Raw genomic sequence first — 109,710 nt, 5'->3', positions numbered from 1 at the left:
GAGCGGCTATGCAGAGACTCAAGGAATCGCTGACTCGGCTTTTTATGCCCCCTCTTACCGCGCCTGGGAGTTCGGTAGTGGAATCCACGCTCCCGATGTCTCCCATGGAGATGCCGATTGTGATCGACGCAGCAAAGTCGTTGGCTTTGTTTGAAGCGAAGATGGAGTCCGCTGATCGACCCTCACTTCGAGACTACATACGCGAGCTGGGGGAACTCAACGAGTCCCTGTCGACGCTGGAGGCAGTATTGTGGACGCAGGGCACACCGGATTCGCGAGCGCTCAATACGGTACGGGTCAGGTATGCCCAGGCAGAAAGGCTTTGGACAGCTTGCGAGAGCGATCACGAAGTCTTTGAGGGTGAACTTGTCCGTTTGAATAGTCTCAGCACAGCGACTCTGCTGGCGAAGAAGGTGCTCGCCGATTTTCCGAGACTCGACCAGCAATTCGCGGATGGCGGTGCGCTATCGCCGAACAAGAACTACGTGTCTTGCCGCCGGCTCTTGAGGGCCATCTGGGCGGATGCAAAAACGCAGGGCCACCATCTGAGGAGCGAACTCAGGGTCAGTGCCCGCTCGTGCAGCAGGCGCTAGCAGCGGGCTGTCATCCCTGGGGGTCTTCGTCACCGGGGGCCTGAGTGCCACCCTCGCCGCCTACGCCGGCCTGAGCCTGGCCAAAGCGCTTACGATCCTCGGGGACGAGTTCGACCCGGACGAAGTCTGTGCCTGGGGTCTCGTCTTCGTGAACCCATTGGCGAGGTACCTTCAGTGAAGATGATCCTGACACCGGCGCAGAATCCAGATGAGTACATCGATTGCCTGAGCGGGTGGCAAGGAGACTATGCCAAGGCATTGCGCACGGCAGTTCGCGAAGCGGTGCCTGAGCTCGAGGAGAGGCTGAAGTGGGGTCACATCGTCTACTTCATGAACGGCCCGGTTCTGCTGATCCGACCCGAACCAGCCCGCGTTCTCTTCGGGTTCTGGCGAGGGCAGCGTCTACGCGATATCGAGCCGCGCCTGAAGCCGGGTGGAAAGTATGAGATGGCGACCCTGGAACTTCGGCAAGACACGCCACTTCGCAGGGAGACAGTCCTTGGTCTGGCCATCAGGGCGGCCGAGCTCAACCGCATGGGCTAGGAGAACGCATGTTCGACCACGTCAAATTCGGAGTCAGCGACTATGCCGCGAGCAAAGCGTTCTTCCTCAAGGCACTCGAGCCGCTCGGCGTCGCTGTCGTCTCGGAGGGCCCGCCGACGTACGGGATTGAACTCTGCCCAACGGGTGGCAAGGCTTCGTTGTGCCTGTTCCAGACGGCGGAGAAGCCGGCGCATCTCCACTTGGCGTTCACGGCCGAGAATCGCCAGCAGGTCGATGCTTTCCATCGAGCGGCGCTGGAGGCGGGTGGCAAGGACAATGGTGCGCCGGGCCTGCGTCCGCACTACCACGCGAACTACTATGCGGCTTTCGTCATCGGCCCGGACGGGCACAACATCGAAGTGGTTTGCCACGAACCTGGGGCCCAGGACGTGCGTGCCGACCTCCACCACCAACAGTGACCCAGTCCCAAGAACACACCCTGTACGGGGCCGCAGCCTCCGGCTCCGTTGCCGTCGAAGCAGCACTGACTCTGCTGAACATTCCGTTCAAGCTCATTGAGGGCGCAACCTGGGCCTCCGAGGCGGCTCGCGAGCGCGTCGGCGAGCAGAACGCGATGCGCCAGATCCCCACGCTCGTCCTCCCGGACGGCCAGATACTGACAGAGAGCGCCGCCATCCTGATCTACCTGGCGGACCTGCACCCTGAGTTCAGGCTGTCGCCCGCCGCCGCGGCCGCTTCGCGCGGGCCCTTCTTGCGCTGGATGTTGTTCGTCTCCTCCGCCATCTACGCGTTGCACTGGATCAAGCCCGACGTGAGTCGGATCGGTGCGCCGCAGGGGGCGAGGGACGACGTCGTCCGCGCCGTGCACGAGCGAATCGCTTTCTGCTGGCGAACCATGGACGGGCAACTGAGCCCGGCCAGGTACCTGCTTGGCGACGAGCTCAGCGTGCTCGATCTTTACGTCGCCGTGGTGTCGCGCTTCGGTCCGTGGCGCGAACGCTTCCACGCCGAGGCGCCGCGCATGTCGCCGGCGATCAGGCGCGTCGACGAAGAACCGCGCCTGAAGGCGCTTTGGGAAAGCCGCTTCCCGGACGGGTGAGTGACTTCGCCCCGCCGCCGGAGCTCGACGGGAGTACAGTCCCCAGCGTGGTCGCGCCACTCGGAGAAGCCATGCCAAATACCTACGATCTGGAAGGCAAGTCCGCCATCGTCACCGGTGCCGCGAAGGGCATCGGACGCGCGATTGCCGAGCTGCTCCTCGCCAATGGTTGCCAGGTGACGATCTGGGACGCGAACCCCGCGCATTTGCCGGGGGCCAGGTCAGAGGTCGTCGATATCACCCAGCCCGGCCAGGTCGCCACGGCCGTGGCCGCATGGCCCGATGACCGTCGCATCGACGTCCTGGTGAACGACGCGGGCTATCTGGGAAGGACCAGCACCTTCGCCGCCCACCCCCCGGCGGATTGGCGGCGCATCGTCGAGGTCAACCTCCTGGGCACGATGCAGGTCACCCAGGCAGTCGTGCCTATCATGGTGCGGCAAGGTGGAGGCAGGATCATCAACCTCGGCTCACTCGCAGGGAAAGAGGGCTTGGCGGGCATCGTGGCGTACTCCGCGGCCAGTGCGGGAATCATTTCCTTCACCAAGGCGCTGGGCCGGGAGTTGGCGCAGCACCATGTCTTCGTGAACTGCGTGGCCCCGGGTCCCATCGACACGGACATGATTCGGGACCTCGGGCCGGAGGTCGTCGGCCAGATGGTCCGTGACAGCCCCATGGGGCGCCTCGGTGATGCCAGCGAAGTGGCCCATCTCGTCGCCTGGCTGTGCACAGAGGCAAGCCGTTTCAACACAGGCGCCGTCTTCGACATGTCCGGCGGCCGCGCGCGGTACTGAGATATGGACGGGCAACGCTTCAAGGTCTTCGGCCGCATGTTCCTGATCCGGCGCAGCGGCGGCCTCTGGGAGGCCTATGCGCTTGGCGCAGATGGAAAGCGCACGCCGGCCGGTTTTGTCATCCCGGAGTTCATCGAGGACTCCGAACTGGAGCAGTACCTGTTCGACCTCTTCCACGAAAGCGCCACCCCTGGCAATGGCGACGTCAGGAGGGTCCCGTGAAAGCCTGCATGCCACCCTACCTGGGAAGTTGCCTCTGTGGCCAGGTCAGGTTCCGGCTGAACGCCGAGCCGCTCACGCTCTATGCGTGTCATTGCACCGACTGCCAGCGTCGCTCGGGTGGCGCCTTGCTCCTGTCCATGTGGGTGCAAAGGGATGCGCTGGAAGTCCTCGAGGGAACACCAGTCCTGGTGCCGTCCATCGCGAATGACGGACGAGAGCGCAATAACAAGGTGTGCCCGGCCTGCCAGATTCGGCTGTGGTCGGAACCCGTTCACCGGCCCCAACTGGCCATCCTGCGGCCAGGCATGCTGGAGCAAGCCGGGAGCTTCACACCGATAGCGCATCAGTTTGTGCGCAGCGCGCTCCCTTGGTTCGTCTTTCCGAAGGGGGTCCCGCGCTATGAGACCGAGCCCGAGGATCCTGCTGAATACATTCGCCTATGGAAAGCATCGGGACAGCATCGTCATGGCCCCGGCGAGCCCGGTTGACATGACTGCGCCCCATCCATCGGGATCCACCTGGCGGTCGCGCTGACGCCAGGATGCAACACCGATTCCTCCAGCCGCGGGCTCACTGCACAATCTCGTCGTACAGAAATTTCTTGGGACGGATGTGACGACGGACACGAGCGGCCTCATGGGCGGGGCCATTCTTTTGCTGGCCGGACCAGCAGGCATCGATTCATTGGCAGCTTGCGCATCGCGCAGTTTCGGACCGGGGTGCGCGCCATGAGCGGGCCGACCGCGATCAGGCTGGCCGCCCTGCTGGCATTGGGCTACGCCCTGTGGGTCCTGATCGGCGGGCCCATTCAGCTGGGCGCCGGTGGGAATGTGCTGACCGTGCGCGTGAGCGCATCACATGCGATCAGCTGGCTGGTCGGACTGCTGTCCCTGGTGTTGGCCATTGGCTTGTGGAGCCGGTTCGCATGGGCCTGGTGGCTGGCGCTGGTAGCGGCCCTGGTCCAGGGCTGGCGAGTCCTTTCCGCGCAACTCGCGCATCAACCGGTCCGGATGCCCGGTGCCGTCACGCTGATCGTGCTGGCTCTGCTGCTGGTGTTCCTCGTGCTGCTGTTCATGCCCAAGGCGCGGGCGACCTGCAACCGCTGAATCCGGAATCTCCAGGCTCATCGGCCGATTTTGCTGCCGCTCAGTTACGCGGCGGTTGCAAAAGGGCGCGTCGCTGAAGTGAGCTCGATACCAGCGCCGGGGAGACTTCATTCCATGGGCGCCACCCCGGCCAGCCGGCAAAGGCTTCCCGGGATGGCGCGACCCACAGCCTCACCTCCGCAGAGCGATCGACCATGGAAGAGCTTTTACTGTTTTTGACCGAGCACGGCCTCGCGGCGGTCTTCCTGGTGACGCTGGCCGCCCGCATCGGTGCGCCGGTTCCGGCCTCGCTGCTGCTGGTGTTCGCGGGCGCGATGGGGCAGGCGGGTCAGCTCTCGATCTGGGGCGTGGCCGCCGCGTCGGTGCTCGCCAACCTCGCGGGCGACGCTGTCTGGTTCTGGGGCGGCAGGGCATGGGGCGTTCGGGTGCTGCGGCTGGTCTTTCGCTTCTCCGGGCGCCGCGATGCATGCCTGTGCCAAGGCCAATCGCTGATCGAGCGCTGGGGCGGCCTCTCGCTCATCGCGGCCAAGTTCGTGCCGGGCGTGTCCGTCGTGGCGGCGCCCCTGGCTGGCGCGCTCGCCATGCCGTGGCCGCGGTTCATCGCCTATGGCCTGGCCGCCGCGGCTGCGTGGACGGTGCTGTTCCTGGGGGCGGGCGTGTTCCTCAGCGCGGACGTGCAGCAGCTGGTGGCTGCGCTGGACGGCGCGGCCATGCTGGCCGGCTTCCTGTCAGCCGGGCTGATCGTCGGCCTGGTGGCTTACCGCTGGCCGCGACTTCGCGCCGCTCGCCCGGCAACGGATTGCGTCGGGCACACGGCGGCCCTCATTCGCTAGGCTGCCGGCGCCAGCCGCCGGGCGCAGCGCCTGCGCATTTCTTGAAAGCGCGGCTGAACGCCGACTCCGATTGATAGCCCAGCGCCGCAGCCACCCCGGAGACCTTCGCGCCGGGTTCGGCCAGCATGCGCGTGGCCAGTTGCATGCGCCACTGGATGAGGTACTGCATGGGCGGTTGGCCGACGAACTGCACGAAGCGTTCCGCCAGCACCGAGCGCGAGGCGCCGGCCTGCGTGGCCAGTTCGGCAAGCGTCCAGTGCCTGGCGGGCGCGCCATGCAGCAGCGTCAGCGCCCGCGCCACCATCGGCTCGCCGAGGCCGGCGAGCCAGCCGGCCTGCGTGGCCGCCATGGTCGTGAGGCAACGCCGCACGACTTCGATAAACATCAGCTCGGCCAGCCGAAGCTGCACGTCCTTCCCGCCGGGCGCTGGCTCGCGCAACTCGCACAGCGCGAAATCGACCAGGTGGCGCATCGCGCCGTCCAGCGCCGTCGCTCCGCGCAGGTGGATCATCCGCGGCAGCGAGGCGAGCACGGGGTTGAACGGACGCCGGTCGCAGCCGAGGAAGCCACAGATGAACTGCGTCTGCTGCGCGCCGCCGCCGCCTTCGGGCACCACTGAGGGCAGTTCGCCGGCAGCCATCTGCCGGAAAAACGCGACCGCCTCCTCGGGGCCGTAGCTGGCCCGGGCATCGGGCGGGTTGGCCAGGAAGTAGGCGTCGCCGTGCGGGATGACAAGCACGTCGCCCGTCTCGAAGCTTTCCGGCGGCGCATCGCGAAGGCCGGCCCAGCAGCGGCCGCGGGTCACGACGTGGTAGGAGACCATGTGCTGAGAGCCTGGCAGCACGACCCGGCGAAAGGCCTCCGTCTGCGGCGCCCACGACCGCCAGGGCGTCGTGGCGTCGACGAGGAACAGCATGGACCCGGTTAGCCGCACCGAACGCAACACGTCCGACAGCACATCGGCGGACGGCGCGGCATGCGAAGCGGACGCTGGAGCATGGACAGCGTTCATCGTGCCACCCATGCTACGCCTGCCGATCCACTGAAGGAGGGCTGCGATGAACCTGGTTTCCGACTCACGGCCCGACTCGGCGGGGCGTTCCCCCGCCGACATCTACGACGAACAGTTCGTGCCGGCGCTGTTTCGCCAGTGGGGCCCGGTCCTCTGCGATGCGGCACAGGTCCGGCGCGGCCAGCAGGTGCTCGACGTCGCCTGCGGCACCGGCGCGCTGACGCTCGCGCTCGCCGACCGCGTCGGACCGGAAGGCGCGGTGCATGGCCTGGATGCCAGCCCGCAGATGCTGGCCGTTGCCGGGCGCAAGGTCGCGCGCATTGCCTGGGTCCATGGCCGCGCCGAGGCGCTGCCCTTTGGCGACGCCGCCTTCGATGCCGTGCTCAGTCAGTTCGGCCTGATGTTCTTCGAGGGCCGCGTCGCGGGGCTGCGCGAGATGCAGCGCGTGTTGCGGCCCGGCGGGCGCCTGGCCGTCGCGGTGTGCGACGCGCTGGCGCGGTCTGCCGGCTACGCGGCGCTCGATGCGCTGCTGGAGCGCCTGTTCGGCCCATCCGTTGCAGGCGCGTTTCGCGCACCGTTCGCGCTCGGCGACGAGCAGCGCCTGCTCGCGCTCTGCGCGCAGGCGGGCATTCGGGACGCCCAGGTGGTGCGACGCGAAGGAACGGTTCGCTTCGCATCGGTCGAAGCGCTGGTGTCGACCGAGCGCGCCTGCGTGTGGACTCTCGGCGGCTTGCTCGACGATGGCCAGTTCGAACAGCTGCTGCGCGAGGCGCGGCTCGAGTTCGCGCCCTTCGTCAATGCCGGCGGGCAAGTGGCCTTCACCATGCCTGCCTTGCTGATCTGCGCCTCCAAGTGAGGCCTGGCCACCACTGCTCAGCCACTGCTGCTGGGTCATTCTTTGCCGACGCGCGGCTGCGCATCCAGCCGACAGCTCAAGCCCAAGTTCGGCGATAGGCTGATGAACTTGTCTGGAGAGCGGGATGCGGATGACAAGACCCAAGCGCGCGGACGACCTCGAGCGCGATAGGCCCCGCGGCTAGCACTGCCTTCGGTATTGCCGAGGTTGTTAACTGGCAAGTGGTGGATCCGACTGATCGCTCTCTTTTTGGCACGGGGTTTGCTCCTAACTCCGGCGCGGCGGCTGTCCGGCCGCCTCATCAAGCAAACGGAAGTTGCCTACGGTGCTTGTACTCACCTTGAAGTCTATTTGCGCGGCCGCCGCGCTCATCCTGATCGGCCTCCCGAGGCTCGCCATGGCCTTCGGCTACGAAGACGTCGTCGCCCTCGCGAAGGCGGAGGCGGCTGCGGCGTACCGGCCGCCGGCCGAAACCACGCCAGCCGAGCTGGCGCAGCTGACCTACGACCAGCTGCGCGACATCCGCTTTCGTCCCGATCGGGCGTTGTGGCGGGCGGACCGGCTCCCTTTTGAACTGGAATTTTTTCACCTGGGCAAGTACCAGACCGTGCCGGTGACGATCCACGAGGTCTCGGCGGCCGGGGTGCGCCCGCTGCGCTTCGACCCGCGCGATTTCAACTACGGCCGCAATCGCCTGGCGACGGCGCGCTGGGGCGACATCGGGATGGCGGGCTTTCGCATCCACCACCCGCTCAACTCGCCCACCGTCCGCGACGAGCTGGGCGTGTTCCTCGGCGCGAGCTATTTCCGCATGCTCGGCCGTGGCCAGCGCTACGGCCTGTCGGCGCGCGGGCTGGCGATCGATCCGGTGCGCGGCGCGGGCGAGGAGTTTCCGCGCTTCAAGTCGTTCTGGGTCGAGCGGCCCGCTCCGGGTGCCGACACACTCGTCGTCTACGCGCAGCTCGACTCGCCGCGCGCGACCGGCGCCTACCGCTTCGTGCTGCACCCGGGCGACGAGACGGTGGTCGACGTGAAGGCCACGCTGTTCCTGCGCGCCGGCGTCGCCACCCTCGGCATCGCACCGCTGACCAGCATGTTCCACCATGGCGAGGTCAGCCCCCGCAGCGGGGAGTTCCGGCCCGAAGTGCACGACTCCGACGGGCTGATGATCGCCACGGGTGAGGGCGAATGGCTGTGGCGCCCGCTGGTGAACCCGGGCAAGCCGATGGCATCTTCGTTCGCGGTTCGCGAACTGAAGGGCTTTGGCCTGATGCAGCGCGACCGCGTCTTCGCCAACTACGAGGACCTGGAGGCGCGCTACGAAAAGCGGCCCAGCGCGTGGATCGAGCCCGTGGGCCGCTGGGGGCCGGGCCGGGTCGAGCTGCTGCTGCTGCACACGCCGGACGAGACGCACGACAACGTCGTCGCCTGGTGGATGCCCGACACCTTGCCCGCACCCGGCCAGCCACTCGAGCTCGCCTACCGGGTCCACTGGCAGGGTGACACGCAGCAGCGGCCGCCGAACGGCTGGACCGTGCAGTCGCGGCTCGGCCGTGGTTACGCGAAGCTGGGGCCCGACGAGATGCAGTTCGTCGTCGACTTCGCCGGCCTGGCGCTCGACGCGCCGCCGGAGGAGGTCGACGTCAAGGCCGTCGTCACGCCCCTGGCCAATGCCCGCGTCGTCGAACGCAATGCCTATCCGAACGAGGTGCGTGGCGGCTGGCGCATGACCATGCGCGTCAAGCGCATCGACCCCGCGCAGCCGGTGGAACTGCGCGCCTTCCTGCAACAGGGCTCCCACGCCCTCACCGAAACATGGACCCTGCTCATTCCACCCGATTGAACAGCGCGCCGCCGATCCGGCGCGGCTCGATGGTGCCGCGACCCTGGCTCGGCTTTGCCGCAAGCATTGCAGCGCTGCGGCAAGGCCAAGGCACCGGCCCGACGGGGAGCGACCCGCCCGAACCCTGGGAGCGGGCGGCGGTGCGCCGGCGGCGCGTGCTGCTGTCGGCGATCGTGCTGTCGGCCATGGGTGCGGCGACGGTCCTCGGCCAAGGCCTGGCGTCCGGCGCGCATCCGATGCTGCGCATTCCGCTGGTGGCGCTCTATGCGCTGCTTTTCGCCTGGGTCACCGCCGGCTTCGCCACCGCGCTCATGGGCCTCGTCGTGCAATGGCTCGGCGACAGGCATGCGCTCAGCGCGGCCTCGGTGGCCGACCGGCCGATCACCGCGGATGCGCGCACGGCGATCATCATGCCGATCTGCAACGAGCACGCGGCCACCGTGTTCGCCGGCCTGGCGGCGACCTGCGAGTCGCTCGTCGCCACCGGCGCGGGGCGCTTGTTCGACCTGTACGTGCTGTCCGACAGCAGTGACGCCGACACCCGGGCGCAGGAAGTCACGGCCTGGAGTTCGCTGCGCGCCACGCTGGGCGATGCCATGCACGTGTTCTACCGCTGCCGCCGGCGCCGCACGCGCCGCAAGGCGGGCAACGTGGCCGACTTCTGCCGTCGCTGGGGGCGCGACTACCGCTACATGGTGGTGCTCGACGCCGACAGCGTGATGAGCGGCGAGTGCCTGGTGTCGCTGGTGCAACTGATGGAGGCGCATCCACGCGCCGGCATCATCCAGACGCTGCCGCATGCGTGGGGCTTGTCGACGCTGCACGCCCGGGCCCAGCAGTTCACGGGCCATGTCACGGGGCGGCTCTTTGCCGCCGGCATGCAGTACTGGCAACTGGGCGAGTCCCACTACTGGGGCCACAACGCGATCATCCGCATCGAGCCCTTCATGAAGCATTGCGGCCTGGCGCCGCTGGCCGGCCGCGGCGGCCTCGCGGGCGACATCATGTCGCACGACTTCGTCGAGGCGGCGCTGATGCGGCGCGCCGGCTGGCACGTGTGGCTGGTACCCGATCTCGATGGCAGCTACGAGCAGCAGCCGCCCAACCTGGTCGAAGAGCTGCAGCGCGACCGGCGCTGGTGCCAGGGCAACCTGCTGAACGCGCGCCTCGTGGCCGAGCCCGGCCTGCACCCGGTGCATCGCGCGATGCTGGTGACCGGCGCCATGGCCTACCTGTCGGCGCCACTGTGGCTGGTGTTCGTGCTGCTGGGCGCGCTCGCGTGGCTGGCCACCGGCACGCCCAGCGGGGCCGGGCACGGCGTGCCGGCGGGGGTGCTGGCGCTGTGGACCTGCACGGTGACCATGCTGGCCTTGCCGCGCCTGCTGGGCGTGCTGGTGATTGCGCTGCGGCGCGAGACCGCGCCATATGGCGGCCCGGCGGCCTTGTTGAAAGGCGCGCTGCTCGAGGGCCTGCTCTCCGTGCTGCAGGCGCCGCTGCGCATGGCGGCGCATAGCGTGTTCGTCGCCGTCGCGCTGACCGGCTGGAAGCTCGAGTGGAAGTCACCGCCGCGCGAGGCCGAGGCTGTTCCCTGGGCCGAGGCGGCGCGCCGCTCCGCGCCGATCAGCGCGCTCGTCGCCGTGCTGCTGGCCGGCGCGCTGGCGCTGAACACGCACATGGCGCTGTGGCTGTTGCCGGTGGCGTTGCCGCTGTTGTTCGCCGCACCGCTCGCGGTGCTGACGAGCGGATCCTGGGTCGGCGAGCGGATCCGCGCGGCCGGCTTGCTGCTCACGCCCGAGGAGTGGCGCACACCGCGGGTGCTGCGGCGGGCGCGCTGGCGCGTGCTGCAGCCCGCGCTTGCGCTCCGCCTGGCTGGCATGCCGTCGCCCATCATCACCGTGCCGGACACCCGGCCGGCGGCCAACTCGGACTTCGGCCCGTGGACGGAAGGCGACCGCGTCGGCGAGCGCGCAAGGCGCAGCCATGGCGGAGGCGGCCCCCTTCACTGATCCGGCGGCGGCGCCCGGTGCCCACCGCGGCGGCACTTAGCGCGAAACATTCGCCCCATCGCCGGACATTCTTCACGGTCAACGCCGAAGAGGCTGTCCTGGCGTGTGAGATTCGTGCTTCCCCTGGTGCTGGCTCTACCATGCGAACAGAAGAGCCATGCCCAGCCTGCTGTTCACTCGCCGTCGCGCGCCCGTGGTCCTGTTCGCCCTGCTGGCGGCAGGGCAGGCGTGCGCCCAGAGCCGCGCGGTGATGGAGCCGGCGCCGGGCGTCCAGGTCAGCTATGAGCGCCAGGGACCGGAGGATGCCGCGGCTCCGCCCGGGCGCTTCGACGGCGCCGTCGCCACGCCGGCCGGCACCTTGCGCACTACGGTCCGCGCGGTGCCGAGCGAGGAGCACGGCTTCCAGCGCGGCGATACCTCCTTCGAACTGTCGAACAGCATCCTGGGCGGCCAGTTGCAGCTGCGTGAACTGCAGGCCGGCGGCACGGCCGCGGTCTGGAGCGCACCGCTGGGCGCCGGTCTGGCGGCGCAGACCCAAAGCGAGTGGACACCCGTGCGCAGCGGGCAGGCGCTGCAGCTGCAGCAGGAGCTCGACGGCGGCCATATCGCCAAGGCGCTGCTGTCGAGCTCGAAGACATCGACCGCACAGGGCTCGCAGTGGGACCTCGAGGTCGCCAAGGTCTCCGGCTTTTCACGCTGGAATGCCGGGTTCCAGGGCGCCGACAACAGCTACGTTTCCGCTTCGGGCGGGGCCGAGCCTCGCGCCGGCGTGCGCCTGGGCACCCAGTTGCCGATCTTCTCGCAGTCGCGGACGGAACTGCGCTACACGCGCCAGCTAAACTGGCATGCGGAAGAGCCGGTCTCATCGGTCATGCTCAGCACCTCGTTCGACCTGCCGCTGCGCGCCAGCCTGGCGACCGCCGTGGAGACCGATGCGGACGCACGCCACAAGGCCTCGGTGACGCTCACCGTGCCGCTCGAAGCGCGCTGAGCGAGCGCATCCAAGGCGCTATTTCTTCGCGCGCCCGCGCCGCGCCGTCTTGGCCGCCGGCTTGCCGGACTCGCGCGCATCCGGCGTCGCTGCCTGCTCCAGCCACTGCAAGGACTCGGCGTAGACCACGAAGCGCCGCAGGTAGTCGGGCGACAGCTCGCGCATCATCGCCAGCGACTGCAGCACCAGCGCATGCGAGTTCAGCGGCCCCGACTGCGCGGGCCTGCGGGCGAGCGCTTGGGCCAGGCGGTCCAGCGTGTGGCCGCGGCTCCAGGCCTGGCGGAAGCGGTGCGCGCTGGCCAGTTCATCCGGGTCATGCGGCTCGCCGGCCGCGCCAAGGGCGCGCGCGGCGGCGGCGGCGCGCAACTGCTGGTTCAGCGGCGCGAGCGGGCTGACCGGTGCCGCGCGGCGCGCGGCTGGCCGGATGGGCGGCGCCGGCTGCGCAGGGTAGGGCGCGAGGCGCTGCTCGCATTCGCCCAGCGCTGCCTGCAACTTCCCGCTCAGCACGGCCTGCACGTCCGCCGACTGCGCCGGCAGCCGGCGCGCCAGCGACTCCAGGGCGTGGAAGCGCACCGGCTCCAGCCGTGCGGCGCCGCGTGCGCGAAGCGCGGCGATGCGCTCCTGCAGCGTGGCCGGATTCAAGACGGCGCTCCTCCCGTGCCCTTGGCGCCGTGCGGCGCTCGCGGCACCGGGGCCATCTCCACCCGCCGGTTCAGGGCGCGCCCCTTTTCGTTGGCGTTTGATGCCACCGGCTGCTCGGCGCCGAAGGCCGCCGCGAACACCTGCCCGGAGGGCATGCCTTCCTCGATCAGTGCCCGGGTGACGTTCAAAGCGCGCTGCGCCGACAGCTCCAGGTTGTCCTCGAAGCGATGGTTGGCGCTGGTGATGGGCTTGTCGTCGGTGAAGCCGCTGACCATCAGCATTTCATTGCGCTCGCCCAGGTACACGCGCAGCGGGTGCACCAGGCTGCGCAGCAGCTGGCGCCCTTCGGGGCGCAACTGGTCGGAGTTGACGGCGAACAGCACGCTGCCGCTGATGCCGATGCGCCCGTCGCTCACGGTGATGCGGCCGGCGGCCAGCGGGACCGCGAGCGCCTTCTCCAGCGCCATGCGGCGCTGCTCCTCGATGCGGCGCTTCTCGATCTCCGATTCCAGGCTGGCCACCAGGTCCATCTGCACCACCAGCACGCCCAGCAGGATCAGCACGAAGGCGCCGAGCAGGCCCGACATCAGGTCGGCAAATACGGCCCAGACGGGCGCCACCTCGTGGGCGGCGCCGTCGGCCTCGTCCAGCTCCATCATCCCGGCACCCCGACGGCCACCGCGGCCGGCCTGGCCGGCGCGACCTGCAGTGTGCGCAGGTTCTCCAGCAGGTCGTGCTGCGAGCTGATGCTCAGGTCGATCACCTCGCGCGCCTGCGCCACGTAGTAGGCCAGCTGCTCGTCGCTGCGCGCGGTGGAGCGCTCCAGCGAAGCCTCCACGCGCTGCAGCGTCTCGACCAGCTTCTCGTTGCCGCCCTGGAACAGCTGCACGCTGTGGCCGAAGGCTTCCGCCAGGCTGGACAGCTCCACGGCGCTGGCAGTGGTGTGGGCCGCCGTGGTGGCCGCCTGGCCGGACTGTGCCTCCAGCACCTGCGCGAAGCGTGCGCCGGCCTGTTCCAGCACGGACGCGGCGGCGGCGAGCAGGGCTTCGGTCGCGGCGCGTTGCTCGCCGGCGGCCTGGTTGACGGACTGCAGCAGCGCGGACAGGCGCGCCAGCAGCTCGCTGCGTTCCTGCAGGGCGAGGTTGTCGCGCTCGGCGACGCGGCTCATCTCTTCGCGCAGCTGCGCGATCACGCCGGCAGCGGCCTCGGGCACTTCGGAGGCGGTGTGCAGCAGGCGCGTGATGGGCGCTTCCAGCGCCGCGCCCAGGGTGCCCAGGTGCTGCGCAACCGCGGCCTGCAGCTCGCCCAGGCGCTCGACCGCGGCCTGGCCGTTCCGGTTTTCCTGCTCGCGCAGCGCGGCCAGTTCCGTGCGCCACAAGGCCGTGAGCTGCTCCATGCGCTCGCCTTGCTGGGTCACCCAGCGGCTCTCGGCTTCCTCGCGCGATTGCACCAGGGCGCGCGATTGCTCCAGCAGGCGGGTGGATTCGGCCAGCGTCGCCGCCGCATGCGCATCGGCGTGTTCGCCCACGCCGGCCAGCAGCGCGGCGCTGCGCTGCTCGAAGGTTTCGCTGAAGCCGCTCAGGCAGCCTTGCAGCTGCGTGGCCAGTGCCTCGCTGGTGCGCGCGTGCGTCTGCAGCGCCGCGGTCCACGAGTCGGAGACCGTCCGGGCGGTGGCGCCGAACTGCTGCGACAGCGCATCCACCTGCGCCTGCGCCGCGGCGGCCAGGCGCTCGTGCGTGCGCTGCGATTCCTGCACCACCTGGGCCATCGCCCCCTCGACCACGGGACGGATCGTCTCGCCGGCCTGGCGCGCACCGGCGACCAGGTTCTCCTGCAAAGAGGCGCCGACGCCGCGCGCCAGCTCGGTGTAGGCGTGCGTGGCGTCGCGCTGGAACTGCGCGTGGCGCTCCAGCAGCTGCTGGTCCAGCTGCTCGCTGCGCGCTTCGATGCGCTGCATCAAGGCCTGCAATGCGTCGACCAGCTCGGGCAGCGCACGCGCCTGCAGCTGCTGCGCGCGGAAGCTCTCCTGGCGCTGGTGCACCAGCGAGAAGGGCTGCAGCGCGTCGGCCATGCGCGAGTCCAGCAGGCGCACGGCCTCGGCCCGCTCGCGCCGGCTCAGGGCCGACAGCAGGCCGAGCATGGCCGAGGCTGCCACGCCCGCCACCGAGGTGCCGAACGAGAGCCCCAGGCCGCGCACGGGTTCGGCCAGGGCGCCGCGGATGGCCTGCAGGTCGGTCGAACCCTCCAGCGCGAACACCGCGCCCTTGAAGGTGACCACCATGCCCAGGAAGGTGCCCAGCATGCCCAGCATCACCAGCAGCCCGACCAGGTAAGGCGTGAGCGCCGGCCCGGGCAGCGTGCCGCGGTCCGCTTCCACCCGCTGGCGCACGGCGGCGCGCAGGCCGGCCGGCACCCGCTCCAGCCAGTCGCCCAGCGATGCGGGCGGCTGGGAAAGGTCCTGCAGCGCCTTGTGCAGTCCGGCGGTGGAGGCGCGGAACCGGCTCAGTTCGACGGCGCCCAGCACGTACACCGCGAGGATCACCGCCGTCACCGCCAGGGGGAGCCAGCTGCCGGCGGCGAAACCCATGCCGACCCAGGCGACGATCACCAGGCCGATGGCAAAGGGCAATGCAAAAGATAGTTTGTTCATGGTCGATGAGGGCCTGTCAACAGGCCCTGGCTTCGTTGCGCAGGGCCTCGATCAGGCCCGTCACGGGTTCCAGGCGCAGCTCCAGTTCCGCCAGCAGCGCCTGGCGCCATTCCCCGGCAAAGGCATCCGTCGTGCCGGCCGAGCGCAGCTGCTCGAAACGACGCTTCAGCAGCGCGATGGCCGCGGGCAGCGTTTCCTGTTCGCGGCGCGCGAGCACCTGTTCCAGCGCGGCATCGAGCGCGGCCAGCCGCCGAAGCCGCGGCGATGCGCGGCAGACCGCCTGGCGTGCGTGGTCGCGCAGGGCGCCGACCATCTGCTCCATCTGCCGTTGCAGTTCCAAATGGCGCTGCTGGTAAGGCAGGTAAGCGGGTTCATCGCCGGGCGCGGTGGCGGCCATGGCCAGCGGGTCCTGGGCGATGGCTTTGGCCAGCACGGAGCGAACGCGCTGCAGGTCGTCCGCGAGATCGCCGCTGCGACTCGCGCGCACGGCAACCGTACCGGCGGCCGCGTCCAGGGAACGGATCGCCTGGTGCGCCGACTGCAGGCCGATTGCATCGAAGGCGTTCAGCCACAAGCTCAGGCGCTCGGCGAAGTCCATTCCGGGCGCTTCCGCCACCGGAACGCCCTCGCCGAGCAGGCGGACAAGCCTTGAACTGCCGAAACTGCTGCGCAAGAAAACGGATCCTCGGCACCGGACACGGTGCCATCACAGGGGTTGACGGGGGAAGGCGGCGGCGACCTCTCGGGCAGTGTTTGCAGGAGCCAACTCAAGGCCCCGCGTTCCGCGCAGCCCGCATTCTAGTTTTGGGCAGGCTGAGCTCCGCCTCCGGTACCGCACGGGAGGCAAAGCTCCGGACAAATTACACAGATCCGGGTCGGCCCGGCGAACCTGTGTCGAAAAGCGGGGCCAAGAAACGGGGTGGCGCGCCCTTCGCGCTGCCGGCGACTACTTCCTGGCCGCGAAATCTTCGAGCTTCGCCCCATTCGCCAAGGCTTCCCGCAGCCAGTTCGGACGCTTGCCCCGCCCGCCCCAGGTGTTCCCATTCGAATCGGCATAAGCCACGGACGCGCTGCCTGCGCTCCGCTTGGTGCGCCTGGTCTTGGCCTTGCCATTGCCGGCGGCGGCCTTGCTGGTGCGGGACACCAGGCCCAGCTCACCGGCGGAAATTCCATATGCGGCAATGGCTTCTTTCATCCGCGCAATGACGCCTTTGCGCTCCTTGGCTTTCAGCGCATCGGCTTCGCGCTGGAGAGATTCGATCTGCTTTTGGAGTTCAAGGTAAGTCGCCATAAGCCTTCCGAGGTAGCTTGAAAGCTGTAATTAGAACACTCGTCGCTGTTTTGCTGGGCGCCGGCCCGTTTGCACGAATGCCGCGATTGATTTGCGACGTTTCGGCTTGCCTTAGCTCGATCTGGAACGCAGTTATGCAATCCCTGTCACAAACGAAAGAGCGTTCGACATCCCGCGCAGCTCGAGATTCGGTCATTTCCCGGCCGTGGCCGGTGAATTACGATGGGGCTGCCTCGCGTTGTGCGCCACGCCGAGGAAGGACAGTCGCCACCCAGCCGGGCAGGCCCGGTGGCTCGATTGGACGCATGTTCCTTGATTGGAGAGCAACATGGTCAGCAAGAACACGATTTGTCTCTGGTACGACGGCACGGCCCTGGAAGCCGCGCAGTTCTACGCGGCCACGTTTCCCGACAGCGTGGTGGGTACGGTTCACCGGGCGCCCGGCGACTATCCGTCCGGCAAGGAAGGCGATGTGCTCACGGTCGAGTTCATCGTGATGGGCATCCCCTGTCTCGGCCTGAACGGCGGGCCGGTGTTCAAGCACAACGAGGCCTTCTCGTTCCAGGTCGCCACCGACGACCAGGCCGAAACCGATCGCTTGTGGAATGCGATCGTCGAGAACGGCGGGCAGGAAAGCGCATGCGGCTGGTGCAAGGACAAGTGGGGCTTGTCGTGGCAGATCACGCCACGTGTCCTCATGGACGCGATCGCCGATCCCGATCGCGCGGCAGCGAAGCGCGCTTTCGAAGCCATGATGAAAATGGGAAAGATCGACATTGCGGCCATCGAAGCGGCGCGCAAGGGCTGAGGTCTCCGGCCCCCAGATCGCCACCAGCGACCTCATCTGAGGTGAAGCACATCAATTCCTGCTGTTTTCGTTTCCGCCTCTCGCCTTGAACAGCGGGGTGTCCACTCCCATCTTCCCTGCCTGAGCGGCCAGGTCTTCCTGCCCGGTCGGCGGATTCCGAAGGCCGCTGCGTCCGCGCACCATGCGACGCAGTGGCAAGCGATCCGAGGTGCAAGGCAATGGACACTCCTTCTTCTTCCTCCCGCGAACTGGCGGACGCGGTCGAGCGCGTGGCGCCATCGGTGCTGGGCGTGCGGGTGCGCCGCTTCGGCACCTCCTCAGCGCTGTGCTGGCGGCCGGGCGTGCTGGTCACGACTGCCTGCACGGTCGGCCATGCCGACCGCGTGCAGCTGATCGGCAGCGGCGGCGAGGCGCTGATGGGCACCGTGCGCGGCGTCGACCCCGGCACCGACATGGCGGTGGTGGCAGCCGAAGGCAACTGGCCGAGCGCCGAGCGCCGCCTCGATTCGGCCGCGCGCGTCGGCGATTTCGTGTTCGCGCTCGGCCGCGATGCTTCCGGCATGGCGCACGCCAGCTTTGGCCGCGTGGGCGCGGTGGCCGGTGCCTGGCGGAGCTGGCGCGGCGGCCACCTCGATCGCTACATTCGCCTGGACGGCGGCCTGTACCCCGGCTTGATGGGTGCGCCGGTGTGCGACGAACAGGGGCAAGTGCTGGGCATCGCCAGCGCCGTGCTCGCGCGGCACCACGGCATGGTCGTTCCCGCCGCCACGGTCGATCGCGTCGCCGACGCGCTGCTGTCGCACGGCCGTGTGCGCCACGGGCATCTGGGCATCGCCGCGCAGCCGGTGCAGTTGTCGGCGGCGATGCGGGCGGCCGTGGACGTGTCCAGCGACACCGGCCTGCTCGTATCGGGGATCGGCGAGGAAAGCGCCGCCGCCCGTGGGGGATTGCAGGTGGGCGACATCATCGTGGCCGTGGGCGGGCGCCCCGTGCCCAGTGTGGAAGCCCTGCGCGACCTGCTGGGCGGCGAGCAGATCGGTGCGCGCCTGCGCCTGCTGGTGCTGCGCGTCGGTGTGCCCCAGGAACTGAGCGTGGAAGTGGGCGAGCGGCGGGGACACCGCTGCTAGCCCGGAGCTCCGCGAGGTCGCATGCGGTGGCGGGTCGGCATCATCGGATGGCAGCGCTGGGCCTTGCAAGGCGTGGCGCAAGCCTTGCATGGTGCCAGTGCGCCTGCGTTCGAGCCGGTGGTGCTGGAGCCGGGCCAATTCGCCGATCCGCCTGCGCTCGACGTGGTGGTTGTGGTACAGGCAGGCAACGAGCGCGCCGCCACGATTGCCCGCGCCGTGCCGCAGCATCTGCCGATCCTCTGGCTGGGTGAAACAGGCGAGACGGCCCAGCGCAGCGGCCCGACCGGGCGGCTGGAGGCCGAAGCCGACGACGAGGTGCTCGCGGCCGCGGTGCATGCGCTCGCGAGCGGCCTGTACGTGTGCGATGCCGCGCATCGCCGCGAGCTGCCCTTGCCAGCGGCGGGCGAACTGTCGGAGCCGCTCACCCCGCGCGAACTGGAGGTGCTGGAGCTGATGGCCAAGGGCCTGGCCAACCGCGAGATCGCGTCGGCCTTGGGCATCTCCAGTCACACCGCCAAGTTCCACGTCGCGCGCATCCTGGAAAAGGCCGGCGCCGCCACGCGCACCGAGGCCGTTCATCAAGCGTTGCGCCTCGGCCTGATCGGGTTGTGAGGGCCGGTTCGCGCGCGCGGCTGAAGCCGCCCCCGTGTCGCGCAGGTAGGATGCGAACCTGCCTTCAACTCACGCGCGAACACGGAGAAAAAATGGAGTCAAGACGACTTCGGGTCGGACAGGCGATCACACCGGAGGAATTCGAGGAACTGTCGGACGCGCAGCTGGCGCGGCTCGTTCCCAAGGCCTATCGGGAGTACTTTCCCGGCAAGGAAGGTTGCGCAGACGGGTTTTTCTATCTCCATGACGGATCGGCCTGGAGCTTCTACAAAGGTGGTTTTCTTGACGATTGAGCACCGCCGGGCGACGACCCAGGCAACGATGACCAATCCCATCCTTCTCGACCTTCCGGCGGCCATCGAAACCGAGCGACTGCTGATGCGTCCACCGCAGGCAGGGGACGGGCCGATGCTGCATCTGGCGCTGGTCGAGTCCATCGAGGCGCTGCGCCGCTTCCTGTCGTCGCTGTCCTGGGTCGCCGCCGAGCAGACCGTCGAATCGGCGGAGGCCTTCTGCCGCAATGCGCAGGCCAACTTTCTGGCCCGAAAAGACCTGCCGTTTCTCCTGTTCGAGAAAGCCACCGGCGAGATCGTCGGCGCCACGGGGCTGCACCGCACCGAATGGACCGTTCCCAAGACGGAGATCGGCTATTGGGGTCGCGTGTCCCGGGCCGGCCAGGGCCTGGTCAGCGAGGCCGTTGCGGCCATCAGCCAGTACGCCTTTCACCACCTGAAGGCCGAGCGAATCGAGATCGTCACGGACGAAGAGAACACGGCGTCGCGCCGGGTGGCGGAGCGCTGCCAGTTCGTGCTCGAAGGGGTGCTGCGCCAGGAGCGGCGCGCCCCCGATGGTTCGCTGAGGAACACCTGCATCTACGCCCGGCTGCGTTGAGCGGCCGAACGTGGCAGACGTCACGCCGACAAGCTCGGCGGTCCGCTACCATGCTGCACCGCAGTACAAGCGATTCGACGTGGAAATTGACGATCCCTACCACGAACTCGGCCTGACGGCCGAAGCCACGGATGCGGAAGTGAAGGCCGCCTGGCGCCGGCTCACCGCGCGCTGGCATCCGGACCGCAACGCCAGTCCCCAGGCCCTGAGCCGGATCCAGCGCATCAACCGCGCGCTGGAAGAGATCCGTGGCTCGCGCGAGCGAAAGGACGCCGACGAAGCGCCGCCGGCTGCCGAGCCGGACGACGAGGACGTCGTCGAGCACGCCATCAGCCTCTCGCTGGAAGAAGCGGCTGCCGGTTGCGTGCGCAGCGTGCAAGGGTCGATTGCCCGGACCTGCGCGCTCTGCACGGGCAGCGGCCTGGCGCTCAAGCCGACCACCTGTGCCCAGTGCGGGGGCCAGGGGCGTGTGAAGCAGAGCCTCTGGTTTCCCTGGTTGGCGCAGGCTGTGGCCTGCGAGGCCTGCGGCGGCCAGGGATCGACGCACGCGGCCTGTTCCTGCTGCGGGGGCAGCGGCGAGGGTTCACCGCTCCGATACAAGGGCCGGATCAGGATTCCCGCCGGCGTGCGTGACGGCCACGTGCTGCGTGCCCGCGTCCGCCTGCAGGGAGAAGACGGGCGGCAGGCGCTGGATGTCCGGGTGTCGCTGGCGGCGCACGCGTTCATGGCACTGGAGCCGGACGGAACAGTCAAAGTGGATGTTCCGGTGGACGGCTTCGCATGGGTCGCGGGCAGCTGGATCGAGGTGCCGACGCCCTATGGCCTGCGGCAGATGCGGTTGCAGCGCGGAGCGCTCAACTACCGGATGCGGGGCGAGGGCTTCCCGGCCGCGCTTGCCGGTCCCCGTGCCGACTGCCTGGTGACGGTGCTGCCGCTGTTTCCGCCGGAGTGGAGCAAGCGCCAGGCGGCCTTGCTGGACGAACTGGTCGCGTCCAACACCGGTGATGGCTCCGGCGAGGCGGGCGCGCGTGCGCAGGCCTGGGCCCGGACCCTCGCCGCATGGCAGGCCCGGCGCGCCAAGGCCGATTGAGCGCTTCGCCGCACGCCCTTGTAGGGGCGGCGCCACACCGCGTTGCCGCCGAAAAGGGACCCGGCCGCGGCTGCTTAAAAAATAGTCAACGTGCTGCAGGCCGCGCCGATGCTGGCGATGGACGATCCGTCCCGGCCTTATCCACAGCCTTCTCCCCGTACCTTGTGAGCTAGTGCAACGGGGTCTTGTGGTAGTCCATGGAACCGTGGACTAGGAGCCTGCGCGGCAGAGAAGCGGGCCTGCGCCGAGGCTTGGGGTGCGCCAGGCTAGGCGCAGGCGACTCCTAGGCGGTTGCCGCTTCGCCCGCGGGCTGGGTAGCCGTGCTCGCATCCACCGGCAGCCGGACGGTGAACACGCTGCCCGTGCCCTGGGTGCTCGCCACGGTGATGTCGCCGCCCATCATCTCGGCAAAGTGCTTGCTGATGGCCAGCCCCAGGCCGGTGCCGCCGTACTTGCGGGTGGTGGAGGCGTCGGCTTGCACGAAGGGCTGGAACAGGCGCTGCACCTGCTCCGGGCTCATGCCGATGCCCGAGTCCCGCACCACGAAGACAAGCTGGCCGGCGCCCTCCTGCCGCACCTCCATGCTGACGACGCCGCGATCCGTGAACTTGCAGGCGTTGGAAATCAGGTTCAGCAGGATTTGCCGCAGCTTGGTCAGGTCGGTATGCATCGGAAGCAGCTTCAATTCGTCGGCGACCTGCAATTCGAAGCGGTTGTGGTTCGCCGCGGCGAGCGGCTCCACGTTGTTGACCACCCCCTTGAGCATGGCGTGCAACTGGAAGTTTTCCAGGAACAGGTCCATCTTGCCGGCCTCGATCTTCGAGAGATCCAGCACTTCGTTGATCACCGACAGCAGGTGCTTGCCGGAACCGCGGATGCGCTCCAGGTCCTTGATGAAGTCGTCCTGGCCCAGGTCCTCGGCCTGTTCGGCCAGCATCTCCGAGTAGCCGATGATCGCGTTCAGCGGCGTGCGCAGCTCGTGGCTCATGTTGGCGACGAACTGCGACTTGGTGCGGTTCGCGGTCTCGGCGGCCTCCTTGGCGGCATGCAACTCGGCGCTGCGCTGCTCCAGCAGCAGGCTCTGCTCCACGATTTCCGCGTTCTGTCCGCGGATCTTCTGCAGGCCGTGCACCACCTGCCGGGACTGCGCGTACGAGAGGTAGGCGAAGGTCATCATGAACCCGAACAGGACCGCGCCGCTCAGAAGCGCCACTTCCAGGCCAGCTTCCGGGGCGATGGTGAAGCCGATCACCGACCCCGAGAGCAGGGTGCCCAGCGTCACCAGCCCCACGCCGCGCAATGTGAACAGGGGTCCACCGACCGCCAGCATGCCCGCGAGCACGCCGGGCACGATGGCGGTGCTGGGCCACAGGCCGAATTGCAGGACAGGCAGCCAGGCACCGATGATCACGGCGTCGGCCATCAGGTTGCCCAGTTCGGCGCGCTTCGAGTCCCGGCTGCGCCGCGCCAGGTAGTAGGCGAGGTGCGGCCACACCAGCGAGTGCAGCAGCAACAGCACCAGGATGGTGGTCGTGAGCCGGTCCGGGTACAGGTGCAGCAGCACCACCAGGATGAAGCCCGGGAAGGTGACCACCCGCAGGAGGAAGTCGGTGCGGACGACCGGATGCACCCGTGAATTGGAAGGCTTGTTCATGTTGTTGCCTTGGAGTCGGATTCGGGCGCGGCCTGCGGTTCGGGCACGACCGGCAGCCGCGCGGTGAACACGGTGCCGACGTTCGGCGTGCTCTCGACGCTCAGGCTGCCGCCCAGCATCTCGCAGTAGCGTTTGGTCAGCGTCAGCCCCAGCGCCGCGCCGCCGTGCTTGCGGGTGCTGGAGCCGTCGGCCTGCATGAAGGGCTGGAACAGCCGCGACACCTGGGCCTCGTTCATGCCGATGCCGGTGTCGCTCACGCGAAACAGCAGGAACTGGCCCTCGTCCGAGGGCAGCACCTCCAGGCGCACGCTCCCGCTCTCGGTGAACTTGAGGCCGTTGCCCAGCAGGGTCAGCAGGATGCGGCGCAACTTGGCGGGATCGGTGACCATGGGGCCGACTTCGGGGGCACAGTGCACGTCCAGCGTGTTCCGGTGCTTCTGCGCCACCGCCGACAGCCCGACCGCCGCCTCCTGCGCCAGCGTGGGCACGTCGATCTCCTCCAGCCGCACGTCGGTGCGGCCGGCCTCCAGGCGCGACAGTTCCAGCACCTCGTTGATCAGCGCGAGCAGGTGCTGTCCCGAGGCACGGATGCGCGCCAGGTCGGCCTGGCGCGACTCGAGGTCCGCGTCGGGGTCTTCCATCAGCATTTCCGAGTAGCCGATCACGGCATTCAGCGGTGTCTTGAGCTCGTGGCTCATGTTGGCGAGGAACTGCGACTTGGCGACGCTGGCGGCCTCGGCTTCTTCCTTGGCGCGGGCGAGCTGGCGCGATCGCTCCTGCAGCTGGCCGATGGAGTCGCGTGCCAGCCGCAGCGCGGCGGACGACCGGTCGCGCAGGGTCTCCGCATTGCGCCCGCTCATGAGCAGGTACAGGCACGAGAAGTACAAGAGCAGCGCCTGCGCCAGCGAACTGCTCCAGTCCACCGCCACCTGGTCGACCGTGTCCTGGTAGACCAGCATGGCGATGTACAGGAAGGGCGCGAGGTGGGCGAAGGCCGCGGCACGCCGGAAGCTGATCAGGTTCTGGTCCGCCACCCGCAGCGCGAGGATGAAGAACAGCCAGCTGGTGTGGCCGCCCGAGACGTACACCGCGCCCGTCCACATCACCATGTCGCTGCTGAGAAAGAGCAGGCCGATGTCGAAGGATTTCACCCGGTCGAACCAGAACGCGAGCGCCAACCAGGAAAGCACGCAGTAGGCCTCGGCGATCGCCATGTAGGTGAGCAGCGAACTCCAGTTCGCGCTCGCTTCCTTGCGAACCAGCATGCTGTGGCCCAGCAGCACCACGAACAGCAGCTGGAAGCCGACCAGGCGGACCGCCGGGTACAGCACCACGTTGATGTGGCGCCGGCGGATGGCGCTTTCCCGGGACGCGTCTGCCGGATCGACGATCACTTCACGGTCGGCCCGCAGGTCGGCGCGGCGGATGCCGACCGCGGCCGGGGCCGCTTCGGCCAGTTTCTGCAGGACGCTGATGTCAGCCACGGCGCACCGCCAGCAGCGTGATGTCGTCGAAGCGGGCGTGGTCGCCCACGTGGGCGGCCAGCGCCTGTTCGACGCGATCCAGCGCCGCCGCGGCCGCGGGTACGGGCGCATCCTCGAGCAGCGCGAGCAGCCGGGCCTCACCGAACATCTGCGCAGCGGCGCCGGTGGCGTCGGTCACGCCGTCGGTGAAGGCGAAGAGCGTGTTGCCGGGTGCGAGGATGACGGAATCGGCACGGAAGTCGACGCCGGCCATCAGGCCCACGGCCGGCCCGTTCGGCGCGAGGCGGTGCGAGGGCCCGGCCTGCGGCCCGAGCACCAGGGGCGCGTCGTGTCCCGCGTTCACGTAGTGCAGTTCCCCGGTGGCCGGCGACAGCACGCCAAAGAACAGGGTGGCGAACATGTTCGCCCGGCTGTGGGTATCGGCGATGTAGTCGTTGATGGTGGCCAGCGTACGCACCAGCACGGCCTGCGGATCGGGGTCGGCGCAGTTGCGCGCCCCCAGCACGCGCAGCAGGCTGCGGAACAAGGCCATGAAAAGCGCGGCGCCCACGCCCTTGTCGCAGACGTCCGCCACGACCAGGCCCAGCCGGCCATCCGGCAGCTCGAAGGCGTCGTAGAAGTCGCCCGCCACCTGGCGCGCGGGCTGGAACCGCGCGGCCAGTTCCCAGCCGGCGACGGGCGGCAGCGCCTCGGGCAGGAAGCTGGCCTGGATCTGGCGCCCGATGTTCATCTCGCGTTCCAGGCTGCGGGCGTAGACCTGCTCGCGGTCGCGCAGGTGCTTCTTGGCCAGTGCGGCATCGATGCGCGCGCGCAGGATGGTCGGATTGAAGGGTTTGGGGAGGTGGTCTTCGGCCCCCATCTCGATGCAGCGGGCCACGCTCTCGACATCGTCCACCGCGGTGATCATGATCACGGGGATGTGGCGGTACGCCGGGTCGGCCTTGAGGTGCTCCAGCACGTCGTAGCCGGTCATCACCGGCATCATGATGTCGAGCAGGACCAGGTCGAAGGGCTGCGCCGCGATGGCATCCAGCGCCTGCCGTCCGTTCTCGGCGAGCGCCACGTCGAAGCCCTGGCGCTGGAGCCGCCGCGACAGCATGTCGCGGTTCATCTCGTTGTCGTCGACCACCAGCAGCCGGTGCTGCTGGCCTTCGTTCAGCGCGGCGGCACCTTGCTCCACGTCAGGCCGCCTGGGCGACGGGATGCTCTTCGAGCAGGCGTTTCAGGTAGGGCAGCTGGTCCTCGGCCGCGCGCTCCCCTTCCTCGATCACGTAGGGGATCAGGTGCGTGTCGAACAGGCGCACCGGCCGGTCGAAGTTGGGGAGGATCGGGATGATCTCGGTGTGGTGCGCCAGGTTGTCGAAGGCGAAGTTGGCGCGCAGCAGGTTGTTGGTGTAGACGCTCGTCATGTGGAACGCGTAGCGCGAGGCCGAGCGGATCTGGTTCGGGTAGGGGCTTTCGAAACCCATGGTGAGGATGACGTCCGCGCCTTCCTGCATGGCGACGGCAACCGGCATCGGATCCGACACGCAGCCGTCCAGCAGCCGGCGGCCGTTGATCTCGAAGGGCTTCCAGACATAGGGGATGGCGGTGCTGGCGCGGATGCAATCGGCGATGCGGCCGTCTTTCAACACCACGCGCTCCCCTGTCATCATGTCGGTGGCCACGATGTAGAGCGGCAGCTTGGCGTCGGCGAAGGTGACGTCGCCGAAACCGCGGTTCAGCGCGCGTTCGATCGGGCCTTCGTCCAGCAGGGCGAAGCCGCCGTCGAAGCCGAACAGCCGCGGCATGAAGGCGGCCAGCAGGCCCCGCCAGTTGGTCTTGCTGCTGATCTCCTGGGTCCACAGCTTCTGGGTGAGCGCGGTGCTCTCGTCCACCGAGTGGCCGATCGCCATGCTGGCCGCATAGATGCTGCCGCCGCTGGCGCCCACTACCATGCTCAGCTCGATGCCTTCACGCTGCAGCACGCGCCACAGGCCCAGGGCGGCGGCGCACTTGACGCTGCCGGCGCCGATGACGAGCGCGACGCGCTTGCGCTTGACGTTGTTGTTGTCCATGGATGCGTCCGGGCTCGCCGTCTCAGGCCGAGTAACTGGCCACCGCGCCATCGACGTCGTCGTAGAGCTTGAGGATCGTGGTGAAGCCGCTCAGTTCGAGAATCTTGCGCACCGGCGCATGCACCGCGGCCAGGCGCAGGTCGCCGCCGCCGCGCCGCGCGTCCCGCAGCACCGCGAGCAGGGCCCGCAGGCCGGCGCTGCTGGTGTACTTCACCCCGGACAGGTCGCCCACCAGCCGGACGTAGCCTTCGCCCACGCGCGCCTGCAGCTCGTTCAGCAGCGTTTCGGCGGTCACTCCGTCGACGTCGCCGACGATGCGCACCACCGTGGCGGGCGCGCGCTGTTCTACTTCAATCAACATCTACTTCTCCCCCAAAGAATCAGGAAATCTCATAGGCGCTTGACGAGCTCCAGCCTGTTGCCGCCGCTCGCCAGCGCCTGGTGCCGCACTTCATCCATCATCTGGCGGATCAGGTGCCAGCCCAGTCCGCCGATGCGCCGGTGCTCCAGGTCGGACGTCAAGTCCGGTGGCGGCGCATCCGCCGGGTCGAAGGCCGGGGCGCGGTCCTCGACCACCAGCACGACCTGTTCATCCTCGCGCAGCAGGCACAGGGAGATCGGCCCGGGCTCGACGCCGTCATAGGCATGGTCGATGATGTTGCAGCAGACCTCCTCGCCGGCCAGTCGCACCGCGAAGCAAGCCTCTTCGTTGAGGCCGGCTTCCTTGCATGTCTCTTCCACGAAGGACAACACCGTTCCCAGGTTCGAGGGAACCGCCAGGCAACTCATTTGCCTGGAGAAGCTCAAGGCCCGCCCGCCCGACCCAGCCAGTGCGCGATCTTTTCCAACAGGCGCGGCAGCTCGATGGGCTTGGTATCGAAGTCGTCGCAACCGGCGTCCACGGCCTTCTGCCGGTCACCGGACATGGCATGCGCGGTGAGTGCGATGACGGGGATGCTGCGCGTGGCCACTTCGGACTTGAGCTGCCGGGTGACCTCCCAGCCGTCGATCACGGGCAGGCTCATGTCCATGAGCACCAGGTCCGGCAGGCGCTCCCGCGCGGCGGCCAGCCCCTCCGCACCGTCGGCGGCCATCAGGACTTCGTATCCGCGCCGTTGCAGGCGCCGCGACAGCATGTCGCGATTCATCTCGTTGTCTTCGACGATCAACAGGGTGGGCACGCGGGAAAGCTCGTCCGTAAGTGTTCGCTGAATGTACCTACGTGCAGCGAAAGTTGCAATCGGGATGAAGACCCATCCCCGCGTGCCGCAGCCCTACCGGCGCGGCGCCGCGCCCGGCTTCATTTCCCGCCGCCGCCTGCGTCCCAGGGTGGGATGGAGATGTTCATGTGGACCGCAGCCAGCCGCAGCGAGGCGGTTAGCGCCGTGGCCACCAGCAGCGAGGCCCACAAGGACCAGCCGGCCGCTTCTGCCGCGATCAGCGCCCAGGCGCCGACGAAGGAGCAGATGGCATACGGCCGGTGGTCGCTGAAGGCTTCCGGCACATCGTTGCACACGACGTCCCGCAGCACCCCGCCGAAGACGGACGTGATCACGCCCATGAGCACGCAGACCACCGCGGGCAGGTTCAGGTCGATGGCGGCCTGGGTGCCGTTGGCGGTGAACAGCCCCAGGCCCAGCGCGTCCGGCCAGAGAATGGCCTTTCGGGTGACCGCGAAGTGGCGGGCGCGCAGCACCAGCATGGCGGCCACGCACAACAGCAGCACTCCCCACAGCCATTGCGGGCGTTCGACCCAGAAGAAGGGCCGGCGATCCAGCAGCACGTCGCGAACGGTGCCGCCGCCGAACGCGGTGAGCCCGGCCACGATGCAGACACCGACGGCATCGAGCTTCTTGTCGGCGGCCACCAGCAGCCCCGAGATCGCGAAGGCGAGCACGGCCGCGACTTCGACGACATTGAGCGCGGCGGAAACGGCGACCGGTGACGGAGGCATGGCGGTATTGTCTCAACCGCCCGAGCGAGCTCCGCCCGGGCTCACTCCGCCGAGGGCGGCACGGCCGCCAGCTGCGCCTGCGGCCGCGGGGCCGGGCGTGCCAGCGCGGGCAGGTGCGCCTGCTCGTAGTCGAGCAGCTCGGTCAGGTGGTGCATCACCTCGTCGCTGATCTGGTTCTCGCGCCAGAGCCGGATCAGCTCGCGCCGCTCGGCCTGCAGCGCCGCATGGCGCAGGCGGCCGAGCAGCTCCATGCGCGGGGTGAGCTCGGAGGCCTCGCACTCCACCAGGGCGATGCGATCGGCGATCTCGGCCTTCAGGCCCTGCGCCCACAGCGGCGGCACGAGCTCGTGCGCCATGGCCTCGTCGATCGCGGCCAGCGCGGCCTTGCTCATCGCGGCGCGTACCCGGGTTTGCTCCTGTTCCAGGCTCCAGGTGGACCCCACCTTCAGCCGCCGGATGAGCGGGGCGAGCGTCAGGCCCTGTCCCACCAGGGTGGTCACGATGACCACGAAGGTCAGGAACACGATCAGGTCGCGGTGCGGGAAGTTGAGCGGCAGCGCCAGTGCGGCGGCCAGCGACACGATGCCTCGCATCCCGCACCAGCCGATGATCGCGAGCTCGTTGTTGTGCAGGCGCGGACTGTCCTGGCGCCGGCGGCTGCCCAGGCCCTGAGGCAGGTAGCCCACCGGGAACACCCAGGCCATGCGCACGAGGATGGCCACCGCGGTCACGGCGATGGCGATCGCAGCCAGCAGCGCCGGCGGGAAGTGCCCGAGGTTTTGCACGACACCATGCATCTGCAGCCCGATCAGGGTGAACACCAGGCTGTTGAGCAGGAAGACGAGCACGTTCCATACCGAGCGCGCCATGATGCGCATCTCGGCGGTCACGATCTCCGGCGCATAGCGCCCGCGCACCAGGCCGGCCGCCACCACCGCGAGCACGCCAGAGACATGCAGTTTCTCGGCGACGAGGTAGGCGGCGTAGGGAATGGTGAGCACCGTCAGCACCTCGATGAAGGGATCGCCCAGGCGCCGGTGGATGGCGATGTAGACGAAGGCCAGCCCGGCGCCGATGACGATGCCGCCCGCCGACACCAAGGCGAACTGCGCGGTGGCGTCCACCAGCGAGAAGGCGCCGGTCAGCACCGCGGCCACCGCGAACTTGTAGAGCACCAGGCCGGACGCATCGTTGACCAGGCTTTCGCCTTCCAGGATCGTGACGATGCGGCGCGGCATGTTCAGCCGCGACAGGATGGCCGTCGCCGCGACGGCATCCGGCGGCGAGACGATGGCGCCCAGCGCGAAGGCGGCGGCCCAGGGCACGTCGGGGACCATCAGCTTCAGCACCGCGCCGACCGCCAGCGTGGTGGCGGCCACCAGTCCGATCGCCAGCAGGCCGATCGGCCGGATGTGGGCCTTGAAGTCGGTCCACGAGGTCAGCAGCGCGGCTTGGTAGAGGATGGGCGGCAGCACCGCCACCAGCACCAGTTGGGGATCGAAGCTGTTCTGCGGCAGGTTGGGCACCAGCCCCAGCACGGCGCCGCCCGCCACCAGCGCGATCGGATACGGAAACTTGAGACGGCGGGCAATCCAGCCGAGGGCGACAGCACTCAGGAGCAGCACCAGCAAGAGTTCGAGCAGCGCCATTGGACCCCGGTGGGAAAAGCCGGATTATGGCTGGGCTTGCCCAGGGCTGCATCGACCCGCGCGCCCGCGGGTCGCCTCCCAAAGAATCGACGCCGCCGCTACAGCGACTTCAGGTAGTGGGCGAGATCGGAGATCTCCTGCGGCGTGAGGCCGAGCGAGCGCTTGGCGTTGTAGGTGGCGGCCACATCTTCGGCCGTCGCGGCCGACCCGTCATGGAAGTACGGCGGGTGCTGCCACAGGCCCTTCAGGGGCGAGGTGCGGTACTGCCGCGTGGCGGAGCGGGCGGCGTAGCTCGGGGTTTCGGGCTCGACCACCGAGTCGGCCGGCGGGTGCAGCCGCGAGTTGGCGTCGGTGAACAGCGCTCCCGCATGGCAGCTGGCGCATTGCCCCCGGCCGTCGAAGACGGCCTTGCCCCGCGCCGCGGCCACCGTGTCGAAACTGCCGGCCGGCGCCGGCGGCGCGGTCAGCGTGAGCTGGTAGGCCTGCAGGGCAGGGAGCTTGTCGCTGACCAGGTCCTCTGTGCCGTTGGTAATGCTCAAGGGCAGCCGCGGGTCCGAGAAGCTGCCCTGGCCGCCCATCTGCGTGACAGCCACATAGCGGTTCCAGTAGGCGATGTCCTCGCCGTCGCCGGTGAAGGTGATGCGGTGGATGCCGGCCAGGCCGTAGGCGGGCGGAATCACCACCGGCTTGTTCAGGCCGTCGATGTTGTGGCGCGGGTCGTACTTGCCCTTGCCCCACCCGTTGAGAACGTCCTTTTCGGCGGAGCCCACGGCGGGCGACAGCGCGATGATCGCGCCCACGTTCAGGTCGCGATTCGGCCAGCCGTCCAGGCGCTTGCCGATGCCCGGCGCGAATGAATTGTCGACCGTGGAGTGGCACAGCGCGCAGGTAATGCCCACGCGCACCAGTCGGTCGACGCCGGCCACGGTTTCGACGGTGCCTTTCAGGCCGACCACCGCGTCCATCTTCAGCAGCGCGACGGTCGTGGCCGGGCTCGTCAGGTCGATGCGACCTTTGGCGATTCCGTTCTTCACGCCCTGCGGAAGCGCATCCGCATCCACCTTCAACCCGACCGACAGTGCGGTGGTCGGGTCCACCGCCGCCGCGATGACCTCGTGCATGCGCAAGGTATCGGTCCACTTCGCCTCGTCGCCGAAGGTTTCGAAACGGAATACCTGCCGCCCCTGCGCGGCCAGGGCGGTTTGCCGTCCCTTCGCGCCCAGAACGGCTTCTTGTCCCGCATCGTCTTGGTTGCCGCCGCCGCAGCTTGCCGCCACCACAGCGGCAAGGGCTCCAAGCCCGCTCAACGTTGCCCGGCTCATGGTTGCCTCCTTGAAGATATGAAGGCACAGACGCCGCGAACGCGCCTGGCGTTTCGTCATCGGTGCGGCTTCGCGCTCACCATGAGGTTGGGGTTGGGTAAAACATCCCACCCCGACAGGGAGCTTGCGCTCTTGCGAGTTCACGCACCCGCGCCTGCAATGGGCTGATGACACCGGATGGCGTGACGGTCGCCCAGGGCAGCTTCGAGCCGCTGTTGGAGCGGGTGAGCCTGCGCGGCTGCATCGACCACTGGGCGCGGGTCCGGGGCGACGCGCCCGCCTTGCTCGACTTCGGGCAGGCGGTGAGCTACGCCCAGCTGTCCGACTTCGTCTCCACCTGCGCGGCCGAGCTCGCGCGCGCCGGCCTGGGGCCCGGCTGCCGGGTGGGCGTGATGGCCGCGCCCGATGTGGCCGGGGCCCGCGTGACGCTTGCCGTCACCTGCAGCTGCGTGCTGGTGCCCATCAGCGTGGCGGTTCCGCCCGCCGAGCTGGTGGACCTGGGCCGAATCTACGGGCTCGACGCCCTGGTGGTGCCGCCGGACCTGCCGGCGGCGCTGCGCGAGGCCGTGCTGGCGGCCGGCCTCACGGTGCTGCAGTACCGTGAGAACGCACTGGAGGTCCTCGTCCAAGGAGCGGCGCCGCGCGCCCGGTCGCCGGCGCTGGCCGGCGTGGCACTGCTGCTGCGCTCCTCGGGAACGACAGGCCGGCCCAAGGTCGTGGCAGTCACCCACGGGAACCTGGTGGCCATGGCGCAAAAGCTCGCCTCGCCCGCCTGGTTCGGCATCGGGCCGGGCGATCGCACGGTGGCCATGCTGCCGCTGCACTATGCGGCCGGCCTGAAGAACCTGCTGCTCGTGCCCGCGATCCTGGGCGCCTCGGTGGCCTTTCCACCGCCCGGCGCCGTCTTCGCAGCGGAAGCCTGGCTGGCCCGGCTGGCCCCCACCTACCTGTGCACGACGCCGGCCACGCTGCGCGCGCTGGTCGAGCGGCTCTCGCCCCTCGAGCAGGCTGCCCGGGCCGGGCCGGCCCTGCGCTTCATCATGTGTGGATCGGCCTACGTGCCCGGCGACCTGCGCGCGACGGCGCACGGCCTCTGGGGCGTTCCCGTGCTGGAGTTCTACGGGCTCAGCGAGGCCGGCGTGATGGCCGCCAATCCGCCGCGCCGGCCGAAGCCGGGAACGGCGGGCCTCATTGCCAAGGGGGAGCTGTTCATCGCCGATGCTTCCGGACGCGAGCTGCCGCCGGGCGAGGTCGGCCAGATCGTGGTGCGCGGACCTTCGGTGTCGCCCGGCTACGTGGTGGACCAGGGCCTCGCCGGCGAGCAGGGGCACACCGGCTGCCTGCCGACGGGTGACCTTGGCTGGATCGACGAGGACGGTTACCTGACGATCTCCGGGCGCGCCAAGGAAGTCATCAACCGCGGTGGCGAGAAGGTGTTCCCCTACGAAGTGGAAAGGGCGCTCCTCGACCATCCCGACGTGCGCGAGGCCGCGGTCTTCGGCGTGCCCCACCCCCGCCTGGGTGAGGGCGTGGCGGCCGCGGTGGTGGCCCAGCCCGGCAGGGCGCCGGCGGTCGCGGACCTCACGGCCTTCCTGTTGGCGCGCATCGCCCGCCACAAGATCCCGCACGGCATCCAGCTGCTGCGCGAGTTGCCCCGCGGCGCCACGGGCAAGGTGCTGCGGCCCCGCTTGGCTGAGCTGCACATGCAGGTGCGCCCGACGGTGCTGGCGCCGGATTCATTGATCGAATTGGTGGTGCTGGACCTCTGGCAGCGCCTGCTGAAAACGGACCGGATCGGTGTGGACGACGATTTCCACGACAAGGGAGGCGATTCGCTGCTGGCCGCCGACATGCTGCTGGAAGTCGAACGCCTGGCCGGCGTCTCCCTGGAGGGCTTCAGTCCGGCAGTGCTCACCGTGCGCGCTGTCGTGGACGCGGTGGCCGACGGCCTGCCGCCCAGCCCGGCCCTGGTCACGCCCATCAAGCAGGGGACCGGTGCCCCGCTGTTCTTCTGCCATGGTGACCACGCGGCACGCGGCGTCTACGCCCACCAGTTTGCGGCGCTGCTCGGGGACCGCCGCCCGGTCTTCCTGCTCGACTGCCCGAAGGACGATGCCCGCAGCGACGTCGAAGCGGTCGCCGCCCTGTACCTGCCCGAGGTGCTGCGTTGTGCCGCCGGCGGCGCACCGGTGTTCCTGGCCGGCTACTGCACCGCCGGCCTGGTGGCTTGGCAGCTGGCGCATCTGCTGCGCGTCCGCGGTGCGAAGGTGGCCGGCGTCCTGATGGTCGACACCCCGTCGCTCAATGGCGGCCGCGGGTTCCGGCTGCTGGCGAACATCCTGAGGCGCTATGGCGAGTGGGTCCCAGGCCGCGCCGGCGACTTCGTGCGCAACGAAGCCATGCGCGGCTTCTGGTCCCTGAGGCGCTACGGGCCGCGCCGCGTTGCCGCTTCGCTGGCGAGGCGCGCAGCCGCGGCGTTCAGCGGGGTGCCGGCGCCTTCCGGCCGGCACGCCCGCTATGCCGAGCTGGAGCTCAGGTACTACCAGCGCATGGCGCGCTTCGTGCCGCCGCGCATCGACGTGCCCCTGACCTGCCTGGTCGCCGAGAAGGGGACGCACTTCGACACCGATCCGTCCCGCTGGCGCGAGTGGGTGCGCGACCTCCGGGTGCTGCGCATTCCAGGCGACCATTCCTCGTGCGTCATCCGGCACCGCGCGGAGTTCGCCGCGGCCCTGGTGCAGGCGATAGTCGCGCAAGGGACAGCACACTAGTTCACTAGGGCTCACCCGCGTTCACGGCCCGCGCGCAGCGCCGCACAATGGACGTGCGGCCTGTGCAAGCCCTCCAAGGAGACATCGATGCAGCGTTCACGCCTTCGCTCCCTCGCCATCCTCGCGTTCGCCACGGCGGCGCTGGCGCCCATCGGCAACGCCCTCGCGCAGGGCGCCTGGCCGACCAAGCCGGTGCGCATCATCGTCACGTTCCCGCCGGGCGGCGCGCCGGACACGCTGGCGCGCGTGCTGGCGGAGAAGTGGGCCGGGCTGGGGCAGCCCATCACGGTGGAGAACAAGCCGGGCGCCGGGGGCAACATCGGCGCCGACATGGTGGCCAAGTCGCCCGGCGACGGGCACACGCTGGTCGTGGGGACGGTGGGCACGCACGCGATCAACGCGGCGCTGTACGAGCGCATGCCCTACAACCACATCAAGGACTTCACGCCGATCAGCTTCCTCGCCTCCACGCCGAACCTGCTGGTGATCAACAAGAACGTGCCGGCGAACAACGTGAAGGAACTGATCGAGCTGGCGAAGAAGGACAAGCTGTTCTTCGGCTCCTCGGGCAGCGGCACCTCCATCCACCTGTCCGGCGAACTGTTCAATACGATGGCCGGCGTGAAGATGCAGCACGTGCCCTACAAGGGCCGCGCCGAGGCCATTCCCGACCTGCTGGGCGGGCGCATCCAGATGATCTTCGACAACATGCCCTCGGCCCTGCCGCTGGTGCAGAAAGGCGAGCTCAAGGGCATCGCGGTGACCAGCGCGAAACGCTCGCCTGCCGCGCCCGAGATTCCCACCATCGCCGAGTCCGGCCTGCCGGGCTTCGAGGCGACCTCCTGGTTCGCGCTGCTCGGGGCGGCCGGCATGCCGCGCGAGGTGCAGATGCGCATCAATGCCGAGACGCTCAAGGCGCTGGCCATGCCGGACGTGAAGGAAAAGCTCTCCAAGCTCGGGCTGGAGCCGAACCCGGGCACGCCGGAAGCGCTGGCCGGCCTGATCCAGTCGGAGACAGCCAAGTGGGCCAAGGTCGTGAAAGAATCCGGGGCCAAGATTGAATGAGTAAGCACCCATGATCACGCTCCACGGCTCTCCCATCAGCAACTACCACAACAAGGCCAAGCTGGTCCTGCTGGAAAAAGGCATTCCCTTCGAGGAGAGGGTGATCGCCTTCCGCGACAAGAACGAGGCCATGCTGGCCGCTTCGCCGCTGGGCAAGATCCCCTTCCTGACGACGGAGCAAGGCAGCCTGTGCGAGAGCCAGGTGATCGCGGAGTACCTGGAGCAGATCCAGCCCGAGCCGCCGTTGCTGCCGCGCGATCCCTTCGCCGCCGCCAAGGTGCGCGAGCTGGCGACCTTCCTCGACTGGCACCTGGAAATGGCGACGCGCCAGTTGTACGGTGCCGCCTTCTTCGGCGCCACGCCCCTGAGCGAGAGCAACGCGGCGCGCATCCGGCGCGAGATCGAGCAGAAAATCGCCGGGCTCAAGCGCCTGCTGAAGATGGCGCCCTACGCGGTGGGCGACAGCTTCACGCTGGCGGATTGCTGCGCCTTCGTCGACCTGCCGCTGGTGGGCATCGCCACCAAGACCATCTACGGCGAAGACCTGCTGCTGGCCAACGGCGTCGACTACAAGCCCTACGTCAAGTTCATTGGCGAGCGGCCGGCGGCGCAGAAGGTGATGGCGGACCGCAAGGCGCTCGCCAAGTCCTGAAGACTCGGGGTATCGTCGCCGGCGTGATCATCGACGTCATCGACGGCACCTACGAGCTGTTCCGGCACTTCTACGGCCTGCGCCGCTTCACCAAGGGCGAAGACCCGCCCTTTGGCGCGGTGACCGGCGTCCTCAACGGGGTGCTGCAGATCATCGAGAACCGGGCCACGCACGTCGGGGTCGCGACCGACCACGTCATCGAGTCCTTCCGCAATCGCCTGTGGCCCGGGTACAAGACCGGGGCCGGCATCGATCCGGCGCTGTCCGCCCAGTTCCATCCCCTGGAAGAAGGGCTGGCCGCGATGGGCGTCGTGGTCTGGCCGATGGTCGAGCTCGAGGCGGACGACGCGCTGGCGACCGCGGCCCGGCTGGCGGACGAAGACCCGCGGGTGGAAAAGGTGCTGATCTGGACGCCGGACAAGGACCTGGCCCAGTGCGTTCGCGCCGACCGCGTCCTGCAGGTCGATCGCAGGGGCAACAAGATCCGGGCCGCGCAGGACATCCGGGCCAAGTTCGGCGTCGAACCGGCCTTGATCCCCGACTATCTCGCGCTGGTCGGCGACACCGCCGATGGCTACCCCGGCATCCCGGGTATCGGGCCGGTGGGCGCCGCGCGGCTGCTGAACCGCTACGGGCCGATCGAATCATTCCCGGCCGATGTTCTGGGCGACCGGCTAGCGGACGCGAAGCTGTTCAAGCGGCTGGCGACCCTCGTGACCGACGCCAAGCTGTTCAGCGACGTCGAGGCCTTGCGCTGGCGCGGACCGACCCCGGCGTTTGCCGCGTGGACCCGGCGCATCAGCGCGCCCAAGCTGCTGCAGCGCGCGCTCGACGTGCAGGCGAAGCTGGAACAGGCACCGTGAGGGGCCCGGAGGCCGGCGCCCGCAGCCCACGGGTCGGCACCATGACCGCACCCCCTGCGTTTCGCCACAATCCCATGCGTGCTCCCCGGGCGGGGTGGCAGGAGGAGCGATGAAATCCATGCTGTCGCGACGCGACTCGCTGCTTGCGATCGGCGCGGGCCTTTGCGCCGGCTGGGCGCGCGCCGAGCCGGAGGAGGCCCTGCTCGGCAAGGGGCAGGCTTACCCCATCGGCAACCGCGCCAACTGGTACATCAATCCCTACCGGGTGGGCTCCTGGTCGGCGATGGACCAGGTGCGCGGACTGCCCACGCGCGCGGTCGCGCGTGGCACCGGCACCAGCCCTTTGCCGGTGGCATCGCAGGCGCCCGCGATCCGCTGGCGATTCCGGAACATCGGCCTGGGCGTCGACGACTACCTGGAGCGGCAGCGCGCCACCGGCCTGCTGGTGATCCAGAACGGCCGCGTGGTCCTGGAGCGCTACCGGTACGGCCGAAGCCGCGACGCGCGCTTTCTCTCCTTCTCCATGGCCAAGAGCGTCACCTCGATGCTGGTCGGCATCGCGCTCGCCCGCGGGGCCATCGCATCGCTGGAGGACCGCGCCGACCGGTACGTGCCTGAACTGGCGGGTAGCGAATACGGAAAGACGGCCATCGTGGACCTGCTGCGAATGAGTTCGGGCCTGACCTTCACGGAGCGCTACGACGGCCAGGACGACATCGCGCGCTTGTCGCGCGCGGCCCAGACCGGCGATCCGTCGGTGCTGTCGGTGCTGCGTTCAGTGACGCAGCGCCATTCGCCGCCGGGCGCAAAGTTCTCCTATGCCAGCGCGGAGACCGAGGTGCTGGGGCGCGTGCTCTCCGCGGCGACGGGACGCACGCTGGCGGAGCTCACGCACGAGTGGCTCTGGGCGCCGCTGGGCGCGGAAGCGGATGCCTTCTGGGTGCTCGCCAGCGACGGCCAGGAGCGGGCCTCGGGGTTCTTCAACGCGACGCTGCATGACTGGGGGCGGCTTGGCCAGCTCGTCGCCGACGGGGGCCGGGTGGGCGCCACGCAGGTGGTTCCCGCCGACTACCTGCTCGCGGCCACGGATGCCGCGCGCCAACCGGAGGCGTTCCGGCCCCGCCGGGCGACGCCCTTTTTCGGCTACGGCTTCCAGTTCTGGCTGCTGCCCTTGCAGGAGCGCACGATCGCGTTCCAGGGCGTGCACGGCCAAGCCGTGTTCGTGCAGCCGGCCAGCCGCATCGTGATGGTGCACACCGCGGTGTTCGAAGCCGCGAGCGGCCGCCAGGACCCGCAGCCGCTGCAGGAGCGCAATGCCTTCTGGCGCGGCGTGCTCGAATCCCTGGGCGGCAGCACCGCCGAACTCGCGGCCTGAGGGGCTATGCGCTGCGCAGGGTCGCGTCGAAGAACGCGACCGTGCGCTCCCAAGCGAGCTTCGCCGCGGCGGCGTCGTAGCGCGGCGTCGTGTCGTTGTTGAAGCCGTGCTGCGTGCCGGCGTACTGGTGCACCGCGTACTTGGCGCCTGCGCTCTTGAGTGCGGCCTCGTAGGTGGGCCAGGCGGCGTTGATGCGCTCGTCGACGCCGGCCAGATGAACGAGCAGGGGCGCCTTCACGCGCGAGGCCAGTTCGGGCGCGGGCGAGTTGCCGTAGAAAGGCACGCCGGCGTCCAGCTCGGGGAGCCGGGTGGCGAGCGTGTGCACCATGCCCCCTCCCCAGCAGAAGCCCACCGCCCCGAGCTTGCCTGTGCAGTCGGCACGGGATTCCAGCCACTGTGCGGAAGCGAGAAAGTCCTGCAGCGTCTTCGGCTGCTCCAGCGTGGCAAAGGCCGCGCGTGCCTTGTCCTCGTCGCCCGGGTAGCCCCCCACGGGCGTGAGCGCGTCCGGCGCGAACGCCATGAAGCCGTCCAGCGCCAGCCGGCGCGCGATTTCGCGGATATGCGGGTTGAGGCCGCGGTTCTCGTGGATCACCAGCACGGCCGGCAGCTTCGCGCTGGGCGAGGCGGACGCCGGACGCACCAGGTAGCCGTCGATCGAGCCGTGGCCGGCCGGCGATGGCACGCTGAGCTGCTGCGCGCGCAGGCGCGTGTCGTCCGCGCGCACCTGTTCGCCCAACGCGAAGTCCGGGCTGAGGGCGGCGAGCAGGCCGGCCGCCGTGACACCGGCCTTGGCGTACTTGCCTGCCTTCGAGAGAAAGCCGCGCCGGTCGAGATCGCCGTGCACGTAGGCGTCGAAAAGGACCAGCAGTTCCTGGTCGAAGTCCTGTGCGGTCAGCCGGGTCATCGGCAGCCCTCGACGTGATATCGATTCATGAGTCACCTCGTGTGGTTCGTGGCCGCGCCATTCTTGTGGACCCGCAGGCCCGAAGTAAATTGCAAGTTCCGGAAGACTTGATGCAGCGGGTGCATGAATCGGGGATCAAGTGTCCTGTCCCACTGTCGCAGCAGGGACTGACTCGCGCGATGCCGCCGCCTACAGTGCCTGTGCACCATCCTTCCCGGAGGAAACCGTCATGAGCAGCACTGCCCCGTTGGACCAGGTCCGCGCGATCAACGCCATGGCAGCGTTCAACCGATGGTGCGGCATCGAAGTCGAGCGCGCCGAGCCCGGCAAGGTCGAAATCAGCATGCCGTGGCGCCCGGAGGCCGGTCAGTACTCCGGCTTCCTGCACGCGGGGCTGGTCGGTGCGCTCATCGACACGGCCTGCGGCTTTGCCGCCGTCACGGTCGTGGGCCGCGTGTTGGCTTCGCACTACGCGGTCAACTGCCTTCGCCCCGCGGTCGGCGAGCGCTTCGTGGCCCGGGCCCGGGTCGTCAAGTCGGGCAAGTCGCAGGTCTTCACCGCGTGTGAGCTCTACGCCCAGTCAGCGGGCGAGGAAAAGCTCGTTGCCACCGGCGAAACCCTGCTTAGCGTGGTCCAGGCTGGACCAGAAGCCTGAACCCGTCCGGAGGCGTCTTCAGCCGGGCGGCAAGTCGGTGCCGCACATCTGGCAGAACCGCGCCTGCGACTCAAGCCCGGCGGCTCCGCAAGCGGGACACGAGCGCGGCCGTGCAGGGGCTTGCCGCCGCACGGTCATCTCCGCGGTGACGATGCCGGTGGGGACGGCCAGCGTGCCCCAGCCGATGAGCATCATCACCGAGGCGATCGAGCGCCCGGCCCAGGTCTTGGGCGTGATGTCGCCGAAGCCCACTGTGGTGATCGTCGTGATGGCCCAGTACACCGAGGTGGGGATGTCGCTGAAGCCGTGCTCCGGTCCTTCCACCACGTAGAGCAGCGTGCCGAGGATCAGCACCACCATCACCACCGCCGACAGGAACACCATGATCTTGCGGCGGCTCGCGGCCAGCGCTTCGGCCAGCAGCTGGTACTCCACCATGTAGTCCGTGAGCTTGAAGATCCGGAAGACCCGCAGCAGGCGCAGGATGCGCACGTCGATGAGGGCGTGGGTCTCCGGAAAGAACAGCGCCAGATAAGTCGGCAGCACCGACAGCAGGTCCACGATGCCGAAGAAGCTGCGGATGTAGCGCCAGGGCCGCTGCACGCTCACGATGCGCGCGATGTACTCGGCGGTGAACAGCAGGGTGAAGCACCATTCGGCGATGTCGAAGGGCACGCGCAGGCGGCGATTCAGCGCCGGCACGCTGTCGGCGATCACCACCGCCACGCTGACCAGGATCGCCGCGACGATCACCTTGTCGAACACGCGGCCTGCGGCCGTCTCCGACTCGAAGATCACCTCGTACATCCGGCGGCGCCAGCCTTGGGCCGGCCGCCCCAGATCGGTCTGGCTGCCAGGAATCATGGTCAGCGCATGATACGGCCGGGTTCAAGCCATCCGGTGCGCCCGCAGCGACGAGGCAGCCAAAGTCAAGGTTCAGGTCCGCCAGACCCGGTAGTTGAAGACACTCAGGTCGCCGACACCTTCCACCGGTTCGACCCCGACTTCGATGCTGACGAGCCACTCGGTGCCGCTCAACCAGGGCTGTCCGGCGGCATCCGTGCGCGTCGCCACGTGACGCAGGAAGGCCCCCAGGTTCAAGGTGCCCGCCGCGACCGGGCCATCGGGCTCGAACACGATGAAGGCCCAGCCGTCCATGAAGTGGCGCACGAAGTAGACGTGCCAGCGGCGTCCGTCGATCGTCACGTTGTGGGAGAACCAGCCGGGGTTGCGATCGCTGGGCGCGCCGTAGTTTCCCCAGTAGTCCAGCGCGATCATGACTTCGTGGGTGATCGGCGATGCGCCCCATCCATGGACCTGCGCCGGCGTGGCCTGCAACCAGAGGTCGAAGGCGAGCTGGCCGCGCCCGGTCGGCGGCACCACATGCGCGTAAGCGAAGGACGCGAACATGTCCGGCCAAGCGCCGCGCGAGTCGGCCGGCGTCCCGACCGGCAGGAAGGAGCCCGGCGTCGCGCCCGAGGGTTGCGTTGTCGAATAGCTGTTGTCGGGCAGCAGGACCTTGTGCCCGCCGGGGGTCACCCACTCATTGGCGTAGCCGGGCTTGCTGCCGAAGATCGCCGACAGGAAGGCCTTGACCTCGGTGGTCCCGGTCGGGAACTTCCAACCCGTGCGCCAGCCGACTTCGCCGTTCGGGCCCAGCGTCGTCGAGCGGCTGTAGGTGGTTTCGAACTGCGTGCCGCCCGGTCCCGTGTAGGTGCCGCGGGTCAGCCCGTCCGCGCCCCAGGTGTTGTCGTGGATCCAGTAGGCGGGCGCGGCGCCGACCTGCAGGAAGTCGCGGAACTCGGTTTCCGTGCCGCGCCGGCCGCTTGCGGCAGCACTGGCGCGCGCGCCGGCACCATTGCTGCTGCCGCCACTGCGGTTGCCACCACCACCTCCGCCGCTGCCGCCTCCACCGCTCCCACCCCCACCACATCCGGCGAGCGCACCGAGCCCCAGCGAGATCAGTGATCTCCGGTTCATGCGGGAATGCTATGCGGTAGAGCAGACGGGCGGCGAATAGCCGTATGGCCGAGTGGCAACGACAACGAACTCGAGCCGTACAGGACGCCGCGATCAGCGGGCCAGCCAATCCGGCACCGGCAGGTTCTTCGAACGCAGGAACGCAGGGTTGTACAGCTTGGACTGGTAGCGCGCGCCGCCGTCGGCCAGGATGGTGACGATGGTGTGGCCCGGCCCGAGCTCGCCCGCCAGCCGGATCGCGGCCGCCACGTTGATGCCGCTGGAGCCGCCCAGGCACAGGCCCTCGTGCCGCAGCAGATCGAACAGCACCGGCAGCGCCTCCTCGTCGGCGATGCGGTAGGCGTTGTCGAACGCGACGCCTTCGAGGTTGCGGGTGATGCGGCTCTGGCCGATGCCCTCGGTGATCGAGCTGCCTTCGCTGCGCAACTCGCCGTGCTTGATGTACTCGTACATCGCGGCGCCCATGGGGTCGGCGGCGGCGATCACCACGTCGGGCTTCTGCTGTTTCAGGTACAGGCCGACGCCGGCGAGCGTGCCGCCGGTGCCGATCGAACAGGTGAAGCCGTCGATGCGTCCCGCGGTCTGGCGCCAGATTTCCGGGCCGGTCGAGCGGATGTGCCCTTCGCGGTTGGACAGGTTGTCCCACTGGTTCGCGTACAGCACGCCGTTGGGTTCGCGCGCTGCCAGTTCGGCCGCCAGGCGCTCGGCGACGTGCACATAGTTGTTCGGGTCGCTGTAGGGAACGGCGGGCACTTCGCGCAGCTCGGCGCCGAACAGGCGCAGCGCGTCCTTCTTTTCCTGGCTTTGTGTCTCCGGGATCACGACCACGGTGCGGTAGCCGCGCGCATTGCCCACGAGCGCCAGGCCGATGCCGGTGTTGCCGGCCGTGCCCTCGACGATCACGCCGCCAGGCCGCAATTGCCCGCGCGTTTCCGCATCGAGCACGATGTACAGCGCCGCGCGGTCCTTGACCGAGCCGCCGGGATTCATGAACTCGGCCTTGCCCAGGATGGTGCAACGCGTGGCTTCGGAAGCCCGGCGCAGCCGGATCAGCGGCGTGTTGCCCACCGCCTCGGTAAAGCCATCGCGCACATCCATGGCTTCACCATAAACCAGCGCCCATGGGCGCGGCGGCAAGAAACTACTGGCAGTGAGTTTTTGTGTGCGCCATTCGCCAATGTCCAGCACGGCGCCGGCACCGCGCTGCCTTGCCTTCTGCGCGGCCGTGTGCAGCGGCGTAGATTGGGGTTTGCCACAGGGAGACACGCATGGAACTGACTTCTTCCAGCATCGTCAATGGCCAGATCCAGAAGCCGCACGCCTGCCGCGGCAAAGGCGGCAGCGACCAGGCGCCGCAGCTCACCGTCCGCGGCCTGCCGCCCGAGGCGAAGTTCATCTCGATCGTCAGTGACGATCCGGATGCGATGAAGCCCGCGGGCCGGGTCTGGGTGCACTGGAACGTGTTCGATGTGCCGGCACAGGGCGAACTCGCCGTTGCCGCAGGCCAGGCGCTGGCCGGCGACGTGGGCAAGACCACGGGCGGCGGACGCGGCTACGAAGGCATGTGCCCGCCGGACGGCGTGCACACCTACCGCTTCGCCGTGTTCGCCTCGCGCGAGAAGCTCGGGGTCGACACCCAAGTCCCCTGGACCATCGGCGACTTCGAAGCTCGCTACGGCGGCCAGGTGCTGGCCAGGGCGCAGATCACCGGCAGGTTCTGAGGCGCTTGGAAGGCGGGTTTCGGCGCTGTTCTGTCAGACAACGCCGCGCGATGCATTGGCTGGGATTGGACCTTGGTCCAATGGCCGACTTTCAGTCAGACGGTCCAAGATGATCAGGCAAGACGTTTTAAAAGGCAGCAGGCGACGTCTGCTTTGAGTAGTCAACCTTGATCACTGAAAGGAAGCGCCATGAACCGCCATATCGTCGCGGCCATCGTCACCGCAGCCACGGTCATCCTCACCGCGGGCTGCTCTTCCATGACCTCCATGGGAGCGTCGGGAACGTCGTCATCGGTGCCGTCCATGGGCTCCGCTGAAAACGACGGCTTGTGCCGCAGTCTCCGTAGCTACCGGGATCGCGGCCTCACGCCGGAACTGCAGGAACAATGCGTCCGGCAATTGGGCCAGGAAAACTGCAGGAAGTGCCTGTCGGCACCTTGATCGGCAGATCGAGGTCCGGGCTGGCCGCCCGCGGGCAAGCGGGTGGCTGGCCAGCCACTCCGACGGCAGGGCGGCGTTGATTGGGGCCGGGGGCCATTTCAGCGCCTGACTGCCGAAGGGAAGTTCCATGAACCGCCACATGCTTGCGGCTATCGCCGCCGCGGCTACGGCCATCCTGACCGCAGGCTGCTCGACGTCTTCGACTTCGATGGGCGCATCGCCCTCGTCCGGTCCCAGCGACGACGGGATGTGCCAGGTCTTCCGCAGCTACGCCAGGGACCGTGGCATCACGCCCAACCTCCAGGAAGAGTGCGCGAGGCAACTCGGGGTCGATGGCTGCAGGAAGTGCCTGTCGATGCAGTAGCGGTTGAGTTGAAGCGGACGGCGCCCCTGGCCATGGTTGCCGGCGGCGTTACAAGTCTTGTTGGCATTCGCGCAATGACACACACAAGCTCAGCTTGACCGGTCAAGCTGCGCGTACCTCAGCGGCACACGCAGCTCATGCATGACACTGACAAGGAGTTCCCGGCCGCCCGGCGCGCAAGAGTTGCCCGCGTCCCGGGCAGGACGCTACGCCACCTGCGCCTGCGAGACCAGCAGGAAGCACTGGTGCGAGCAGTAGTCCACCAGCGCGTCGATTTCGGTGGACTTGTCGAACACCGCATCCACCCCCAATTGCGCACAGCGCTTGCGCACGCTGGCGTTGACGTAGTTGGAGAACACCACGATCTTTTGCCCCGGACGCGCGCGCTGGATGTGCTGGGCCAGGTGAATTCCGCTGCCTTGCTTCAGGAACAGGTCGACGATCACCAGGTCCCAGTGGTCCGGGTTCTTCTGCAGCCAGGCCAGCGCCTCGACCTCGGTCGCGCTGGTCCCCGCCACCCGGAGGCAAGTCAGCTCTTCGAGAGTGCCGATCAGGTTTTCTCGAATGGTTGCGTTGTCTTCGATGACAAAGGCTTGCAGATGCACAGGGATTTCGGGCAGAGTGGGCGCGTTTCGGCGCCATCATCGCGGTGTGGCTCTGCCGCCAGCCCCGGACGAGCACGCGACATGGAGTAGGACCATGCCTACCGACAGCCCCCAGAAATGAACTAGGACCAACTCGACAATGCGGATTGCTGATACGGACAAGCTCAAGCAGGCCGAAGGCCTGCTGCGGCTCATCGAGCAGGCGGCGTTTGCCGGGACATGGACGCTGGACCTGGGCGATGGCACCGTGCGCTGGTCGGACCAGCTCGCCGCGATCCATGAGGCGGCGCCGGGCTTCACCCCGAAGCCGGGCGAGGCATTCGGCCTGTATGCGCCGGAATGGCGCGACACCATCGTCGCCCTGGTGGACCACTGCGCGACCAACGGCGCGCCCTTCGACGAGGAGATGCAGATCGTCACCCTCAAGGGCCGGCGCGTGTGGGTGCGAACGCTCGCGCAGGCCGTCCTCGACGAATCGGGCGACATCGTTCGCGTCGAAGGCGCGCTGCAGGAGATCGCGCCGCAAGGACACAAGCCCGGCACGCTGATGCGCCATGCCATGGGCATGGCCGGCGGCGCCATGGGCACCGGCGAGGCCTTCGTCACCATCGACCGGCAGGGGCGCCTGACCTATGCCAACGAGCAGGCCGAGCGCCTGCTCGGGCGCTCCAGCACGGAACTTCTCGGGCGGCCGCTGTGGAACTACTTCCAGAAGACGGTGCGCCTGCGCCTGGAGGAACAAATCCGCCAGGGCCTGGCGAGCTCGCAGAAGGTCGAGGCCGAAGTGCTGGACGCGCAGCTTTCCAGCCGCATCGAGCTGCAAGGCTTTCCCTTCGGCGGCGGCCTGGCGGTGCACTTGCGCGATGTCACGGCACGCCACCGGTCGCAGGAACTGCTCCGGCTGCTCGAAAGCAGCATCGCCCGGCTGGACGACATCGTGGTCATCACCGAAGCCGGTCCTTTCAGCGAGCCTGGTCCGCGTATCGTTTTCGTGAACGAGGCCTTCGAGCGGCGCACCGGCTACTCGCCCGAGGAGGTGATGGGCCGCACGCCGCGCCTGCTCCAGGGCCCGGATACCCAGCGCGCCGAGCTCAACAAGATCCGCGCCGCGATGGAGCAGTGGCGGCCGGTGCGCGTGGACCTCATCAATTACAAGAAGAGCGGCGAGCCTTTCTGGGTCGACCTGGAGGTCTCGCCGGTGTGGGACGAGGCGCGCAAGCTGACCCACTGGGTCGCGGTCGGCCGCGACATCACCGAGCGCAAGACGGCCGAAGAGAAGATCCAGTACCTGGCCTTCTACGATCCGCTCACGCGCCTGCCCAATCGCCAGCTCCTGCTCGACCGGCTGCACGAGGCGCTGTCGGACACCGACCGGCCGCATGAAGGCGCCCTGATGTTCATCGACTTGGACAACTTCAAGGTGCTCAACGACACGCTGGGCCACCAGAAGGGCGACCAGCTGCTGCAGCAGGTGGCCGAGCGGCTTCGCTCCTGCGTTGCCCGTGGCGATACCGTCGCGCGCCTGGGCGGGGACGAGTTCGTGATCCTGCTGGAAAACAGCGGCCAGAAGCCGATGGAGCCGGCCGCCGGCGCCCGCACGGTGGCCGAGCGCGTGCTGCACCGGCTGGGCGAGCCCTACCAGCTGTCGGGCTACCAGCATCACTCGACCTGCAGCATCGGCGTGACCCTGTTCGGCCGCGCTCCCTGGTCGGTGAGCGAGCTGCTCAAGCAGGCCGACATGGCGATGTACCAGGCCAAGAGCGCGGGCCGCAACGCCGTGCGCTTCTTCGATCCCGAGATGCAGGCGACGGTCACGGCCAGCGCGGCGCTGGCCACCGACCTGCGCCAGGGCTGGCGCGAGGGCCAGTTCCTGGTCGACTACCAGCCGCAGGTCGGCGCCGACGGCCGCATGACCGGCGTGGAGGCACTGGTGCGCTGGCAGCATCCGCAGCGCGACCGGGTGCCGCCTGCGCACTTCATCTCCATCGCCGAGGAGACTTCGCTCATCGTCCCCATCGGCCGCTGGGTGCTGGAGCAGGCCTGCGCGCAGCTGGCGCAGTGGGCGAAGAACCCGGCGCGCGCGCACCTGACGATCGCCGTGAACGTCAGCGTGCGCCAGTTCCGAGATCCCGATTTCGTCGACGAGGTGATGACGGCGATCCGCGACTCCGGCATTTCGCCGCAAAAGCTGAAGCTGGAGCTGACAGAAAGCCTGCTGGCCGAGGAAATGGAAGCCACCGTGGCCAAGATGGCAGCCCTCAAGGACATGGGCGTGTACCTGTCGCTGGACGACTTCGGCATGGGCTATTCATCGCTGTCCTACCTGAAGCGCCTGCCGCTGGACCAACTCAAGATCGACCGCGAGTTCGTCAAGGACATCCTGACCGACGCAAACGACGCGGCCATCGCCCGCACCATCATTGGCCTGGCGCAAAGCCTGGGGCTGGGCGTGGTGGCCGAAGGCGTGGAGACGCAGGAGCAGCGCGCCTTCCTGGCCAAGCAAGGCTGCTACGAGTACCAGGGCTTCCTGTTCTGCAAGCCGCTTCCGATCGGTGAACTCGAGGAGTTCATGGACAGCATGGAGCCCTGAGTGGCCGCGCGGCCAGCGCGGAGCGGGTTAGTGCGGCGCGATCCCGAGCGGCGCGGTCGCCACGGCGCGCGGCATGCGCAGGACGATGTCGTCGCCCCCGCGCACCAGTTCCACGCCTTCCGCCTGCGCCAGGGCCTGCACATCCGCCCAGTCGAGCTGGCGGTAGCCGGACTCATAGGGCAGCGCGTCGAACTCATCCTGGCGCGGCGCGATGCCGACGGCGATCTCGGCCATGCCGGCCTTCACGCCGGCCTTCACCTTCACCTCGCAGGGGCCGCCGGCACCGTCCGTGACGGCGATCAGCGACGCGACCAGCAGGTGACGCAGCGCGACCCGGGACACCTCGAACGGCGTGTCGGCCAGCTCGCGTGAAATCACGAAGCCGCGGAAGTTGAAGTTGCTGGACACCAGCTTGAGGCACTCCTCGACGCCCTCGGCCAGGCGAACGCCTTGGTCCTCGCCGGGCTCCAGCCACTCGGCCACCTTCAGGCAGTTCGCGACCGCGTCGCGCGCCAGACGGTTGAGCTTGGCAATGTTGTCGTGGAACTCGGCCGGCTCGGGTGAGCCGCGATCGAGCCGCGCATTCATCACCTCAGCCATCATCGCGATGGCCTGCAGGTTCACGACCATGTCGTGCTTGAGCGCGGGCCCCAGGCGCCGCAGCACGCCATAGCGGGCAGCCTCGGCACTGGCGCGCGATCGCTTGGCCGAGACTGCGGCGGCCACGTCGCTGCCGCGCGATCCCGGCCCCGGACTGGAAGCCGCTATTGCCATGACACTCGGTATACCTAGGTGAGCAGGACATCGTGCCTGATGCACGCAAGGGCTGCCGTAGGACGAGGCGCATGCGTCTGTAGGAAAACACCTCGCCAGGAAGGCTACAGGCAGGGGCTATCCTCGCGGACATGAACAAGGCCTTCACCAAGGAGACCGACGGCGACGACGACGATGAAGCGTCGCTGCCGGAGATACCCGCGGGCACAAAAAACTACATCACCCCCCACGGCTACGCGCAGCTGCGCACGGAACTGCTGCAACTGATCGACGAGGAGCGGCCCAAGGTGGTCGAGGTGGTGCACTGGGCCGCCAGCAACGGCGACCGCTCGGAAAACGGCGACTACCTCTATGGCAAGAAGCGGCTGCGCGAGATCGACCGCCGCATCCGTTTCCTGACCAAGCGGCTGGAGATCGCGCAGGTGGCCGACCCGGCGGCGCACCACGGCAGCGACCAGGTCTTCTTCGGCGCCACGGTGACCTACGTCGACGAGGCCGGCGAGGAGCGCACCATTACCATCATGGGCATCGACGAAGCCGACCACGCCAGGGAACAGGTGAGCTGGATCTCGCCGATTGCGCGGGCGCTGCTGAAGGCGCGCACGGGCGACGTGGTCAAACTGGTGACGCCGGCCGGGCCGCACGAGATCGAGGTGCTGCGGGTGGAGTACCCGGCGCCGGCCTGAAGGCCGGGGCAGTGCACTAGCGGCTCGGCTTCACCCGCTGCACGCGCATCACCGAAGGCGTGCGCTTGAGCATGCGGATGGCCGCATCGAGGTGCGCCTTGTCGCGCACGGCCACCAGGAAGCGCAGGTCGGTCGCATCCTGCGCCTTTTCTTCGCCCATGTTCACGTGGGTGATGTCGGCTTCGGCGCTGGCGAGCGCCGCGGCGATCCGGGCCAGTACGCCCTTGCCGTTGGCCACGGTGACCAGCAGGCTGGTTTCGAAGGGCCGCACCGGTTCGTCGGCCCACTCGACGCTGATGAAGCGCTCGCTGTCCTTGTGCCGCAGGCGCTTGGCCACGGCGCAGTCCTCGCAGTGGACCACCAGGCCCTCGCCCCGCCCCAGGTAGCCGACGATCGGATCGCCGGGCACCGGGCGGCAGCAGCTGGCGAACTGCACCGAGGCGTTCTCGCTGCCGTCCAGCGTCACCTCGCCCTGCGACACGTTCTCGTGGGCGGTGTAGCGCTCGCGGGTGATCAGCAGGGCGTCGGGCTTGACGCCCTTTTCGGCCAGCATGGTCACCAGGCGCTTGGCCACAATGGTGGCGATGCGCTTGCCCAGGCCGATGTCGGTGAGCAGTTCCTCGCGCGTGCGGTTGCCCGTGAAGCGCAGCAGCTTTTCCCAGATGCCGTGGTTGCTTTCGTCGTCGGCAGGCAGGTGCTCCATGCCCTCGGAACGCAGCGCCTGTGTCAGCAGCTTCTCGCCGAGCTCCTGCGACTCCGCCTGGGCCAGCGACTTGAGGTGGTGCCGGATCTTGGAGCGGGCGCGGCCGGTGCGCACGAAGCCGAGCCAGGCCGGGTTGGGCGTCGACACCGGCGCGGTGACGACCTCGACCACGTCGCCGTTCTTCAGTTCGGTGCGCAGCGGCACCTGCACGCCATTGATCTTGGCCGCGACCGTGCGGTCGCCGATGTTGCTGTGGATCGCGTAGGCGAAGTCGACCACCGTGGCGCCGCGCGGCAGCGCCATGATCTGGCTCTTGGGCGTGAACACATAGACCGCGTCCGGGAACAGGTCGATCTTGACATGGTCCCAGAATTCGGCGGCATCGCGTGTCTCATGCTGGATGTCCAGCAGCGACTGCAGCCACTTGGTGCCCAACTGGTCGGCGACATCCTCGCCCGGGTTGCTCGCCTTGTACAGCCAGTGCGCGGCCACGCCCGATTCGGCGACGATGTGCATCGCCTCGGTGCGCATCTGGAACTCCACGTTCACGCCCGACGGTCCCACCAGCGTGGTGTGCAGCGACTGGTAGCCATTCATCTTGGGAATGGCGATGTGGTCCTTGAACTTGCCGGGCACCGGCTTGTACATCTGGTGCAACAGGCCCATGGCGGTGTAGCAGTCCAGTACCGAGGGCACGATGATGCGGAAGCCGTAGATGTCGGTCACCTGCGCGAAGCTCAGGTGCTTCTCGTCCATCTTGCGGTAGATGGAGTAGAGCGTCTTCTCGCGCCCGGCGATCTGCACCTGCATGCCGGCCTGCTCGAACGCCGCCTCCACCTCGCGCTGCACTTTCTGGATCAGGTCGCGGCGGCGGCTGCGGGCCTTGGACACGGCCTTGTTCAGGATCGCGTGGCGCCACGGCTGCAGGTGCCGGAAGGCGAGTTCCTGCAGCTCGCGGTAGGTCGAATTCAGGCCCAGCCGGTGCGCGATCGGCGCGTAGATGTCCAGCGTTTCGGAAGAGATGCGGCTCCACTTCTCGCGCGGCATGTCTTCCAGCGTGCGCATGTTGTGCGAGCGGTCGGCCAGCTTGACCAGGATGACCCGCACGTCGCGCGCCATCGCCAGCAGCATCTTGCGGAAGGACTCGGCCTGGTTCTCCTCGCGCGTGGTGAACTGCAGCTTGTCCAGCTTGGTGAGCCCGTCCACCAGTTCGGCCACCGGCGCGCCGAAGCGCTCGATCAGCTCGGGCTTGGTCACGCCGCAATCCTCGATCGCGTCGTGCAGCAGCGCCGCCATCAGGGCCTGAGCGTCCAGCTTCCATTCCGCGCACTGCGAGGCCACCGCGATGGGGTGGGTGATGTAGGGCTCGCCGCTGGCGCGGATCTGGCCGAGATGGGCCTCGTCGGCAAAACGGTAGGCGCGCCGCACCTGTTCGACGTCAGCGGCGTCGATGTAGTCCAGCCGGGCCGTGAGCGCGGCAAAGCTCGCCGCCGCCGCGTTGGCGGCAGCGGGGCTGGGCCGGGCATGGTTGGCGGGGCGCTTGCCCTTGCCCGGTGCGGATTCCAGGACCGCGCTCATGCCTCAAATGTAGCGCCCCGGGAAGAGTTCGCCGCTGCTGACCCAGGAAGTCCCCAATGGGGCAGGTGCGGCGTCAGAGCTGCGGCGTCCCTCCCAGGGCAGCCTTGATCGTGTCGAGCGCGGCCTGCTCGTCCTTGCTCACCAGCGTGCCGCCGATGCCGAGAAAGCCGCCTTCCTTCGAGGCTTCGGCGCTGGCTTGGGCGACTTGCAGGATCGTGCTCTTGTAGGCCTGCAACTCGGCCGGTGACTTCGCGGCCACTGCCGCAGCGCCGGCCTTGATGATGTCGATCAGCTTGTCCTTGGTGGGCGCGAGCGCCTTCACCTGGCTGGCCATGTCCGTGGTCAGGCCGCCGCCAAACGCCGCTGACAGCACCGACGCGGGATCCGCCTTGCCGGCGGCGTCGAGCAGCACCTTTCCGGCGGCCTGCACCTCCTTGACCGAGCCGACCGGGCCGGACAAGTCGGAGGTCGACACCATGAACAATGCCGCGGCCGGTCCGGCGGCCACATGCTTCCAGCTGTCGCCGTAGGACGCGATCGTCGCCGTCGCCTTGTCCCCCGATGCCACGGCCGACGACACGAGCGCCAGGGTCTCCTTGTTCGCCGGGTTGCTCGCGAAGGCGCTGCTCTCCTGGCCGAGCATCGATGCCAGTCCGCCGGCGTCCAGCTTCTTCGACTGCACCGCCTGGCTCACGAGGCCGAGCAGGGCGGGAGCGGCCATGCCCAGCAGCGGCGTCACATTGAAACCCAGCGAACGGGACAGTGCGCCGCCGATGGCGTTCACGCCGGGGCCGAGCAAGGCGGACGCGGGGCTGGCCTGGCCGCCTGCCGCGCCGCCGGTCAGTCCGCCCAGCAGTCCACCGAGGCTGCCGAGAAGACCCCCGGTGCCTTCGGGCAACAACTTCATCAGCGACTCGGCGCCGCCAGGCGCCGCAGCCTGCTTCGCCATGCCGGACATCAGCAGCGGGCCGACCACGCCCAAGCCCTTGGTGACCGCCGAGGGGTCGGCGCTCAAGGCCTTGCCGATGTCGTCGACGACGCCGGGGCCGAAGCTGTCGGATAGCGATTCGAGAATCGAGGGCATGGCAACTCCTTGCGGGAAATCAGAGGACCGCCAAGGTAGCCGTCCGCCCCGCGGAGCGCCAGTTGATGAATCAGCTCTTACAAACCGACATCGCAGCGCGACGTACTCGCCCGCCGCTCAACGCTTGTCGAGTTCGTGATGTGCACGCCGGCCGCGTGGCAAGCGCCAATAAAAAAGCACCGCGGCGGCGGTGCTTTTCTTCGGGAGATCCCGGAACCTGGCTCAGCCCGGAACCTTTTTCAGCATCTCCAGCCCGACCTTGCCGTCGGCGATCTCGCGCAGGGCGGTGACGCCGGGCTTGTTCTTGCTCTCGATCTTGGGCGCGTGGCCCTGGCTCAGCATGCGGGCGCGGTAGGTCGCGGCGAGCACGAGCTGGAAGCGGTTCGGGATCTTCTCGAGGCAGTCTTCAACGGTGATGCGGGCCATGGTTGTCTCCGAAGATCAGGTGATGTTGAGGGCCTTGAAGGTGTCGGCGCGGGCGCGGCGCTGCGCCGGGAACTTCAGCCGCTGGGCGTGCACGATCGCTTTCAGGTCGAAAAGCGCTCGCTCGAATAACTCGTTGATTATAACGAAATCGAATTCCCGGGCCTGGGACATCTCTTCGGCGGCATTGCGCAGCCGCAGTTCGATCACTTCGGGCGCATCCTCGCCGCGCCGCTCCAGGCGCGAGCGCAACTCTTCCCAGCTGGGAGGCAGGATGAAGATCAGCACGGCGTTGGCGAAAACACGCCGGACCTGCAGGGCGCCCTGGAAGTCGATCTCGAGGATCACGTCGGCCCCCTGGGCGATCCGCTCCTCGATCATCTTCTTGGAGGTGCCGTAGCGGTGGCCGTGCACATGCGCCCACTCGACGAAGCCGTCGGCCTGCACCATGGCGTCGAACTCCTGCGGCGACACGAAGAAGTACTCGCGCCCGTGCTTTTCCTGGCCGCGTGGGGCCCGCGTGGTGTGCGATACCGAGGGCTGCACCCGCGAATCGAGCTCCAGCAGCGCCTTTACCAGGCTCGACTTGCCCGCGCCGCTGGGGGCGGCGACCACGAACAGGTTACCGGGGTAGTCCATCCGTGGATGTTATCAGCGGCCATTCACCTCTGCCTTTAGTGGGCCATAGCGCCTTTTGGCAGGCGATAACCTTTGTTTAGTGGGCCATCAGGACCGGGATCGTCATCGAGCGCAGCACGGTGCGCGAAGCGCCCCCCAGCACCCATTCGCGCGCCCGGCTGTGGCCGTAACAGCCCATCACCAGCAGGTCGGCGCCGAGGTCGAAGGCGCGCGACAGCAGCAGCTCGCCGATGAAGTCGGGCTCGGCCGGTTCGCGATGCCACTGCGGCTGGATGCCGCGCTCGTGCAGGTAGCCATCCAGGTTCAGGTGCGAGCCGCGGACGCCGTCGTCCTCCTGCGGGCCCCAGCTCATCACGTGGACCTCGCGGGCGCGCTGCAGCAGCGGCACGGCCGCGGCCAGCGCGCGGGCCGCTTCGCGGGCCGGCTTCCAGGCGATTGCGATCGTCTCGCCGACGGCCTGCGGCGTTTCGGCATGGGGCACCACCAGCGCCGGCTTGCCGCTGGCATTCAACACGCTTTCGACCAGCCCCCGCGTGTCCGGCAGTTTGGGGTCGGGCTGGCCCAGCACCAGCAGGTCGGCATAGAAGGCCTGCGCGGCCAGGGCGGCAGCGACAGGGTAGGCCGTCGCCTCGGCCCAGTGGGCGCGCACGCCGGGCGATTCGTCCAGGGCCAGCTCGAAACCGGCGCGGGCACGCTGCTGGCGCTGGCAGTCGATGTCGCGCAAGGCGGCGACCGCGGCCGCGCCGGCCTCGGCGGCGAAGGGCACGTCCATCAGGGTGGGGGTTACCGCGTACAGCGCCGTGACCAGCCCGCCCTGGGCCGCGGCGAGGCGGCGCGCGACGTCCAGGCGCTTGAGCGCGGCCGGCGAATCGTCGAAATGAACCAGCAACTGCTTGAGGGGGGAGCTCATGGCGGCCTCCAGGGATCGGGCGACGATGGCCTCACCTTACTCCCTCGGCCGGGGCACGGGTGTTGACCCGCGGCAAAAACAGTGCGCTCGTTCGCGCTACTCGACGTTCTGGACCTGCTCGCGCATCTGCTCGATCAGGACCTTCATGTCCACCGAGATGCGGGTGAGCTCCAGCGCCGCCGATTTCGAGCCCAGCGTGTTGGCCTCGCGGTGCAGTTCCTGGATCAGGAAATCGAGCCGCTTGCCGATTTCGCCGCCTTTGCCGACCAGGCGCTCGATCTCGTCGATGTGCGATGCCAGCCGGGTCAGTTCCTCGGCCACGTCGATGCGGATGGCGAAGGCCGTGGCCTCGGAAAGCGCCCGGTCCTGGGCCGCCTCCGGGATGGCCGCGCCTTCGGCCAGCGCCATGGCTTCCTTCCAGCGTTCCAGGAAGCGCGCGCGCTGCTGTTCGACCAGTTGCGGCACCATGGGCCGGGCCTGGCGCGCGAGCTCGCGCAATTGCGCCAGGTGCCCAAGCAGCATGGCCGCCAGGCGCGCGCCTTCGCGCTCGCGCGCTGCCGTGAGCTCACCCAGGGTGGCGCCGGCCAGTTGTAACAGCGCCTCGCCCCAGTCGACGCCGTTGCCGCCGTCGGTGGTGGACATACGCAACACGTCGGCCACCGAAAGGGCCTTGGCCTCGGGCAGCCAGGCGCGCACCGTGTCCTGCAGGCTCGAAAGCCGCTGCAGCAGGCGCGCCGAGGGCTCGCGCACGGCCTCGCCTGTTGCGGATTCGACACCGGCGCGCACTTCCACCTTTCCGCGCTTCAGGCGCGCGGCGATCATTTCCCGCAGCTGCGGCTCAAAGGGGCGCAGTTCTTCGGACAGGCGGAATGTGAGATCCAGGAAGCGGCTGTTGACGGAGCGGATCTCCAGCCCGAGGCGACTCGTGGCGGGCGGCGCGGCACTGTGCTGCGCGCTCGCATAGCCGGTCATGCTGTAAACTGGCATCGAGGTTCCTAGGGGGTCGGGGTGGTACCGGGATTGCGAGCATTACCGGGTTGCAGCAGTTGACCCTACATTCCTGAATATGTCAAAGGTCAAACCAGCGCCGCTGCCGCCCGATACCGTGATCGGCGGTTATCGCGTGGTTCGCAAGCTTTCGGCGGGCGGATTCGGCGTGGTTTACCTGGCGGTGGACAACGAGGGCCAGCAGGTGGCCGTCAAGGAATACCTGCCCGCGTCGCTCGCCACGCGCGCCCCCGGCGAACTGCTGCCGCAGGTGCAGCCGGAAAAACTCTCCCTGTACCGCCTCGGTCTCAAGAGCTTCTTCGAGGAAGGCCGCTCGCTGGCGCAGATCTCGCACGCCTCGGTGGTGAGCGTGCTCAATTTCTTCCGCGAGAACGAAACCGTCTATATGGTGATGAACTACCTGGAGGGCGCGACCCTGCAGGACTTCATCATCACCGCGCGCGAACTGAAAAAGCAGAAGGTCTTCCGCGAATCGACCATCCGCTCGCTGTTCGACGAGATCCTGCGCGGCCTGCGCATCGTGCACCAGCACAAGATGCTGCATCTGGACATCAAGCCTGCCAACATTTTCATCACCGACGACAACAAGGCGGTGATGATCGATTTCGGGGCCGCGCGCGAAGTGCTGTCCAAGGAAGGCAACTTCATCCGCCCGATGTACACGCCGGGGTTCGCCGCGCCGGAGATGTACCGGCGCGACTCGTCCATGGGGCCGTGGACCGACATCTACGCCATCGGCGCGTGCATCTACGCCTGCATGCAGGGCTATCCGCCGAACGATGCGCCGCAGCGGCTCGAGAAGGACCGGCTGGCGCTGGCGCTGTCGCGGCTGCGCGGGGTGTACTCGGACAACCTGATCGAGGTGGTCGAGTGGTGCATGTCGCTCGACCCGCTCTCGCGCCCGCAATCGGTGTTCGCGCTCCAGAAGGAGTTGAGCCGCGAAGGCGAGCGCCGCTACACCAAGCTCTCCGTGGGCGAGAAGATGCGCCTGCAGTTCGACAACATGGTCTCGGACACCAAGAAGACCGTGAAGCGTGTCGCCGCCACCGGCTTCGGCGGCAGGGCCAAATGAGGCGGGGGCACACCATGAAATTCTCCGTCTTCCAGATCAGCCGCAAGGGCGGCCGCGAGAAGAACGAAGACCGGATGGGCTATTGCTACACCCGGGAGTCGGGCCTGTTCCTTCTGGCCGACGGCATGGGCGGCCATCCGGAAGGCGAGGTGGCCGCGCAGCTGGCGCTGCAGACCGTGTCGGCCCTCTACCAGAAGGAAGCCCGGCCGGTCGTGGCCGACCCGACCGAGTTCCTGTCCATGGCGGTGATGGCCGCGCACCACCAGATCATCCGTTACGCCAGCGAGAAGGGCATGCTGGACACGCCGCGCACCACGCTGGTGGCGGCCGTGGTGCAGGGCACTTCGGCGACCTGGGCGCACTGCGGCGACTCGCGCCTGTACGTGGTGCGCGAGGGCGAACTGCTCACGCGCACGCGCGACCACTCCTACCTGGAGCAGCAAAGCGCCGTGGGCGTGGTGCGCCTGGACCGCATCAACCGCAACATCCTGTTCACCTGCCTGGGCTCCCCGACCAAGCCGGTGTTCGACGTCACCGGTCCGGTCACGCTGCAGGAGGGCGACAAGATCCTGCTGTGTTCCGACGGCCTGTGGGGCAGCCTGCCGGAGGCCGAGATCGTGCGGCAGCTCTCGGGCCAGCCGGTCTCCGAAGCCGTGCCCGAACTGGTCGAGTCGGCCCTGCGCAGCGCCGGGCCTTCCAGCGACAACGTGACGGTGATCGCGCTGGAGTGGGAAACGCCCGACAACTTCGAATCGACCCGCGGCATTTCCACCGACAGCATCAGCGACGGCGTCTTCGCCTCCACCATCCAGGCAGGCGTGCTCGACACCCTGGTCGACGACCTCGACGACGCCGCCATCGAGCGCTCCATCGCCGAGATCAACGAGGCCATCCGGCGCTCCGCCGCTCGGAAGTCCTAGCGGCCGGGGACCGGGAACCACGGCCTGGCGTCCGCCAGTTCCGGTGCCCACGCGCTCCAAGGCACAATGCCAGGTTCCTTGCAGCAAATCCCTCAGTCCCTAGCCATGTTCACCCGCTCCGCCGGCCGCGCGCCGGATCAATTGCGCCCCATCCGCATCACGCGCGGCTACACCATGCATGCCGAAGGATCGGTGCTGGTCGAGTTCGGCAACACCAAGGTGCTGTGCACCGCCTCGGTCGAGGAAAGAGTGCCGCCGCACAAGCGCGGCAGCGGCGAAGGCTGGGTCACGGCCGAATACGGCATGCTGCCGCGCTCGACCCATACCCGCAGCGACCGCGAGGCCGCGCGCGGCAAGCAAAGCGGCCGCACGCAGGAGATCCAGCGCCTGATCGGCCGCTCCATGCGCGCCGTGTTCGACCTCAAGCGGCTGGGCGAGCGCACCATCCAGCTCGATTGCGACGTGCTTCAGGCCGATGGCGGCACGCGCACCGCGGCCATCACCGGCGCCTTCGTCGCCGCTCAGGATGCGGTGAACAAGCTGGCTGCCGAGGGCAAGCTGATCGAGTCGCCGATCCTGTCGCCGGTGGCGGCGGTGTCGGTCGGCATCGTCGAGGGCACGCCGCTGCTGGACCTGGAATACGTCGAAGACGTCGGCTGCGACACCGACATGAACGTGGTGATGACCGGCAAGGGCCACTACGTCGAGGTGCAGGGCACGGCCGAGGGCGTCGCCTTCACGCGCGCCGAGATGGACGAACTGCTGCGCCTGGCGGAAAAGGGCATCGGCGAACTGATCGGCCTGCAGCGCCAGGCCTTGGCCCAGTGAAACCGGGATGATCCAGAAGATCATCCTGGCCTCCAACAACGCCGGCAAGCTCGCCGAGCTGCAGGCCATGTTCGCGCCCCTGGGCATCGAACTCGTGCCGCAGTCGCAGTTGGGCATCGGCGAGGCCGAGGAGCCGCACCGCACCTTCGTCGAGAACGCGCTGGCCAAGGCGCGCCACGCCGCGCGCGAGGGTCATCTGCCGGCCATCGCCGATGACGCCGGCCTGTGCGTCGATGCCTTCGACGGCCAGCCTGGCGTGGACACCGCCTATTACGCGACGCAGTTCGGCTATGAGAAAGGCGACGCCAACAACGTGCGCGCCCTGCTCGAGCAGATGCAAGGCGTGGCCGACCGGCGCGCGGCGCTGGTCAGCACGCTGGTGGCGGTGCGCACGCCCGAGGATCCCGAGCCGCTGATCGCGGTCGGCCGCGCGGCCGGCGAGATCACGCGCGAACCCGTCGGGGCCAATGGCTTTGGCTTCGATCCGGTGATGTTCATCCCGGCGCTGGGCAAGACCTTCGCGCAGCTGCCGTCCGAGGTGAAGAACGCGAACAGCCATCGCGGCAAGGCGGCCAGGCAAATGGTTGACCTCATCCGCGAAGCATGGATGACCACCCCCTAGGTCTGCGGCAAGCCGCAGCCCGGCCCCCCGAGGGGGCGCAATTGTCCTTGGGGCGGCCCGGCGGACAATTGACCCCCCAGGTCTGCGGCAGAGCCGCAGCCCGGCCCCCCGAGGGGGCGCAATTGTCCTTGGGGCGGCCCGGCGGACAATCGGGGCGTGATCGACCTCGTCCAACATTACCTGCGCCCCGGCACCCTGAACCTGTCGGCGATGCCGCCGCTGTCGCTGTACGTGCACCTGCCCTGGTGCCTGCGCAAGTGCCCGTACTGCGACTTCAATTCGCACGAGATCGCCTCGGGCGAGCTGCCGGAGCAGCGCTACCTCGATGCGGTGGTGGCCGACCTCGAGGCGGCGCTGCCGCTGGTGTGGGGGCGCGTGGTGCACAGCATCTTCATCGGTGGCGGCACGCCCAGCCTGTTCTCGCCGAAGGGCATCGACCGGCTGCTGGCCGACGTGCGCGCGCGCCTGAAGCTCACGCCGGACTGCGAGATCACGCTGGAGGCGAACCCCGGCACCTTCGAGAAGGAGCGCTTCCGCGCCTTTCGCGCCGCCGGCGTGACCCGCCTGTCGGTGGGCGTGCAGAGCTTCAACGATGCGCAGCTGAAGGCGCTGGGCCGGGTGCACGACCGCGCGCAGGCGGTCGCTGCGCTGGAAGAGGCGGCGCTCGCCTTCGACACCTTCAACCTCGACCTCATGTATGCCCTGCCGGGGCAGACCATGGCGCAGCTGGAAGACGACCTGGCCCAGGCGATCGGCTTCATGCCGCCGCACCTGTCGGTCTATCACCTCACCATCGAGCCCAACACCTACTTCGCCAAGTTCCCGCCGCGCGTGCCCGATGACGACCTGGCCTACGCCATGCTCGACCGCATCACGGAAATGAGCGCGCATGCCGGCTACCAGCGCTACGAGGTCTCGGCCTATGCCAAGCCGGGGCACCGTTGCTGGCACAACGTCAACTACTGGGAGTTCGGCGACTACCTGGGCATCGGGGCCGGCGCGCACGGCAAGCTGAGCTTTCCGCACCGTGTGGTGCGGCAGGTGCGCTATCGCGAGCCGCGGCTCTACATGGAGAAGGCGCTGGCCGGTGACGCGGTGGCGCAAAGCGAGGCGGTGCCGCGCGCGCAACTGCCCTTCGAGTTCATGCTCAACGCCTTGCGCCTGCGCGAAGGCTTCGCGCTGGCGCGATTCGGCGAACGCACGGGCTTGCCGCTCAGCGCGATCGAGCAGCCTTTGCGCGATGCCGAGCACAAGGGCCTGATCGAGCGCGACCTGACCCATGTGCGGCCGACCCAGCGCGGCTTCGACTTCCTGAGCGACCTGCAGCAGCTCTTCCTCGGCGCTTAAGCGGTCCTTCACTGAGCCTTCTTCGAGGCAGAAGGACGGTTATGCAATTCGCGCATAACCGGGCATCCAACTGGCATTTGCGCCGGGCAGCGGGCAGTCCTAGAGTTCGTGCGCGGCTGTCACAAGCGGCCGGGAAAGAAGCCTCATGAACGCCCCCATTCCCCAACTGCACAAGCCCGTCGAAGCCGTCCTCGCGCTCGCCGAAACAAAACTGGACGCCGCCCGGCTCAAGCAAGTCCAGGCCATCGCCCCCGAATACTTCCGACGCATCGACGAGCAGGACCTCGCCGAGCGCACGCCCGAAGACCTGCTGGCCGCCTTGCAGATGCACCTGGCGCTGGGCGCCGCGCGCGAGCCCGGCCAGCCCAGGATCCGCATCTTCAGTCCGTCCGCGGCCGAGGGCGGCTGGAACACGCGCCACTCGGTGATCCAGATCGTCAATGACGACATGCCCTTCCTGGTCGACTCCACCACCCTGGAGATCAACCGGCAGGGCCTGACCTTGCACCTGATCGTGCACCCGATCTTCGCCGTGGAACGCGACGCCAACGGGCAGCTGCTGGAAATCCTGCCCCGCGCGAAGTCCGAGAAGGCACCGCGCGAATCCTGGATGCACATCGAGATCGACCGGCTGATCGACGAGGAGCAGCGCGAGGCGCTGGAGGCCGGCATCACGCGCGTGCTGGCGGACGTGCGGCACTCGGTGCGCGACTGGCGGCCGATGCTGGCGCGCCTGGAGATCGCGATCGCGGAGCTGGCGAATCCCCCTGCCACGGTGCCCGAAGCGGCCGTGGCCGAAGCGCGGGCCTTCCTGCAATGGCTGGCCGACGACCACATGACGCTTCTGGGCTATCGTCAGCATGACCTGGTGCGCGAGGGCAGCGACATCGGGCTGCGGCCGGTGCCGGGCAGCGGCCTGGGCGTGCTGCGCGACAAGCGGCAAGACCAGCTCTCGGCCAGTTTCTCCGCGCTGCCGGCGCGGGCGCGCGCCGTCGCGGCGGCAACCTTGCCCATGCTGGTGGTGACCAAGTCGAACACGGCCTGCACCGTGCACCGCGCTGGCTACACCGACTACGTGGGCATCAAGCGCTACAACGAAGCCGGTGAGGTGACCGGCGAGCACCGCTTCCTCGGACTGTTCACGTCCACCGCCTACAGCGCGCGCGTGCTCGAGGTCCCGCTGCTGCGCGGCAAGGTCCAGGCGGTGATCGATCGCGCCGGGTTCCCGCCGCACGGCCACCTGGCCAAGGCACTGGTCCATGTGCTGGAAACCTTTCCGCGCGACGACCTGTTCCAGATCCCGGAGGCCGAGCTGTACGACACGGCGCTGGGCATCGTCGGCCTCGGCGAGCGCCAGCGCCTGCGCCTGTTCGCGTGGAGCGACACCTTCGAGCGCTACGTGTCCTGCCTGGTGTACGTGCCGCGCGACGCCTATTCCACCGACCTGCGCATCAAGTTCCAGCGCATCCTGCTGGCGGCGTTCAAGGGCGCCAGCGCCGAGTTCGACGTGTCGCTCACCGAACAGGTGCTGGCGCGCATCCACTTCACCGTCCGCACCGTCCCCGGCGACCTGCCGGACTACGACGTGCGGGCCATCGAGCGCGAACTCGCGGCCGCCGCCCGCCGCTGGGACGACGACCTGCGTGACGCGCTGATCGACGCCGAAACCGAGGGCGCGGGCCTGGCGGCCTTCAAGCGCTGGGGCGCGGCCTTCCCCGCCGGCTACCGCGAGCGCTTCGCTGCGGCCGAGGCCCTGCCCGACGTGCGCAAGCTCTCCGGCCTGTCGGCGCAGCAGCCGCTGGCGCTGGCGCTGTACCAGCGCAGCGGCGCCGGGCCGGGTTCGCTGGCACTGAAGGTGTACCGGCTGGGGGCGCCGCTGGTGCTGTCCGACAGCCTGCCCATGCTGGAACACATGGGCGTGCGCGTGCTCGGCGAGTCGAGCTGGCGCATCGTGCCGCGCGCGGGCGAACAGCCGGTCGCGCTGCACGAGTTCGACCTGCAGGCGCCGCTCACCGGCGAGATCGACCTGCCGACACTGGCGGCGCTGTTCGAGCACGCCTTCGCCCGCGTTCTGCACGGCGAGGTCGAAAGCGACGACTTCAACCGGCTGGTGCTGCTGGCCGGACTGCCGGCCGAGGATGTGGTGGTGCTGCGCGCCTACGCCAAGTACTGCAAGCAGATCGGCTTCGCCCACACGCAGGCCACCATCGCCGCGACCCTGGCCGCGTATCCGCACATGGCGCGCATGCTGGTGTCGCTGTACAAGCTGCGCTTCGATCCCGCCGGGCGCAATGCCGAGGGCGCGGCCTCGCAGGTGCGCGCGATCGAGCAGGCCCTGGAGAAGGTCGCCAGCCTCACCGACGACCGCGTGCTGCGCCAGCTGCTCGGACTGGTGCAGGCGACGCTGCGCACCAACTTCTGGCGCACCGGCACCGGCCACAGCGGCGCTGCGGGACCGCGGCGGCAGTTCCTGAGTTTCAAGTTCGAGTGCGCCGCCGTCCCGGGCCTGCCGGCGCCGAAGCCGCTGTACGAGATCTTCGTGTACTCGCCGCGTTTCGAGGGCGTGCACCTGCGCGGCGGCAAGGTGGCGCGCGGCGGCCTGCGCTGGTCCGATCGCCCGGACGATTTCCGCACCGAAGTGCTGGGGCTGGTGAAGGCCCAGATGGTGAAGAACACGGTGATCGTGCCGGTGGGTTCCAAGGGCGGCTTCGTGCTGAAGAAGGCGCCGGTCGCCAGCGACCGCGAGGCCTTCATGAAGGAAGGCGTTGCCTGCTATCAGGACTACCTGCGCGGCCTGCTCGACCTCACCGACAACCTGGTGGCCGGCAAGGTGGTTGCGCCGCCGCAGGTGGTGCGCCAGGACGACGACGATCCCTACCTGGTGGTGGCCGCCGACAAGGGCACCGCCACGTTCTCCGACTTCGCCAACCAGGTCAGCGCCGAATACGGTCATTGGCTGGGCGATGCCTTCGCCTCCGGCGGCAGCGTGGGCTATGACCACAAGGGCATGGGCATCACCGCGCGCGGCGCCTGGGAGAGCGTCAAGCGCCACTTCCGCGAGCTGGGCGTGGACACGCAGACCACCGACTTCACCGTGGTCGGCGTCGGCGACATGTCGGGCGACGTGTTCGGCAACGGCATGCTGCTCTCGCGGCACATCCGGCTGGTCGCGGCCTTCGACCATCGCCACGTGTTCATCGACCCGGCGCCGGATGCCGCGGCGTCCTTCGCCGAGCGCGAGCGCCTGTTCAAGCTGCCGCGCTCGTCCTGGGCCGACTACGACGCGAAGCTGATCTCCGAAGGCGGCGGCATCTGGTCGCGCTCGGAAAAGTCGATCCCGCTGTCGCCGCAGGCGCGCGCTGCGCTCGGCATCGAGGCCGCGACGCTGACGCCCGCCGAACTGGTGTCGGCGATCCTGAAGGCGCCGGTGGACCTGCTCTACAACGGCGGCATTGGCACTTACGTCAAGTGCTCGGACGAGAGCCACCTCGACGTGGGGGACCGCGCCAACGACGCGGTGCGCATCGACGGCCGGCAACTGCGCTGCAAGGTGGTGGGCGAGGGCGGCAACCTCGGCTTCACCCAGTGCGGGCGCATCGAAGCCGCGCAGTCCGGCGTGCGGCTCTATACCGATGCCATCGACAACTCCGCCGGCGTCGACACCTCGGACCACGAGGTCAACATCAAGATCCTGCTGCGCTTGGTCGAGGAGGACGGCAAGCTCACGCTCGCCGAGCGCAACGCGCTGCTGCCGACCATGACCGACGAAGTGGCGAAGCTGGTGCTGCGCGACAACTACTACCAGACGCAGTCCCTGTCGGTCGCCCGGCAGCTGGCGCCGGCCATGCTGGACGAACACGCACGCTTCATGCGCTTCCTCGAGAAGAAGGGTCGGCTCGACCGCGGGCTCGAGTTCCTGCCGGGCGACGACGAGATCGCGCTGCGCAAGGCCAAGGCGCTGGGACTCACCACGCCGGAACTCGCGGTGCTGCTGGCCTACGGCAAGATGTGGCTGTACGACGAGCTGCTCGCCTCCGAGTTGCCCGACGACACCTGGGTGGCCACCGCGCTCCAGCGTTACTTCCCGACGGCACTGGTCGGGGGCTTCGCCGCCTGGATTGGCAAGCACCCGCTGCGGCGCGAGATCATCGCCACCCACGTGGTCAACAGCATGGTCAACCGGGTCGGGCCGACGTTCGCGTTCCAGCTGGCGGAGCTCACCGGCGCGCAGCCGGCCCAGGTGGTGCGCGGCTACCTGCTGGCGCGCGAATCCTTCGGCAGCGTCCAGCTCTGGCAGCAGATCGAGGCGCTGGACAACCGGGCGCCCGACGAAGTGCAGCGCGAGCTGATCGTGCAGTGGCGGCAGCTGGTCGGCCGGGCCACCACGTGGTTCCTGCGCTCTCGCCGCCTGGCCGAGCCGATGGACAAGCCGGTGCAGCGCCTCGCGCCGGCGGTGGATGCGCTGCGCCGGCGGCTCGCACCGCAGCTGGCGGACCAGCCACGCGTTCTGGCCTGGACGGGCGCGGGCGTACCGGCGGAACTGGCGCAGCATGTGGGCGCGGCCGACCGCCTGTTCAGCGCGCTCGACATCGCCGAGATTGCCGAGTCGGCCCAGGCGCCGCTGGAGATCACTGCCGAAGTGCATTTCGGCGTGGGCGAGCGGCTCGGGCTGGAGAAGCTGCGCCAGCAGATTGAACTGCTGCCGGCGGACACGCACTGGCAGTCGCTGGCCAAGGTCGCGCTGGCCGATGACCTGGCGGCCCTGCACCGCTCGATCGCGCTGGACGCGGTGCGCGGCGAGGGCAGCGGGGCCGATGACAAGCTGGCCGGCTGGCAGTCGCGCAACCCCATGGCCTTCGCGCGCGCCCGCCGGCTGGTCGCCGAATTGGCGGACACCGCGGCGCCGGACCTGGCGATGCTGTCGGTGGCGCTGCGCGAACTGCGCAACCTCGTGGACTGAGGGTCGGGCGCCCTCTCCTCCGATTGAGGGAGGGGGAGGGCCGGCCCCGCGCTAACATTGGGCGCAACAAGGAGAAGAAGATGCTCAATGCCCGCAGTGCCTTCATTGGTCTCATCGCCTGGGCGATGGTCGCTTGCGGCGGTGGAGGGCCCGACACGCCACTCGGCGCGCAAGGCCTCTCGGCCGATGCGCCGCAGCCGGCCGTTCCGGCGAACACCTCTCCCTGGGTCGGCACCTGGACAGGCACTTTGCGGTTTCAGGGTTCAGAGGGCAATTCGTGCGCTCAACCGACGCCGGAGCACAGCTTCGACACACCGCTGACGTTGGGCATCACAGGAGAGGCGCCGCGGTTCGCCTTGCAGGTCGAAGCTGCGGATCCAGACGTCTTCGGCGTTGTCAAACCCATGGAGCAGGGCTTTCTCGAAACGACGACCGACTCCACGGCCCAAAGCGTGGGCGTCGGTCAAACGCGGATCTCGACCTATCGCTTCGACCTCAAGCTGGTCTCACAAGACCAGATGGACGTCCAGTACGGGACCTACTCGGATACGAATGGCGGCAGAAACTGGTGCAATAAAACCTGGAAGACCACATTGCAGCGCACCGCTCCTTGAGGTCTTTACTCCCTTACTCTCGGGGAGAGGGCAGGGGTGAGGGCAGGGGGCGCTTCCATCGCTTAGATCAGGTTCACCCCGACGCGCCGCGCAACGTGCGGCCTCAATGCGAGTGCAGGGCGGAGTGCCGCAGTTCGCGGCCTGCCTGCTTCAGCACCGTCGTGGCCCCGGTGAGCGCAAGCAGCGCCATCACGCTGGCCACCACCAGGTCGGGCCAGGCGCTTCCGGTGCCGAACACGCCCAAGGCGGCCAGCATCACGGCGACGTTGCCGAGCGCGTCGTTGCGCGAGCAGATCCAGGCCGACTGCATGTTGGCGTCGCCGGTCCGGAAGCGGAACAGCATGACGGCCACGCTCGCGTTCACGGCCAGCGCAGCGACGCCGACGGCGCCCATGGTGATGGGCTCGGGCACGGTGCCGGCCGACAGATTGAACACGGCCTTGCCCAGCACGAACGCGCCGAATGCGCCCATGCAGGCGGCCTTGAAGATGGCGGCCTTCGAGCGCGTCGAGGCCGCCATGCCGAGCACGGCCAGGCTGATGGCGTAGTTCGCCGCATCGCCGAAGAAATCGATGGAATCGGCCAGCAGCGAGACCGAGCCGGAACTCCAGGAGGCACCCAGTTCGACGGCGAACATGAGCGCGTTCAGCACCAGCGCCAGCCACAGCACCTTGCGGTAGCGCGGGTCAGCGGAAGAATGGGAAGGGCCGGCGCAGCAGTGGGCAGACATCGTTCAGGTTTCCTTTGCGGCAATTGGAAACCCTGAAGCCGCTACAGAGTCAAGCAGGTCAAAACAGTCAGGCGTGCACGCCCTTGAGGTGGCCGCGGGTTTTCTTCGGTGCGTGGCAGGCCTGCGCCAGGCCTTCCAGGATGCCGCAGTCGCGCGCCTCGCGTTCGTCCAGGCACCTCGCGCGCAGCTGCTTGAGCTCCTTCTCCAGCGCTTTCAGTTCGCGGATGCGGCGCGACACATGCCCGATGTGCTCGTCCAGCACCTGGTTCACGTCGCCGCAGCGCTCCAGCGGCGCATCCTTGAACCGCAGCAGCACCCGGACCTCCTCGAGGGACATGTCCAGCCCGCGGCAATAGCGGATGAACTGCAGCCGCTCGACATGGCGCGCCTCGTAGGACCGGTAGTTCGATGTGGTGCGCGCGGCGGGCGGCAGCAGGCCCTCGCGCTCGTAGTACCGGATGGTTTCCACCGGTGTGTCCGCGGCCGTGGCCAGTTCACCAATCTTCATGAGCCCACCTGTTGATTTGTCTCGCACCCGCAGCCGGCCGCACCGGCGGCTTGCCGGGGCGGACATCTCATGCTGCCATAGGAGCAGAAGACACAGCAGTCTCCGGGTTTCGGCCTCAGCAAGGCACCGCAGCCCTGGCACTGGTAGAACCACTGGCACGCATCGGCCGGCATGGTCTCCGCGCTGGCCCGGCCGCACTCCGGGCAGGTGAGGGTGGACTGCAGGATGACTTGGGCCACGAAATTTTTTCCCACTGGGGAGTCATTTTGCCCCTGCACCGCGCCCCTCGCGGAAATGCGCCGCGCCGGCGGGGGAATCACCCGCCCGCCGGCGCGTTGCCTCCGCGGCTCAGGTTCAGTAGGTGTTCAGCACTTCGTTGCCATCGGCCGCCACCAGCCCGCCGTCGTTGCGGGTGATCACGATGGTGGCCGAACGGGGCCGGGCCGTGTTGCCGCCCGAGCCGTAGCCGGTGTTGCCCGGCCAGTGGCTGAGGTACTTGCTCGGGTCGGCGATGTTGGCCTTGGCGATGGTCTCGCCGGGGTGCTGGATGTTGACGAAGATCGCGCGGCCGTCCGGCGTTTCCGTGATGCCGGTGATCTCGCAGTCCTTGGGTCCGACCAGGAAGCGGCGCAGCGTGGCCGCGGTCGGCTTGGCGCCCACCCGGGTCTGCACCGCCAGCGTGCTGCCGTCGGCCTTGGTGTAGTTGATGGTCTGGGCGCTGCCATCGCCCAGCGTGCCCGCCTTGCCCACCAGCATCATGCAGTTGGTGACGTCGGTGTAGGCGCCGTCGTCGGTCTGGATGAACAGCAGGCCGGTCTTCTTGCTGAACCAGAGGCCGTCGGGGCTGGAGAAGTCATTGTCCGCGGTCAGCGAGGACAGGTTGATCCGGGCCGCGTCCATGCCGGACTCGGCGCCGAACAGGTAGATGTCCCAGTTGAAGCCGGTGGCCGCGCCCTCGTTGCCCGTCTCGCGAAGGCGCAGGATGTGGCCGTTGATGTTGCCCGGCGTCGAGGGCGCGCTCGGCGCATCGGTGTAGGAGCGCGGGTTGGCGGCGTCCACGCCGTGCTGCGAGGACCCCACCGGCTCGACGCGGCGGTTGCTGTTGTTGGTGAGCGTGAAGTAGATCTCGCCGGTGCTGGGGTGCACGGCGCACCACTCGGGGCGGTCCATCTTGGTCGCGCCCACGGCGTCGGCGGCGAGGCGCGCGTTCACCAGCACGTCGGCCTGGTCGGCAAAGCGGTAGCCGGTGTAGCTGGCGATCGTGGGGTTGCCGATGTCCAGCTCGACCCAGTCGCCGCTGCCGTCGGCGTTGAACTTCGCCACGTACAGCTTGCCGGTGTCCAGGTACTTGTCGCCGGTGGTGATGCGGTTGGCCGGGTTGGCGTCCGCCTCGCTCCAGGTCGCGCTGGAGACGAACTTGTAGATGTACTCGCCGCGAGAGTCGTCGCCCATGTACACGGCCAGCGGCTTGCCGGCGACCTGCCGGCCGAACACGCCGAGCTCGTGGGCAAAGCGGCCCAGGGCGGTGCGCTTGCGGATCGCCTGCGACTTGTCGTAGGGATCGACTTCCACCATGTAGCCGTAGGTGTTCATCTCATTGCGGTAGTCGTCGGTGCCTTCGGCGGCCGCGCCGGCGGCGCTGATGTTCCAGCGCGCGTACTTGTCGTCGGCGCCGGCGGTCTCCCAGCCGTGCCGGCTGGCCGCGCCCTGGGCCTTGCCGTAGCGCACCAGCGAAACCACGCTGCGCGCCGTGGCGCCGCCGCGGGCGGCATCGTCGGCGGCGCCGCGGGTGAAGTAGCCGTTCCAGTTCTCCTCGCCGGAAAAATAGGTGCCCCAGGGGGTGGGGCTGGCGCCGCAGTTGTTGATGGTGCCGCGCGTGCTCGTGCCGGCCGGCGAGTATTTCGTCTTGACCAGCGCGTTGCTGCGCACCGGGCCGTTCAGGAGGATGGGGGTGAGGGGCGTGACGCGGCGGTTGTGCGCCGAGTCCTTGACGTAGCCGAACTTGCCGCCGGTCTTGCGAACTTCGACGAAGGACAGGCCGTGCACGTCGACCTCCTTGTCCGCTTCCGCCGCCGGGCGCGGATTGACGGTGACGCCGGCCGCGTGCAGGAACTGGTCGGTCGTGGCCTCGTGGTTCATCGCCAGGATGCCGCGGCTGGAGCCGGCGAGGTCGCGCGCCGTGCCCGCGTCGTTGAGCGGGAAGAACTCCATGCCATCGTGGTGGTCGCCGGCGCGGTCGGCGAAGTTGGCGTCGGTGCCGTCGTTGCGGAATTCGGGCGTGGCGGAAGTCAGCGGGTCGCCCAGCGCATACAGCACGGTGGCGGTGTAGCCGGCCGGCACGGTGAGGAGGTCGGCGGTGCTCTTGGCCACCGCCTGGAAGCCCAGGGAGATCGGGGTCTTCGGCGTCTCGGGGAGCGTGGGCGCTGCGGCAGCAGCGTCGCTGCCGCCGCAGCCCGCCAGCGGCAGCGCGCCCAGCACCACGGCGCCCGCGCTGCCAATGCCCACGCGCAAGGCGCTGCGGCGCGACAGGCGTGCCTCCAGAACATCCATCAGCGAGGGGTTGTCGCTGCGGTTGCAATCTTCTTCTGCATGGGCGAGTTGCACCTGCGTCGCTTCTTTCATCGGCTTGCCTTTCAGTTCTGTGGTCTGGGACAGGCGCGCAGGTTAGGCAGAGCTTGTGACGCGGCCGTGGCAAGCCCGTGACGAACTCGTGAAGTGGCCCGGCTCGCCGGGTCTCGGGCTGCCAGTCACACGCACGTCATCTGTCCGGCGCAAAGTCGCACAGCGCCCTGACGGCGCATTCGCGTCTCCGCTCCCCTCCATCCATCAAGCAGCAGGCGCAAGACGTCCCCCATGAGTGAAGACATGCCGGTGGTACCCACCGCGAATCGTGCCTGGCACGCCGGCCTGTCCGTCGGCAACGCCCTGTTGGACAAGCAGCACATCGTGCTCTTCGAACTGGTTCGATCGCTGCGGGACGCGCAGGACAACCTCGACGATCACGCTTTCAACCGCGCCTTGTGCGACCTCCTGACGCTGGCGCAACGCCATTGCGCCGCCGAGGAACACCTGCTCGCGCTGAACGGCTACGAGTGGCTGGAACAGCATCGCGAAGAGCATCTCGCCGGGCTGGACCGCATCCAATCCATCTGCCTGCGGCGCGCGCGGGGCGACCTCGGTCGCGAGAGCGCGTGCACGGCGGTGGCGGCGTGGCTCGAGGCGCACCTGGTGGAGATGGACCTTCCGGCGAGGGCGTACCTGGGTAGCTCCCCGGGCGCGGCCGCTGGCGCTGGCGAAGACTTGTCCGAGTCCCTGGAAGTCGATTCGGATTCCGAGCCTGTCTGAGCGGGCCTTGCAACCGAGCGGCGCCCTGTTCATCCAGATGTCGCACCCCCGTGATCAAACTCGGCCGACATTCTCCGCCAGGGGCGCATCCACCCCGCGCACGGAACTTGCTGCACTTTGCTCATGACAATGCTGAACCTGGCGCTTCAGGGTGGCGGCTCACACGGCGCCTTCACCTGGGGCGTTCTCGATGCGCTGCTCGCCGAGGCATCGCTGGAATTTCCCTCGATCAGCGGCACCAGTGCCGGCGCCGTGAACGCCGTCGCGCTGGCGAGCGGCTGGGCGACCGCAACCTCTTCGGGGGCCTCGCCGCGGGAGAATGCGCGGCGCGTGCTGCGCGGCGTCTGGAACGAAGTGGCCAACCTGTCCCCGTTCGGCCGGGTGCAGCGCGAGCTGCTGCAGGTGCTCACCGGATGCAATCCCCTGTTCGCCTGGCACGCGATTTCTCCCCTCGCGTTCAATCCACTGGAGCCCCTGCTGGCGCGGCACGTCGACTTCGAGGCACTGCGGGGGCCGGGTGCACCGCGCGTCCTCGTCGGTGCCACGCAGGTGCGAACCGGGCGCGCCGCGATCTTCAGCGGCGCCGATCTCACGCTGCAGGCGGTGCTCGCATCGACCTGCCTGCCGCAGCTGTTTCCGCCAGTCTCGATCGGCGGCGAGCTGTACTGGGACGGCGGCTACTCGGTCAATCCGCCGCTGGCGCCGTTCCTGCACGGCTTCCGCGGCGGCGACGTCCTGATCGTGCAGATCAATTCCGTGCGCCAGTCCACACTGCCCGGCACGCCGCAGGAAGTGTATGAACGCGCCAACGAACTCACCTTCAACGCCGGACTGCTGTCGCAAATCCGCGCCGTCGAGCACATCAACCAGCTCGTGAAGCTGGGCATCCTGCCGCGCGAGCGGCAGCTGCGCATGCACCGCATCGATGGCGGCGAAGCGCTGGCGCGATTTCCGCAGTCGACGCGTTCGGGCGTGGACGCGGGCCTGGTGCGCGAGTTGTTCGCGTTGGGGCAGGAATCGGCCGTGCAATGGCTGCGTTCAGACCGCGCGGCCCTGGGGCATCGCGAAACCTTGCCCTATGCCGACTATGCGGATGACACCTGGCTGGAGTTCCAGGGTCTCGTGCGCGCCAGAGGGTGGCAAGGCGCCTGGCAGCGCGCGAAGAACGCGGCATCGCGGGTCGGCCGGGGGTTTTTAGCAGGGGCAGGCCGTTGATGAGCGACCAACCCAGTGCCTGCGAGCCGGGTGGCGGAAGAGGTGGGATTCGAACCCACGGAGAGCTTGCGCCCTCGCCGGTTTTCAAGACCGGTGCCTTAAACCGCTCGGCCACTCTTCCTTCAGGCAGGAGCTAGTGTAGTGCCTTCCCCCGCGCGCCTCAGTCCGCTTTCGCCGTGCGCAGGCGCAGCGCGTTCGCGATCACGCTGACCGAAGACAGCGCATCGCCGCCGCCGCCACCATTGAGCAAGAATGGAGGGCAAATGAAGCACCTTGGATACATCGCCGCCATGGCGGCGGCCCTGCTGGCATCGGCGGCTTTCGCGCACGGCGACGACCACCATGCCGCGCAGCGCCAGTACGACCCCGCCCGTGTCGAGGCCACGCCCTTCGGCCAGGAGGGCGACCCGAAGAAGGTCACGCGCACCATCCGGGTCGAGATGAACGACCGCATGCGCTTCGTGCCGGACAGCATCACGGTGCGCAAGGGCGAGACCGTCCGCTTCGCCGTGGCCAACAAGGGCGCCGTGCTGCACGAGATGGTGCTCGGCACGGCCGAAGACCTCGCCAAGCATGCCGAGCACATGAAGAAGTTCCCGGGCATGGAGCACGACGAGCCGAGCATGGTGCACGTCAAGCCGGGGGCCAGGGGCGAGATCGTCTGGCAGTTCACGCAGCCGGGCAATTTCAGCTTCGCCTGCCTTATCCCCGGTCACTACGAGGCGGGCATGGTCGGGAAGGTGGTGGTGAAATGAAGCGCCGCTCCCTGCTCCTGATCGCCGCGGGTGCGGCCTCCGCCGCCGCGCTGCCGGCACTGGCCGGCCTGCCGCAAGTCGAAGTGTTCAAGACCCCGCAGTGCGGTTGCTGTACCGACTGGGTGGAACACCTCAAGGCGGCCGGATTCCCGGTCAAGGTCACCGTCGTCGAAGACACGGCGCCGGTGCGCAAGCGCCACGGCATTCCGGACAAGCTGGGCAGCTGCCATACCGGCGTGGTGGCCGGCTATGCGGTCGAAGGCCATGTGCCTGCCGCCGACGTCAAGCGGCTGCTGGCCATGAAACCCGTGGCCGCCGGCCTCAGCGTTCCCGGCATGCCGGCCGGATCCCCGGGCATGGAGATGGGTGGGCGCCAGGATCCCTACCAGGTGCTGCTGGTCGACAAGGCCGGCCGCACCATGGTCTTCGCCTCCTACCCCAGGACCTGAGACGCGGGCGGGCAGGCGAAAAGCGCTGGCTCACGCCGTCGTCACGCGCCGGCCCTGGCGGGGGCGCGCTGCGGCAGCGTCTGCGCCGCGTCCGTCAGCGGCGTGGGCCGCGCGAACGCGCCGCCGTCGTCCACCAGGTCGTCGGCCTGGGCGATCAGTTCGGCCATCTCGTCGGCGGTGGCCTCCCACGAGCTGCGGGCGACGATCTCGGCCAGCGCGCGCGCGTGTTCCTGCCGTTCCGCCGCGGTGCGCTGCATGATCATGTCGCAGTCGGCGATGAAGCCTTCCGGCGTGTCGGCGATCCGGACCACCTGGCCATAAGCCTCCACCACATCGCGGATGGAGGTGCTCACCACCGGCCGTCCGCAGGCCATGTACTCCAGCGTCTTGCCCGGGTTGATGAAATGGGTCGCGTCGTCCAGCGAATAGGGCAGCAGGCATACGTCCCAGCCGGCGATGAGCGCAGGCAGGTCGGCGTATTCCTGCCGGCCCAGCCAGTGGATGTTGTCGCGCCGCGGCAATGCGGCCGGCTCGATGCCCGCCGTCGGACCGGCCATGACGAGGTTCCAGTCGGCGCGCCCCTTGGCGATGGCGTCGATCAGCTCGAGGTTGATGTGCGCGTCGATCACGCCGCAGTAGCCCAGGCGCGGGTGCGCGATCGCGGCCTGTAAGGGATGCTCGGCCCGGTTGCCGGCGAAGTGGGCGGCGTCCACGCCGTTGGGAAAGCAGTGCACCTCGGGGTGGCGGTGCCGCTTGGCGTTGTAGATGCTGTGCCCACCCGCGAACACCAGGTCGGCCAGCTTGAACAGCAAGTTCTCCCGCAGCACGAGCTGCCGGGGAGCATCCTTGCATGTCGACAGGTCCTCCACGCAGTCGTACACCAGGCCGCGCGGCCCGATCGCCGTGGCCAGCGACAGCGCCATGGGCGTGTACATCCAGGCCCAGTAGTCGGCGATGCCCTTGTCATGCAAGGCCTCGGCGATGAGCTTCTGCAGCACCGGCAGGTGATCATCGTGGAAGCCCGGCGCCGCGCCGGTCACCTGCGGCCGCCAGACCTGCACGCCCTCGGCCACGTCGATCACCTCCAGGCCGTTGCGGGAGGAGCCGGCAAGCGGCTCCTCGATGTAGATCACCCGCCAGCGCCGTGCCAGCCGCGACAGCAGATGCTGCGGCCGCCGCTGCACGAAATCCCAGCGCAGGTGCGAAAAGACCACCAGCGACTTCATGAACTTCCTCCCCGAGCCTGGGTCAGTGATGCGCGGTCGGCGTGCGGGCGGCATGGCCGGTGACCGCGGCGCGCCATGTACGCGGGCGCGCCAGCATGTAGCTGACGGCCAGCAGGGCGCCTGCCCCGGCGACCAGCGTGCCGGGCCCCATGGAGCGCGCCATGCTGCCGGCGATCTCGCCGCCGCGCGGCGCGGCCAACTGCAGGCGGCGCTTGGTCATGCGCGCGCCCAACTCGCTCAAGTGGTCGGCCAGCGCGCGCTCGGCCGCCGGCAGCAGCATCGTTTCCTCGTCGGCCACATGGTGAATGACGCAGTTCATGAGCTGGTAGAAGGATTCGTCAAAGCTGGCGTCGCCGGGTTCGAGCTTGCGAATCTGCGCGATCAGGCGCCGCATCTCGTCGTGCTCCGGAACGCCTTTCCTGGCCGCTTCGGTGTCGGCCACTTCGCGCAGCGCCGGATAGAAGATCTCCTCCTCCAGTTGCGTGTGGATCTCGAGCGCCACGCAGACGCTGTCGACCAGCCCCTTCTTCACGCGCGGCGAAGAGTCGATCTCGTACTGGTGGAAGGTCGTCAGCACATGCGAGTGATCCATGCGGATCATGTTGGTGACGGTGGGTGCGAGCTGGCTGAGCAGCTGGTTCATGGGACCCCCTTGGCTTCGATCTGCCATTGGACAGCCTCAGCGATCAGGCGTCTGTCGGACGCGGGCTTGTCCACGGGTGCGATGCCCCCAAGGCGTCGCCGAGGTCTGCAGTGGAGTCCGGCACGCGGGCGCCGGCAAGCTCAAGGTGTGCCTTTGGCCTGCTCGCTCTGCTCGAGGTTGCGGCCCGACTTGTCGCCACGGTCGCCCGCTGCGAATTCATGCGCGCCGCTGGCCTCGGCGGCTTCGCCGGTTTCCTGGTTGCCGTAGGGCTGGCGGCCGGTGCCGCCGCTCCAGACCACCTCGCTGCGCGGCCCGTGGCGGGCCTTCGCGGCTTGCTTGTCCTTGCCGTGGCCGCTGTCACTCATGACGGGGACCTGCCATAGTCGCCGCGCCCGGCGCCGACCTGATCCACCATCTCGGGCAACACATACGCGATGCTCGGTTGCGTACGCAGCGGGTCGAGGCACTCGCGGTAGAAGCCTGCGGCGACCAGCATGGTGCTCGTGGACACCCGCTTGGCCTCCGCCTGCGGCCGCTGTGGCGGCCTGGCCTGCGCGGACGGCAGCGCGTACAGCGTGACCTGTGTCTTGGCATTGGCCCAGACGATGCCGCCTCCGCGCGCGGAGGCGAGGGTGTCCGCCACGAAGCGGCCCGCGGGCACGGCGGGCGAGGCCGCTTGGTCCGCCCGCGCCGGGCCGAGCAGCACGGGTGCCGTGCCGCGCAGGCGACCGCGCGGATCGAAGGCGAAGATGCGTCCGTCGGCCTTGTCGACGACCACGAAGGGCATGCCCGCGTGGTCCTGCGTGCTCACTGCCCACTGCGCCATGCGACGCACTTCGGGTGAGGCTGATTCACGCGCGAGTTCGCCCTCGAGGACTGCGGCAGTCCTCTCAGGGACGCCATCCGAGGCCGCGTGATCGAAGTAGACGCCGGAGCCCACGAGCATGACGACGAGGCCGGCAGTGAAAACGTGGGCGGACGGTGCGCTGATGATGCTGATCATGGACAGGCAGACAGCGTAATGACGGTCGCTGTGCCGTCTGTAGGACAGAACCGCCAATTGCGATTGGCAATCACCGCAGCGAACGCCGCGCTGGGCGCTCGCTGCGACATGGCTCGACCGTGTCAGTAGCCGAAGTTGACTTGCGTGCCGGTACCGGAACTGATGTCCGCGGGCTTGGAAAGCACGGCGCGATTCGGCGCTTGCGATTGCATGGTGTACTTGCCTGCTGCCGCGCTATCGGCGGTGAAGGCCAGCGGTGCCGAGGCGGCATAGGCCGCCCTGACCGGCGCCGCAGTAGGCAGTCGCAGGTTGTAGCTGCCCAGCACGGCGTCTGCCGGCTGGCTGCGCACTTCCACCGTTTCGCCGGCCACCGCCTGCATCGCGCGCACGGTCGCATCCGTGACCGGCGCGGTCACTGTGCTGCCGCCGGACAGGGTGCTTGCGCTCACGGTGCCGGTGACCTCGGCCATGGACGAGGTCGGCAGCGTGATCGCGGTCGCTGCGGTGCTCACCGCCGTGGTTCCGGTGCCCGCGGGCACGCTCGTCACCACGCCGGTCGCGCGTCCTTCCGAGGTGATCACCAGTGTGTAGGTTCCCGGTGCCAGGAACGGCAGGCTGAAGTTGCCGCTCGCATCCGGCGTGGTTGAGCGCAAGGTGGCGCCCGCCTGTTGCGCTGCGACGGTCGTGCTGCTCAGGCTCAGCGTGGTGGTCACCACGCCTTGGATCGAGGACGCGGCGCGCGGCACGACGCTCATCACCGGCTTGAGGTTGTACTGGCCGGAACCGCCGGCCCGCACGATCGACTTGCAAGCGTCGAAGTCGAGCACCAGGTCGGCCAGCTGTCCGGAGCCGACTTCGAAATGCGCCTGCAGCTTCAGGCCGCTTTGCTGGCCGCTGGGCGTGTTCAATGCCACCAGGCTGCCACCGGTCGGTTGCACGGCATTGGCCGGCGTGGCCGCGCCCGTAACGTTGTCGGCCAGGACCAGCCGCACCTGCGAGTAGTGGCCCGCGGCCAGCGGCACCGAGCCCAGCTCCTCGAGGATGCCGTTGGTCAGGGCGAGCAGATCCACCCGGCGCGGCGGAGTGACAGCCAGGTCGGTCCAGCCGGCTTCGCCGTCACCGGCCGAGGCGCTCTGGTGCACACGGACCTTGTCGACCGTGACGTACACATGGTCGAAGCCGCAGGCCGGCGCATCGGTCAACGCGACGCGCAGCGTGCCTTGGCCCCCCGGGTCTCCGCCGCCGCCGCCACAGGCGACGACCCCCGCCACCACGGCAGTGCACCAGATGCCGATGCCGGCCAGGTTCAAAGTGCTGCTCTTCATTGTCGGACCCTTTTTCGTTATGACGGAACCGACGGATCGTGTTCGCAACTGACGAGGCTGGCGTAATCAAACGTCACGGCTGAGCCGGAAATTGGCATCAAACCGGCGATGTGCCTTACGCTTGACACACTCGGCAACAGCCAGCGTCGGAAAAGCGCAAAAAAAGGCGGGCGCGCGGCCCGCCGATCTCCCTGATTGACTCTTCCTTTGTGACAGATTCGTTAACGCGTGGGCACCGGGACGATCACCGATCGTTCCGTGCCCGCCGGCTGCACCGGCACCACCACGATTTCCCTGGTCGTCGGTTGCACCGGGACCACCACGGTCTCGCGCGTCGCCGGCGGCACCGGCGCGGTCACGATCTCGCGCGTCGCCGGTGGCACCGGCATGGCCACGGTGGTCTGGGCCGGCAGCACCATCACCGGATCGGCTGTCTTCGGCTGTACGGTGACTTCGGTGGCGCCCGGAGGGACGAGCACGATCTCGACTTCGCGCAGCAGGCCGCCGCCGGCCACGCTGCCGTAGACCTGCCCGTGGCCCATCATGCGAGCCTCGCAGGCCGACCTGTCGTCGCCCTTCAGGTAGTCGCAGCGGGCCAGGGCATTGGCGTCAAGATTGGCCTTCCCCTTGTCCAGCTGGCCCTGCTTTCTTTCGGCTTGGGCGGCGCCGGCTTCGCGCAGGCAGGTGGCCCGGTCTTCACCGGTGCGGCCCTCCTTGCAGGACTTCACTTCGCTTGGGTAGCTACCGCTCGCGTCGATTCCGGTGGCGGCCGGCTGGGCCACCTGGGCGGAAGCGGCAGCCGCCCCCAGCATCAGCGCAATGCCCAGGGACGCGCGACATCGCCAGGAAGATGATTTGTCGAATGAACTCATGCTGAACCCCTGATATCTCTCGAATGGCTTGCCCGCACTCTAGGCGCGGCGTGCGGCCGAGCATCGCCGGAGAGATAAGCGCCTTCGGGGCAGCGCGACGCGCAACAAAACGTAGGACGCAGGCGCCGGTCCCCCTGCACGACAGCGTGGTCGCGATTGAGCTCAGCAGGAGTAGGGTGCGTCCGACGCCGCCACGCGGTGAACACGCACGCTGAGCCTTTACGGGCGACTACGCTTGTGCAGAGGGCCAAAGACCATATTGCATCGACCGGACGTCGTTCGTGTGCGCGGCGCCGGGTGGCTGGACCGAGAGGATCGGCTCGCGTATCGACAACAGGGTTGGCAAAGGAGTCAATATGAATTTCATTCTCTGGCTTATCGTAGGTGGCATCGTCGGCTGGCTCGCCAGCCTGATCATGAAGACCGATGGTCAGCAGGGCATCCTGCTCAATGTGGTCGTCGGTATCGTGGGCGCATTCATCGGTGGCTGGTTGATCTCGCCGCTGGTCGGTACCGGCACGATCAATGAAGGCCTGTCGATCGGCTCAGTGATCGTGTCCTTGATCGGCGCGGTCATCCTGCTGGCGATCGTCAACCTGTTCCGCCGCGGCCGGGTCCGCTGAAACGCGGGGAGCCGACACAGGGACGGAACGGGCGGGGGCGTTTGCGCGTGCTACCAGAGCGCGCGCAGAGCAGCCTCGTAGGCACGGTGGTCCGGGCGCGGTCGCGCATCGCGTCCGGCGGCCACCACCCGCATCATCGGGTTCGCGGGGGAGGAAAACACCAGGGCATCCAGCAGGTGCGTGGCGGGCACGCCGGCCAGCGCCGCCGCGCCGGTGTCCACTACGCTGAAGTCCGCGCGCTGGCCCACGGCCAGCCCGGCCAGCGGCATGCCACCGGCGGCGCTGCCGCCTTCCATGGCTGATTGCAGCAGCGCGGCCGCCGTGCTCTCGGCACCGGCCGCGCGTGCGGCCACGTTGCGCTGGCGCAGCACGAAGCGTTGCGAGTACTCCAGCAGGCGCAGTTCCTCGGTCCAGCTGCGCGTGACGTGGCTGTCGGAGCCGATGGACCAGGGGCCGCCTGCGGCTTGCCAGGCCGGCAGGTCGAACACGCCATCGCCCAGGTTGGCCTCGGTCGTGGGGCACAGCACGACCGCCGCGCCGGTGCGCTGCAGGGCTTGCAGTTCCTTTGCGTTGGCCTGCGTCGCGTGCACCAGGTTCCAGGCGTCGTCGAGCTCGACATTGTCCAGCAGCCATTCGATCGGGCGCTGGCCGTGCTGGCGCAGGCAATCCTCCACCTCCAGCTGCTGCTCCGCGATGTGGATGTGCACCGGCATGGAGGCGGCGCGCGCCGCCCGGGCGCATTCGTGCAATGCGCCTTCGTCCACCGCGCGCAGCGAGTGCAGCGCGATGCCGGCCGTCAGCAGCGGCGAGCCCGCGGCCTCGCGGCGCACGGCCTCGGCGATGCGCAGCACGGCATCGGGCGTGGAGGCGAAGCGCCGCTGGTCCTCGCGCAGTCCGCGGGCGCCGAACCCCGAGCGCATGTACAGCGTAGGCAGCAGCGTCAGGCCGATGCCGACGCTGCGTGCCGCGCGCACCAGCGCCAGCGACATCTCCAGCGGGTCGGCGTAGGCGCGCCCGTCGTGATCGTTGTGCAGGTAGTGGAACTCGCAGACCTGGGTGTAGCCGGCGGCCAGCAACTCCGCATAGAGGAAGGCGGCGATCGCCTCCAGCTGCGCGGGCGTGATGCGCAGCGCCGCGGCATACATGCGGTCGCGCCAGCTCCAGAAGTCGTCGCGGCCGGGCGCGGCGCGCTCGGTCAGGCCGGCAATGGCGCGCTGGAAAGCGTGGCTGTGGCCGTTGACGACGCCGGGCAGCACCGGGCCGGACAGGACTTCCGCGCCCGCGCGCCCGGCGGCATCGCAGCCCGGCTGCAGCTGCTGCCAACGGCCGTCGGCGCCGGCGACCAGCAGCACGTCCTGCGCCCAGCCGCCATCCAGCCAGGCGAGCGGCGTGAAGAAGCGGCGCGTTTCAGCCATGGAGCCTGCGGCAGGCCTGCAGCGCCGCCTCCACCATGTCGCGCAGCACCGGCGCTATGCGTGCGGCGGCCGGCTCTTCGTAGTTCCAGGGCGGCGCCTCGCGCATGTAGAGGTACTGGCACATCTCCAGCTGCACCGCGTGCACGTGCTGCCCCGGGTTGCCGTAGTGGCGTGTGATGTAGCCGCCCTTGAAGCGGCCGTTCAGCACCTGCGTGAACTGCGGGTGGCGCGCTGCCGCCTCCTGCACCGCCTGGGCGATGGCGGGATGCGCGCTCTTGCCATCGGCCGTGCCGATATTGAGGTCCGGCAGGCGGCCTTCGAACAGCCAGGGGATCTCGGCGCGGATGCTGTGGGCGTCCCACAGCAGCACATGACCGTGCAACGCCTTCAGCCGCAGCAACTCGCCGTGCAGCGCCTCGTGGTAGGGCGCCCACCAGTTGCCGCGGCGCCGCGCCTTCTCCTGCGACGACAGCGCGAAGCCCTCGCGGTACAGCGCATCGCCGCTGAAGAAGCGGGTGGGGCACAGCTCGGTGTTGGACGCGCCCGGGTACATGGGCGTGTCGTCGGGCGGGCGGTTCAGGTCCACCACGTAGCGCGACACCGTGGGTTGCAGCACGCTGGCGCCCAGCTCCCGCGCGAAGGCGTACAGGCGGTCCAGGTGCCAGTCGGTGTCCTCCAGCGCCAGCGCGCGCGGCTGGTAGTCGCCGCGCAGCTCCGGCGGGATCTCGGTCCCCATGTGGGGGATGCTCACCAGCAGCGGAACGCTGCCTTGGTGCAAATGAAAGCTCATCTTGCTTGTCCTTGAACGATGGTGGCGCGGCAGGGATTGAGCCCCAACGCATAGGCGAGTTCGGCAGGGCTGCGCACATCCCACAGCACGAAGTCGGCGCGCAGGCCGGGCGCGAGCACGCCGCGGTCGGCCAGGCCCAGCGCGCGCGCCGCGTGGCGCGTCACGCCGGCCAGCGCTTCCTCCGGCGTGAGCCGGAACAGGGTGCAGGCCATGTTGAGCATCAGCAGCAGCGAAGTGCAGGGTGAGGTGCCTGGATTGCAGTCGGTCGACACCGCCATCGGCACGCCGTGCTCGCGCAGCAGGGCGATCGGCGGCACCTTGGTGTCGCGCAGGAAGTAGAAGGCGCCCGGCAGCAGCACGGCGACGCTGCCGGCCTGCGCCATCGCGCGGGCGCCGGTTTCGCTGAGCCATTCGAGGTGGTCGCTGCTCAGCGCGCCGAAGCTGGCGGCGAGTTCGGCGCCGCCGCTGTCGCTCAGCTGCTCGGCGTGCAGCTTCACCGGCAGCCCCAGCGCGCGCGCCGCCTCGAACACGCGCCGCGTCTGGGCGGTGCTGAAGCCGATGGTTTCGCAGAAGGCGTCGACCGCATCGACCAGGCCTTGGGCATGCAGCCGCGGCAGCATGTCGCACACGCTGGCGATGTAGTCGTCCGCGCGGCCGGCGAACTCGGGCGGCAGCGCGTGCGCGCCCAGGAAGGTGGTGCGCACCGCCACGCGCTCCAGCTCGCCCAGGCGGCGCGCCACGCGCAGGCACTTCGCCTCGGCCGCCTCGGCCAGGCCGTAGCCCGACTTGATCTCGAGGGTGGTGACGCCTTCGGCCAGCAGCGCGCGCAGGCGCCGCCGCGACTGCGCCAGCAGCGTGGCCTCATCGGCCTCGCGGGTGGCCTTCACCGTGGAGACGATGCCGCCGCCGGCGCGGGCGATCTCCTCGTAGCTGGCGCCGCGCAGTCGCGCCTCGAACTCGCCCGCGCGGTCGCCGCCCCAGACCAAGTGGGTGTGGCAGTCGATCAGGCCGGGGGTGATCAGCGCGCCCTGGGCATCGTGCGCGGCGGTCGCGCGGAAGGCGGCGGGCAACTCGGCGCGCGCGCCGACCCAGGCGATGCGGCCGTCTTCCACTGCCAGCGCGCCATCCTCGATCAGGCCGTAGGGCTGCGGTGCATCCGCCGCCAGGGTCGCGACGCGCGCGTTCGTCCAGACCTGGACATTCATAGGGTGGCCTCCATCCACAAGGCGTCTTCAGACGCGAGCTCGCCGCTGGCCGGTGCATCGAGGCGGGTCCAGGCCAGGTGCCGTGGCGGCAGCTCCAGCGCCTCGCCGGCCACTTGCACCCGCGCGGATGCCGCGTGCGCATAAGCCGCCAGCAGCGAGCCTTCGGGGGCGTCGAATCGGTGTCGCCCGCGCGCGCGCCACATCCGCGCGCGCCCCGGCGGCGCCATCAGGTTGAAGTCGCGCGTCGCGCCGCCCCGCAGCGCGCAGTCCACGCTGCGGCCGCCATCGAAGCGCAGGGGCGCTTCGGCGCTCGTGAGCGTGAGATCCTCGCCATCCATGCGCAGCACGACGCCGTCGCCTTCCAGCACCGCGAACCAGCGCTCGATGCCGGGAAAGGGGGAGAAGGGCCCTGCCGCGTTCACGTCGGCGACGGACAGGCGCAGCCGCCAGGCTGCGGCCGTCGGCCAGGCGAGCAGCTCGCGCGTGAGGCCACCGCCGTTGCGCCAGGCTTGCGGGGCCACGGCGTCCAGTGCGACGAGTTCCCACTTCATGCCTGGAACTGCCCGTTGAAGCTGTAGCGCGTGCCCGGGTAGAGCTGCCGCGCGACGCTGGCCACATGGGCGCCGCTGACCGTGCGGCGCATCATGGCGAGGCAGGGTTCGCTCGATTCGATGCCCAGGGCCAGAGCCTCTTCGGCCGTGGGCAGGGTGGCCTCGATGCTGTAGCTCGCCTCGGTCAGCGGCGCGTGCTGCAGCAGGTGCAGCGTGGGCGACTCCCGGGTGAAGTCGGTCTGCATATAGGTGGGCGCCGCCTGGGGGTTGACGTAGCGGTCCTCATACTGGATCGGAACGCCGTTTTCCAGGTGCACCAGCACGGTGTGGAACACGCGCGCGCCGCGGCGCAGCCCCAGCGACTCGGCGAGCTCGGGCCCCGCTTTCTCTTCGGCCACCCGCAGCACCCGGGTGCTGTGCACGTGGCCGCGCTCGGCGACCTCCTCGTGGATGTCGCGGATCACCAGCTGCGACGAGATGCGGTGCAGCTGGGCCACCCGCGTGCCTGAACCCTGAACCCGCGTCACCAGCCCCTCCGCGGCGAGTTCGCGCAGCGCCCGGTGGGCCGTCATGCGGCTGATGGCGAAGCGTTCCATCAGCGCCGCCTCGCTGGGCACCACGTCGTCCGGCTTCCACGCCCCGCTGGCGATGTGCTTGCGGATCCAGTCCTTGACCTGCTCGTAGGCAGGCCGTTCGTCCTTTGCCATGGGCCGCGAGCATACCCCAGTTGACACGACTTGTATAGACAACTATCCTTCGCGCCAATCAACTTGTATAGACAACTCAGCCGCGCCATGTCCGACCACTCCCAAGCCACCCACCTCGCCGCCGGGCCGCGCCCGGTGCACGCCCCCCGGGGCAACCAGCTCAGCTGCGCCAACTGGCAGATCGAGGCCGCCTACCGCATGATCCAGAACAACCTGGATCCGGCCGTCGCCGAAAACCCCGACGCGCTGGTGGTCTACGGCGGCATCGGCAAGGCCGCGCGCAGCTGGCCCGCCTTCGACGCCATCCTCGATTCCCTGCGCAAGCTCAAGGCTGACGAAACGCTGCTGGTGCAATCGGGCAAGCCGGTCGGCGTGTTCCGCACCCACACCGGCGCACCGCGGGTGCTGCTGGCCAACTCCAACCTGGTGCCCAAGTGGGCCACCTGGGAGCACTTCAACGAGCTGGACCGCGCCGGGCTGATGATGTACGGCCAGATGACGGCCGGCAGCTGGATCTACATCGGCAGCCAGGGCATCGTGCAGGGCACCTACGAGACCTTCGTGGAGGCCGGCCGCCAGCACTACCACGGCGACCTGGCCGGACGTTGGGTGCTCACCGCCGGGCTGGGCGGCATGGGCGGCGCCCAGCCGCTGGCTGCCACTTTCGCCGGCGCCTGCTCGCTGAACATCGAATGCCAGCAGAGCCGCATCGATTTCCGCCTGCGCACGAAGTACCTGGACAAGCAGGCCCGGGACCTGGACGAGGCGCTGGCGCTGATCCAGCACCACACCGCGCGCAAGGAGGCCGTGTCCATCGGCCTGTGCGGCAATGCGGCCGAGATCGTGCCCGAGCTGGTCCGTCGCGCCCAGGCCGGCGGCCCGCGTCCCGACATCGTCACCGACCAGACCTCGGCCCACGACCTGATCAACGGCTACCTGCCCATCGGCTGGACGGTCGAGCAGTGGCAGGAAGCGCAGCAGGACCCGGACCACCACGCGCGCCTGAAGCAGGCGGCCGGCGAGTCCTGCGCCGCCCACATCCGCGCCATGCTCGCCTTCCACGAAATGGGCGTGCCCACGGTGGACTACGGCAATAACCTGCGCCAGGTGGCCCAGGACTTCGGCGTGGCCAACGCCTTCGACTTCCCCGGCTTCGTGCCGGCCTATGTGCGCCCGCTGTTCTGCCGGGGCGTGGGCCCGTTCCGCTGGGTGGCGCTCAGCGGCGACCCGGAGGACATCCGCAAGACCGACGCCAAGATGAAGGAGCTGTTCCCGCACAACAAGGACCTGCACCGCTGGCTGGACATGGCCGGTGAGCGCATCAGCTTCCAGGGATTGCCCGCGCGCATCTGCTGGATCGGCCTGGGCGAGCGCCACCTGGCCGGGCTGGCCTTCAACGAGATGGTCAAGCGTGGCGAGCTCAAAGGTCCCATCGTGATCGGCCGCGACCACCTGGACAGCGGCTCGGTGGCTTCACCCAACCGCGAGACCGAGGCCATGAAGGACGGCAGCGACGCCGTGAGCGACTGGCCGCTGCTCAACGCGCTGCTCAACACCGCCAGCGGTGCCACCTGGGTCAGCATTCACCACGGCGGCGGCGTCGGCATGGGCTATTCGCAGCATGCCGGCGTGGTGATCGTGTGCGACGGCACCGATGAGGCCGCGGCCAAGGTGGAGCGCGTGCTGTGGAACGACCCGGCCACGGGCGTGATGCGCCACGCCGACGCCGGCTATGAGATCGCGAAGCAGTGCGCGCGCGAGCACGGCCTGAACCTTCCGATGCAGGGGTGAGCGTGCAGGAGAAAGAAGTCATCGTTCCTGGCGCGCTGACCCTGGGGCAACTGCGCCGCCTGGCCGACATGCCCTCGCTGCAGGCCGCGCTCGATCCCTCGTGCCGCGCCGCGGTCGGCGCCAGTGCCGGCCTGGTGCAGCGCGCCACCGCCGGCGACGAGCCGGTGTACGGCGTCAACACCGGCTTTGGCAAGCTGGCCACCACGCGCATCGCACGCGAGGATCTGGCGCTGCTGCAGCTCAAGCTGCTGCGCTCGCACGCCGTCGGCGTGGGTGAGCCGCTGCCGGCGCGCGTGGTGCGCCTGATCCTGCTGCTCAAGGCCGCCAGCCTGGCGCGCGGCTTCTCGGGCGTGCGCGAAGAGGTGGTGGACGGCCTGCTCGCGCTGCACAACCGCGATGTGCTGCCGGTGATCCCGGCGCAAGGTTCGGTCGGCGCCTCGGGCGACCTCGCGCCGCTGGCGCACATGAGCCTGCCGCTGATCGGCGAGGGCGAGGCCTTCCACAAGGGCGTGCGCATGCCCGCCGCGCAGGCGCTGGAGCGCGCGGGGCTGCGGCCGCTGCAGCTGGGCGCCAAGGAGGGCCTGGCCCTGATCAATGGCACGCAGGTGTCCACCGCGCTGGCGCTGGACGCCCTGCTGGCGACCGACCGGCTGTTCGAGGCGGCGGTGGTCGCCGGCTCGCTCACGCTCGATGCCGCGCGCGGCAGCGACGGCCCGTTCGACCCGCGCATCCACGCGGTGCGCGGCCAGCCGGGGCAGATCGACTGCGCGGCCGCCTACCGCGCCCTGATGGTGGGCAGCGAGATCCGCCGCTCGCACCTGAACGGCGACGACCGGGTGCAAGACCCGTACTGCCTGCGCTGCCAGCCGCAGGTGATGGGCGCCTGCCTGGACCAGATGCGCTATGCCGCCCAGGTGCTGGTGCGCGAGGCCAATGCGGTGACCGACAACCCGCTGGTGTTCGCCGGCGAGAGTGCGGCCATGGTCTCGGGCGGCAACTTCCACGCCGAACCGGTGGCCCTGGCCGCCGACGCGCTGGCGGTGGTGATCGCCGAGATCGGCGCCATCGCGGAGCGCCGCGTGGCCATGCTGGTGGATACCGTGGTGTCGCGGCTGCCGCCCTTCCTCACGCCGGACCCGGGGCTCAATTCCGGCTTCATGATCGTGCACGTCACCGCCGCGGCGCTCGCCTCGGAGAACAAGTCGTACGCGCATCCGGCCAGCGTCGACAGCCTGCCGACCTCGGCCAACCAGGAGGACCATGTGAGCATGGCCACCTTCGCCGCCCGCCGCCTGCAGCCCATGCTGGCCAACACCGCGCACATCGTGGCGATCGAGCTGCTGGCCGCGGCGCAGGGCATCGAGTTCCTGCGGCCGCTCACCAGCGCCGCCGCGCTGGAGGGCGTCATGCGCCTGGTGCGCAGCGTCTCGCCCGCCATGATGGCCGACCGCAGCCTGGCGCACGACATCGAAGCCATGCGCCACCTGGTGGCCTCCGGCGACATCGGCCGCGCCACCGACTCACGCATCCCCGAATTGCAGGCCCTGCGACTGGCATGAGGCATGCATTGCGTTTTCACTCACACCAACCTGGAGACCACCCCATGAAGAAGCTGCTGTTCGCCCTCCCGCTGCTGGCCGGCGCCGTGTTCGCGCACGCGCAGGAAACCAAGCTGTCCGTCGGCTTGTCCGGCTGGACCGGCTTCGCGCCGCTCACGCTGGCCAAGGAAGCGGGCATCTTCAAGAAGAACGGCCTGGACGTCACCCTCAAGAAGATCCCGCAGAAGGATCGCCACCTGGCCATCGCCTCCGGCGACGTGCAGTGCGCCGCGACCACCGTGGAGACCTGGATCGTGTGGAACGCCAACGGCGTGGCCACCACCCAGATCTTCCAGCTGGACAAGTCCTTCGGCGCCGACGGCATGGTGGTCAAGAGCAACATCGCCAAGATCAGCGACCTCAAGGGCAAGACCGTGGCCGCCAGCGCGCCCGGCACCGCGCCTTACTTCACGCTGGCCTGGATGCTGAAGAAGAACGGCCTGTCGCCCAAGGACGTGAAGGTCGTCAACCTCGAGCCCCAGGCCGCCGCCAACGCCATGATCGCCGGCACCGCCGACCTGGATGCCGCCATGACCTACGAGCCCTACCTGTCGGCGGTGCGCGCCAAGCCCGAGGCCGGCAAGATCATCGCCACCACGCTGGACTACCCGATGGTGATGGACACCTTCGGCTGCACGCCCAAGTTCCTGTCGGAGAACCCCAAGGCCGCCAAGGCGCTGGCCGACAGCTACTTCGAAGCAGTGGACCTGATCAGGAAGGACCCGAAGAAGAGCTTCGAGATCATGGGCGCCGACGTCAAGCAGAGCGCCGAGCAGTTCGAGGCCAGCCAGAAGTTCCTGCGCTGGCAGGACCGCGAGGCCAACCAGAAGTTCTTCGCCGGCGAGCACGCCGCCTTCAGCAAGGAAGCGGCCGACCTGCTGCTCGAAGCCGGGATCATCAAGCAGATCCCCGACCTCACCAAGCTCGCTGACACGCGTTTCCTGAAATGACTCACGTCCATCTGTTCTTGAACTCGCTGCCCCCCGGGGCAGTGCGGGCCGCCCGGGTGGCGGCCCGGCAGGAGGCCTGCCGATGAAACCCCTGGCTCCGGTGGATCCCCGCACCCGCGCGGTGCTGGGCGTGTCCTTCTTCGTGCTCTTCTTCCTGGTCTGGGCCGCCGTGACCTTCGGCGGCCTGGTGTCGAAGACCTTCCTGGCCGATCCGCTCACCATGGTGAAGTCCGGCTGGACCCTGCTGACGCAGCACGGCTTCCTCGGCGATATCGGGGTGACCGTGTGGCGCGTGCTGGGCGGCTTCCTGATCGCCGCCGCCTTGGCCGTGCCGCTGGGCGTGCTGATGGGCGCGTACAAGCCGATCGAGGCTTTCTTCGAGCCTTTCGTCAGCTTCGCGCGCTACCTTCCGGCCTCGGCCTTCATCCCGCTGCTGATCCTGTGGGCCGGCATCGGCGAGGCGCAGAAGCTCTCGGTGATCTTCATCGGCTCGTTCTTCCAGCTGGTGCTGATGATCGCGGTGAGCGTGGGCAACACGCGGCGCGACCTGGTGGAGGCGGCCTACACGTTGGGCGCGTTGGACGCCGGCGTCGTCAAGCGCGTGCTGCTGCCGTCCAGCGCGCCGGAGATTGCGGAAACGCTGCGCATGGTGCTGGGCTGGGCCTGGACCTATGTGATCGTGGCGGAACTGATCGGCGCCTCCAGCGGCATCGGCCACATGATCACCGACAGCCAGGCGCTGCTGGCCACCGACCAGATCATCTTCGGCATCATCGTCATCGGGCTGATCGGCCTGGTGACCGACTTCGCCTTCAAGGCATTGAACCGGAAGCTGTTCCCATGGGCAAAGTTGTGAGTCCCACCGCCTGGCACCTCGTCGACGACGCCGCTCCCCAGGAAGGCCTGCGCGGTCCGGGCCCGGGCGCCGCGCGCGGACCGGCCATCCTCCAGGTCAGCGGCGTCTCCAAGGCTTTCGCCGCGCGCGGCGGCCAGACCGTCGCGCTGCAAGCCACCGACCTGCTGGTGCAGGAGAACGACTTCATCACCATCCTCGGGCCCTCGGGCTGCGGCAAGAGCACGCTGCTGCGCATGGTGGCCGGGCTGGACACGCCCAGCAGCGGCGTGATCGCGCTGGACGGCCAGCCGGTGAGCAGCCCCGGCGCCGACCGCGGCATGGTGTTCCAGAGCTACACGCTGTTCCCTTGGCTCACCGTGCTGCAGAACGTGTGCTTCGGCCTGCGCGAGAAGGGCATGCCGGCGGCCAAGCAGCAGGAGATCGCGCGCCACTTCCTGGCGAAGGTGGGCCTGTCCGGCTTCGAGAGCCACTTCCCCAAGCAGCTGTCCGGCGGCATGCAGCAGCGCACCGCGCTGGCGCGGGCGTTGGCCAACAACCCGCGCATCCTGCTGATGGACGAGCCCTTCGGCGCGCTGGACCACCAGACCCGTGAGCTCATGCAGGAGCTGCTGCTGGGCATCTGGGAAGAGGAGCGCAAGACGGTGCTGTTCGTCACCCACGACATCGACGAAGCCATCTTCATGGGCAATCGCGTCGTGGTGATGAGCGCGCGGCCGGGCCGCATCAAGTGCGACCTGCCGGTGCCGCTGGCGCACCCGCGCCACTACGCGATGAAGACCACGCCGCCCTTCGCCGAGCTGAAGGCGCGCCTGACCGAGGAGATCCGCATCGAGGTGCGGCGCGCGGCGGGGCTGGAGTCCTAGCCCAGGAGTTCGTGCAGCGTGCGCGCGACCACCTTGGTCGCGCCGCGCAGGTCCTCCAGGTCCAGCCGCTCGTCGGCGCGCTTGGCGTGCGACTCCAGCACCGTGCGGGGCCCGGCGCCATAGATGACACCGGGAATGCCGGATTCCGCATAGAGCCGCACGTCGGTGTAGAGCGGTGTCCCCACCGCCGGGATGTCGTGCCCGAACACCGCCTGGCCGTGCTTGCGGATGGCCTCGACCAGCGGGCGGTTGCCGGGCAGCGGCTTCATGGAGCGGGCGAGCAGCAGGCGCCGGACCTCGACCTGGATGCCGGGGCAGGCGCCCGCCGCCTGCGCAATCGTGTCCCGCACAGCCGCTTCGACCTGCGCAGGGTCCTCTTCCGGGATCATGCGTCGGTCGAGCTTGAACACGACCTTGCCCGGCACCACGTTGGTGTGGGTGCCGCCCACGATGCGGCCCACGTTCAGGTAAGGGTGGGTGATGCCCGGCACCTGCGAGCGCAGCTGCCGGTAGCCGTCGTTGAGCGCATAGAGCGCGTTTAGAATGCGCACCGCGGCCTGCAGCGCATCGACGCCGGTCGCCGGCACCGCGGCGTGCGCCATCTTGCCGTGCACCGTCACTTCCAGCTGCAGGCAGCCGTTGTGCGCGGTGATCACCTCGTGGCTGAAGCCGGCGGCGATCAGCAGGTCCGGCTTCGTCAGGCCGTGGCGCAGCAGCCAGCCCGGGCCGAGCTCGCCGCCGAATTCCTCGTCGTAAGTGAAGTGCAGCTCCACCGCGCCCTGGCGCGGCGGGCCCAGCGACTCCAGCGCCCGCACGGCGAAGGCGTAGGTGGCGAAGTCGCTCTTGCTCACCGCCGCCGCCCGCCCGTACATCTGGCCGTCGACGATCTCCGCCCCATAGGGGTCGTGGGTCCAGCCTTCGCCTGGCGGCACCACGTCGCCGTGGGCGTTGAGCGCGATGGTGGGCCCGGGGCCGTAGCGCCGGCGCACGATCAGGTTGGTGATCGAGCTCATGCCGTGGGCCTGCGCATCGGCGGGCTCGACCGGGTGCTTCTCCGCCTCGAAGCCGAAGGCTTTCAGCAGCTCGGCGGTGCGCTCGGCGTGCGGCGCGTTGTCGCCCGGCGGCGTGTCGGTGGGCACGCGCACCAGCTCCTGCAGGAAGCGCACTTGCTCGTCGAAGTGCGCGTCGATCCAGGCGTCGAGCTGGGCTTCGTTCATTGAATAACCTCCGCCCTCCGGGCTGCGGTGCCATGAGCCTTCGGAGCGGCCGTGCGGCTCATGGGGATTCCTCCGCCAGGCCGGTGAGCAGGCCCAGGAAGGCCTGCACTGCCAGCTGCATGTCGTCGGCCGTCGTGCTCTCCAGCGGGTTGTGGCTGATGCCCCCGTTCTGGCCGCGCACGAACAGCATGGCCTGCGGCATCACCTCGTGCAGCTTCATCGCGTCGTGGCCAGCGCCGCTGGGCATTCGGTGCAGCGGCACGCCCAGCGCCTGCACCGCCCGCTCCCAGCGCTGCTGCCAGGCGCGATCGCTGGGCGCGGCCGCGGCTCGCATGGTGGGCTCCACGGTGGCATGCACGCCCCGGCGGGCGCAGATCGCGTCCAGCTCGGCCAGCACCTCGGCCACCAGGGCGTCGCGCTGCGCATCGTTGGGCGCGCGCAGGTCCAGGCTGAAGCGGCAGCGGCCGGGGATCACGTTGATCGAGCCGCCCGGCACCTCCAGCATGCCGATGGTGCCGACCGAGTCGCCGTCGCGCGCCGCGCGTTGCTCGATGAACAGCGCCAGCTCCGCCACCGCCACCGCCGCATCGCGCCGCCGGTCCATGGGCGTGGTGCCGGCGTGGCTGGCCATGCCGGTGACTTCGCACTGATAGCGCACGCCGCCGTTGATTGAGGTGACGATCCCGAGCGGCAGGTCGATCTCGTTGAGGACCGGCCCCTGCTCGATGTGGACCTCCACGAAGCCGAGGTAGCGCGCCGGGTCGCGCCGCAGGGCCGCGATCGCCTCCAGCGTGGCAGGCAGGCCGGCTTCGTGCATGGCCTCGCGCATGGTCACGCCGCCGGCATCCTTCTGCTCCAGCCAGGCCGGATCGAACTGCCCGTTCAGCGCGCCCGAACCCAGGAAGGTGGCCTTGTAGCGCTGCCCCTCCTCCTCGGAGAAGGCGACCACCTCGATGCCGAAGGGCAGGCGCCGCTGGGTCCGCGCCAGCTCGCGCACGCAGGCCATGGGCGTGAAGATGCCCAGCCGTCCGTCGTAGCGTCCGCCGTTGCGCACGGTGTCGTAGTGCGAGCCGGTGAGCAGCAGCCGAGCGTCCTCGGTGCGCGCACGGTAGCGGCCGACCACGTTGCCCACGGCGTCGATGCCGACCTCGTCGAACCCGCAGTCCCGCATGTCCTGCGCGATGCGCGCGGCGGCGGCGCGGTGCGCCTCGGTGAGGTAGGTGACGGTGAGCTGGCCCTTTTCCCTGAAGCCGGGATCGCTGAACGCGGCCAGGGCTTCCTGCCAGTCCCACACCTGGTTGCCGAGCGCGGGCTCGGCGCCGAACCGGTCGTTCAGACGCAGCTCGGCGATGCGGTGCACGTTGCGCAAGCCTTCGGCCAGTTCCACGTCGACCGGGTTGTCCAGCCGCCGCTCGAAGGTGTCGATGATCTGCCGGCGCGTCAGCCCGGTGCCGCGCGGCCCGCGCACCGCCAGGATGAAGGGAAAGCCGAACTTCGCGTTGTAGCCGGCGTTGAGCCGCTGCAGTTGCGCGAACTCCTCGGGGCTGCAATCGGTCAGCCCTGCGCTGCGCTGCTCGCCGGTGGATTCGGCGGTCAGGGCCTTGTCCACCATCGCCTTGCCCGCGAGTTCGGGGTGCGCCCGCAGCAGTGCCAGTTGGGCCTCGCGCGCGGCCTCGGCCACCACGCGCGCCATCGCGTGCTTGAGATGGGCCAGCGATCGGAAGGGGCGCTGGCGCAGCGCGCCCTGGGCGATCCAGGGCGAATGCTCGTAGATACCCTCGAGCAGGCCTTCGGCCTCCTGGGGCGATGCGGTGTTGAGCGCTTCCAGCGTGGCGGCCATCTCAGTCCTCGAAGGGATGCACGGCCTTCCAGTGCCGCGCGATGTCGATGCGGCGGCAGATCCAGACCTGCTCATGCCGCTGCACATGGTCGAGGAAGCGCTGTAGGGCCACGATGCGGCCGGGGCGGCCGAGCAGGCGGCAGTGCATGCCCACGCTCATCATCTTCGGCACGCTGGCGCCCTCGGCGTACAGGGCGTCGAAGCTGTCGCGCAGGTAGGTGAAGAAATCCTCCGCCTGCGCATAGCCCTGCGGCAGCGCAAAGCGCATGTCGTTGGCGTCCAGCGTGTAGGGCACCACCAGGTGCGGCACCACGACGCCGTCGCTCTTCTTCACCTTCATCCAGAAGGGCAGGTCGTCGCCGTAGTAGTCGCTGTCGTAGTCGAAGCCCCCGTGGTCGGCCACGAGGCGCCGGGTGTTGGGGCTGTCGCGGCCGGTGTACCAGCCGCGCGGCCGGCTGCCCGTCAGCTGCTCGATGGCCTCGATCGCCAGGCGCATGTGTTCGCGCTCGGTGGCCTCGTCGACCTGCTGGTAAGAGATCCAGCGCCAGCCGTGGCTGGCGATCTCATGCCCCAGCTCCTTGAAGGCGGCCGCCACGTCCGGGTGGCGCTGCAGCGCCATGCCGACGCCGAACACGGTCAAAGGCAGCTTGCGGCGCTCGAACTCGCGCAGGATGCGCCACACGCCAGCGCGCGAGCCGTACTCGTAGATGCTTTCCATCGTCAGGTGACGCGCCGGAAAGCTGGGCGGGTTGAACATCTCCGACAGGAACTGCTCGGAGCCGGCATCGCCGTGCAGCACCGCGTTCTCGCCGCCTTCCTCGTAGTTCAGGACGAACTGCAGCGCGACCCGCGCCTGGCCCGGCCAGCTGGCCTGCGGGGGATTGCGTCCGTAGCCGGCCAGGTCACGCGGATAGGGCGCCGTGCTGTCGTAGCTGGTCATACACTTCCCTGTGTCACCAGGAAAGGATGGTACATGGGCCTGAGCACGCATGTCCTCGACACTATGCACGGTTGCCCGGCAGCCGGCATGGCGGTGGAGCTGTACTCGACCGACGCAGCGGGCGTCACGCTGATCAAGCGCTGCGTGCTCAATGCCGACGGGCGCAGCCCCGACGGGCCGCTGGTCGACACCGCGAGCCTCAGGAAGGGCGCCTACCGCCTGGTGTTCGACGTCGGGGCCTACTTCAGGTCACGCGGCGTGGCGCTGCCCGAGCCCAGCTTCCTGGACAAGGTGACCCTGGATTTCGGGGTGGCCCAGCCCGAACAGCACTACCACGTGCCGCTGCTGGTGAGCCCCTGGAGCTATTCGACGTACCGAGGCTCCTGACGGAGCCCCGGACTCAGACTCAGAGCTGGCCTTCGGTCAGCGTATCGAGCTGGAAGCGGCCGCTCTTGTGCCACAGCCAGGTGTCGGTGTAGACCACTTGGCCCATCTTGGCAGGGGCAGGGTAGGGCGCTGCGGCGCGCACGGTGCGCTCGATCTCGGCGATCACCTCCGGCGCGTGCTTGGGCGCGCGCATCCAGCTGATCCCCTTCACGTTTCCGCGTCCGTCGACCTCCACCTGCAGCACGCCGACCGCATAGAGCAGCGGCGGCATCTTGCCCTTGTAGATGCGGTCGCTGTTGGCGGCATAGAGGTGGGACGCCGCGTCCTTGCGATATTCCCGCGGGGTCGCGGCCTGCGACAGGTGCTTGGGCGCGGGCTCGACCGGGGCCGGCCGAGCCTGCGGTACGGGCGCAGGCGCAGGGGCGGGTGCCGGCGGCGGCGAAGAGCAGGCGGCCAACAGGGCGGCAATGGCGCCGGCGACGGCAAGGGGCGCGCGGCGGCGCATCGTGGAATGAAGCATCAGAATTCTCCTCGTCCGGCGCGCTCGCGCGTCGCGCCTGTTGGTGTTCCCTTCCTCTTGGAAGGTCACTTCATTCAACGCGATATTGCTGAGTTTGAATACGCCATTTGCTTTTCGCAAATCTTCTTGCGATTCGTCGCTGATCGCGCAACCATCGCATTCGCATACATGGAAACCCTCACCAGGCAACTGCTTTCACAGGGAGGCGTGCTCGTCACCGTCACGCGCACACAGGGTTCGGCCCCACGCGAGCCGGGCGCCTGGATGTGGGTCTTTTCCAACGATGTGGTGGGAACGGTCGGCGGGGGTCACCTGGAATTCGAAGCCATCGCCCATGCCCGCGCCCTGCTGGCCGGCACGCCCGGCGAAACGCAGCGCCGCTACACCCTGGGGCCCAGCCTGGGCCAGTGCTGCGGCGGTGCCATGGAATTGAGCTTCGAGCGCGTGGACCCCGCGGAAGCGCCGTCGGTGGCCTTGCGCCTGGCGCCCCGGCTGGCGCCGCTGGCCCTGTTCGGAGGCGGGCACGTGGGACGGGCGATCGTGCAGGCCCTGGCGCCGCTGCCCTACCGGGTGACCTGGATTGACAGCCGCGACGAGATCTTCCCGCCGCAGGTGCCGGCCAACATCGAGTGCGAGCATTCCGACCCGGTGCACGCGGCGGTGCGGCTGCTGCCGGCGCAATCGCGCGTGCTGGTCATGAGCTTCAGCCATGCCGAGGACCTGGACGTGGTGGCGGCCTGCCTGGCGCGCCTGCGCGAGCGGGACGACCTGCCCTATGTCGGTCTGATCGGCAGCCAGACCAAGTGGGCCACCTTCCGCCACCGCCTGGAGCAGCGCGGCTTCGCGCCGCAGGAGCTGGCGCGCATCATTTGCCCGATCGGCATCGCCGGAATCGGCGGCAAGCAACCGGCCGTGATCGCCGCCAGCGCGGTGGCGCAGATCCTGCAGCTCGCGCCGCCCTGACAATCGCTTCAAATACCGCCGCCGCACGATGGAAAACTACCTGCTGGATTGGGCCAACCTGCTCCTGCGCTGGGCGCATGTGATCACGGCGATCGCCTGGGTCGGCTCCTCGTTCTACTTCGTGTTCCTCGACTCCAGCCTGACGCCCCCGGTCGATGAAGACTTGAGGAAGCAGGGCGCGAGCGGCGAGTTGTGGGCGGTGCATGGCGGCGGCTTCTATCACCCGGTCAAGTTCGCCGTCTCGCCGCCGGCCTTGCCCGAGCGGCTGCACTGGTTCTTCTGGGAAAGCTACTCGACCTGGCTCACCGGCTTCGCCCTGTTCGCGATCTCCTACCTCTGGAGCGCCAACACCTACCTGATCGACCGGCAGCTGATGGACTGGTCGGCGCCGGCCGCCAGCGCCGCGGCGGTCGCCTTCTTGTTGGCGTTCTGGCTGCTGTACGACGGCGCCTGCCGCGTGTTCGGCGAGCGCGAGAGGGGCGATGCGATCGTGGGCGCGCTGGTGCTGGCACTGGTGTGCCTGGCGTCCTGGCTCGCCTGCCACCTGTTCGCCGGGCGCGCGGCCTTCCTGCTGGTCGGCGCGATGCTGGCCACGGCCATGAGCGCCAATGTGCTGTTCTGGATCATCCCCGGGCAGAAGAAGGTCGTGGCTGCGATCCGGGCCGGGCAGCCGGTCGATCCCATCCACGGCATTCGCGGCAAGCAGCGCAGCGTGCACAACACCTACTTCACGCTGCCGGTGCTGTTCGCGATGCTGAGCAACCACTACAGCTTCACCTGGGGGCACCGCTACAACTGGCTGGTGCTGGTGCTGATGATGCTGGCGGGCGCGGCGATCCGGCAGTTCTTCGTGCTGCGGCACGGCTACAAGCTGGGACGCAACCGCCATCCGCTGCCGTATGCGCTGGCCGGAGTCGTGCTGCTTGCGGGCGTTGCCGCCTGGCTGTCACCGCAGGGCGCGCCACAGGCCGGCCTCGCGCAGCAGCAGCCCGCCGACTACGCGCGCGTGCGCGCCGTGCTCGAGCAGCGCTGCTATGCCTGCCACGGCGCGCAAGTGCAGATGAAGAACGTGCGCCTCGATTCGGCACAGGCGCTCAAGCAGCACGCGCAGCAGGTCTACCAGCAGGCCGTGGTCGCCCGGACCATGCCGATCAACAACGCCACCGCCATCACCGAGGACGAGCGGGTGCTGATCGGGCGCTGGTTCGAAAGCGGCGCGAAAGTCGAGTAGGGGCCGGGTCAGCGCACCGTGGTGGCCGCGCCGCTGCCGCCGTTGCAGTCGGCCTTGCGCACCAGCCGGCTGCCGGTAGGCGCTTCCACATTGCGGCAGGCGTCGGCCTGCTGCGCCTGAGCTTGCGGCGCGCTCTCGGGCTTCGCGGAGTTGGAGGCACAGGCCGACAGCGCGAGCGCCGTCACGATCGCCGGAACAAGAATCTTCATGGGAGCTTCGCGTACTTCGTGTTGTGCTCCGCCACGGCTGTGACGGAAGCACGAGCGTCCACACCCGCGCTGGCGGCGCGGCGGGCGGTGCTGCGTTCAGAGCATCGCCGAAATGCGGTCGCGCGAATCGGTGGCCGCCGGCTGGCGCGCCTGTGCCGGCACCGGCACAGTCACAGTCACAGGCCCCTTGGGATTGCGGCTCTCGACCACGACCTGGCCGTTCACCTTGCCGTCCGTCAGGCGCTGCTCATGGACGGGTCGCTGGGGCGCGAAGGCCGACGCCAGGATTACCGCCGCAGCCGCCAGGCAAAGCCTCAACTTCCACACGTAGAGGGCGCGATTCATGGCGCGATTTTGGAGGTTGCGCGCAAGCGAAAACAGGGCCTCGAATCATCACAAGCCGCCGTCCTACAAATCGCGTGGCCTGCGAGCGACTCATCACGCGTCCAGTCCACAGCGGAAGCTGATCGCTTCGCGCTAGCAGTCGAGTGCGCGCCGCCAATGCCGAGCATTCACGAAGCGCGATGGGCCCACGAGGTGGTGCGACGCTCGAGCTGGTCGAACAGCGCATACATGATCATCGCCATCGCACCGATCACCACCAGCCCGGCGAACGCCAGTCCCATCTGCATGGCCGAGCCAGCCGACACCAGCAGGTAGCCGATGCCTTCGTTGGCCGCGGTCATCTCCGACACCGTCGTGCCCACGAAGGCCAGCGTGATCGCCACCTTCAGCGAAGCGTAGAAGTAGGGCAGCGAACGCGGCAGTCCGATCTTGCGCAGCACATCGGTCCGGGTCGCGCCCAGCACCCGCAGCACGTCTTCCAGTTCCGGCTCCAGCGTGGCCAGGCCGGTGGCCATGTTGACCATGATGGGGAAGAAGGAGATGAGGAAGGCGGTGAGGATCGCCGGCCCGGCGCCGATGCCGAACCACACGACCAGCAGGGGCACGAACGCGGCCTTGGGCAGCGCATTGAAGGCGGTCATGGCCGGGTAGATGGCCGCATAGGCGAGCCGCGAACTGCCCACCACCAGCCCGAGCAGCACGCCCACGACGATGGCCAGGGCGAACCCGGCCATGGTGACCCAGAAGGTGCGCCAGGCGTGCATGGCGATCGGGCCCTTGAATTCCCACAGCTGCTCGGCGATGCGCCAGGGGCTGGGGAAGATGAACTCCGACACCGACAGTGCCGAGCAGGCCAGCTGCCACAGCAGCACGATGGCCAGCACCAGCAGCCAGGGCGACCAACGTTCGAGGCGCGAGTTCATTCGACAACCTCCGCCCTGCGGGCTGCGGTGCCATGAGCCTTCGGAGCGGCCGGGCGGCTCATGTTGCCGCCTCCTGCGCCGGACGCGGCCGCGCCGCGCCGATGTGCGAGCGCAGGCTGTGCACGGCATCGACGAAGCCGGCGGTGTAGGTGGTTTCCAGGTCGCGCGGCCGGGGCAGCTCGATCTCGCTGCGCAGCACGATGCGGCCGGGGCTGGCGCTCATGACGTACACGGTGTCGGCCAGGAACACCGATTCGCGCAGGTCGTGAGTGACCAGGATCACGTTGAAGCGGCGCTGCTGCCACAGGTCGCGCAGGATGCACCACAGTTCCTCGCGGGTGAACGCGTCCAGCGCGCCGAAGGGCTCGTCCAGGAGAAGCAGCTTCGGCTCGTGGATCAGGGCGCGGCAGATGCTGGCGCGCTGCTGCATGCCGCCGGACAGCTGCCAGGGGTAGTTGCGCTCCTGGCCGCGCAGGCCGACGGCCGCCAGCAGCTCGATGGCGCGCGCCTCGTACTCGGCGCGGCGGCGCCGGAACTCGCTGCGGTAGGGCTCCACGATCTCCAGTGGCAGCAGCACGTTGTCCAGGGTGGTGCGCCAGGGCAGCAGGGAGGGCGCCTGGAACGCCATGCCGGAGATCTTCAGTGGGCCGTCCAGCACCTGGCCGTCCACCAGCACGCGTCCGCGCGTGGCGCGGCGGAGGCCGGTGGCGAGCTTCATGAAGGTGGACTTGCCGCAGCCGGAGGGCCCGACGATGGCGGCGAATTCGCCGCGGCGAAGGCGCAGGTCGATTGTCTCGACCGCGTACCTGCCCTGCGCCTGCAGTTCCTCGTTGTAGGCGAGCCAGACGTCCTGGAATTCGACGAAAGGGGCGTCCGCGTCGCGGCCGCTCATTTCTTCGGCGCGGGCAGCACGGCGGCCAATTCCTGCTTGCCTGGCAGGAAGGTGCCGTTCCACACGGCGTCGGGGTTGACGCGGGTCTTGGTCGAGAAGGCGTCGGAGACCTGCGAGGCCATCAGCGACAGGCGGCCGGGATTGACCTGGCCGAAGCCGTCGGTGCGCGCGTCCGGGCTGTTGATCACGGTGTCGATGGCCAGCTTCAGGCGCCGCGTCTCGAGCGCGGGGTTGATGATGCCGTCGCGCGCCTTGACGTCGCCGATCGCCGCGGCCGGGTCCGCCACCACCTCGCGCGCGCCGCGCGTGAAGGCCGACAGGAAGGCGCGCACCGCGTTCGGGTTCTCGCGCAGCAGCTTGGGCGAGGCGATGATCACGTTGCCGTAGAGCCGCACGCCGTGCTCCGAATAGGGCAGCACCACGATGTCCTCCGGCTTGACGCCGCGCGCTTCCAGGTTGAGCAGCGAAGTGAAGGTGAAGCCGGTGATCGCATCGACGTCGCCCCGGGCCAGCATGGTTTCGCGCAGCGGCGGGTCCATGGACGTCCAGTTGACGGCGCCGATGCCGGTGGCCTTCTGCAGGATGGGGAAGGCACGCCGGCCGGCGTCGAACACCGGCGCGCCCATGCGCTTGCCGGTCAGGTCGGCGGGCTTGCTGATGCCGGATTTCTTCAGCGCCATCACCGAGGCCGGCGTGTTGTTGTAGACCATCATCACCGCCACCGGCTTGTTGGGCGCGTCCGGGTTGTTGGCGTGGAACTCCATCAGCGCCGCGAGGTCGGCGAAGCCCATGTCATAGCTGCCGGAGGCCACGCGGGTGACGGTGCCGCCGGAGCCGTTGCCCGCGTCGATCGCCACATCCAGCCCGGCGGCCTTGAAGTAGCCCTTGGCCGCGGGGGTCAGGAACAGCGCCGCCGGGCCTTCGAAACGCCAGTCCAGCTGGAAGCGGATCGGGGTGGGGGTCTGCGCGCCGGCGATTCCGAATACGGAAGCGAGCAGTGCGGCGGCAGCGGTCTTGAGGGCGGCTCTCTTGTTCATGGATGGATTCCTCCTGGGGAAGGGGCTGGGACCCTTCGTTCGAGCAAGATTGATGCCGACACGGCCCAGCCCGAAGGGAATCTAGCCCCTCCACCTGCGCTTGTCGAAAGGGTTAGCCCGCACGCGCGGCCCGAACCTTGTCAGCGCGCAATCGCCGTGCCCAGCATCAGCAGCCCGGCGCCCAGCATCAGGCCGTCCATCAGCAGCCGGAAGCGCTCGGCGTCGATCCGCAGCACGAAGCGCTTGGCGATGAAGGCGCCGGCTACCAACGAGCTGCCGACGATCAGGCCTTCGGCGATGGTTTCCAGGGGCAGGGCGCCCAGGGTGCGGAAGGCCGCGGCCTTGGCCACGTACACCGCGATCGAGCTCATGGCTTCGGTGGCCAGGTAGGCGCCCTTGACCAGGCCATGCATCAGGAAGAAGGGCGTGTTGAGTGGGCCGGTGCTCACGACGATGCCGGTGATGAAGCCGATCACCGCGCCGACCAGCGCGAGCTGGGCGCGCGAGAGGCGCCAGTTCTGGCGCAACATCCAGCGGCGCAGCGGGATCATGGCGATGAAGAAGGCGCCCAGCAACGCTTCGACGATGTCGGTGGGGAGTGCGAGCAGGGTCCGCGCGCCGAGGGCGGCGGCCGGCATGGCGGCGGCGGAATAGGCGGCGGTGGCGCGCCAATCGACCTCGCGCCACCAGGCGGCGGCCCGCGAGGCGTTGGCCATGATCGAGGCGATGGCCATGATGGGCACGGCCTGCCGCGGGCCGAACACCAGCACCAGCGCGGGCATCAGCATGATCGAGGTGCCGAAACCCACGATGCCGCCCACGGTGCCCGCCACCAGGCCCAGGATCAGGACGAGGGCGTAGTCCAAGTGAAAGAGTCGGCAGGCATGGAAGGTCCATTATCCGTGCGCACTGCTGAGGTAGCATCGCGCGCCATGCACGACACCCGACTTACCCGCCGCGCGCTGAACGCCGGACTGGCCACCAGCCTGGTCCTCGGCCCCGCGCTCGGCCGCGCCGCCACGGCGGTGGCCGACTCCGAGGCCGCCCGCCGCCTGGCCTTGCTGGCCGATCGCTACTACGAGGAGACGCAGGCCCTGTTTCCGCTGGATGCGACCGAGAACACCGGCAACCCGAAGTACGAGGCCGCGCTCGAGATCGAGATCGCGCCCGCGCACCTCGCGCGCCAGCGCCGCCTCTACGAACGCACCACCCGCCAGCTGGCCGCCATCCCGCGCGAGCCGCTCGATGCCGACAGCCGGCTGACCCATGAGCTGCTGGCTTATGAGCTGGCCGACCGGCGGCGCGGCCTGGACTACCCGTGGCACCTGCTGCCGCTGAACCACATGGACAGCGTGCCGGTGAAGTTGTCGCAGTGGGCGGCCGGCGATGCGGCGCAGCCGATGACGACGGTGGCGCACTACGAGCACTTCCTGGCCCGCCTCAAGAAGCTGCCGGCCTGGGTCGACCAGGCCATCGCCAACATGAAGCAGGGCATCGCGCAGCAGGTCACGCTGCCGCGCCCGCTGGTCGAGCGCACCCTGCCGCAACTCGACGCGCTGCTGCCGGCCGATCCGGCGCAAAGCCCCTACCTCGCCGGCACGCGCAAATTTCCCGCGGCGATCGGCGAAGCGGACCGGCGCCGCATCGCGGCCAGGTACCAGGCGGTCGTCCAGGGCTCGGTGACGCCGGCCGTGGCGCGGCTGCGCAAGTTCATGGCCGAGACCTACCTGCCGGCGGCGCGCACCACGGCGGGCCTGGGCGATGTGCCGGGCGGGCGCGACTGGTACCGGATGCTGGTGGCCTCCCGCACGACCACGCGCATGACGCCTCACGAGATCCACGAGCTGGGCCTGAAGGAGGTGGCGCGCATCCGCGGCGAGATGGATCAGCTCAAGTCGAAGTTCAGCTTCAACGGCAGTGTCGATGAGTTCATTGCATCGATCAACAGCCGCCCCGAGCTGTATCCCTTCAAGAGCGAAGAAGAGGTCCTGGCCGCCTATCGTGCGATCGACGCGCGCGTGCGCCCCGGGCTGCCGCGCCTGTTCGAGCGTGCGCCGAAAGCGGCGCTGGAGATCAAGCCGGTGGAGCCCATCCGCCGCGCCACCGCCTCCGACCACTATGTGCCGCCGGCGGCGGACGGCTCGCGGCCCGGCGTGTTCTACGTCGTGGTGGATGACCCGGCCAAATACCGCAGCGCCACCATGACGGCGCTGTTCCTGCACGAGGGCCAGCCCGGCCACCACTACCAGATCGCCCTGCAGCGGGAAATGGCCCGCACCCGCTACCGGCAGAACACCTACTACGACGCCTACGGCGAGGGCTGGGCGCTGTACGCCGAAAGCCTGGGCGGCGAACTGGGCGTGTACGACGACCCTGTGGCCTACCTGGGGCGCCTGTTCGCGGAATTGCACCGCGCCTTGCGGTTGGTGGTGGACACCGGACTGCACGACAAGGGCTGGTCGCGCGAGCAGACCATCGCCTTTCTGCGCGAGAAGGAAGGATCGACAGCGCGGGCCGCGCAGCGCGCCACCGAGCGCTACATGGCCTGGCCGGGCCAGGCGCTGGCCTACAAGGTCGGCGAACTCAAGATCCTCGCGCTGCGCGAGCGCGCCCGCCAGGCCCTCGGGCCGCGCTTCGACATCCGCCGGTTCCACACCCAGGTGCTGGGCGAGGGCAGCATGCCGCTGTCGATGCTGGAGGCCAAGGTCGAGCGCTGGATCGCAGCGGTGCAGCGCTGAAGCGGCAAAATGACAGGATGATTTCCGATCCGCGCGGTTTCCTGGAACAGCTCTTTCGCGCCGCCGTCGAGCGTGCGCTGCCCTTGCAGAACATGCAGGCGCACCTGCCGCCGCCGCCGCGCGGGCGCACGGTCGTGCTCGGCGCCGGCAAGGCGGGCGCGTCCATGGCGCACGCGCTGGAGGCCTTGTGGCCGGCCGCCGCGCCGCTGTTCGGGCTGGTGGTCACCCGCTATGGCCACACGCCGCCGCGGCCGCCCGGCCTGAGCCCGCGCATCGAGATCGTCGAAGCTTCCCATCCTGTGCCCGATGCCGCCGGCCTGCAGGCGGCGCAGCGCATCCTGGCGCTGGCGCAGGGACTCACCTCGGATGACCTGGTGCTGTGCCTGATCTCCGGCGGCGGCTCGGCGCTGCTGACCTTGCCGGCCGAGGGCCTGGCGCTGGAAGACAAGCAGCGCATCAATCGCCAGTTGCTCGAGTCCGGCGCGAACATCGGCGAGATGAACTGCGTGCGCAAGCACCTCTCGCGCATCAAGGGCGGCCGGCTGGCTGCCGCCTGCGCGCCGGCCCAGGTCGTGACGCTGGCGATCAGCGACGTGCCGGGCGACGACCCGTCCGTCATCGCCAGCGGTCCCACGGTGCCCGATGCCTCCACCTGCGCCGACGCGGTGGCCATCCTGCAGCGCTACCGCATCGAGGTGCCGGGCGCGCTCATGAGCCTGCTGGAGCAGGGCGCGCTGGAAACGCCCAAGCCCGGCGACCCGCTGTTCGACGGCCAGGTCGTGCGCCTGATCGCCACGCCGCGCGAGTCGCTGGAAGCGGCGGCCCGGCTGGCCCAGGCGCATGGCTTGGCAGCCCACATCCTCAGCGACGAGATGGAAGGCGAGTCGCGCGAGGTCGGAAAGGTGCATGCGGCGCTGGCGCGCGCCGTCGCGCGCAGCGGCGAGCCCTTCCGCAAGCCCTGCGTGATCCTCTCGGGCGGCGAGACCACCGTGACCGTGCGCACGCCGCCGGTCGGCATGGCGCGCGGCCGGGGCGGGCGGGCCGGCGAGTTCTGCCTGGGTCTGGCGCAGGCGCTGCAGGGCGAGCCCGGCGTCTGGGGTCTGGCGGCCGACACCGACGGCATCGACGGCATGGAAGAGAACGCGGGGGCTTTCGTCACGCCGGACACGCTGGCGCGCGCCATGGCGCAGGGCCTGAAGGTCGACCAGCACCTTGCGCGCAACGACGCCTACGGCTACTACAGCGCGCTGGGCGACCTGCTGGTCACCGGGCCGACGAACACCAACGTCAACGACTTCCGGGCGCTGCTGGTGCTGTAGATGCACCCGGGTCCCGACCGCGTCCGGACCAGGGGCCGAATCGCGATCGGGAAGCTCAGCCGATCCGCAAAGTCCTACAGATTGTGACGGGCGCCGGCTGACGTGCTGCTGAGCCAGCGCCCGGCAGACTGGAGGTCATGGGAAAGCTCTTCCGTGACCTGTTGGCTGCCGCACTGTGCGTGTGCGCAATGGCCGGCGCGCACGCGCAGACGCAAGCAGCGGCACCCGCGCAGGCGGCTGGGGGAAAGCAGGAGGCCGCCTCCGCCCCCGTCACAAAGGTCAAGCGCGAGCAGGTGACACCGCGCCCGCAGGACCGTTCCATGCGTCCGCAAGTGGGCAAGGCTTCGATCTACCACCACATGTTCGCCAACCGCAAGATGGCCAACGGCAGGCCCATGGACCTCAACGGCGACAATGCCGCCAGCAAGACGCTGCCACTGGGCACCAAGGCGGTGGTGACGAACCTGGAGACCGGCAAGAGCGCCGTGGTGACCATCGAGGACCGCGGTCCTTACATCGAAGGCCGCATCGTCGACCTTTCGCCGGCCACGGCCGAGAAGATCGGGCTGGAAATGAAGCAGGGCATCGCGCAGGTGGAGGTGCGGCCGATCGAAATCCCGCCGCTTGCAGGGACCCCGACAGGCGCGGCCCCGGCGGCCGAGACCCAGACGGCTTCGAATTGGCCACGCAACTACGCCGCCAGCGACCCCTGGGCCGAGCATTTCACTTCGGCAGACGCGACGAGCGAATAGCGCCCACGCGTTCGGATCCTCCAAACCCCGATTCACGCCCGGATTTCGCGGCTTCGTCGCATCGACTTGCCGCCGAGCAGGGTGCAGCCCAGACTCTGCACGGGCAGGTCGGCCACGTCCCTCTTCTCCCGCGTGGGGCCCGCCGCCAGGAGAGGACCGTATGCAGCGCTTTCCCACCCTGCCTTTCGCCTTGGCCGCCGCTGCCCTTGCCAGCGGTGGCTTCCTGGCCGCATGCGGCGGCAATGACGGAGACCTTCCCGTGCTGCCCGTGGAGCTCAAGGTCACGGGACACAATGCCGTGTCGTACTGGAACGAGGTCGCCGGGGTGGCCGCCAACGGCGCGCCAGTCGCCACCGGGACGCCGGAAGAGCGGCTGCCGAACTATGCGATCGACATGGCGACGCTGAACCTGGCGATCTATGACGCGGTGATGGCCATCGTCCAGACGCACCGGCCGTACGCCGTCACGCCCACCGCACCGGCCACGGGGGCCTCGCAGGACGCCGCGGTGGCCGCGGCGGCTTATGGCGTGCTCAAGGGACTGTTTCCGAACCGGAGCGCCACCTATCAGGCAGCGTATGACGCCTACGTCGCGGGACTGCCCGACGGCGAGGCAAAAACGCGCGGTCTCGCGCTCGGTGCCGAGGCCGCGGCCGGCTTGCTGGCCCTGCGCGCCAACGACGGGCGCACGGTGGCGCTGGCCCCCTTCGTGCCCGGCACGCAGCCGGGCGAGTTCCGCGGCATCAACCCGGTCGGGCGGAACAATCCGTTCATCAAGCCTTTTTCCATGACCTCGGCCTCTCAGTTCCGGACGCCCGGCCCGCCGGCGCTCAGCAGCACCGCCTACGCCGCCGACCTGAACGAGACCAAGGCCCTGGGTTCGGCCACCAGCACCACCCGGACGGCGGCGCAAACTGAACTGGCGCGCTTCGCCACCGAGAACCCGGGCATCTACTGGGTCCGCAACGTCCGGGCCTTTGCGATGACCAGCGCGGGCGTCGCGAGCCAGGCGCGCCTGATGGCGCTGGTGTGGACGTCGCAGGCCGATGCCAGCATCGCCTGTTTCGAATCGAAGTACCACTATGGGCGGTGGCGTCCGACCAGCGCGATCACGCTGGCGGATACGGACGGCAACGATGCCACGGTCGCCGATCCGGGGTGGACGCCGGTGGTGCCGACGCCCAACCACCCCGAGTACCCGGCTGCGCATGGCTGCATCACGGGGACGACCATGCAGGCGCTGCGGAATTTCCATGGAACTTCGCAGATCAGCTTCAGCGTGGACAGCACCGTGACGAACACCACGCGAACCTACACGAGCACCGATGCCCTGACCGACGACATGACCACGGCGCGAATCGCCGGCGGCATGCACTTCCGGACCTCGTCCGAGCACGGGGCCGCGCTGGGCAGGAACGTGGCCGACTGGGTGGCCGCGCGCCACTTCCAGCCCAGGTGACCAGGGCCCGCCCTACATCTGCCTGAACAGGTGGGTGTGCGCCGTGCTGACCGGCAGCAGGTCGGTGCGCGCCTTCAGCCTGACGAAAACGCGTCCCCTGAAGTCTCGCGTCACGCCCGCCACTGCATTGGCGTTGACGATGGTGGAGCGGTGGATGCTCCAGAAGCAGGCCGGATCGAGCCCATCCTGCAGCTCCTTCAGCGGCATCCTGATCAGCGACTCTTCCGTTGCCGTGACGACCACGGTGTACTTGGTGTCGGCCCGGAAATACAGGATGTCGTCGACCGTGATCAAGCGCACTTCCTGGCCGCGCGTCGCGTTGATCCGGCGCAGGTACCTGCGCCCGGCTTCCTCCGGCTTCTCCGCAGGTCGTGCCTGGCGGGCCGGCGGCCCGGGACAGCGCTTGCCCGTGGGCCTGCGCGCCGCATTCGGTGCTGGCTGGACACCGGCCTGGCCCGGCCCGCCCGTGCTGCCTGCGGGGCGAGGGCCCAGCTCGCCAAGCAGCCCCGCATGCCGGCGGGCCAACTCAGCTGCGGCCGCCAGTGGGTGGGCGCCCGCACGGGTGCCCGGGACCGCTGCATGCAGAAAAGCGGCGAGGCGATCGAGCAGGCGATCCGCGCCTGCCGCATCCCTCGCGCACCGCGCCCGCGCCTCCAGCACCGCGCGCAGCAGCAGCGCGGGATCGACGTGACCCGGCGCGCTCACCTGGAGCGCGGTCTCGTGGCTGTCGATCGATCGCGATGCGGCATGCGCCTGCGATCGGGCTGGCGCCCGAGGCTCCACGGGGACGCGAGGCAATTCGGAAAGCGTGAAGGCCGCGGCCGCCTTGCGGGTCCGCTGAGCCGTGTGCCAGAGCACATCGGCAGCCACCAGCGCCAGGCCAATCGCCGAAGCGACGACCACGTGCTCCTTCAGCACCTCCACCCAGCGCAGCAAGACCTGGTCCCACGGCGAGTGGCTCCAGGCGAAGGGCTGGAACAGGAACTGCGTGGAAAGGAGGGCGCCGGCCAGGACGCTGCAGCAGAGAACCGCGAGCCGCCGGGAACCGCGCGGTCCCATCTTGGCCAGGGCAGCGCGGACAGAGGGCCGGACAGGAAACATGACTGGCATGGGTCCTCCTGGGGTGGCGGCGGCTACAGCTGCAGATGCAGCAGCTACGAGTCAGTGTGAGGGCGAGGCGTCGACGGGTCAAGCGGCATGCGATCGACATGAGGACTCGTGACCGGCGACGCGCTGGCCGATGCAAGTTGCCTGCCGCCGAAGAGCTGAAGGCCATGTGGGCCACGAGCCTTGCGCGCGTTCGTCAGCCTTCAGTGCGAGCTGCGATAGCGAACGCGGCAGCCTCCTACGCGCTTGCGCTGTGGCCGCTGACGCCCGGCACCGGACTGACTCTGCTGTGATGCGGGGATGCCCACCCGTCCCAGCATTCCCGAAGGCGCGTTGGCCGCAACCCGGTTCCTGGCCTCACCGCCGCGGCGCCGCTGGTCGGACGGTCCGCAATACCCCTGGTCTCCCGCGACCGAAGACGAGTGGTCGCTGGTCGCGCACTGGCCGGCCCTGGCCGGGGTGCTGTGCGAAGAGGTGGCCCGGGGATCCAGCGAAGCGATGCGCGAGCTTGACCGCCTGTGCGCGCAGGACCGGATGAGCCGCACCGACGCCGCCAGCATCCGCCGTTCGCTGGTCGCCATGCGGGCCACCGGCCTGGCGATGCAGCAGATCGTGCGCCTGGGATCGGGGCGCTGGCGGGCGTCGCCGGACCGGGTCGACCTGTCGGGCGTGATTCGCGCGGCGCTGCGCGAGCGTCAGCGCGACCTGGCGCAGGCCGGCATCGAAGTGGGCCTGGACCTGCACGGCGCGCAGGTGTGGATCGACGTGGCGGTGGCCGCGGCGCTGATTGGCGCCGCCATCGACTGGGCCCTGAGCTTCAGCACCAAGCTGTGGATCAAGGTCGACGCGGCGCCCACGCGCATCGTGGTGCGCGCATCGCTGCCCGGCGGCAGTGAGGGCGAGAGGCGCCGCAACCGCCGCATGAACGACAACCTGCAATGGGTGCTGTTGCGCCAACTCGCGGCATGCGCCCGGGTGGCCGTCAGCCGCTCTTCTTCGGCGGCCACCGAGTCGGCGGTGATCGAGTTCCCGGCGAGCATCACGCTCGACGGGCGGCGCGTCGGCTAGCCAGCACGGCGAGCACTGCGCCGACAACGGGCTTCCGGATCAGCGCGACTGCGCCTGCGGATCGCCGGTGAAGCGCTCGCGGAACCAGCGCTTGAGCATCTGCTTTTCGTAGAACAGCGGCTCGGACTCACGGTATCGCTGGATCTTGCCGTGGATGTAGTCGAGGTCGGACACCCATTCCTCGCCACTGGACAACTGCCGGCCATCGGCCTCGAGCACGTAGCGCAGGTTGATGCGGGGCCAGTCCGCGCCGCCGCGCAGCGTGCGCAGGCGTGTGCCAGTGCGCACCGGTTCGCGCGTGTTGCCGGCCAGGTCCACGTCCAGCACCTCGATGCGCAGGGTCTGGTTGGCCGGCAGCAGATCGCGCCCGAGGTCCTGCATGTAGCGCGCCAGGGCCTTGAGGTTGTCCTGCGCGTCCCAGGGCGAGTTGCCCACGTCGTCGAACTGCGACGGGTTCACATAAGTGACCTGGACGGTGCCCGCGAAGGCGCCGGCGGCACTGGCCGCGATCGAGGCGAGGGCTAGCGCGCGCAGGATGCTCTTCATTTCGGTGCTCCCGGGATTGAGTTGGACTGGAAGCAGCGCGCGAAAGTTCAGCCTGCGCCCGCTCAGGGGCCGCCGCCCCCGGCCCGGCTGGCCGCGTTCATCTGTCGCAGGAGTGTCCAGGCCACCGCGGCCAGCAGCAGCACGCCCAGCCCCAGCACGGCCCAGAGCACGGCCGGCGTGCCCGGCGCGCCGGGCCACAGGGCGGCCCAACGGCTGGGCCGGGCCTCGACCGCGGCGCCAGGCTGGGCCAGCGGCAGGTCTTCGGCCTTGCGCTCGCCCAGCATGCCGGTGATGGTCGCGGCGCCCAGCGCGGCCGCCGCCGTGCGTTCGCGGCCGGCGGCCAGCACGAAAGGACCGGAACCGCTGGCGACGAACACGAGTTGCCGCGGCGTGAATTCGACGAAGGCCTGCAGCTGCGCCGGGGCCAGCGCCGTGCCGTTGGCCGCCACGATGCGCAGCGATGGCGTGCTGGACTGCAACTCGAGAGGCGGATTCGTCATCGTCTCGCCCTGATCGACCAGACGGTAGACCACGGTCTGGCCGAGCTGGCGCCACGGCTGCGAGTCATCGCTGCGGCCGAGCACGCGCACCGGCACCAGGGTGTTGTCGCGCGGCGTCGACAGGGCGATGGCGGCGATGGGCGTGGCAAAGCCGGTGGCGATCTCCACCGTATCGGGTGCGGTCTGGCGCCAAGCCCCCAGTTCAATCCGCGTGCGCCTCGGCGGCACGGCGGCGGCGAGGATGCCCATCGCGGCGGCGATGGACACGCCATCCTGGCCCTGCCAGTCCAGGCGCAGGTAGCGGTTCTCCAGCGTGATCGGCCGGGTGAAGTCCAGCCGCAGGTTCGAGGGCGCCCCCTCGCCTTCGAAGCGATAGAGCCGCCCGCGCACCGGGGCCGGGGTCCAGCTCGCGAGATCGGAGCTGGTCGATGCCGTCACGCGCACCGGCGTGTTCGCCGGCAGCTGCGCCTGCAGCTCGATCGCGGACAGCGGCTTGCGCTCGTCGCCCATCGCGAACAGCGAGGAGTGAAGGCGCCGTGCGTCGGCAGCAGGTTCGCCCTGCATGCGCACCCACACCGACTCGCGGCCGCGCTCGCCCTCGACTTTGACCTCTACCGCGCCGCGCGAAGCGGTGGTGCCTGGGTTCGTGGCGTAGAGCGGCAAGCCCGGGTAACTGCGGGTTTTCTCCTCGGGTGGCTTGCCTGCGGGTGTGGCCTGGATCCAGGCGTAGGGCACGGCCTCCCCGGCGGCGTTGAACACGCGCACATCGCGCGCATCGACGCTCTGGAGCCGGGCCAGCGCCTGGGCGGGCAGCTCGACGCGCACCAGGCTGGCGCCGGCCGGCGCCTGCAAGGGCGCGCGCCACGCGAACTCGTCTTGCGGCGGCCCCTCGGCCCACGCCAGCGCCGCATGCAGGGCGAGCAGCGCGGCCGCCCCCCGCGAGAACCGTACGCTCATCATGGCGCAGCCTCCTGCAGGCGCTCGCCGCGACCCGGCGGGCGGGCCGGCGGCATCGGCGCGAAGTAACCCACCACCAGCATCAGCAGGCCGACC

112 protein-coding genes and 1 tRNA gene (1 of these 113 running past the window's edge) are annotated in these 109,710 nt (G+C 69.0%); 55 read left to right on the top strand and 58 right to left on the bottom strand.

Going from position 1 to position 109,710, the window contains the following annotated elements; translation table 11 throughout:
* The first annotated feature begins 104 nt into the window (after window positions 1-104).
* The 9 genes from UC35_RS05675 to UC35_RS05635 all read left to right on the top strand — a co-directional run bounded on the left by UC35_RS05675 (window position 105) and on the right by UC35_RS05635 (window position 5,151).
* Window positions 105-593, top strand: coding sequence for a hypothetical protein (locus UC35_RS05675; protein WP_061497035.1), 489 nt, complete (start codon window positions 105-107; stop codon window positions 591-593).
* A gap of 180 nt (window positions 594-773) precedes the next feature.
* On the top strand, window positions 774-1,136 hold the full coding sequence (locus UC35_RS05665; protein WP_061497031.1) for a DUF1801 domain-containing protein: 363 nt from the start codon (window positions 774-776) through the stop codon (window positions 1,134-1,136).
* Between the two features lie 8 nt (window positions 1,137-1,144).
* Window positions 1,145-1,555, top strand: a complete 411-nt coding sequence (locus tag UC35_RS05660; RefSeq protein WP_061497029.1) for a VOC family protein — start codon at window positions 1,145-1,147, stop codon at window positions 1,553-1,555.
* Window positions 1,552-2,196 carry a glutathione S-transferase family protein gene (locus UC35_RS05655; RefSeq protein WP_061497027.1) on the top strand — a complete coding sequence of 215 codons (645 nt, stop codon included), beginning with the start codon at window positions 1,552-1,554 and terminating at the stop codon, window positions 2,194-2,196. Before UC35_RS05660 ends, UC35_RS05655 begins: the two co-directional genes overlap by 4 nt.
* A gap of 71 nt (window positions 2,197-2,267) precedes the next feature.
* Entirely contained in the window at window positions 2,268-2,990 is a 723-nt protein-coding gene (locus UC35_RS05650; RefSeq protein ID WP_061503691.1) for an SDR family NAD(P)-dependent oxidoreductase, read from the top strand.
* Window positions 2,991-2,993: 3 nt separating this feature from the next.
* Window positions 2,994-3,212 carry a hypothetical protein gene (locus UC35_RS05645; RefSeq protein ID WP_061497024.1) on the top strand — a complete coding sequence of 73 codons (219 nt, stop codon included), beginning with the start codon at window positions 2,994-2,996 and terminating at the stop codon, window positions 3,210-3,212.
* Window positions 3,209-3,700, top strand: a complete 492-nt coding sequence (locus UC35_RS22930; protein ID WP_227820454.1) for a GFA family protein — start codon at window positions 3,209-3,211, stop codon at window positions 3,698-3,700. Before UC35_RS05645 ends, UC35_RS22930 begins: the two co-directional genes overlap by 4 nt.
* 240 nt (window positions 3,701-3,940) lie before the next feature.
* The gene (locus UC35_RS05640) at window positions 3,941-4,318 is read left to right on the top strand and encodes a hypothetical protein (protein WP_061503690.1); all 378 of its coding nucleotides are present in this window, start codon (window positions 3,941-3,943) and stop codon (window positions 4,316-4,318) included.
* Between the two features lie 194 nt (window positions 4,319-4,512).
* The gene (locus UC35_RS05635; RefSeq protein ID WP_082792709.1) at window positions 4,513-5,151 is read left to right on the top strand and encodes a DedA family protein; all 639 of its coding nucleotides are present in this window, start codon (window positions 4,513-4,515) and stop codon (window positions 5,149-5,151) included.
* Here the strand turns inward: UC35_RS05635 and UC35_RS05630 are convergent.
* A complete protein-coding gene (locus UC35_RS05630; protein WP_082792706.1) occupies window positions 5,141-6,163 on the bottom strand; it encodes an AraC family transcriptional regulator in 1,023 nt (340 codons plus the stop codon). The two genes, UC35_RS05635 and UC35_RS05630, sit on opposite strands and share 11 nt — an antisense overlap.
* Window positions 6,164-6,209: 46 nt before the next feature.
* Between UC35_RS05630 and UC35_RS05625 the strand changes: the two genes are divergently transcribed.
* The 4 genes from UC35_RS05625 (at window position 6,210) to UC35_RS05610 (ending at window position 11,859) form a co-directional block, all read left to right on the top strand.
* Window positions 6,210-7,019 (top strand): class I SAM-dependent methyltransferase, encoded by an 810-nt coding sequence (locus UC35_RS05625; RefSeq protein WP_061497018.1) that lies wholly within the window; start codon window positions 6,210-6,212, stop codon window positions 7,017-7,019.
* A gap of 340 nt (window positions 7,020-7,359) precedes the next feature.
* Entirely contained in the window at window positions 7,360-8,862 is a 1,503-nt protein-coding gene (locus tag UC35_RS05620; RefSeq protein ID WP_415752695.1) for a glucan biosynthesis protein G, read from the top strand.
* On the top strand, window positions 8,835-10,868 hold the full coding sequence (gene mdoH, locus UC35_RS05615; RefSeq protein WP_061497014.1) for a glucans biosynthesis glucosyltransferase MdoH: 2,034 nt from the start codon (window positions 8,835-8,837) through the stop codon (window positions 10,866-10,868). The genes UC35_RS05620 and mdoH overlap by 28 nt, the downstream gene beginning before the upstream one ends.
* Before the next feature lie 157 nt (window positions 10,869-11,025).
* Complete coding sequence (locus UC35_RS05610; protein ID WP_061497012.1) at window positions 11,026-11,859, top strand: hypothetical protein; 834 nt, start codon at window positions 11,026-11,028, stop codon at window positions 11,857-11,859.
* Between the two features lie 18 nt (window positions 11,860-11,877).
* Here UC35_RS05610 and UC35_RS05605 read toward each other — a convergent pair whose 3' ends face one another.
* The 5 genes from UC35_RS05605 to UC35_RS05585 all read right to left on the bottom strand — a co-directional run bounded on the left by UC35_RS05605 (window position 11,878) and on the right by UC35_RS05585 (window position 16,442).
* Window positions 11,878-12,501 (bottom strand): DUF2894 domain-containing protein, encoded by a 624-nt coding sequence (locus UC35_RS05605; protein WP_061497010.1) that lies wholly within the window; start codon window positions 12,499-12,501, stop codon window positions 11,878-11,880.
* Complete coding sequence (locus tag UC35_RS05600; protein WP_061497008.1) at window positions 12,498-13,160, bottom strand: OmpA family protein; 663 nt, start codon at window positions 13,158-13,160, stop codon at window positions 12,498-12,500. Before UC35_RS05600 ends, UC35_RS05605 begins: the two co-directional genes overlap by 4 nt.
* Entirely contained in the window at window positions 13,157-15,151 is a 1,995-nt protein-coding gene (locus UC35_RS05595; protein WP_061497006.1) for a DUF802 domain-containing protein, read from the bottom strand. The genes UC35_RS05600 and UC35_RS05595 overlap by 4 nt, the downstream gene beginning before the upstream one ends.
* 16 nt (window positions 15,152-15,167) lie before the next feature.
* Window positions 15,168-15,824 (bottom strand): DUF3348 family protein, encoded by a 657-nt coding sequence (locus tag UC35_RS05590; RefSeq protein ID WP_082792702.1) that lies wholly within the window; start codon window positions 15,822-15,824, stop codon window positions 15,168-15,170.
* 273 nt (window positions 15,825-16,097) lie between these two features.
* Entirely contained in the window at window positions 16,098-16,442 is a 345-nt protein-coding gene (locus UC35_RS05585; RefSeq protein WP_061497002.1) for an H-NS family nucleoid-associated regulatory protein, read from the bottom strand.
* A 328-nt stretch (window positions 16,443-16,770) separates the two neighbouring features.
* On the opposite strand from UC35_RS05585, the gene UC35_RS05580 reads away from it, so the two are divergent.
* From UC35_RS05580 to UC35_RS05555, 6 genes are all read left to right on the top strand, one after another.
* Window positions 16,771-17,250, top strand: coding sequence for a VOC family protein (locus UC35_RS05580; protein WP_061503689.1), 480 nt, complete (start codon window positions 16,771-16,773; stop codon window positions 17,248-17,250).
* 218 nt (window positions 17,251-17,468) lie between these two features.
* Window positions 17,469-18,377 carry a S1C family serine protease gene (locus UC35_RS05575; protein ID WP_061497000.1) on the top strand — a complete coding sequence of 303 codons (909 nt, stop codon included), beginning with the start codon at window positions 17,469-17,471 and terminating at the stop codon, window positions 18,375-18,377.
* A gap of 21 nt (window positions 18,378-18,398) precedes the next feature.
* Window positions 18,399-18,989: a helix-turn-helix transcriptional regulator gene (locus UC35_RS05570; protein ID WP_061496998.1), complete on the top strand. Its 591-nt coding sequence runs from the start codon at window positions 18,399-18,401 to the stop codon at window positions 18,987-18,989.
* A 92-nt stretch (window positions 18,990-19,081) separates the two neighbouring features.
* Window positions 19,082-19,282: a hypothetical protein gene (locus tag UC35_RS05565; RefSeq protein ID WP_061496996.1), complete on the top strand. Its 201-nt coding sequence runs from the start codon at window positions 19,082-19,084 to the stop codon at window positions 19,280-19,282.
* Window positions 19,272-19,880, top strand: a complete 609-nt coding sequence (locus UC35_RS05560; RefSeq protein WP_227820453.1) for a GNAT family N-acetyltransferase — start codon at window positions 19,272-19,274, stop codon at window positions 19,878-19,880. Before UC35_RS05565 ends, UC35_RS05560 begins: the two co-directional genes overlap by 11 nt.
* A 10-nt stretch (window positions 19,881-19,890) precedes the next feature.
* Window positions 19,891-20,970: a DnaJ domain-containing protein gene (locus UC35_RS05555; protein WP_061496991.1), complete on the top strand. Its 1,080-nt coding sequence runs from the start codon at window positions 19,891-19,893 to the stop codon at window positions 20,968-20,970.
* A 283-nt stretch (window positions 20,971-21,253) separates the two neighbouring features.
* Here the strand turns inward: UC35_RS05555 and UC35_RS05550 are convergent, their stop codons facing one another.
* From UC35_RS05550 to UC35_RS05505, 10 genes are all read right to left on the bottom strand, one after another.
* Window positions 21,254-22,624: an ATP-binding protein gene (locus UC35_RS05550; RefSeq protein ID WP_061496986.1), complete on the bottom strand. Its 1,371-nt coding sequence runs from the start codon at window positions 22,622-22,624 to the stop codon at window positions 21,254-21,256.
* Entirely contained in the window at window positions 22,621-24,108 is a 1,488-nt protein-coding gene (locus tag UC35_RS05545; RefSeq protein WP_061496984.1) for a sensor histidine kinase, read from the bottom strand. Before UC35_RS05545 ends, UC35_RS05550 begins: the two co-directional genes overlap by 4 nt.
* On the bottom strand, window positions 24,101-25,288 hold the full coding sequence (locus UC35_RS05540; RefSeq protein ID WP_061496982.1) for a PP2C family protein-serine/threonine phosphatase: 1,188 nt from the start codon (window positions 25,286-25,288) through the stop codon (window positions 24,101-24,103). Before UC35_RS05540 ends, UC35_RS05545 begins: the two co-directional genes overlap by 8 nt.
* 1 nt (window position 25,289) lies before the next feature.
* Complete coding sequence (locus tag UC35_RS05535) at window positions 25,290-26,165, bottom strand: patatin-like phospholipase family protein (protein WP_061496980.1); 876 nt, start codon at window positions 26,163-26,165, stop codon at window positions 25,290-25,292.
* 22 nt (window positions 26,166-26,187) lie between these two features.
* The gene (locus UC35_RS05530; protein ID WP_061496978.1) at window positions 26,188-26,526 is read right to left on the bottom strand and encodes an STAS domain-containing protein; all 339 of its coding nucleotides are present in this window, start codon (window positions 26,524-26,526) and stop codon (window positions 26,188-26,190) included.
* A gap of 29 nt (window positions 26,527-26,555) precedes the next feature.
* Complete coding sequence (locus tag UC35_RS05525; protein ID WP_061496977.1) at window positions 26,556-26,954, bottom strand: ATP-binding protein; 399 nt, start codon at window positions 26,952-26,954, stop codon at window positions 26,556-26,558.
* 14 nt (window positions 26,955-26,968) lie between these two features.
* Entirely contained in the window at window positions 26,969-27,346 is a 378-nt protein-coding gene (locus UC35_RS05520) for a response regulator (protein WP_082792696.1), read from the bottom strand.
* 119 nt (window positions 27,347-27,465) lie between these two features.
* Complete coding sequence (locus UC35_RS05515; protein ID WP_061496975.1) at window positions 27,466-28,119, bottom strand: trimeric intracellular cation channel family protein; 654 nt, start codon at window positions 28,117-28,119, stop codon at window positions 27,466-27,468.
* A gap of 41 nt (window positions 28,120-28,160) precedes the next feature.
* Window positions 28,161-29,768, bottom strand: a complete 1,608-nt coding sequence (locus UC35_RS05510) for a Na+/H+ antiporter (protein WP_061496973.1) — start codon at window positions 29,766-29,768, stop codon at window positions 28,161-28,163.
* A 98-nt stretch (window positions 29,769-29,866) separates the two neighbouring features.
* Window positions 29,867-31,090, bottom strand: coding sequence for a c-type cytochrome (locus UC35_RS05505; RefSeq protein ID WP_173861249.1), 1,224 nt, complete (start codon window positions 31,088-31,090; stop codon window positions 29,867-29,869).
* Between the two features lie 167 nt (window positions 31,091-31,257).
* Here UC35_RS05505 and UC35_RS05500 point away from each other — a divergent pair, with 167 nt between their 5' ends.
* From UC35_RS05500 to UC35_RS05480, 5 genes are all read left to right on the top strand, one after another.
* Window positions 31,258-33,861, top strand: a complete 2,604-nt coding sequence (locus UC35_RS05500) for an AMP-binding protein (protein WP_061496969.1) — start codon at window positions 31,258-31,260, stop codon at window positions 33,859-33,861.
* 87 nt (window positions 33,862-33,948) lie between these two features.
* Complete coding sequence (locus UC35_RS05495; RefSeq protein ID WP_061496967.1) at window positions 33,949-34,926, top strand: Bug family tripartite tricarboxylate transporter substrate binding protein; 978 nt, start codon at window positions 33,949-33,951, stop codon at window positions 34,924-34,926.
* A gap of 10 nt (window positions 34,927-34,936) precedes the next feature.
* The gene (locus UC35_RS05490) at window positions 34,937-35,578 is read left to right on the top strand and encodes a glutathione S-transferase family protein (protein WP_061496965.1); all 642 of its coding nucleotides are present in this window, start codon (window positions 34,937-34,939) and stop codon (window positions 35,576-35,578) included.
* Window positions 35,579-35,601: 23 nt separating this feature from the next.
* Window positions 35,602-36,441 carry a 5'-3' exonuclease gene (locus UC35_RS05485; protein WP_061496963.1) on the top strand — a complete coding sequence of 280 codons (840 nt, stop codon included), beginning with the start codon at window positions 35,602-35,604 and terminating at the stop codon, window positions 36,439-36,441.
* A 109-nt stretch (window positions 36,442-36,550) separates the two neighbouring features.
* Window positions 36,551-37,816: a serine hydrolase domain-containing protein gene (locus UC35_RS05480; RefSeq protein WP_082792694.1), complete on the top strand. Its 1,266-nt coding sequence runs from the start codon at window positions 36,551-36,553 to the stop codon at window positions 37,814-37,816.
* A gap of 4 nt (window positions 37,817-37,820) precedes the next feature.
* Here UC35_RS05480 and UC35_RS05475 read toward each other — a convergent pair whose 3' ends face one another.
* A complete protein-coding gene (locus UC35_RS05475) occupies window positions 37,821-38,720 on the bottom strand; it encodes a dienelactone hydrolase family protein (protein WP_061496959.1) in 900 nt (299 codons plus the stop codon).
* Between the two features lie 229 nt (window positions 38,721-38,949).
* On the opposite strand from UC35_RS05475, the gene UC35_RS05470 reads away from it, so the two are divergent.
* Window positions 38,950-39,375: a PaaI family thioesterase gene (locus tag UC35_RS05470; RefSeq protein WP_061496957.1), complete on the top strand. Its 426-nt coding sequence runs from the start codon at window positions 38,950-38,952 to the stop codon at window positions 39,373-39,375.
* A gap of 18 nt (window positions 39,376-39,393) precedes the next feature.
* Here the strand turns inward: UC35_RS05470 and UC35_RS05465 are convergent, their stop codons facing one another.
* The 3 genes from UC35_RS05465 to UC35_RS05455 all read right to left on the bottom strand — a co-directional run bounded on the left by UC35_RS05465 (window position 39,394) and on the right by UC35_RS05455 (window position 42,453).
* On the bottom strand, window positions 39,394-40,239 hold the full coding sequence (locus UC35_RS05465; RefSeq protein ID WP_061496955.1) for an ion transporter: 846 nt from the start codon (window positions 40,237-40,239) through the stop codon (window positions 39,394-39,396).
* A 72-nt stretch (window positions 40,240-40,311) separates the two neighbouring features.
* A complete protein-coding gene (locus tag UC35_RS23860; RefSeq protein ID WP_061496953.1) occupies window positions 40,312-41,355 on the bottom strand; it encodes a hypothetical protein in 1,044 nt (347 codons plus the stop codon).
* A 93-nt stretch (window positions 41,356-41,448) separates the two neighbouring features.
* Window positions 41,449-42,453: a cysteine synthase A gene (locus UC35_RS05455; RefSeq protein ID WP_061496951.1), complete on the bottom strand. Its 1,005-nt coding sequence runs from the start codon at window positions 42,451-42,453 to the stop codon at window positions 41,449-41,451.
* Window positions 42,454-42,623: 170 nt separating this feature from the next.
* On the opposite strand from UC35_RS05455, the gene UC35_RS05450 reads away from it, so the two are divergent.
* From UC35_RS05450 to UC35_RS05445, 3 genes are all read left to right on the top strand, one after another.
* Window positions 42,624-43,076, top strand: a complete 453-nt coding sequence (locus UC35_RS05450) for a YbhB/YbcL family Raf kinase inhibitor-like protein (protein ID WP_061496948.1) — start codon at window positions 42,624-42,626, stop codon at window positions 43,074-43,076.
* A gap of 189 nt (window positions 43,077-43,265) precedes the next feature.
* Window positions 43,266-43,517, top strand: coding sequence for a hypothetical protein (locus UC35_RS23430; protein WP_145979342.1), 252 nt, complete (start codon window positions 43,266-43,268; stop codon window positions 43,515-43,517).
* Window positions 43,518-43,644: 127 nt separating this feature from the next.
* Entirely contained in the window at window positions 43,645-43,881 is a 237-nt protein-coding gene (locus tag UC35_RS05445; protein ID WP_061496947.1) for a hypothetical protein, read from the top strand.
* Window positions 43,882-44,087: 206 nt separating this feature from the next.
* Here the strand turns inward: UC35_RS05445 and UC35_RS05440 are convergent, their stop codons facing one another.
* The gene (locus UC35_RS05440; RefSeq protein WP_061496945.1) at window positions 44,088-44,486 is read right to left on the bottom strand and encodes a response regulator; all 399 of its coding nucleotides are present in this window, start codon (window positions 44,484-44,486) and stop codon (window positions 44,088-44,090) included.
* Between the two features lie 139 nt (window positions 44,487-44,625).
* Between UC35_RS05440 and UC35_RS05435 the strand changes: the two genes are divergently transcribed.
* A complete protein-coding gene (locus tag UC35_RS05435) occupies window positions 44,626-47,076 on the top strand; it encodes a bifunctional diguanylate cyclase/phosphodiesterase (RefSeq protein ID WP_061496943.1) in 2,451 nt (816 codons plus the stop codon).
* 27 nt (window positions 47,077-47,103) lie between these two features.
* Here UC35_RS05435 and UC35_RS05430 read toward each other — a convergent pair whose 3' ends face one another.
* Entirely contained in the window at window positions 47,104-47,850 is a 747-nt protein-coding gene (locus UC35_RS05430; protein ID WP_145979340.1) for a hypothetical protein, read from the bottom strand.
* Between the two features lie 131 nt (window positions 47,851-47,981).
* Between UC35_RS05430 and greB the strand changes: the two genes are divergently transcribed.
* The gene (gene greB, locus UC35_RS05425) at window positions 47,982-48,536 is read left to right on the top strand and encodes a transcription elongation factor GreB (protein ID WP_061496939.1); all 555 of its coding nucleotides are present in this window, start codon (window positions 47,982-47,984) and stop codon (window positions 48,534-48,536) included.
* Window positions 48,537-48,552: 16 nt separating this feature from the next.
* On the opposite strand, the gene UC35_RS05420 is transcribed toward greB, so the two are convergent.
* The 6 genes from UC35_RS05420 to UC35_RS05395 all read right to left on the bottom strand — a co-directional run bounded on the left by UC35_RS05420 (window position 48,553) and on the right by UC35_RS05395 (window position 54,860).
* Entirely contained in the window at window positions 48,553-50,817 is a 2,265-nt protein-coding gene (locus UC35_RS05420; protein WP_061496937.1) for a RelA/SpoT family protein, read from the bottom strand.
* 73 nt (window positions 50,818-50,890) lie between these two features.
* Window positions 50,891-51,901: a DUF937 domain-containing protein gene (locus UC35_RS05415; protein WP_061496935.1), complete on the bottom strand. Its 1,011-nt coding sequence runs from the start codon at window positions 51,899-51,901 to the stop codon at window positions 50,891-50,893.
* Between the two features lie 222 nt (window positions 51,902-52,123).
* On the bottom strand, window positions 52,124-52,327 hold the full coding sequence (gene rpoZ, locus UC35_RS05410) for a DNA-directed RNA polymerase subunit omega (RefSeq protein ID WP_061496933.1): 204 nt from the start codon (window positions 52,325-52,327) through the stop codon (window positions 52,124-52,126).
* Between the two features lie 15 nt (window positions 52,328-52,342).
* Window positions 52,343-52,963, bottom strand: coding sequence for a guanylate kinase (gmk, locus tag UC35_RS05405; RefSeq protein ID WP_061496930.1), 621 nt, complete (start codon window positions 52,961-52,963; stop codon window positions 52,343-52,345).
* Window positions 52,964-53,039: 76 nt separating this feature from the next.
* The gene (locus tag UC35_RS05400) at window positions 53,040-53,873 is read right to left on the bottom strand and encodes a universal stress protein (protein WP_061496928.1); all 834 of its coding nucleotides are present in this window, start codon (window positions 53,871-53,873) and stop codon (window positions 53,040-53,042) included.
* 96 nt (window positions 53,874-53,969) lie between these two features.
* Window positions 53,970-54,860, bottom strand: coding sequence for a YicC/YloC family endoribonuclease (locus UC35_RS05395; protein WP_082792688.1), 891 nt, complete (start codon window positions 54,858-54,860; stop codon window positions 53,970-53,972).
* A 79-nt stretch (window positions 54,861-54,939) separates the two neighbouring features.
* Here UC35_RS05395 and UC35_RS05390 point away from each other — a divergent pair, with 79 nt between their 5' ends.
* From UC35_RS05390 to UC35_RS05360, 7 genes are all read left to right on the top strand, one after another.
* Window positions 54,940-55,953, top strand: a complete 1,014-nt coding sequence (locus tag UC35_RS05390) for a serine/threonine protein kinase (RefSeq protein ID WP_061496924.1) — start codon at window positions 54,940-54,942, stop codon at window positions 55,951-55,953.
* Between the two features lie 14 nt (window positions 55,954-55,967).
* Complete coding sequence (locus UC35_RS05385; protein ID WP_061496921.1) at window positions 55,968-56,873, top strand: PP2C family protein-serine/threonine phosphatase; 906 nt, start codon at window positions 55,968-55,970, stop codon at window positions 56,871-56,873.
* A gap of 105 nt (window positions 56,874-56,978) precedes the next feature.
* Window positions 56,979-57,701, top strand: coding sequence for a ribonuclease PH (rph, locus tag UC35_RS05380; protein ID WP_061496919.1), 723 nt, complete (start codon window positions 56,979-56,981; stop codon window positions 57,699-57,701).
* Window positions 57,702-57,708: 7 nt separating this feature from the next.
* On the top strand, window positions 57,709-58,323 hold the full coding sequence (gene rdgB / locus UC35_RS05375) for an RdgB/HAM1 family non-canonical purine NTP pyrophosphatase (protein ID WP_061496917.1): 615 nt from the start codon (window positions 57,709-57,711) through the stop codon (window positions 58,321-58,323).
* A gap of 210 nt (window positions 58,324-58,533) precedes the next feature.
* Complete coding sequence (hemW, locus tag UC35_RS05370) at window positions 58,534-59,670, top strand: radical SAM family heme chaperone HemW (protein WP_227820548.1); 1,137 nt, start codon at window positions 58,534-58,536, stop codon at window positions 59,668-59,670.
* Window positions 59,671-59,815: 145 nt separating this feature from the next.
* On the top strand, window positions 59,816-64,630 hold the full coding sequence (locus UC35_RS05365) for an NAD-glutamate dehydrogenase (RefSeq protein ID WP_061496913.1): 4,815 nt from the start codon (window positions 59,816-59,818) through the stop codon (window positions 64,628-64,630).
* Window positions 64,631-64,710: 80 nt separating this feature from the next.
* On the top strand, window positions 64,711-65,244 hold the full coding sequence (locus tag UC35_RS05360) for a hypothetical protein (RefSeq protein ID WP_061496911.1): 534 nt from the start codon (window positions 64,711-64,713) through the stop codon (window positions 65,242-65,244).
* A 103-nt stretch (window positions 65,245-65,347) separates the two neighbouring features.
* Here UC35_RS05360 and UC35_RS05355 read toward each other — a convergent pair whose 3' ends face one another.
* The 4 genes from UC35_RS05355 to UC35_RS05345 form a co-directional block, all read right to left on the bottom strand.
* Entirely contained in the window at window positions 65,348-65,974 is a 627-nt protein-coding gene (locus tag UC35_RS05355) for a cation transporter (RefSeq protein ID WP_061496909.1), read from the bottom strand.
* A gap of 67 nt (window positions 65,975-66,041) precedes the next feature.
* Window positions 66,042-66,482: a Cd(II)/Pb(II)-responsive transcriptional regulator gene (gene cadR, locus UC35_RS05350; RefSeq protein WP_061496907.1), complete on the bottom strand. Its 441-nt coding sequence runs from the start codon at window positions 66,480-66,482 to the stop codon at window positions 66,042-66,044.
* Entirely contained in the window at window positions 66,479-66,721 is a 243-nt protein-coding gene (locus tag UC35_RS24180) for a GDCCVxC domain-containing (seleno)protein (protein WP_082792686.1), read from the bottom strand. The genes cadR and UC35_RS24180 overlap by 4 nt, the downstream gene beginning before the upstream one ends.
* Window positions 66,722-66,836: 115 nt before the next feature.
* On the bottom strand, window positions 66,837-69,104 hold the full coding sequence (locus tag UC35_RS05345; protein ID WP_061496905.1) for a PhoX family protein: 2,268 nt from the start codon (window positions 69,102-69,104) through the stop codon (window positions 66,837-66,839).
* Between the two features lie 231 nt (window positions 69,105-69,335).
* On the opposite strand from UC35_RS05345, the gene UC35_RS05340 reads away from it, so the two are divergent.
* Window positions 69,336-69,827 (top strand): bacteriohemerythrin, encoded by a 492-nt coding sequence (locus UC35_RS05340; protein WP_061496903.1) that lies wholly within the window; start codon window positions 69,336-69,338, stop codon window positions 69,825-69,827.
* A 123-nt stretch (window positions 69,828-69,950) separates the two neighbouring features.
* Window positions 69,951-71,042 carry a patatin-like phospholipase family protein gene (locus tag UC35_RS05335; RefSeq protein WP_082792684.1) on the top strand — a complete coding sequence of 364 codons (1,092 nt, stop codon included), beginning with the start codon at window positions 69,951-69,953 and terminating at the stop codon, window positions 71,040-71,042.
* Between the two features lie 31 nt (window positions 71,043-71,073).
* Here the strand turns inward: UC35_RS05335 and UC35_RS05330 are convergent.
* A tRNA-Ser gene (locus tag UC35_RS05330) sits at window positions 71,074-71,163 on the bottom strand.
* A gap of 142 nt (window positions 71,164-71,305) precedes the next feature.
* Between UC35_RS05330 and UC35_RS05325 the strand changes: the two genes are divergently transcribed.
* The gene (locus UC35_RS05325; RefSeq protein WP_061496899.1) at window positions 71,306-71,797 is read left to right on the top strand and encodes a plastocyanin/azurin family copper-binding protein; all 492 of its coding nucleotides are present in this window, start codon (window positions 71,306-71,308) and stop codon (window positions 71,795-71,797) included.
* Window positions 71,794-72,246 carry a DUF411 domain-containing protein gene (locus UC35_RS05320; protein ID WP_061496897.1) on the top strand — a complete coding sequence of 151 codons (453 nt, stop codon included), beginning with the start codon at window positions 71,794-71,796 and terminating at the stop codon, window positions 72,244-72,246. Before UC35_RS05325 ends, UC35_RS05320 begins: the two co-directional genes overlap by 4 nt.
* Window positions 72,247-72,287: 41 nt before the next feature.
* Here UC35_RS05320 and UC35_RS05315 read toward each other — a convergent pair whose 3' ends face one another.
* The 6 genes from UC35_RS05315 to UC35_RS05290 all read right to left on the bottom strand — a co-directional run bounded on the left by UC35_RS05315 (window position 72,288) and on the right by UC35_RS05290 (window position 77,315).
* Window positions 72,288-73,472, bottom strand: a complete 1,185-nt coding sequence (locus UC35_RS05315; RefSeq protein ID WP_061496895.1) for a glycosyltransferase — start codon at window positions 73,470-73,472, stop codon at window positions 72,288-72,290.
* Window positions 73,473-73,494: 22 nt separating this feature from the next.
* Complete coding sequence (locus UC35_RS05310) at window positions 73,495-74,115, bottom strand: hemerythrin domain-containing protein (protein WP_061496893.1); 621 nt, start codon at window positions 74,113-74,115, stop codon at window positions 73,495-73,497.
* A gap of 140 nt (window positions 74,116-74,255) precedes the next feature.
* Window positions 74,256-74,480, bottom strand: coding sequence for a hypothetical protein (locus tag UC35_RS05305; protein WP_061496891.1), 225 nt, complete (start codon window positions 74,478-74,480; stop codon window positions 74,256-74,258).
* Window positions 74,477-75,118, bottom strand: coding sequence for a hypothetical protein (locus tag UC35_RS05300; protein WP_061496889.1), 642 nt, complete (start codon window positions 75,116-75,118; stop codon window positions 74,477-74,479). Before UC35_RS05300 ends, UC35_RS05305 begins: the two co-directional genes overlap by 4 nt.
* 122 nt (window positions 75,119-75,240) lie before the next feature.
* Window positions 75,241-76,443, bottom strand: coding sequence for a DUF4382 domain-containing protein (locus UC35_RS05295; protein WP_061496887.1), 1,203 nt, complete (start codon window positions 76,441-76,443; stop codon window positions 75,241-75,243).
* A 221-nt stretch (window positions 76,444-76,664) separates the two neighbouring features.
* Window positions 76,665-77,315: a hypothetical protein gene (locus tag UC35_RS05290; RefSeq protein ID WP_193788637.1), complete on the bottom strand. Its 651-nt coding sequence runs from the start codon at window positions 77,313-77,315 to the stop codon at window positions 76,665-76,667.
* Window positions 77,316-77,671: 356 nt separating this feature from the next.
* On the opposite strand from UC35_RS05290, the gene UC35_RS05285 reads away from it, so the two are divergent.
* Window positions 77,672-77,938 carry a GlsB/YeaQ/YmgE family stress response membrane protein gene (locus UC35_RS05285; protein ID WP_061496885.1) on the top strand — a complete coding sequence of 89 codons (267 nt, stop codon included), beginning with the start codon at window positions 77,672-77,674 and terminating at the stop codon, window positions 77,936-77,938.
* Window positions 77,939-77,988: 50 nt separating this feature from the next.
* Here UC35_RS05285 and UC35_RS05280 read toward each other — a convergent pair whose 3' ends face one another.
* The 5 genes from UC35_RS05280 to hutC are packed head-to-tail and all read right to left on the bottom strand — an operon-like array spanning window position 77,989 to window position 82,606.
* The gene (locus UC35_RS05280; RefSeq protein WP_061496884.1) at window positions 77,989-79,353 is read right to left on the bottom strand and encodes a formimidoylglutamate deiminase; all 1,365 of its coding nucleotides are present in this window, start codon (window positions 79,351-79,353) and stop codon (window positions 77,989-77,991) included.
* Complete coding sequence (gene hutG, locus UC35_RS05275) at window positions 79,346-80,143, bottom strand: N-formylglutamate deformylase (protein ID WP_061496882.1); 798 nt, start codon at window positions 80,141-80,143, stop codon at window positions 79,346-79,348. Before hutG ends, UC35_RS05280 begins: the two co-directional genes overlap by 8 nt.
* The gene (hutI, locus tag UC35_RS05270; protein WP_061496880.1) at window positions 80,140-81,348 is read right to left on the bottom strand and encodes an imidazolonepropionase; all 1,209 of its coding nucleotides are present in this window, start codon (window positions 81,346-81,348) and stop codon (window positions 80,140-80,142) included. The genes hutG and hutI overlap by 4 nt, the downstream gene beginning before the upstream one ends.
* A complete protein-coding gene (locus tag UC35_RS05265; RefSeq protein WP_061496878.1) occupies window positions 81,345-81,899 on the bottom strand; it encodes a HutD family protein in 555 nt (184 codons plus the stop codon). The genes hutI and UC35_RS05265 overlap by 4 nt, the downstream gene beginning before the upstream one ends.
* A complete protein-coding gene (gene hutC / locus UC35_RS05260; protein ID WP_061496876.1) occupies window positions 81,896-82,606 on the bottom strand; it encodes a histidine utilization repressor in 711 nt (236 codons plus the stop codon). The genes UC35_RS05265 and hutC overlap by 4 nt, the downstream gene beginning before the upstream one ends.
* 87 nt (window positions 82,607-82,693) lie before the next feature.
* On the opposite strand from hutC, the gene hutU reads away from it, so the two are divergent.
* The 5 genes from hutU (at window position 82,694) to UC35_RS05235 (ending at window position 88,664) form a co-directional block, all read left to right on the top strand.
* Entirely contained in the window at window positions 82,694-84,397 is a 1,704-nt protein-coding gene (hutU, locus tag UC35_RS05255) for a urocanate hydratase (RefSeq protein ID WP_061496874.1), read from the top strand.
* 2 nt (window positions 84,398-84,399) lie between these two features.
* A complete protein-coding gene (hutH, locus tag UC35_RS05250) occupies window positions 84,400-85,956 on the top strand; it encodes a histidine ammonia-lyase (protein WP_082793520.1) in 1,557 nt (518 codons plus the stop codon).
* A gap of 44 nt (window positions 85,957-86,000) precedes the next feature.
* Window positions 86,001-86,945 (top strand): ABC transporter substrate-binding protein, encoded by a 945-nt coding sequence (locus UC35_RS05245; protein ID WP_061496870.1) that lies wholly within the window; start codon window positions 86,001-86,003, stop codon window positions 86,943-86,945.
* Between the two features lie 82 nt (window positions 86,946-87,027).
* Window positions 87,028-87,801, top strand: a complete 774-nt coding sequence (locus UC35_RS05240) for an ABC transporter permease (protein ID WP_061496868.1) — start codon at window positions 87,028-87,030, stop codon at window positions 87,799-87,801.
* Entirely contained in the window at window positions 87,786-88,664 is an 879-nt protein-coding gene (locus tag UC35_RS05235) for an ABC transporter ATP-binding protein (protein WP_082792682.1), read from the top strand. The genes UC35_RS05240 and UC35_RS05235 overlap by 16 nt, the downstream gene beginning before the upstream one ends.
* Here the strand turns inward: UC35_RS05235 and UC35_RS05230 are convergent.
* The 3 genes from UC35_RS05230 to puuE are packed head-to-tail and all read right to left on the bottom strand — an operon-like array spanning window position 88,661 to window position 92,661.
* Window positions 88,661-89,881 (bottom strand): M20 family metallopeptidase, encoded by a 1,221-nt coding sequence (locus tag UC35_RS05230; RefSeq protein WP_061496866.1) that lies wholly within the window; start codon window positions 89,879-89,881, stop codon window positions 88,661-88,663. The two genes, UC35_RS05235 and UC35_RS05230, sit on opposite strands and share 4 nt — an antisense overlap.
* Window positions 89,882-89,939: 58 nt before the next feature.
* Window positions 89,940-91,721 carry a 2-oxo-4-hydroxy-4-carboxy-5-ureidoimidazoline decarboxylase gene (gene uraD, locus UC35_RS05225; RefSeq protein ID WP_061496864.1) on the bottom strand — a complete coding sequence of 594 codons (1,782 nt, stop codon included), beginning with the start codon at window positions 91,719-91,721 and terminating at the stop codon, window positions 89,940-89,942.
* A 1-nt stretch (window position 91,722) separates the two neighbouring features.
* Window positions 91,723-92,661 carry an allantoinase PuuE gene (gene puuE / locus UC35_RS05220; protein ID WP_061496862.1) on the bottom strand — a complete coding sequence of 313 codons (939 nt, stop codon included), beginning with the start codon at window positions 92,659-92,661 and terminating at the stop codon, window positions 91,723-91,725.
* A 33-nt stretch (window positions 92,662-92,694) separates the two neighbouring features.
* Here puuE and uraH point away from each other — a divergent pair, with 33 nt between their 5' ends.
* Window positions 92,695-93,048 (top strand): hydroxyisourate hydrolase, encoded by a 354-nt coding sequence (uraH, locus tag UC35_RS05215; RefSeq protein WP_061496860.1) that lies wholly within the window; start codon window positions 92,695-92,697, stop codon window positions 93,046-93,048.
* A 19-nt stretch (window positions 93,049-93,067) separates the two neighbouring features.
* Here the strand turns inward: uraH and UC35_RS05210 are convergent, their stop codons facing one another.
* Window positions 93,068-93,568 (bottom strand): hypothetical protein, encoded by a 501-nt coding sequence (locus UC35_RS05210; protein ID WP_145979338.1) that lies wholly within the window; start codon window positions 93,566-93,568, stop codon window positions 93,068-93,070.
* 168 nt (window positions 93,569-93,736) lie between these two features.
* On the opposite strand from UC35_RS05210, the gene xdhC reads away from it, so the two are divergent.
* Entirely contained in the window at window positions 93,737-94,531 is a 795-nt protein-coding gene (gene xdhC / locus UC35_RS05205; RefSeq protein WP_061496858.1) for a xanthine dehydrogenase accessory protein XdhC, read from the top strand.
* A gap of 28 nt (window positions 94,532-94,559) precedes the next feature.
* Window positions 94,560-95,762, top strand: coding sequence for a urate hydroxylase PuuD (locus tag UC35_RS05200; protein WP_061496856.1), 1,203 nt, complete (start codon window positions 94,560-94,562; stop codon window positions 95,760-95,762).
* Between the two features lie 8 nt (window positions 95,763-95,770).
* Here UC35_RS05200 and UC35_RS05195 read toward each other — a convergent pair whose 3' ends face one another.
* From UC35_RS05195 to UC35_RS05170, 6 genes are all read right to left on the bottom strand, one after another.
* Window positions 95,771-95,971: a hypothetical protein gene (locus UC35_RS05195; RefSeq protein WP_061496854.1), complete on the bottom strand. Its 201-nt coding sequence runs from the start codon at window positions 95,969-95,971 to the stop codon at window positions 95,771-95,773.
* A gap of 96 nt (window positions 95,972-96,067) precedes the next feature.
* Window positions 96,068-96,316, bottom strand: a complete 249-nt coding sequence (locus UC35_RS05190) for a hypothetical protein (RefSeq protein WP_061496852.1) — start codon at window positions 96,314-96,316, stop codon at window positions 96,068-96,070.
* A gap of 167 nt (window positions 96,317-96,483) precedes the next feature.
* On the bottom strand, window positions 96,484-97,239 hold the full coding sequence (locus UC35_RS05185) for an ABC transporter permease (protein WP_061496851.1): 756 nt from the start codon (window positions 97,237-97,239) through the stop codon (window positions 96,484-96,486).
* Window positions 97,240-97,297: 58 nt separating this feature from the next.
* Window positions 97,298-98,131, bottom strand: a complete 834-nt coding sequence (locus tag UC35_RS05180) for an ABC transporter ATP-binding protein (protein WP_061496849.1) — start codon at window positions 98,129-98,131, stop codon at window positions 97,298-97,300.
* Window positions 98,128-99,168, bottom strand: a complete 1,041-nt coding sequence (locus tag UC35_RS05175; RefSeq protein ID WP_061496847.1) for an ABC transporter substrate-binding protein — start codon at window positions 99,166-99,168, stop codon at window positions 98,128-98,130. The genes UC35_RS05180 and UC35_RS05175 overlap by 4 nt, the downstream gene beginning before the upstream one ends.
* 140 nt (window positions 99,169-99,308) lie before the next feature.
* A complete protein-coding gene (locus UC35_RS05170; RefSeq protein WP_061496845.1) occupies window positions 99,309-100,034 on the bottom strand; it encodes a sulfite exporter TauE/SafE family protein in 726 nt (241 codons plus the stop codon).
* 66 nt (window positions 100,035-100,100) lie between these two features.
* Here UC35_RS05170 and UC35_RS05165 point away from each other — a divergent pair, with 66 nt between their 5' ends.
* The 4 genes from UC35_RS05165 (at window position 100,101) to UC35_RS05150 (ending at window position 105,436) form a co-directional block, all read left to right on the top strand.
* Window positions 100,101-101,906 (top strand): DUF885 domain-containing protein, encoded by a 1,806-nt coding sequence (locus UC35_RS05165; RefSeq protein ID WP_061496843.1) that lies wholly within the window; start codon window positions 100,101-100,103, stop codon window positions 101,904-101,906.
* A gap of 17 nt (window positions 101,907-101,923) precedes the next feature.
* Window positions 101,924-103,225, top strand: a complete 1,302-nt coding sequence (locus tag UC35_RS05160; RefSeq protein WP_061496842.1) for a glycerate kinase — start codon at window positions 101,924-101,926, stop codon at window positions 103,223-103,225.
* A gap of 137 nt (window positions 103,226-103,362) precedes the next feature.
* Window positions 103,363-103,977 (top strand): septal ring lytic transglycosylase RlpA family protein, encoded by a 615-nt coding sequence (locus tag UC35_RS05155; RefSeq protein WP_227820452.1) that lies wholly within the window; start codon window positions 103,363-103,365, stop codon window positions 103,975-103,977.
* A gap of 160 nt (window positions 103,978-104,137) precedes the next feature.
* Entirely contained in the window at window positions 104,138-105,436 is a 1,299-nt protein-coding gene (locus UC35_RS05150; RefSeq protein ID WP_061496840.1) for a vanadium-dependent haloperoxidase, read from the top strand.
* A gap of 12 nt (window positions 105,437-105,448) precedes the next feature.
* Here UC35_RS05150 and UC35_RS05145 read toward each other — a convergent pair whose 3' ends face one another.
* A complete protein-coding gene (locus UC35_RS05145) occupies window positions 105,449-106,495 on the bottom strand; it encodes a LytR/AlgR family response regulator transcription factor (protein ID WP_158513862.1) in 1,047 nt (348 codons plus the stop codon).
* A gap of 348 nt (window positions 106,496-106,843) precedes the next feature.
* Between UC35_RS05145 and UC35_RS05140 the strand changes: the two genes are divergently transcribed.
* Window positions 106,844-107,611: a hypothetical protein gene (locus UC35_RS05140; RefSeq protein ID WP_145979335.1), complete on the top strand. Its 768-nt coding sequence runs from the start codon at window positions 106,844-106,846 to the stop codon at window positions 107,609-107,611.
* 39 nt (window positions 107,612-107,650) lie between these two features.
* Here UC35_RS05140 and UC35_RS05135 read toward each other — a convergent pair whose 3' ends face one another.
* From UC35_RS05135 to UC35_RS05125, 3 genes are all read right to left on the bottom strand, one after another.
* A complete protein-coding gene (locus tag UC35_RS05135; protein WP_061496834.1) occupies window positions 107,651-108,157 on the bottom strand; it encodes a DUF3016 domain-containing protein in 507 nt (168 codons plus the stop codon).
* 62 nt (window positions 108,158-108,219) lie between these two features.
* The gene (locus tag UC35_RS05130) at window positions 108,220-109,617 is read right to left on the bottom strand and encodes a DUF3999 family protein (protein ID WP_082792670.1); all 1,398 of its coding nucleotides are present in this window, start codon (window positions 109,615-109,617) and stop codon (window positions 108,220-108,222) included.
* Window positions 109,614-109,710, bottom strand: the 3' end of a protein-coding gene (locus tag UC35_RS05125; RefSeq protein WP_061496830.1) for a DUF2339 domain-containing protein. The gene runs 2,729 nt beyond the window's last position; 97 of the gene's 2,826 nt are visible here — the last part of the coding sequence; the start codon falls outside the window, past its right edge; its stop codon occupies window positions 109,614-109,616. The genes UC35_RS05130 and UC35_RS05125 overlap by 4 nt, the downstream gene beginning before the upstream one ends.

It is taken from the genome of Ramlibacter tataouinensis (assembly GCF_001580455.1).
In the GTDB taxonomy this organism is placed as follows: domain Bacteria; phylum Pseudomonadota; class Gammaproteobacteria; order Burkholderiales; family Burkholderiaceae_C; genus Ramlibacter; species Ramlibacter tataouinensis_B.
This window is presented reverse-complemented; position numbering and strand designations above follow the sequence as displayed.

Bases quoted from the DNA above. Each gene is read 5' to 3' on its own strand.
- UC35_RS05600 (WP_061497008.1), bottom strand. From the start codon at position 13,160: ATGATGGAGCTGGACGAGGCCGACGGCGCCGCCCACGAGGTGGCGCCC.
- UC35_RS05515 (WP_061496975.1), bottom strand. From the start codon at position 28,119: ATGCCTCCGTCACCGGTCGCCGTTTCCGCCGCGCTCAATGTCGTCGAA.
- cadR (WP_061496907.1), bottom strand. From the start codon at position 66,482: ATGAAGATTGGTGAACTGGCCACGGCCGCGGACACACCGGTGGAAACC.
- UC35_RS05430 (WP_145979340.1), bottom strand. From the start codon at position 47,850: ATGGCAATAGCGGCTTCCAGTCCGGGGCCGGGATCGCGCGGCAGCGAC.
- hutU (WP_061496874.1), top strand. From the start codon at position 82,694: ATGTCCGACCACTCCCAAGCCACCCACCTCGCCGCCGGGCCGCGCCCG.
- UC35_RS05645 (WP_061497024.1), top strand. From the start codon at position 2,994: ATGGACGGGCAACGCTTCAAGGTCTTCGGCCGCATGTTCCTGATCCGG.
- UC35_RS05155 (WP_227820452.1), top strand. From the start codon at position 103,363: ATGGGAAAGCTCTTCCGTGACCTGTTGGCTGCCGCACTGTGCGTGTGC.
- rdgB (WP_061496917.1), top strand. From the start codon at position 57,709: ATGATCCAGAAGATCATCCTGGCCTCCAACAACGCCGGCAAGCTCGCC.
- UC35_RS05535 (WP_061496980.1), bottom strand. From the start codon at position 26,165: ATGGACAACAACAACGTCAAGCGCAAGCGCGTCGCGCTCGTCATCGGC.
- UC35_RS05640 (WP_061503690.1), top strand. From the start codon at position 3,941: ATGAGCGGGCCGACCGCGATCAGGCTGGCCGCCCTGCTGGCATTGGGC.
- hemW (WP_227820548.1), top strand. From the start codon at position 58,534: ATGCCGCCGCTGTCGCTGTACGTGCACCTGCCCTGGTGCCTGCGCAAG.
- UC35_RS05135 (WP_061496834.1), bottom strand. From the start codon at position 108,157: ATGAAGAGCATCCTGCGCGCGCTAGCCCTCGCCTCGATCGCGGCCAGT.
- UC35_RS05575 (WP_061497000.1), top strand. From the start codon at position 17,469: ATGGACACTCCTTCTTCTTCCTCCCGCGAACTGGCGGACGCGGTCGAG.
- UC35_RS05570 (WP_061496998.1), top strand. From the start codon at position 18,399: ATGCGGTGGCGGGTCGGCATCATCGGATGGCAGCGCTGGGCCTTGCAA.
- puuE (WP_061496862.1), bottom strand. From the start codon at position 92,661: ATGACCAGCTACGACAGCACGGCGCCCTATCCGCGTGACCTGGCCGGC.
- UC35_RS05240 (WP_061496868.1), top strand. From the start codon at position 87,028: ATGAAACCCCTGGCTCCGGTGGATCCCCGCACCCGCGCGGTGCTGGGC.
- UC35_RS05475 (WP_061496959.1), bottom strand. From the start codon at position 38,720: ATGACCCGGCTGACCGCACAGGACTTCGACCAGGAACTGCTGGTCCTT.
- UC35_RS05580 (WP_061503689.1), top strand. From the start codon at position 16,771: ATGGTCAGCAAGAACACGATTTGTCTCTGGTACGACGGCACGGCCCTG.
- UC35_RS05340 (WP_061496903.1), top strand. From the start codon at position 69,336: ATGAGTGAAGACATGCCGGTGGTACCCACCGCGAATCGTGCCTGGCAC.
- UC35_RS05185 (WP_061496851.1), bottom strand. From the start codon at position 97,239: ATGAACTCGCGCCTCGAACGTTGGTCGCCCTGGCTGCTGGTGCTGGCC.
- hutC (WP_061496876.1), bottom strand. From the start codon at position 82,606: ATGGCAAAGGACGAACGGCCTGCCTACGAGCAGGTCAAGGACTGGATC.
- UC35_RS05235 (WP_082792682.1), top strand. From the start codon at position 87,786: ATGGGCAAAGTTGTGAGTCCCACCGCCTGGCACCTCGTCGACGACGCC.
- UC35_RS05435 (WP_061496943.1), top strand. From the start codon at position 44,626: ATGCGGATTGCTGATACGGACAAGCTCAAGCAGGCCGAAGGCCTGCTG.
- UC35_RS05415 (WP_061496935.1), bottom strand. From the start codon at position 51,901: ATGCCCTCGATTCTCGAATCGCTATCCGACAGCTTCGGCCCCGGCGTC.
- UC35_RS05335 (WP_082792684.1), top strand. From the start codon at position 69,951: ATGACAATGCTGAACCTGGCGCTTCAGGGTGGCGGCTCACACGGCGCC.
- UC35_RS05390 (WP_061496924.1), top strand. From the start codon at position 54,940: ATGTCAAAGGTCAAACCAGCGCCGCTGCCGCCCGATACCGTGATCGGC.
- UC35_RS05355 (WP_061496909.1), bottom strand. From the start codon at position 65,974: ATGTCTGCCCACTGCTGCGCCGGCCCTTCCCATTCTTCCGCTGACCCG.
- UC35_RS05195 (WP_061496854.1), bottom strand. From the start codon at position 95,971: ATGAAGATTCTTGTTCCGGCGATCGTGACGGCGCTCGCGCTGTCGGCC.
- mdoH (WP_061497014.1), top strand. From the start codon at position 8,835: ATGGACCCTGCTCATTCCACCCGATTGAACAGCGCGCCGCCGATCCGG.
- UC35_RS05565 (WP_061496996.1), top strand. From the start codon at position 19,082: ATGGAGTCAAGACGACTTCGGGTCGGACAGGCGATCACACCGGAGGAA.
- UC35_RS05245 (WP_061496870.1), top strand. From the start codon at position 86,001: ATGAAGAAGCTGCTGTTCGCCCTCCCGCTGCTGGCCGGCGCCGTGTTC.
- UC35_RS05315 (WP_061496895.1), bottom strand. From the start codon at position 73,472: ATGAAGTCGCTGGTGGTCTTTTCGCACCTGCGCTGGGATTTCGTGCAG.
- UC35_RS05295 (WP_061496887.1), bottom strand. From the start codon at position 76,443: ATGAAGAGCAGCACTTTGAACCTGGCCGGCATCGGCATCTGGTGCACT.
- UC35_RS05505 (WP_173861249.1), bottom strand. From the start codon at position 31,090: ATGAGCCGGGCAACGTTGAGCGGGCTTGGAGCCCTTGCCGCTGTGGTG.
- UC35_RS05525 (WP_061496977.1), bottom strand. From the start codon at position 26,954: ATGAGTTGCCTGGCGGTTCCCTCGAACCTGGGAACGGTGTTGTCCTTC.
- UC35_RS05400 (WP_061496928.1), bottom strand. From the start codon at position 53,873: ATGAGCTCCCCCCTCAAGCAGTTGCTGGTTCATTTCGACGATTCGCCG.
- hutG (WP_061496882.1), bottom strand. From the start codon at position 80,143: ATGAGCTTTCATTTGCACCAAGGCAGCGTTCCGCTGCTGGTGAGCATC.
- UC35_RS05190 (WP_061496852.1), bottom strand. From the start codon at position 96,316: ATGAATCGCGCCCTCTACGTGTGGAAGTTGAGGCTTTGCCTGGCGGCT.
- UC35_RS05160 (WP_061496842.1), top strand. From the start codon at position 101,924: ATGATTTCCGATCCGCGCGGTTTCCTGGAACAGCTCTTTCGCGCCGCC.
- UC35_RS05445 (WP_061496947.1), top strand. From the start codon at position 43,645: ATGAACCGCCACATGCTTGCGGCTATCGCCGCCGCGGCTACGGCCATC.
- UC35_RS05675 (WP_061497035.1), top strand. From the start codon at position 105: ATGGAGATGCCGATTGTGATCGACGCAGCAAAGTCGTTGGCTTTGTTT.
- UC35_RS05470 (WP_061496957.1), top strand. From the start codon at position 38,950: ATGAGCAGCACTGCCCCGTTGGACCAGGTCCGCGCGATCAACGCCATG.
- UC35_RS05230 (WP_061496866.1), bottom strand. From the start codon at position 89,881: ATGAACGAAGCCCAGCTCGACGCCTGGATCGACGCGCACTTCGACGAG.
- UC35_RS05480 (WP_082792694.1), top strand. From the start codon at position 36,551: ATGAAATCCATGCTGTCGCGACGCGACTCGCTGCTTGCGATCGGCGCG.
- UC35_RS05530 (WP_061496978.1), bottom strand. From the start codon at position 26,526: ATGTTGATTGAAGTAGAACAGCGCGCGCCCGCCACGGTGGTGCGCATC.
- UC35_RS05420 (WP_061496937.1), bottom strand. From the start codon at position 50,817: ATGAGCGCGGTCCTGGAATCCGCACCGGGCAAGGGCAAGCGCCCCGCC.
- UC35_RS05175 (WP_061496847.1), bottom strand. From the start codon at position 99,168: ATGAACAAGAGAGCCGCCCTCAAGACCGCTGCCGCCGCACTGCTCGCT.
- UC35_RS05310 (WP_061496893.1), bottom strand. From the start codon at position 74,115: ATGAACCAGCTGCTCAGCCAGCTCGCACCCACCGTCACCAACATGATC.
- UC35_RS05265 (WP_061496878.1), bottom strand. From the start codon at position 81,899: ATGAAGTGGGAACTCGTCGCACTGGACGCCGTGGCCCCGCAAGCCTGG.
- UC35_RS05450 (WP_061496948.1), top strand. From the start codon at position 42,624: ATGGAACTGACTTCTTCCAGCATCGTCAATGGCCAGATCCAGAAGCCG.
- rph (WP_061496919.1), top strand. From the start codon at position 56,979: ATGTTCACCCGCTCCGCCGGCCGCGCGCCGGATCAATTGCGCCCCATC.
- UC35_RS05130 (WP_082792670.1), bottom strand. From the start codon at position 109,617: ATGATGAGCGTACGGTTCTCGCGGGGGGCGGCCGCGCTGCTCGCCCTG.
- UC35_RS05650 (WP_061503691.1), top strand. From the start codon at position 2,268: ATGCCAAATACCTACGATCTGGAAGGCAAGTCCGCCATCGTCACCGGT.
- UC35_RS05145 (WP_158513862.1), bottom strand. From the start codon at position 106,495: ATGGGACCGCGCGGTTCCCGGCGGCTCGCGGTTCTCTGCTGCAGCGTC.
- UC35_RS05210 (WP_145979338.1), bottom strand. From the start codon at position 93,568: ATGCTTCATTCCACGATGCGCCGCCGCGCGCCCCTTGCCGTCGCCGGC.
- UC35_RS05630 (WP_082792706.1), bottom strand. From the start codon at position 6,163: ATGAACGCTGTCCATGCTCCAGCGTCCGCTTCGCATGCCGCGCCGTCC.
- UC35_RS05285 (WP_061496885.1), top strand. From the start codon at position 77,672: ATGAATTTCATTCTCTGGCTTATCGTAGGTGGCATCGTCGGCTGGCTC.
- UC35_RS05165 (WP_061496843.1), top strand. From the start codon at position 100,101: ATGCACGACACCCGACTTACCCGCCGCGCGCTGAACGCCGGACTGGCC.
- UC35_RS05490 (WP_061496965.1), top strand. From the start codon at position 34,937: ATGATCACGCTCCACGGCTCTCCCATCAGCAACTACCACAACAAGGCC.
- UC35_RS05280 (WP_061496884.1), bottom strand. From the start codon at position 79,353: ATGGCTGAAACGCGCCGCTTCTTCACGCCGCTCGCCTGGCTGGATGGC.
- UC35_RS05150 (WP_061496840.1), top strand. From the start codon at position 104,138: ATGCAGCGCTTTCCCACCCTGCCTTTCGCCTTGGCCGCCGCTGCCCTT.
- UC35_RS05585 (WP_061497002.1), bottom strand. From the start codon at position 16,442: ATGGCGACTTACCTTGAACTCCAAAAGCAGATCGAATCTCTCCAGCGC.
- UC35_RS05635 (WP_082792709.1), top strand. From the start codon at position 4,513: ATGGAAGAGCTTTTACTGTTTTTGACCGAGCACGGCCTCGCGGCGGTC.
- gmk (WP_061496930.1), bottom strand. From the start codon at position 52,963: ATGGACTACCCCGGTAACCTGTTCGTGGTCGCCGCCCCCAGCGGCGCG.
- UC35_RS05385 (WP_061496921.1), top strand. From the start codon at position 55,968: ATGAAATTCTCCGTCTTCCAGATCAGCCGCAAGGGCGGCCGCGAGAAG.
- uraD (WP_061496864.1), bottom strand. From the start codon at position 91,721: ATGGCCGCCACGCTGGAAGCGCTCAACACCGCATCGCCCCAGGAGGCC.
- UC35_RS05365 (WP_061496913.1), top strand. From the start codon at position 59,816: ATGAACGCCCCCATTCCCCAACTGCACAAGCCCGTCGAAGCCGTCCTC.
- UC35_RS05625 (WP_061497018.1), top strand. From the start codon at position 6,210: ATGAACCTGGTTTCCGACTCACGGCCCGACTCGGCGGGGCGTTCCCCC.
- UC35_RS05455 (WP_061496951.1), bottom strand. From the start codon at position 42,453: ATGGATGTGCGCGATGGCTTTACCGAGGCGGTGGGCAACACGCCGCTG.
- UC35_RS05500 (WP_061496969.1), top strand. From the start codon at position 31,258: ATGACACCGGATGGCGTGACGGTCGCCCAGGGCAGCTTCGAGCCGCTG.
- UC35_RS05660 (WP_061497029.1), top strand. From the start codon at position 1,145: ATGTTCGACCACGTCAAATTCGGAGTCAGCGACTATGCCGCGAGCAAA.
- UC35_RS05300 (WP_061496889.1), bottom strand. From the start codon at position 75,118: ATGATCAGCATCATCAGCGCACCGTCCGCCCACGTTTTCACTGCCGGC.
- UC35_RS05200 (WP_061496856.1), top strand. From the start codon at position 94,560: ATGGAAAACTACCTGCTGGATTGGGCCAACCTGCTCCTGCGCTGGGCG.
- rpoZ (WP_061496933.1), bottom strand. From the start codon at position 52,327: ATGGCCCGCATCACCGTTGAAGACTGCCTCGAGAAGATCCCGAACCGC.
- UC35_RS05595 (WP_061497006.1), bottom strand. From the start codon at position 15,151: ATGAACAAACTATCTTTTGCATTGCCCTTTGCCATCGGCCTGGTGATC.
- UC35_RS05510 (WP_061496973.1), bottom strand. From the start codon at position 29,768: ATGGCGCTGCTCGAACTCTTGCTGGTGCTGCTCCTGAGTGCTGTCGCC.
- hutI (WP_061496880.1), bottom strand. From the start codon at position 81,348: ATGAATGTCCAGGTCTGGACGAACGCGCGCGTCGCGACCCTGGCGGCG.
- xdhC (WP_061496858.1), top strand. From the start codon at position 93,737: ATGGAAACCCTCACCAGGCAACTGCTTTCACAGGGAGGCGTGCTCGTC.
- UC35_RS05665 (WP_061497031.1), top strand. From the start codon at position 774: ATGATCCTGACACCGGCGCAGAATCCAGATGAGTACATCGATTGCCTG.
- UC35_RS05140 (WP_145979335.1), top strand. From the start codon at position 106,844: ATGCCCACCCGTCCCAGCATTCCCGAAGGCGCGTTGGCCGCAACCCGG.
- UC35_RS05360 (WP_061496911.1), top strand. From the start codon at position 64,711: ATGCTCAATGCCCGCAGTGCCTTCATTGGTCTCATCGCCTGGGCGATG.
- greB (WP_061496939.1), top strand. From the start codon at position 47,982: ATGAACAAGGCCTTCACCAAGGAGACCGACGGCGACGACGACGATGAA.
- UC35_RS23860 (WP_061496953.1), bottom strand. From the start codon at position 41,355: ATGAACCGGAGATCACTGATCTCGCTGGGGCTCGGTGCGCTCGCCGGA.
- UC35_RS05465 (WP_061496955.1), bottom strand. From the start codon at position 40,239: ATGATTCCTGGCAGCCAGACCGATCTGGGGCGGCCGGCCCAAGGCTGG.
- UC35_RS05305 (WP_061496891.1), bottom strand. From the start codon at position 74,480: ATGAGTGACAGCGGCCACGGCAAGGACAAGCAAGCCGCGAAGGCCCGC.
- UC35_RS05550 (WP_061496986.1), bottom strand. From the start codon at position 22,624: ATGAACAAGCCTTCCAATTCACGGGTGCATCCGGTCGTCCGCACCGAC.
- UC35_RS05180 (WP_061496849.1), bottom strand. From the start codon at position 98,131: ATGAGCGGCCGCGACGCGGACGCCCCTTTCGTCGAATTCCAGGACGTC.
- UC35_RS05290 (WP_193788637.1), bottom strand. From the start codon at position 77,315: ATGAGTTCATTCGACAAATCATCTTCCTGGCGATGTCGCGCGTCCCTG.
- UC35_RS05495 (WP_061496967.1), top strand. From the start codon at position 33,949: ATGCAGCGTTCACGCCTTCGCTCCCTCGCCATCCTCGCGTTCGCCACG.
- UC35_RS05395 (WP_082792688.1), bottom strand. From the start codon at position 54,860: ATGCCAGTTTACAGCATGACCGGCTATGCGAGCGCGCAGCACAGTGCC.
- uraH (WP_061496860.1), top strand. From the start codon at position 92,695: ATGGGCCTGAGCACGCATGTCCTCGACACTATGCACGGTTGCCCGGCA.
- UC35_RS05345 (WP_061496905.1), bottom strand. From the start codon at position 69,104: ATGAAAGAAGCGACGCAGGTGCAACTCGCCCATGCAGAAGAAGATTGC.
- UC35_RS05325 (WP_061496899.1), top strand. From the start codon at position 71,306: ATGAAGCACCTTGGATACATCGCCGCCATGGCGGCGGCCCTGCTGGCA.
- UC35_RS05610 (WP_061497012.1), top strand. From the start codon at position 11,026: ATGCCCAGCCTGCTGTTCACTCGCCGTCGCGCGCCCGTGGTCCTGTTC.
- UC35_RS05320 (WP_061496897.1), top strand. From the start codon at position 71,794: ATGAAGCGCCGCTCCCTGCTCCTGATCGCCGCGGGTGCGGCCTCCGCC.
- UC35_RS23430 (WP_145979342.1), top strand. From the start codon at position 43,266: ATGAACCGCCATATCGTCGCGGCCATCGTCACCGCAGCCACGGTCATC.